Consider the following 113,923-nt stretch of genomic DNA (forward strand, 5'->3'; position numbering starts at 1 on the left):
ATGCAGATGAATTTGGCGACGGCACCTGACGCGCGTCAGGCCGGAAGCAATCAGTCTCAGGCGGCGGGGGAAAAACAGGACATGCGGCATGACGCAGTTTTTGAGCGGGTAAGTGCGCGTTTGAAAGCTCAGGTCGGTCCGGATGTCTTCGCAAGCTGGTTTGGACGTCTCAAGCTCCATTCGATTTCCAAGAGCGTTGTACGTCTTTCGGTGCCCACGACTTTTTTGAAGTCCTGGATCAACAACCGGTATCTCGATCTCATCACCAGTCTGTTCCAGCAGGAAGACGGCGAAATTCTGAAGGTGGAAATCCTCGTCCGCACCGCGACACGCGGTGCACGTCCGGTTGCCCCCGAAGAAGCGATGCCGGTGGCGGCAGAAACGGCTCCGGCGGCCCCGGCGCGTCGTCCGGCAATGGTCCAGCCAATTGCCTCGGTCGCAGCGGCGGCGGTGGCTGCGGTCCAGAAACCGACCCAGGCACCGCTTTTCGGCTCGCCGCTCGACCAGCGCTACAATTTCGACAGTTTTGTCGAAGGTTCGTCGAACCGCGTGGCGCTCGCCGCCGCGCGCACGATCGCCGAGGCCGGTGCCGGCGCGGTGCGCTTCAATCCGCTCTTCATCCATTCGAGCGTTGGGCTCGGCAAGACGCATCTCCTGCAGGCGATCGCGATTGCCGCCCTCCAGAGCGCGCGGGCGCCGCGCGTCGTCTATCTGACGGCGGAATACTTCATGTGGCGCTTCGCGACGGCGATCCGCGACAACGATGCCCTGTCTCTCAAGGAATCGCTGCGCAACATCGATCTTCTGGTGATCGATGACATGCAGTTCCTCCAGGGCAAGTCGATCCAGCACGAGTTCTGCCATCTGCTGAACATGCTGCTCGACTCGGCCAAGCAGGTCGTGGTTGCGGCCGACCGCGCACCCTGGGAGCTGGAATCGCTCGACAGCCGTGTTCGCTCGCGGCTCCAGGGCGGCGTTGCGATCGAGATGGAAGGTCCGGATTACGAGATGCGTCTGGAAATACTGAAGCGGCGGCTCGAAGCCGCGCGCCAGGACGACGCATCGCTCGATATTCCGACCGATATCCTGTGCCATGTCGCGCGCAATGTCACCGCCAGCGGCCGGGAGCTGGAGGGCGCTTTCAACCAGCTGCTCTTCCGCCGCTCCTTCGAGCCTCAGCTCTCGATCGAGCGTGTCGACGAATTGCTCGGCCACCTGGTCAATGCCGGTGAACCGCGGCGGGTGCGCATCGAAGACATCCAGCGCGTCGTCGCCAAGCACTACAACGTTTCGCGCCAGGAACTGGTCTCGAACCGCCGCACGCGCGTCATCGTCAAGCCGCGGCAGATCGCCATGTATCTATCGAAGACGCTGACGCCACGCTCCTTCCCGGAAATCGGACGCCGCTTTGGCGGTCGCGATCACACGACGGTCCTGCATGCGGTGCGCAAGATCGAGGAGATGATTGCGGCGGACACCAAGCTCAGCCATGAGATCGAACTCTTGAAGCGGCTGATCAACGAATAAGCAATCCATGGATGGGTAGGCTGAAGCTTACGAACGGGCCCGGTTCCGCCGGGCCTTTTTGTTGCGCGCATGCTGCAACGCAGGCTTTTTGGTCACGATGGTTCCGGTTCGAGTCGAACCAGAACCATCGACGTGATCTGTTCGCAAGGATTGGAGCGGGATGCGGGCGCAAGCCCATGCGCATTTCCCTCACAGGGCGGCGGCCCATTCCGCAATCGACTGACTCTTTTTTCGCCTCGCTTGTCGGCTATCACTAGCTCCATTCGTCTTCAGATCAGCCGAGGAGTTTTCAATGCTTTATGCGGTGCTTTGCTACAACGATGAAAGCGTCACGAGTGCCTGGAGCAAGGAGGAGGACGACAGGGTCATGCGCGATCTTACCGCCGTCCAACGTAAGTATGTCGAAGCCGGCAAGCTTGGGCCGGTTGCGCGCCTCTTGCCGACGACGGCAGCTACGACATTGCGCCATGCCACGGGCGAGACGATCGTCATCGACGGCCCCTTCGCCGAAACCAAGGAGCAACTGCTCGGTTTCTACCTGATCGATTGCGGATCGCTCGACGAGGCCCTCGACTTCGCTCGCGAGCTGAGTTCCGCCAATCCCAGCTCGGGCTCCTACGAGATCCGCCCCCTCGCTCTCTTCAAGCCCGGTGAGCTTCCCTCATGACAGACACTGCCTGGATCGACCTCGCACTGGTTTCCGCCCGGCCACAGGCGATGGGCGCTCTTTTGCGCTATTTTCGCAATCTCGACATGGCCGAGGAAGCCTTCCAGGAGGCCTGCATCCGGGCATTGAAGGCCTGGCCGAAGAGTGGCCCGCCGCGGGATCCCGCGGCCTGGCTAATCTTCGTCGGCCGCAACAGCGGCATCGACAAGGTGCGGCGCCAAGCGCGCGAGACGGCGCTGCCGCCTGAGGAGATGCTGTCGGACGTGGAAGACCGGGAGAGCGAACTCGCCGACCGCCTCGACGGTTCGCATTACCGCGACGACATTCTGCGGCTGCTCTTCGTGTGCAGCAATCCGACCCTGCCGGCGACCCAGCAGATCGCGCTGGCGCTCCGGGTCGTCTCCGGCCTCTCCGTCAGGCAGATCGCGCGCGCTTTTCTCGTCAGCGAAGCGGCGATGGAGCAGCGCATTACCCGCGCCAAGGCGCGCGTCGCGGCGGCGGGCATTCCCTTCGAGACGCCCGACGCCGCCGATCGCGCCGAACGGCTCGCGGCCGTGGCGACGATGATCTACCTCGTCTTCAACGAAGGCTATTCGGCGATGAATGGCCCGGAGGGCGTGTCGGCGGACCTCTGCGACGAGGCGATCCGGCTCTCCCGGCTGCTCCTCAGGCTGTTTCCGGCCGAACCGGAAATCATGGGCCTGGCCGCGCTGCTGTTGCTTCAGCATTCACGCGCCCGAGCGCGCTTCGATGCCCACGGTGCCATCGTTCTGCTGGAAGATCAGGACCGGCGATTGTGGAACAGGGGAATGATCACCGAGGCGCTTGCGATGATCGACAAGGCCATGCGCCACCGGCGTCCCGGCCCCTACCAGGTCCAGGCGGCCATTGCGGCGCTTCATGCGCGCGCCGAGCGTCCCGAGCTGACGGACTGGGAGGAAATCGAACTGCTCTATCAGACACTCGAACGTCTGCAACCGTCGCCGGTCGTCACCCTCAACCGCGCCGTTGCCGTGTCGAAGCGGGAGGGACCGGAAGCGGCATTGGCACTGGTCGAGCCGCTTGGCGAGAGACTCTCGGGCTATTTCTACTATCACGGCCTGCGCGGGGCTTTGCTCAAGCAGATGGGGCGCGTCGGCGAGGCGCGTGTTGCGTTCGACCGCGCCATAGCGCTCGCGACCAACGCGGCGGAGGCTGCCTATATCCGCATGCAGCTCGATCATCTTGCGGCAGAAACCGGTCGCCCGGACTCGGTCAAGGAAAAACAATAAAATATTGGCTGTCGCTGTCGGAGTCCGATTTCCCCGTTCGTCCTTGGACTGAAACCGCCACGGAGGATTGGAAATGACCGCAGTAACCGACATCAAGCCCGCCGACGAGCGCGAACTGGTGCTCACCCGCCTCATCGATGCGCCGCGCGAAAAGGTTTATCGCGCCTTCACGGACCCAGAGCTCCTGAAGCAATGGTTTGCGCCCTTGCCGTGGACGATCACGGAAGCGGAGCTCGATGTGAGGTCAGGTGGTACCAACCGTTTCGTCATGCGCTCCCCGGAGGGAGAGCTCTACCCCAATCAGGGCGTCTATCTGGAGGTTATTCCGAACGAGAAACTGGTCCTGACCGATGCATATACCGAAGCCTGGAAGCCTTCGGAGAAACCCTTCATGACCGCGATCCTGACTTTCGAGGACGAGGGCGGTAAGACCCGCTACACGGCCCGCGCTCGCCACTGGAGCGCGGCAGACCGGGAGGCGCACGAAAAAATGGGCTTTCATGAGGGCTGGGGTCAATGCGCCGACCAGCTCGCCGCGCTTGTCGCAAAACTCTGACACGAGCGGCGGCGGCCGCCGGCTGCCACCTTCATATCGATCAAGGAGATGAACCATGTCCGACATCGGAACGAGAACCGACGCCGTCGCGGAGATCCGCGCGGTGATCGACGATTGGGAAGGGGCGATGCGCGAGAAGGATGCGCGCCGCGTGCTTGCGCAAGGCACGGACAATTGCCTCGTCTATTCGCTGGCGCCGCCTCTCAAGGAGGCAGCGGCGGGTGTCGAGGGCCTCGAGCAGTGGTTTTCCACCTGGAAGGGGCCGCTCGGATACCGGCTTCAGGAGCTGGAGATCTCGGCAGGCGGCGACGTCGCCTTCGCCACGGCGCTCACCCATCTCTCCGGCGAGAAACTGGACGGTGAAAAGGCGGCGTTATGGTTTCGCCAGACGCTCGGTTTGAGGCGCACGGAGAAGGGATGGAAGATCGCCCATCAACACGAGTCCGTGCCTTTCTACATGGACGGGAGCTACAAGGCGGCGATCGACCTCGAACCGACGTCAGAGGTCGATTGGCATGCGCCGTCGCGCTCGCCGATGGCCGGCGTCATCGCCTATCTCAACGTCCAGGACGCGAATGCCACGGTGGAATTCTACGGCCGTGCCTTCGGCGCCAAAGAGGTGGACCGCAGATACGCCGAAGATGGCAAACGCCTCATTCACTGTCATCTGACGATCAATGGCGGCGCGCTGATGCTGAGCGATCCGTTCCCGGAATTCGGCTACGCCTGGAAGGCACAGGAGGGCGTGGTTCTGCATCTCGTCGTCGATGATGCGGATTTCTGGTGGAAGCGCGCCGTCGCCGCAGGTGCGGAGGTGACGATGCCGTTGGAGGTCGCCTTCTGGGGCGACTACTACGGGCAGCTTCGCGATCCCTTCGGCATCAGTTGGGCGATCGTCGCGCCGGTGAAAAAGGATAGCTGAGGAGCTACCGGCCCCTCATCCCGCTGCCGCGACCTTCTCCCCGCAAGCGGGGCGAAGGGGACGTGCCGCACTGTCCCAATCCCCTCTCCCCGTACCTACGGGGAGAGGGCTAGGGTGAGGGGCAGTCCTGGTCCATGACACATCAGCAGGCGAGGTCTGCCACGACGGCGTCGAGGATCAGCATGCCGGCCGCGGTGCAGCGCAGCCGTGAATTGCCGAGCCGTTCGATGAAGCCGTGTTCGATCAGGAACTGTTCGCGGTCCGGGTCGGGATCGCGCCCGGAAAGGCTCTGCCAGCGGGCCAGATCGACACCTTCCTTCAGCCGAAGGCCCATCAGCAGGAGTTCGTCGGCCTGGGCTTCAGCGTCCAGAAGCTCGCGCTCGATCATGCCATGGCCGCGTCCTTCGACGAGCCGCAACCATTCTTCGGGCTTGCGTTCCGTCGCCGTCGCCACCTTGGCGCCGCCGATCGTCAGCCGCCCATGGGCACCGGGGCCGATGCCTGCATAGTCGCCGTAGCGCCAATAGGTGAGATTGTGCCGGCTTTCCGCACCCGGCCGTGCGTGATTGGACACCTCATAGGCCGGCATGCCGATCGCCGCTGTGATCTCCTGCGTCGCCTCATAGAGCGTGGCCGACTGTTCGCCATCCGGGACGACGAGCTTGCCGGCCTTGTGCAGCCCGTAGAAGGGCGTGCCTTCCTCGATCGTCAGTTGATAGAGCGAGAGATGGTCGACTGCGTAGGAGACCGCCTCCTTCAGTTCGCGCTCCCAGGCCTCGACGGTCTGGTTCGGCCGGGCGTAGATCAGGTCGAAGGACATGCGCGGAAAAGTTTCCCGCGCCAGTCGGACGGCCTTTAGCGCGTCCTCGACGTTGTGCAGACGCCCCAGGAATTTCAGATCGCGATCGTTCAACGCCTGGACGCCGAGCGAGACGCGGTTGACGCCGGCGGCGCGATAACCATGGAAGCGTGTCGCCTCGACGCTCGACGGGTTGGCCTCCATGGTGATCTCGATGCCGTCGGGCACGTGCCACTGATCGGCGATGCCGTTGAGAATTGCATCGACGGTCGCCGGATCCATCAGCGAAGGCGTACCGCCGCCCATGAAAATGCTGGTGACCGTCCGCGGACCAGAGAGTTCGCGGGCTTCGGCCATTTCCCTGAGGAAGGCCGTGACGAACCGCGGCTGGTCCACGGGCTGATGGCGGACATGGCTGTTGAAGTCGCAATAGGGGCACTTCGCCGCGCAGAACGGCCAGTGCACATAGACCCCGAAGCCGGGGTCCATGCTGTCACCGATCGCCGAGAGCGGGGTCACATGCATCGTCTTTGTCTTTCAGGCGCCGAGGCAGGTTTCGGCGAACAGCTTGAAGGCACGGGCGCGGTGCGAAAGGGCCTGGCTGTCGCCGGGCTTCCATCCGTGCTTCTCTTCCGCGCTCATCTCGCCAAAGGTGGTGTCGTAGCCCTTGGGTTGAAAGACCGGGTCATAGCCGAAACCGCGCGTTCCGCGCGGCGGCCACACGACGTGGCCTTCGACCTCGCCGCGAAAGAGCTCGACATGGCCGTCCGGCCACGCAAGGCAGAGCACGGAGACGAAGCGTGCGGTTCGGCTCTCGGGCGTCACCGCGCCCTTCGCGTTGAGCGCCTTTTCCACCTTTTCCATCGCCATGGCAAAGTCGCGGCTGCCGTCTTCGCGCTCGGCCCAATTGGCCGTGTAGACGCCTGGCGCGCCATCGAGAGCATCGATCGCAAGACCGGAATCGTCCGAAAGCGCCGGCAGACCGGAGGCCCTTGCTGAAGCGAGCGCCTTGATCGTCGCATTTTCTTCAAACGTCGTGCCGGTTTCCTCCGGCTCGACGAAATCGAGATCGGCGGCCGATTTCGCCTCGAAGCCGAGCGGGCCGATCAGGTCGCGGATTTCGCGGATCTTGCCGGCATTGTGGCTCGCGACGACGAGCGCCTTGTCATCCAGTTTGCGCATTCTCTCTGTTCCATTCCCGCGGCTGCGGCCGCATTCAATCAATCGCCCAAAGACCCGGCTCCGCGCATTCCAGGCTGTTGCCGGCCGGATCGCGGAAGTAGAAGGAGCGGGCGCCGTTGGGCCAGCGGATATCCGCTTCGATCAAAACCCCGGCGGCTTCGAGCTTGTCCTTCCATGCGTCGAGCGCCTGCGCTGCGACGCGGAAGCACATGTGCCCGTTGCCGCTCGTCCCATGCGGCGGCACGGGAAGCGCCCCCGCCGCAGGCGGCTTGATGGTCTCGGCGGGATTGAAGATCAGCAACACGCCGGCACCACAGCGGAAGAAGACGTGCCGATTGCCGGCTCGGGTGATCCGCTGCAGGCCAAGCAGCGTGCCGTAAAAGGCCTCGGCGCGATCGAGATCCGCCGCATAGAGTGCAGTTTCGAGAATGCCTTCCAGCGCCGGGGTCAAGTTTCGTCCTTCCGATCAGCCAGCGATTGCCTGCTTCTGCAGCGCAATGAGCTCGGCGATGCCGTTCTTGGCGAGTGCCATCAGGCTTGCGAATTCCTCTTCGGTGAAGGGCTTGCCCTCGGCCGTTCCCTGGATCTCGACGAGACCGCCATTGCCGGTCATGACGAAATTGGCATCGGTCTCGGCGGCGGAGTCCTCGAGATAGTCGAGGTCGATTACGGCCTGGTTGGCGAAGATCCCGCAGGAAATGGCAGCGACGTGGTCCTTGAGCACGCGCTCGACCTTCACCATGTTGCGCGCCTCCATCCATTTCAGACAGTCGTAGAGCGCGATCCAGGCCCCGGTAATCGAGGCCGTGCGCGTGCCGCCATCCGCCTGGATGACATCGCAATCGATCGAAATCTGGCGTTCGCCGAGCGCCGGCAGATCGACGACGGCCCTGAGCGACCGTCCGATCAGCCGCTGGATCTCCTGCGTGCGGCCGCTCTGCTTTCCGCTTGCCGCCTCGCGTTTCATCCGCTCGCCGGTCGCACGCGGCAACATGCCGTATTCAGCGGTGACCCAGCCCTTGCCGCCGTTGCGCAGCCAAGCGGGGACCTTTTCCTCAAGGCTCGCCGTGCACAGCACATGCGTGTCGCCGAAGCGCACGAGGCAGGAACCTTCCGCATGCTTGGAAAAATTGCGCTCGAAGGAAACCTTGCGCATTTGGTCGGTTTTTCTGCCGGATGGCCGCATCGTCAACTCCTATTTTCTCTGCTGAGCCTTCTAGAGCATGGCGAACGCAAAGGGAACCGGCAGATATCGGCTGGGGGGATCGATTTTTCCCTTTTGCCATTGCTGGCGCGGACCACTATATTTCCGCTGGATAGGAATGACTGCTGCACGGAGTGACATGGTACTGCGCAATTCCGAAGCGAAGGAGATCGCGGCGGCGCTGGATGAGCGTTCCGGTGAAATCTTTCGCCGCATTGTGGAGACCTACCTGGAGAGCGGCGAGCCGCTCGGGTCGCGCAACCTTTCGAGGCTGCTGCCGATGTCGCTTTCGCCGGCTTCCGTGCGCAACGTGATGAGCGACCTCGAGCACCTCGGCCTCATCTATTCGCCGCATGTCAGCGCCGGCCGCCTCCCGACTCAAACGGGCCTGCGCTTCTTCGTCGACGCCTTCATGCAGGTCGGCAACCTTTCGGCGGAAGAGCGTGCCTCGATCGAACGCCAGGTCCGCCGGGGCGACCGGGACCAACCGGTCGAAAGTCTGCTTGCCGAGGCCAGCCAGATGCTTTCGGGCATGTCGCGCGGCGCCGGCCTCGTCATCACCACCAAGAGCGACCCGGTGCTGAAGCACGTCGAGTTCATCCGGCTGGCGCCGACCAAGGCGTTGGCCGTCCTCGTCGGCGAACATGACCAGGTCGAGAACCGCATCATCGAGCTTCCGGCGGGCGTCACGAGTGCGCAACTGACCGAGGCCGCCAATTTTCTCAATGCCCATCTTGGCGGGCAAACCATCGCCGAGGTGCGCGCGCAGCTGCAAAAGCTCAAGGCCACCGTGCGCGGCGAGCTCGATGTGCTGTCGCAGGATCTTGTCGAGCGAGGGCTTGCAATCTGGTCCGGCAGCGAAGGCGACGAAAAGCCGACGCGCCTTATCGTTCGCGGCCGTGCCAACCTGCTTGAGGGGCTGGAAGGGGCCGAGGATATCGACCGCCTTCGAATGCTTTTCGACGACCTCGAAAAGAAGGATAGCCTGATCGAGCTTCTCGACCTCGCCGAGAGCGGGCCGGGTGTGCGCATCTTCATAGGCTCGGAAAACAAGCTTTTTTCGCTCTCCGGCTCTTCACTGATCGTCGCGCCCTATCGCGACAGCGATGACCGCATCGTCGGTGCCGTCGGCGTCATCGGCCCGACCCGGCTCAACTATTCGCGCATCGTTCCCATGGTCGATTACACCGCGCAGCTGATGTCGCGCCTGTCGCGCTGAAGCGGCAATTACCGAGTAGCGGCATTCCGCCCTTGATTTTTCGGCCCCAAACCTCGATATCGGCTTCAAATCCAGACACCACCTAGATCGAGCAACGCCACTTACGCTTGCTTGGCGATGTCGAAGACACGAGAGAGACATTCCGGAGAACGTCATGACCGACGACACGAACAAACACGGACCTGAGGCGACTGCGGCAGAAGAACCTGCAAACACCGCTGCGCCGGAGGCTGCGGAGGCGCAAGAGGTTGAGGCTCCTGCGCGCGCGCCGGATCCGCTGGAGCTCGCCAAGGCGGAGAATGCGGACCTGCGCGACAGATACCTGCGCCTGGCCGCCGAGATGGACAATCTGCGCCGTCGCACCGAGCGTGACGTCAAGGATGCCAAGGCTTATTCCGTCGCCGGCTTCGCGCGCGACATGTTGGCCGTGTCCGACAACCTGCGTCGCGCACTGGATGCCATCCCGGCCGAGGCGAAGGAAGCCGGCGAAGCCGGCCTCGATGCCCTGATCGAAGGCGTGGAAATGACCGAGCGCTCGATGCTCGCGGCGCTGGAGCGTCATGGTGTGAAGAAACTCGAGCCGGTAGGTCAGAAATTCGACCCGAATTTCCATCAGGCAATGTTCGAAGTTCCGAATGCCGAGGTTCCGAACAACACGGTCCTCCAGGTCATCCAGGCGGGCTATGTCATCGGCGAGCGCGTGCTGCGCCCGGCGATGGTCGGTGTTTCGAAGGGTGGCCCGAAGGCTGCCGCGACCGAAAATGGGACGCCGTCGGCCTGAGCCCGCCGACAAGGTCGAGGAAATTTGAAAACGCCGCGCCTTTCTTCGGAGACGCGGCGTTTCTTCATTTGATCGATCGGTTCAGGCAAAGAGCTGCCGGAGATGATCGTTGAGGAAGCGGCCTTCGGGATCGACCCGGGCGCGGAGCGCGCGAAAATCGCCGGCGCGCGGATAGAGCGCCGTCACGTCTTCGGCACCAAGGAAGTGCATTTTGCCCCAATGCGGGCGCGAGCCGTACTGGCGCAGGATCGTGTCGACGTCCTTCAGGTATTCCCAGTAGTCGGTGCCGGGCTCGCCCGAGACCGACAGCGTGATCGAATCCTGCTGATAGAACGGGCTGATCCAACCGGAATCGCCTGCCGTGAAGCGATACTCGATCGGGTAGATGCAGGTCGGGTGCTTTTCGAGCATCAGCTTGCGCACCGCCCGGACGGCATCCTTGCCGTGGGCGACCGGGACCGCATATTCGAGTTCGTGGAAGTTGGGTATGTATTCGATCGGGTAGATTTCGGAGGAATAGGCGATCTTTTCGAATGCCTGCTCCATTGGCGGCCGGTCGGTGATGTCGATCACCTTCATCTCGCAGACATCGGAAGTCTTGCTGGTGGTTGAGACCGATGCGGTGTCCGGCAGGCAGTAGCAGTGCCGGCTTTCGGGCACCGGGCACCAGAAGAAGCCGAAGTGGCGGTGCTTGGCGGCGAGCTCGTCGTGCTGCTCCATGCACTCGTCGAAGTCGCAGCGCCAGAGCTTTTCATGCAGATTGTAGGCGTCCATTGTTTGAAGGGTAATTTCAGAGATCACCCCAAGCATGCCGACGGAGACACGGGCGGCTTCCAACAGGTCCGGCGTGGTCTCATCGACGACAAGAATGCTGCCGTCGGGCTGGACGAGCCGCATGCCGACGATCTGCGAGGCCATGTTGCCGAGTTTGGCGCCGGTGCCGTGCGTGCCGGTCGTCAGCGCACCGGCAAGGGCCTGGCTGTCGATATCGCCCTGGTTGATGAGTGAAAGCCCGCTCGATTTCAACACCTTGCCAAGCTGGTTGATCGTCGTCCCCGCCCTGACGGAGACCCGCTTGCGTGCCTGGTCGATGCCGACCACGCCCTGCATGCCGGAAAGCGTGAGCAGGAGTCCGCTTGTTGCGACCACCGGGGTGAACGAGTGGCCGGATCCGGCGCAGCGGACATTAAGGCCCAGGGCGGTTGCCTCCCGGACCATTTCAGCGAGCGCGACTTCGCTTTCCGGTGCACCCTTGTGGCGCACGATGCATGATTGGTTTCCGACCCAGTTGCGCCAGTGGCCGCCCGCCTGCAGCATTCCCGTCTCCCCCTCTTTCAGACTGCCGTGAAGCAATTGTCGACGAACAGATGCGTACCGTTGACGAAGCTCGCTTCGTCGCTTGCGAGGAACAGCGCGGCGTTGGCGACCTCCATCGGGTCGCACATTCGCCCCTGCTGGGCGGCGATCGCCGCCTCGGACACGTCGACGCCGTATTTGTTCAGGCCCGCGATCTCGCGCTTGCCGTGGTCGGTCGCGATGAAGCCGGGGCAGACGGCGTTGCAGCGGATGCCGCGGTCGCGGAATTCGACGGCGATGGCACGGGCGAACATGTGGCAGGCGCCCTTGGTGGTGTCATAGAGCACCTCCATCGGCGTTGCGGCGACGGCGGAGATCGACGAGGTGCAGATGATGCTGCCGCCGCCAGCCTTGAGCATGCCGGGAAGAACCGCCTTGGTCACCAGGAACATGCTCCTCACGTTCACCGCCATCAGTCGGTCCCACTCCTCCTCCTGCGTTTCGAGGAACGGGCCGACCGCAAGAATACCGGCGTGGTTGAAGAGCACGGTGATCGGACCGAAGGCGCTCTCCACAGCATCGACCGCGGCGGTGACTTCGGCGGACACGGAAACGTCGGCGGCGGCGAAGACGGCTTCGCCACCCTCGGCGCGGATGGCCGCCGCCACTTCTTCGCCCTTGCTCCTCGGCAGGTCGACGATGCCGACCTTGGCGCCCTCGCGAGCAAAGAGTTGTGACGCGGCCAGCCCGCATCCGCCGGCGCCGCCGCTGATAAGTGCAATCTTGCCAGTAAGCCTGCCTGCCATCACGCTTCCCCTTTCCGCCCGCCTGAGCTCGGCGCTGCAGGCAGGTCATCATCGCATGTTTCGGGAATTATTGTTGACGAAGCGGGGGCTGTCGATATCCCATGGGGGATACGGCGAGGGGAACGCTTGAGGCGATGCTGGCAAGGGAATCGGCGGACATCTCCGCGATGATCAGGTTTATCGGCACGCCGGATTTCGGCGCCGCGCTCGACACCATGCTGCGCGCGGTCGCCCCTTTCGACCTGTCGGTCGTTTTCGCCTTTCCCTACGACGCGCGCCCGATCCTGCTGCACGACGGCTACACGCACGGGGTCTCGCCGCAAGCGTTACAGGCCTATCTTGGTGGCGCCTATCTGCTCGATCCGTTCTACGTCGCCTGCAACAACGGAAAGCCGGCAGGTCTGTGGCGGATGAGGGAACTGGCGCCCGACCGGTTTTTCCAGTCGAACTTTTCCTCGTCGGGCGAGGTCCATCCCTGCGTGTCGATGGAGTCCGGATCACTGATCGAGGAGGTGGGCTTCGTCGTCCCGCTCGAGGAGGGGATAAAGGCGACCTATTCCCTGATGCGCTGCCGCGATGGAGCGCCATTCAGCCACCAGGAACTGGAGCGGCTGAGGCTCTACGAGCCGATCGTGCGTGAGGCGATTCGTTCGAACTGGCGCCAACGGGGAATGGCGGTCGCAAACGCGACGGGAAACGAATCCGACGTCATCGAGCGGGCTTTCGACAGTCTTTGCGCCGACCGGCTCACCAGGCAGCAGCGTACGATCGTCCGGCTGATCCTGCGTGGCCACAGCAATCTCTCGATCGGGAAGACGATGAACATTGCCGAAGGCACGGTGCGAATCCACCGCAAGAACATCTATCGTCGCCTCGGCATTTCCAGCCAAGGCGCATTGTTCCGGATTTTCATCGATCATTTGAACCGCCGTCAGCTTTATTGACGGCGGCCGTTCATGCCGCGTGCGAGGTCGTGTCGTCGTTGAGCAGCGTGTAGATCGCGCTGGCGGAATCACTCGCCCGGATTTTCGCGACCATGTCGTGATCGCGCAGGACGCGAGCAATGCGCGACAATGCCTTCAAGTGGTCAGCGCCGGCGCCCTCGGGTGCTAGCAGCAGGAAGACGAGGTCGACCGGCTGGTCGTCCAGTGCCTCGAAGTCGACGGGCGCGTCGAGCCGCGCGAAGATGCCGACAATCGAAGGAAGGTTGTTGAGCTTTCCATGCGGTATGGCGATGCCGTTGCCGACGCCGGTGGAGCCGAGCCGTTCCCGCTGCAGAATGACGTCGAAGATGTCACGCTCCGGAAGCCCGGTGAGTTTGGATGCTTTAGCCGCCAATTCCTGAAGGAGTTGTTTTTTCGAGTTGGCCCTCATGGCCGGGATAATTGCATTTTGATGCAGCAAACCTGCCAATGCCATTCTTTTGTCCTCGTTCGCCGGTTAGAGCCTGACAACATCATCACAAATGTGTCTTGGTGGCTCTAACCATCTTTATATTGGCGGTCACCATGCACAGAAAAGTCGGGCTTTTCCGGCTGTCCGCGTATCTGAGCGGCGGGGAATGCCGGCTTCCCCGACATTCCCCTTTTCCACTCATGCCTTGATATTGGCGGCGTCGATCCAGCCAATATTTCCATCGTTACGCCGATAGACGATGTTCAGGTCTGCCTTGCCCGGGCTGCGGAACATCAGCACCGGTTCGTCCGTCATGTCGAGTGCCATGACGGCGCTCGCGACGGACATCGTCCTCAACTGTTTCGTGCTTTCGGCAACGATGGTTGGTGCATAATCCTCCGGAACTTCTTCATCCTCGTAGGGCACCGAGTCCATCACCGTGTAGGCCACTTCGGCGGCGTTCTGCCCGTTGCCGTTGTGGTGGTCCTTGAGCTTACGCTTGTAACGCCGGAGCCGTTTCTCAATCCGGTCCGAGGCCGCATCAAAGGCCGCCTGCGGCTCATTCGCCTGGCCATTCGCCTGCAAGACCACGCCCGTGTCGAGATGAAGTTTGCAGTCGGCGCTGAAACGCGAGCCAGACTTTTCCACAGTGACCTGGCTTGAATATCCTCCATCGAAATATTTGGTAACCGCTTGGTCGATCTGCTCCCCGATGCGGGCGCGGAACGAATCTCCGATTTCCATATGTTTGCCGGATACACGCACACTCATGGAGTTTCCTCTCTCGTTCGTGATTTGCGCGTCCAGTCTATTCCAAGCGCCTTCGTCATCCAAGCTTTTCACGCAAGGGCGGCGCATCTGCGCCGCGGTTCGGCCGCTCGGAAACTGCCGAAGTGGAGTAGGTCCTCGGCAATTGCGGCGCGCTCATATCGCTTGTGTCGCAAGGAGTCAATTGCGGGTCGCAAAAAATCCGCATTTGCGGTCAAAAGGCGCGCCTAGAGCATCCCGCTTTCAAGTGGATCACCGAAAGCGGATGAGATGCTCTAGCATCAGGGTGCTAGAGCATCCTTTGTGCGTTCATTTGAACGCAGGCGCTCTAGAAGCCGGCTGCCTTGGCAAGCGCTCGCTTTTCACGGCGCCGCTGGACCGAGGAGGGGATATTCATCGCCTCGCGATACTTGGCCACGGTGCGTCGGGCGATGTCGACGCCGGCCTGCTTGAGCCGATCGACGATATCGTCGTCGGAAAGCACCGCGTCGGCGCGCTCCTGCTGGATCATGGTGCGGATGCGGTGACGGACGGATTCCGCCGAGTGGGCGTCGCCGTTCTCGGCCGAGCCGATCGAGACCGTGAAGAAGTATTTCAGTTCGAAAAGCCCGCGCGGCGTCAGCATGTACTTATTCGAGGTGACACGGCTGACCGTCGATTCATGCATCTTGATCGCGTCGGCCACCATCCTGAGATTGAGCGGGCGGAGATGATCGACGCCGTTGACGAGAAAGGCGTCCTGCTGACGGACGATCTCGCTCGCCACCTTCATGATCGTGCGGGCCCGTTGATCGAGACTGCGCGTCAGCCAGTTGGCGTTCTGCAGGCAATCACTGAGGAAGGCCTGGTCGGCGCTGTTCTTCCGGGTCCCGCGCGAGATCTCGGCGAAATAGTCGTGGTTGACGAGAACCCGGGGCAGGGCGTCGGGATTGAGTTCGACCAGCCAGTTGCCATCGGGCCCGGCACGCACGATGACGTCCGGAACGATCGCTTCGGTGACGCTCGTCTCGAAGCTGGTGCCGGGCTTCGGATCGAGCTTGCGGATTTCGGCGAGCATGTCGACGAGATCTTCCTCGTCGACGCCGCAGATCTTCTTGAGGCTTGCGAAGTCGCGCCGTGCCAGGAGTTCGAGATTGTCGATCAACGCGTCCATCGCCGGATCGAGACGATCGCGTGCGCGCAACTGAATGGCGAGGCATTCGCTGAGCGTGCGGGCGAAGACGCCCGGGGGGTCGAATTGCTGCAGGCCGAGAAGCACGCGCATCACATCTTCGCTGGTCGTGCCGAGCCTGGCCGCCGTATCGGCGAGGTCTGCGTGGAGGTAGCCTGCCTCGTCCAACTGATCGATCAGATGCTGCGCGATGAGCCGGTCACCGGGAGCGGTCAGTGCGAGAGGCAGTTGTTCCAGGAGGACGTCCCTCAAGGTTTTTCGGCTGGCGACGAAATCGTCGAGGTCGTATTCCTCGCTGCCCTCACCTTCGCCGCCGCCGGGCATCGACTTCCACTGACCGAGCAGCTCCGGTGCATCGGGGCGTTGCGGCGGCGTATCGTCCGGGAAGACATTGGCGAAATCGGCGTCGAGCTGTTCGCTGAGCCTCTCGCCCGGGCTAGATGTCGCACTGTCGTAAAGATCGCCCTGGCCGACAACCTCATCCGGACCCGCCTCGCCGGAAGCAAGCGCCGGATCCTCGCGCGCGGAGCGGTCCTGGGCGGCGATCATCTCGTCGCCCGTTTGAAGTTCGAGCAACGGGTTTTTTTCGACTTCCTGGGCTATGAACTGATTGAGTTCCAGATGCGTCATCTGAAGCAGCTGGATCGACTGCATCAGTTGCGGCGTCATCACCAGCGACTGAGACTGGCGCAGATATAGGCTGGCGGACAAAGCCATGCTGACGCGTAACCCCCGTCACGATCTCCGAAGGCCGTGTCCATGGGTGATTTTCGACAGGCCTTTTTCTTAGTTGGCCCAAAAATTGCTTATTAAGGAGTTTTGGTCAAGCGCGGTTGCGGGCGGGAGCAGCGGATTCGCCCGCAATGTCGCCTACAGGCTGAAATTATCGCCGAGATAGAGCCGACGGACATCCGGATTGGTGACGATGTCGTTGGCGCGGCCGTGCGTCAGAACTTCCCCGGCGTGGATGATATAGGCCCGGTCGATGAGACCGAGGGTCTCGCGAACATTGTGGTCGGTGATGAGGACACCGATGCCGCGCGAGGTCAGATGTCGCACGAGCGCCTGGATGTCGGCGACCGAGATCGGGTCGACGCCTGCGAAGGGCTCGTCGAGCAGCATGAAGGTCGGATCGGTAGCAAGCGCCCGCGCAATTTCCAGGCGCCGACGCTCGCCGCCGGAAAGCGCGATAGCCGGCGATTTGCGTAAGTGCGTGATCGAAAATTCGCCAAGCAGGTCGTTGAGCTTGCTTTCGCGCCGATCGAGGTTCTCGTCGTGGATCTCCAGCACCGCGCGGATGTTTTCCTCGACCGTCAGACCGCGGAAGATCGACGCTTCCTGCGGCAGGTAGCCGACGCCGAGACGGGCCCGGCGGTACATCGGCATCGTGGTGACCTCGTTGCCGTTGATCTCGATCGAGCCCTCGTCGACCGGCACGAGGCCGGTAATCATGTAGAAACAGGTCGTCTTGCCGGCGCCGTTCGGGCCGAGCAGGCCAACGGCCTCGCCGCGGCGCACGACGAGCGAGACCCCGTTGACGACGCAGCGCGAACGATAGGATTTGGTCAAGCCGCGGGCGATCAGGGTGCCGTCATAGCGTGCCTTGTCGACCGCATGAACGGCGCTGAGGCCCGCCGACGGCTTTTTGACCCGTTTGCGTTTGTGAAGAAAAGGAATCTGCACGAGCGGTCTACGTCAGTTCTGCTTGCGGGACTGCGGGTCAAGTTGAATCTGCACGCGGCCGCCGCAAGCCTCGAGCTGGGCCTCGCCCGTATCCATCTGCACGTTCAACTGGCAGCCGACAAAGACGTTCTTGCCTTCCGACAGGACAACCTTTTCGCCCTTGAGCACGATCGTCTGCTCGGTCATGTTGACAAGGCCGCTGTCGCCCGTCGCCTGCTGCGCTCCAGAGCTGAGGAACACCTTGTTACTGACCTCGATCCGGTCGATATCGGCATTGCCGCTCGTCACCGTGGCGCCGCCTTCCGTCTTGTAGAAGACAGTCATGCTGCCCGCCTGCAGCGTGGTCGTGCCCTGGACCACCTTCACGTTGCCGGTGAAGATCGCCTTGCTCTCGGGATCCTTGATCTCGAGCTTGTCGCTCTCGATCTGGATAGGCTTGTCGTTCGAAAGCTGAAGGCCCCTCATCCGGCTGGAGGTGGCCTGTGCCGAAGCGCTGGTAACGATCATCAACGCACCGAGCCCGACTACAGCGAGACTGGCTGAAACTCTAAAAAAAACGGCAGGTTTGACCGACATGGGTGCACCAGGTCCTATTTTGCGTTCTTGCGGATGGCGCTCGGGTCGACATTGACCTTGACCATGCCCTCAAATGTTACAATACGTCCCTTATCTGTCATTCGCAGCGTCTGCGCAATGATCGATCCGCCGTTCATACTGATCGCGATCGGGCGCTTCGTTTCCATCTCGCCGGCATTGATGTCCAGATAGGCCGACTGAAAATCGGCGTTGACGCCATTATTCATGGAAATCGTGAACGGTGCGTTCATATCGAGCGTGTTGGCGCCGCGATCGTAAATGCCGCTTGCCGCATCCACCGTGGCGATCAACGTGTCGTTTACCGGCATTTCGGCGTGGATGGTTTCGAGCGTGATGAGGTCCGGGTTGGCTATGTCCTGAAGCGCACGCTGCGCTTTCATGGAATAGCTGATGTCCTGCTTGTTGCGACCGGAGATCGCAGGATTCCGCATGACGATCTTGCCGTTCTCGATCGTTGCCGTCTCGAGTTGCAGCTCTTCCGGCAGGAAGGCGCGCACGAAGGAGACGGCCACGAAGATCATGGCGATAACGCTGGCGACAAGCGGCAATATGACCTTGAGGCGCCTCACCCGCGCAGAGTGTCGCGCTGCCGAAGCGTAGGCATCGGAAGAACTCGTGCCCGAATCTGCAAAGATTCCGGGGAATCGTGCTTCGTTCAGCATGGAGAGGCCTGTTGGTTCCCTTGAGTCTCGGCGGATCCGGAGGACCCGCATTTACATACAACGGTGTAAGTCACCGCGAATATGGTTATTTTCTTGCCGTCCGACAATGGAACGACAAAAACTTTGAAAGGCTGCGAAAAAAACGGTTGCGGCTTTTAACGGCCAGCAACCGCCGCTATCTAATTTGCCGCGGCTCGCGCAAATAGCATGTTCCGTTGGAGACTGACAGAACCTCGAGCCAAGAAAAACGGGAGAGACCCCATGGACGAACTTGCCATAGCCGATCGTCGCAGCCTGCGCCGCAAGTTGAGCTTCTGGCGTTGGGCTGCTGCCGCTATCCTCGTGGGTGTGGGCCTCGTGCTGTATGCCTTCTCGGATTGGGGAGAGGTGACCGGGCGCGCGCGCCAACACGTTGCACGCGTTGCCGTCTCGGGCTTGATCCAGGACAATCGGGAACTGGTCGAGCGGCTGGAACGGATCGCCGACAACGAATCAGTCAAGGCGCTCATCGTGACGATCTCGTCGCCGGGCGGCACCACCTATGGCGGCGAGGTCATCTACAAGGCGATCCGCAAGGTCGCCGCGAAGAAGCCGGTCGTTTCGGACGTCCGCACGCTCGCCGCCTCGGCCGGCTACATGATCGCGCTTGCCGGTGATCACATCGTCGCCGGAGAGACGTCCATCACCGGCTCGATCGGCGTGATCTTCCAGTACCCGCAGGTCAGGGACCTGATGGACAAGCTCGGTGTGTCGCTCGAGTCGATAAAATCGCGACCGCTCAAGGCCGAACCCTCTCCTTTCCATCCACCGAGCGACGAGGCGAGGGCGATGATCCAGGCGATGATCGACGATAGCTACGGCTGGTTCGTCGATCTTGTCGCCGAACGGCGCAAGATCCCGCGGCCGGACGCGCTCGTTCTTGCCGATGGCCGCATCTTCACCGGGCGGCAGGCGCTGAAGGACAGGCTCGTCGACACGCTCGGCGGCGACGACGAGATCAGGGCTTTCCTCGCCAGCCGCAACGTTCCGAGGGCTCTACCAGTGGTGGATTGGGAAGCGGCGCGGGGAACATTGCCTTTCGGCCTCGGCGGCGCCGTCTCCGAATGGATCAAGGCTTTGGGATATGACGCTTTTCCGGCGATGAAGGGACTCGAAAAAATCGGTGGCGAGAAGTTGTTTCTTGACGGTCTTGTTTCGGTTTGGCAGGTTGATGGACAATAGGAGAAGGCGCCATATGTTGCCCTGAGCCGGAGGCTCGTTTTGGCTCAGAATGCGCGTTGTGACGCCTGTCGAAGCCACGAAACAGACAGAAAAAGCAAAAAATCAAGGGGGCGACAGTGATCAAGTCAGAACTGGTGCAGATTGTGGCCGCACGCAATCCGCATCTATACCACCGCGACGTCGAAAATATCGTCAATGCGGTTCTTGATGAGATCACGGATGCACTGGCGGCGGGAAACCGTGTCGAGTTACGCGGCTTCGGCGCCTTCTCGGTCAAGAACAGACCGTCGCGCTCGGGTCGCAATCCGCGCACGGGCGACTCCGTCTTCGTCGAAGAGAAATGGGTGCCCTTCTTCAAGACGGGCAAGGAACTGCGCGAGCGGCTCAATCCCGGTATGAACGGCAACGACGACGACTAGAACATCCCGCTTTCAGATGAAGGCGGATAAGATGCTCTGGAAACAAAGCACGAGAGCGTCCTTTGTGCGTTCACTTGAGCGCACGGCGCTCTGGATCGCGACAATTCGGATCGATGGAGCGGGTGTGGTCTTTCCGGCGCACGAGAAAGGCTCCATAACCCTTGAACCTGAGCATCGTGTCTTGCGAAAATCGTGCCGATTTTCGTGGATCGATGCGACAGCCGGAGCGGATGCATGCTCAAGAAACTGATCAATATCGTTGTACTCGTGCCCCTGGGGATCATCCTTATCGTATTGAGCGTTGCCAATCGTCAGGCGGTGACCCTGGCGTTCAATCCGTTCAATCCGGCCGACAGCCTACTTTCCGTTTCGGCTCCATTTTTCGTGTTCCTGTTTCTCGCCGTCATCGTCGGGCTGATTCTCGGGGCCGGGGTGACCTGGCTCAGCCAGGGAAAATATCGTCGCCGCGCCCGCAACGAGGCCAACGAGGCATCGAAGTGGCATCGCGAGGCGGAAAAGCAGCGCAGCCAGGCGGAAAAACTCGCATCGCAGACACCGCTGCCTGCGCCGCAGAACTGATCTACTGCACGTATCCTTAAATCGTAGCCGATTTAAGGATAAAAACATGCAGCGGTTCAAAGTGCTGCAGCGTCCTTTGCGCGACTGATAAGACGCGCGGCGCTGTAGCGCGCCTTGTGTTGCGCGTGATCGGCCGGCTCATTAGCTTGCCGCTTCCGCCGCCCCGCTGACTGCCAGGTTGAAATCCGCGAAGAATTGTTGCGCGAGCTTTCTCGATGTCGAATCGATCAGGCGCGAGCCGAGCTGGGCGATTTTGCCGCCGACCTCGGCTTTGACGTCATAGCGCAGCACCGTCTCACCACCCTCCTCGGCAAGCGTGACATCTGCGCCGCCCTTGGCAAAACCGGCGATGCCGCCCTTGCCTTCGCCCGATATCGTGTAGCTCTGGGGTGGATTGAGGTTGGAAAGGACGACATTGCCGTTGAAGGTCGCCGAAACGGGTCCGATCTTCACCTTGACCACGGCCGTCAACTCCGTCGGCGATTTCATTTCGAGCGACTGGCAGCCCGGAATGCATCGCCTCAAGATTTCCGGATCGTTCAAGCATTGCCAAACTGCGTCGCGCCGCGCCGCGATGCGTTCCTCGCCGGTCATTTCCATGCCTGTTCCTCCCGTCCTGATCCCGGCTTCGATCTTGGCAAATCGGAAACGGCTTTGCCAAGAGCATCGGCAGTGCTATTTGCACGGTCTGAGCGTATCGCCCGCCCGCCATTGGGTGCGAGGGGCAGCTTGGACGCGAGCTTGTTCGCGATCGGGCGGCTTCGGCTTATGAGCGGATGCGCCGAGTGATTTGATTGAAGTCCAAGGATCAGCGCGTGAAAGAAAAAGATCGGCGGTCGAAGAACGCCTCGGTCACGGCGGCGAAAGGCCGGGGCGCTGAGGCGCGAGGCGGCCATCACGAGCAAAGGCACCCACCCGTCAAGCAGGGCGGGTTCAAGGCCAGGAGCGGTGGACTGCCCGCAAAGGTCGCGGAAGAGAAGGGTGATCGGCAGCGATCGGCCCACGAGGCGGCGCCAACGCGTCCCGTCAGGCAAAGAACCGGTGACAAGCCGGCCGAGACTGTGCCGCTCATTCTCGAAACAGCGGCGACGGCAGGCTACCATCTGATCGACAGCGGCAACGGCGAGAAGCTCGAACAATACGGACCCTATCGCATCGTCCGCCCCGAAGCGCAGGCGCTCTGGCCGAAGGCGCTTCCCGCCTCGATCTGGGAGAAGGCCGATGCGATCTTCACGGGCGATACCGACGAAGACGGTATGGGGCGCTGGCGTTTCCCCCGGGAGGTGCTGGGCGAAACCTGGCCGATGCAGCTTCTCGATACGGATTTTCTCGGCCGCTTTACGTCGTTTCGCCACGTCGGCGTTTTCCCGGAGCAGCTTGCCCATTGGTCCTGGATGAAGGACCAGGTGGCGACGGCCGGGCGGCCGCTCAAGGTTCTCAATCTCTTCGGTTACACCGGTGTTGCTTCGCTGATTGCCGCCAAGGCGGGCGCCGAGGTGACGCATGTCGACGCCTCCAAGAAGGCGATCGGCTGGGCGCGCGAAAACCAGACGCTGGCGCGCGCCGAAAAACTGCCGATCCGCTGGATCTGCGACGATGCGATGAAGTTCATCCAGCGCGAAGAACGGCGCGGCAGCCGCTATGACGTCATCCTGACCGACCCGCCCAAGTTCGGCCGTGGCCCGAACGGCGAGGTTTGGCAGCTTTTCGACCATCTGGCGGCAATGCTAGACATCTGCCGCGAAATCCTGTCGCCGGAGGCGCGCGGGCTTGTCCTCACGGCCTATTCAATCCGCGCGAGCTTCTATTCGATTCACGAGCTCATGCGCGAAACGATGCGCGGACGCGGCGGTCGGGTCGAATCCGGAGAGCTGATCATCCGCGAGGGCGGTCTCGACGGCAAGGAGCCGGGGCGGGCGCTTTCCACTTCACTCTTCAGCCGCTGGGTACCCAAATGAACACTGACAGAAGCGATCACGGCACGCCGCGCGTCGGCCATGTGAAGGAGGTGACCAGCCTCACCAATCCGATCATCAAGGACATCCGCTCGCTTGCGCAGAAGAAGCATCGCGACGAGACGCGGTCCTTCATGGCGGAGGGTCTGAAGCTGGTGATCGATGCGCTCGATCTCGGCTGGAAGATCAAGATCCTCGTCTACGCCAAGGCGGCAAAGGGCAAGCCGCAGGTCGAGCAGGTGGCGGCCAAGACGGTCGCCAAGGGAGGTCTGGTGCTCGAGGTCAGCGAGAAGGTGCTCTCGACGATCACCCGGCGCGACAATCCGCAGATGGTGGTCGGCATCTTCGAACAGCGTTATCGCGCGCTGAAGGACGTTCGACCCGAGGAAGGCGAGACCTATGTGGCGCTCGACCGCGTCCGCGATCCCGGCAATCTCGGTACGATCATCCGGACGGCGGATGCGGCCGGCGCCTCCGGCATCATCCTTGTCGGCGAGACCACCGATCCTTTTTCGCTCGAGACCGTCAGGGCTACGATGGGCTCCGTCTTCGCCATGCCCGTCGCGCGTGCCACCGCGGAAGAGTTCGTCAAGTGGCAAAAGACGGCCGGCGTCAGGGTCGTGGCGACGCATCTGGCTGGCTCGGTCGACTATCGGACCATCGACTACAAGTCGAAGCCGGTGGTGCTGCTGATGGGCAACGAACAGGCTGGCCTGCCCGAGGAGCTTGCCCGCGAAGCGGGCGCGCTCGCCCGCATCCCGCAGGCTGGCCGGGCGGACTCGCTCAATCTCGCGATCGCCACCGGGATCATGTTGTTCGAAGCGCGTCGCCACCTGTTGTCGTTGGATGCCGGCGCATGAGCGAGCGGCAGGTTTTGTTTTCGAGGCCGCTGCCGATCACGGTCTTCATTCTGCTGGCGCTCGTCGCCGACCAGATCATCAAATATCTGGTAGAGACATTGCTGCCCTTTCAGCAGGCGGTCGCGGTCATTCCCATGCTTGCGCTCTACCGGACCTACAACTACGGCGTCGCCTTCTCCATGCTTTCGGGGATGGAAGACTGGTTCATCGTCGGCATGCGTCTGGCCGTCGTCGGCTTCGTGCTCTGGCTTTGGCGCCGCACGCCGAAAGACCGGTTCTTCGCCCATCTCGGCTATGCGATGATCATCGCGGGCGCGTTGGGTAACCTCGTCGACCGGCTGCTCTTCGGCTACGTCATCGACTATATCCTGTTTCACACGGCCAATTGGTCCTTTGCGGTTTTCAACCTCGCGGACAGCTTCATCACGGTCGGTGCAGGCGCGATCATCCTCGACGAGCTCATGCTGGCGAAAAGGCGCGATCGCTAAAACTTTAAAAACGGGCTGAAGGCATTCGGAAGGCTTGTCATGCTACGTCGATGGCATGAGCGAAGCGTCACGACTGCAGCGGCGGATCGAGTCCGGTTTCGGCACGGGAGTCCGTGCGGGCGGGGTTGCACCGTCGGCGGCTGACGCCGGAGGCTATTGGCCGGCGCGCGCCGCCTGCGCCGTCGCAGGTATTGCCGCCGCGGTGATCCTCTTTGCGGCGGGCGCGGCGAACGGCCTTCCCCTCTATTCGGCAATTGTCGCTATGGGCGGCCTTGCCGGGGCCTTGCTACTTCTGGCCGAGGGCATCGAGGCGTCCGGCGGACGAAGGGGAACGTTACGTGAAACCGCCTCTGATGAAGACTGGCAGCGGTTTGAAACCTCGGCCCTGCTTTCGACAATTCATGACGGACTTGGCGATCTTGCCGTCGTGCGCACCATGGACGGCCAGATCGTCTACGCCAACACTGTTCTTCACGAGGTCTGTGCCCGCGTCGACGTGCGCGGACTGACTTGCGCCGCCATAGGCCTGAGCTTCGAGCCGAAGCCCGAGCCAAACCACTATCTTGCACGTATCTCGACGCCCAGGGGAATCCGCCTTTACGACTGGCATGACGTGATCGCCCGCGAGCCCGCGACCGGCAGGCTGATGCGTCACAGCATTGCCCGCGACGTGACCGAGGAGACGCGCGCCGCGCGCGAACGGGAGGAAGCCCGCCGCCGTGCCGAGGAGGCGAGCCGAGCGAAGTCGCGCCTTCTTGCTACCGTCAGCCACGAGGTTCGCACGCCACTCTCCGGTATTCTGGGCATGAGTCACCTGCTGAGCCAGACCCGGCTGTCGGCCGAGCAGAAAAACTACCTCGCCGGCATGCAGCAATCCGGCCACGCATTGGTTCAACTGGTCGAGGATCTGATCGACTTTTCTTCGCTTTCAGCCGGGCGGTTCCAGCTACGCCCGTCGCAGCAGGACCTGCGCCTCGTCATCGAGAGCGTGGTGGAGATGCTCGCGCACCGCGCGCACGAGAAAGGCATAGAGATCGCCGCCACCGTTGCAGCCGACGTGCCGGCGGTGATGGTGTTCGATGCTGCACGTCTCAGGCAGGTGTTGTTCAACGTGATCGGCAATGCGGTGAAATTCACTGAGACCGGTGGCGTCCTCGTTGCCGCCGACATTGCCGACGGCCGCGTCAGAATCCGGATCGACGACACCGGCCCCGGCATGTCGGCCGATGAACTCGGGCGCGTCTTCGAGGAATTCGAGCAGGCAGGGGACGATAGTCAGCGCGCCAAGGGAACCGGCCTGGGGCTGGCGATATCGCGCCGGATCATGGAGGCCTTCGGCGGCAGCCTGACCGCTTCAAGCGCCTCCGGTCGAGGAAGCCGGTTCGAAGTCCGCTTTCCGTTGATCGGGGCGCCTTCCGCCTCCGCACGAGATGGCGTGCTATCTGGCGCGCACGTGCTGGTGCTGGCTCCCGATGGCCCGGTCTCGAACGCGCTCGCCGCAACGATTACGACGCTTTGCGGCGTGTGTCACCGCGCACCGACGCTTGCCGCCGCCGACGCCATCATCGCCGCCGTCTTGTCGAACGACTTGCCGCTGACCGATATCATCGTTGACCATCGCCATTCGGAGCAGTTCCGCCGTCTCCTTGCGCTACGACCGGAGATCGCCGGCCTCAAGCTGCGCCGGACCTACCTTATCAACCCGGAGGAGCGCACCGCTCACCCGGTGAATCAGATCGACGGCTATGAGGCATGGCTTGTCCGCCCCTTGCGTGAAAAGTCGCTGGTGGAGGTTCTGCTCGGGCGGCTGAAGGGCATCGAGAAACGGGACGCGATCAACGATAACCGGCCGATCCTCCGGGAGGCGTTGCCGCCGGGCGAACGGGGCGATCACGATATTCTCCTTGCCGAGGACGATCCGGTCAATGCACTCATCTTGCGGACGATTCTTCGTCGGGCGGGCTATATGGTGCGCCACGTTGGCGATTTCACCAGCCTGGATCGCGCATTGCACGATCCTGACGAAGCCGTGCGCGAGAGGCCACGCCTGATCCTCACCGACCTCAACATGCCAGGTGGCGATGGCCTGATGATGCTGAAGCGGCTGCGCGAACAGGAAACGGCCGGGCGGCGCCGCCGGCTGCCCGTTATCGTCCTGACGTCGGATACACACGGTGACCTGCACGAACTCCTGCTCGCGGCCGGAGCGGACTCGGTATTGCCGAAGCCGCCGGAACCGGTGCGCCTGACCGCCGAAATTGCACGCCTTCTCGAAGCCTGAAGAGCTACTGCATGCTTCCGTAAATCGTTGCCGATTCAAGGATAGAAACATGCGGCAATTCAAAGTGCTGTAAGTCTTTGAATCTACGCATCGTGCTTTCCGAAAATCGATTCCGATTTTCGGGCCGATGCGCTAGCGTCCGGTACGCCGGCCATCCCCGCGATGCTGGGGTTGTAAGCCGTCCCGGTGTCACTATCTTGTAGCACAAACGTGGTTTAAGCCCGGCAGGCACACAGGCGATTCGGGATAACACGGATGACGATCGAACTTCTGGATTCGACGAACGTGATTGACACTCCACAGGCTTGCATCCGCAAGACGATTGCGACCCCGGCAACCGATGTTCTCGGGCGGATCGCCAATCTCGAGACGCGGCTTGCCCGCTCCGCCGCCGAGGTCGATGCTGCACAGGCGGTACGCTACAAGGTCTTCGTCGAGGAGATGAAGGCGCAGGTGGGGCCGGATGCCGAGCGGCGCAAGCGCGACGTCGACAGCTGGGATTCGATTTGCGATCATCTGCTGGTTCTCGATACGTCGATCGAAGGCGATCCGGAAGACCAGATCGTCGGCACATATCGGCTGTTGCGGCAGGACGTCGCTGAACGGGCCGGCGGCTTCTACTCGGCTTCGGAGTTTGCAATCGCCGAACTGCTTGCGCGCCATCCGGGCAAGCGTTTCATGGAACTCGGCCGCTCCTGCGTGCTGCCGGACTATCGGACGAAGCGAACCGTCGAACTGCTCTGGCAGGGCAATTGGGCCTACGCGTTGAAACATGGCGTCGACGCGATGTTCGGATGCGGCTCGTTCCCGGGGGTCGTTCCGGAAGAGCACGCGTTGGCGCTCTCCTTCCTGCACCACAATGTTCTTGCCCAGGGTGAATGGGCGGTTTCCGCTCGGCCGGAGCTTCATCGGACCATGGACCTGATGCCCTCGGAAGCAATCAACCCGAAGAAGGCGCTTTCTGCTCTTCCGCCGCTGATCAAGGGCTACATGCGGCTCGGTGCGATGGTCGGCGACGGCGCTGTCGTCGATCATGCTTTCCGCACGACCGACGTGTTGATCGTGTTGCCCATCAGCAATATTTCCGGTCGCTACCTCAACTACTACGGCGCAGACGCCGGGCGGTTTTCTTCGACCATCTCCTGAGCGGCGGACTGCAGTATTAACCAGTTGTTAAGGATGTGTTTGACTTTCCTTGTTGAAAGGTCGAAGTGTATTTCTATGGTTGATCTGGATTTCATGACGAAGGAATGTAAAAAATAAAGGGAAAGATTTGCAGTGCGTCTGGGGGCGCGTATATTGCAGTCAATTTCCTCGCATTTTTATGACCTAAGCGATGGATCTGCCATAATGTATTGAGCCCACTTCCTTTTGCCGGAGAAGTGGGCTCTTGTTTTATTGGGATTCTGTGTGCCATTGCTGTACGTTCCGCCAAGCAATGTTTGCGGCCGAAACAGCAAGTGTCTCGAAATCGTGCATCGTTTGTCACTGCATGCCTCCTTAAATCGACCTCGATTTAAGGACAAAGACATGCAGCAATTCAAAGTGCTACAGCGACCTTTGCGCGTCTGATAAGACGCGCGGCGCTGTAGCCGTCAGGTCCCGGCATTGTAGGCGGCGATTGCAGCCATGTTGACAATGTCCGAATCCTTGGCCGACATCGACGCGATCTGCACCGACTTGTCGAGGCCGACGAGCAGCGGGCCGATAACCGTCGAACCGCCGAGTTCCTGGAGCATCTTGGTCGATATCGAGGCGGAGTGGAACGCCGGCATGACCAAGACGTTGGCGGTGCCGGAAAGCCGGCAGAACGGATATTGCTCCATGACCCGGGCATTGAGCGCCACGTCGGCCGCCATTTCGCCGTCGTATTCGAAATCGACGCGGCGCTTGTCGAGGATCTTCACCGCTTCACGCACCCTTTCGGAGCGTTCGCCCGAGGGGTGGCCGAAGGTCGAATAGGCGAGCATCGCGACGCGCGGCACATAGCCAAGGCGCTTGGCGAGCCCGGCGGCTTCCTCGGCGATGTCGGCCAGTTCCTCGGCCGTCGGCATGTCGTGGACCGCGGTGTCGGCGACGAGTACCGTGCGGCCGCGGCAGAGCGCGAGCGATACGCCGATGACCCGGTGACCGGGCTTGGCGTCGATGCAGCGGCGCACGTCTTCGAGCGCCGTCGAATAGTTGCGCGTCAGGCCCGTCACCATGCCGTCGGCGTCGCCGAGCGCCACCATGCAGGCAGCGAAGTGGTTGCGGTCGTTGTTGATCAGCCGCTGCACGTCGCGGAAAAGGTAGCCCTTGCGCTGGAGCCGGGCATAGAGGAAATCGGTATAGGCGCCGACGCGCTTGGAGAGGCGTGCGTTGACGATCTGGATGCCGGCACGGTTGAGGTCGATGCCTTCCCGCTCGGCGGTTTCGCGCATCTGCTCCTCGCGCCCGAGCAGGATTGCCGTGCCGAGCGCCTGGTTGGCATAGGCGATCGCGGAGCGCATCATCTGCACTTCCTCGCCTTCGGCAAAGACGATGCGCTTCGGCTGGCGGCGGACGCGTTCGAAGATGCGCTGCAGCGTCGAGGCGATCGGGTCGCGCCGCGCCGAAAGCTGCTGCCCATAGGCGTTGAGATCCTCGATCGGCTTGCGCGCGACGCCCGTTTCCATGGCTGCCTTCGCAACGGCAATCGGGATCGCCGAGATGAGGCGCGGATCGAAGGGAACAGGAATGATGTATTGCGGCCCGAAGCGTGGCCGGTTGCCTTGGTAGGCGGCGGCGACGTCGTCCGGCACGTCCTCCTTCGCAAGACTCGCAAGGGCTTCCGCCGCAGCGATCTTCATGGCGTCGTTGATCGTCGAGGCGCGCACGTCGAGGGCGCCGCGGAAGATATAGGGGAAGCCGAGAACGTTGTTGACCTGGTTCGCGTAGTCGGAACGGCCGGTCGCGACGATCGCGTCGTCGCGGATGCGGGCGACTTCCTCCGGCGTGATTTCGGGATCCGGATTGGCCATGGCGAAGATGATCGGTTTCGGCGCCATCGAAAGCACCATCTCCGTCGAAAGCGCACCCTTCGCGGACAGTCCGAAGAACACGTCGGCACCCTCCAGCGCCTCGGCCAGCGTCCGGCGGTCGGTGTCGACCGCGTGCGCCGATTTCCACTGGTTCATCCCGTCCGTGCGACCCTTGTAGATCACGCCCTTGGTATCGCAGAGAATGACGTTTTCCCCGTTGAAACCCATCGCCTTGATGAGCTCGATGCAGGCGATGGCCGCAGCGCCCGCGCCGTTGCAGACGAGCTTGGTCGTCTTGAAGTCACGCCCGGTAAGCGCCAGCGCGTTGATAAGGCCGGCGGCGGCAATGATCGCGGTGCCATGCTGGTCGTCATGGAATACCGGAATGTCCATGACCTCGCGCAGCCGCTGCTCGATGATGAAACAGTCCGGCGCCTTGATGTCCTCGAGGTTGATGCCCCCGAAAGACGGGCCGAGAAAGCGCACGCAGTTGACGAATTCGTCGACATTCTCCGTATCGACTTCGAGGTCGATCGAATCGACGTCGGCAAACCGCTTGAACAGGACAGACTTGCCTTCCATGACCGGCTTCGAGGCAAGCGCACCGAGATTGCCGAGGCCGAGGATCGCCGTACCGTTGGAAATCACCGCGACCATGTTGCCGCGCGTCGTGTAGTCATAGGCGGTTGCCGGGTCTTCGGCGATCGCCTTCACGGGCACGGCGACGCCGGGCGAGTAGGCGAGCGACAGGTCGCGCTGCGTCGCCATCGCCTTTGTCGGGGCGATCTCCAGTTTTCCGGGCCGACCTTGTGAGTGAAAATCGAGCGCTTCCTGGGCGGTGACGCTTGTCACCGTGCGGTCGGTCTTGTCGGTAGCCGGCATGTTTCCTCAACCTCCTGTGGGCGACCGCCGAGGTCAGCCTCTTTGTTATTGTCGTCTATAAATGCTTGCGGATAGTGTGACATCTCTTTTTTTGGAACAATCATGAATTTCGTGACAGACCCATCGAGCCGCACGGGCGATGTCCTTTCCGTGTCCGATCTGGCAAGCGAGGAGAGCCGCTCAACCGCGACTCCGATGATGGAGCAGTACATCGAGATCAAGGCGAACAATCCGGATTCGCTGTTGTTCTACCGGATGGGCGACTTCTACGAACTGTTCTTCCAGGATGCGGTCGAAGCCTCGCGTGCGCTCGGGATTACCCTGACGAAGCGCGGCCAGCACTTGGGGCAGGAGATCCCGATGTGCGGCGTGCCGGTTCACGCGGCCGACGATTATCTGCAGAAGCTGATCGCCGTTGGTTTCCGTGTCGCCGTCTGCGAACAGGTCGAGGATCCGGCCGAAGCGAAGAAGCGCGGCAGCAAGTCGGTCGTGCGCCGCGACGTTGTCCGGCTGGTGACGCCGGGAACGATCACCGAGGACAAGCTGCTTTCGCCGGCAGAATCGAACTATCTGATGGCGCTGGCCCGTATCCGCAGCGGCTCAGAACCGGCCTATGCGCTTGCCTGGATCGACATATCGACGGGCATCTTCCGACTTGCCGAGACGGCCGAAGGCCGCCTGCTTGCCGATATACTGCGGATCGAGCCGCGTGAACTGATCCTGCCGGATACCGTCTTTCACGACCCGGAACTCCGGCCGGTTTTCGACGTGCTCGGCCGGGTGGCGGTGCCGCAGCCGGCGGTGCTGTTCGACAGCGCGACGGCCGAAGGCCGTATTGCCCGCTATTACGGCGTGAAGACCCTTGACGGCTTCGGCACCTTCTCGCGCGCCGAGCTCGCGGCGGCCTCGGCGGCGATCTCCTATGTCGAGAAGACCCAGCTTGCCGAACGTCCGGCGCTCGGGATTCCGGAGCGGGAAAGCGCCGCCTCGACGCTCTTCATCGATCCGGCGACCCGCGCCAACCTGGAACTGGTCAAGACGCTTTCCGGCGCCCGCGAGGGAACGTTGCTCAGGGCCCTCGACCGGACGGTGACGAGCGGCGGCGCACGGCTTCTTGCGGAGCGGCTGATGTCGCCGCTGACCGATCCCGATCGGATCAACACGCGGCTCGATGCCATTGAGGTCCTGGCCGACCAGCCGTCTTTTACGACGGATCTGCGCGACGCCCTGCGGCGCACGCCCGACATGCCGCGCGCGCTGTCGCGGCTGGCGCTCGGCCGTGGTGGCCCGCGCGACCTTGGCGCGATCCAGGCCGGGCTTCGGGCCGCAGCAGCGATATCGGCGCTATTGTCGCGCGGCAGCCTGTCGCCGGAACTGACCGAGGCGCATGCCGCGATCATGGCATTGCCGGAGGCGTTGCTGGTGAGGCTCGAGTCGATGCTGGCCGAAGAACTCCCGCTGTTGAAGCGCGACGGCGGCTTCGTGCGCGAGGGAGCGCATGACGAACTCGACGAGATGCGGGCGTTGCGGGACCAGTCGCGCCGGGTGATCGCCGGCCTGCAGCTGCAATATTGCGAGGAAACCGGGATCAAATCGCTGAAGATCAAGCACAACAACGTGCTTGGTTATTTCATCGAGGTGACTGCGGGAAATGCCGGCGCGATGATTGACACGGACGCAGGGCGCGCGCGCTTCATACACCGTCAGACCATGGCGAATGCCATGCGCTTCACGACGACCGAGCTCGCGGAGCTCGAAACCAAGATCGCCAATGCGGCGGACCGTGCCCTTGCGATCGAACTCGAAGCGTTCGAGGCGCTGGCGGGCGAGGTCGTTGCACATGCCGAGGCGATCAAGGCGGCGGCGCTGGCGCTCGCGACGCTCGATGTGTCGACCGGCCTCGCCGTCCTTGCCGAAGAGCAGAACTACGCACGCCCCGCGGTCGACCGCTCGCGGATGTTTACGATCGACGGCGGGCGCCATCCTGTCGTCGAGCAGGCGCTCCGGCGTCAGGCAGCCAACGCCTTCGTCGCCAACGGTTGCGACCTGTCGCCGCCGGACGGTCACGACGGCGGGGCGATCTGGCTGCTCACCGGCCCCAACATGGGCGGTAAATCGACCTTCCTGCGCCAGAATGCGCTGATTGCGATCATGGCGCAGATGGGGTCGTTCGTCCCGGCAGCGGCGGCGCATATCGGCATCGTCGACCGGCTTTTTTCCCGCGTCGGCGCGTCCGACGATCTCGCCCGCGGCCGCTCGACCTTCATGGTCGAAATGGTCGAGACGGCGGCAATCCTCAATCAGGCGACGGACCGTTCGCTGGTGATCCTCGACGAGATCGGCCGCGGCACCGCGACCTTCGACGGCCTGTCGATTGCCTGGGCGGCGGTCGAGCACCTGCACGAGGTCAATCGATGCCGCGGGCTTTTTGCCACCCATTTCCACGAGCTGACAGTGCTTTCCGAAAAGCTCGGCCGTCTCTCGAACGCGACGATGCGGGTCAAGGAATGGGACGGTGACGTGATCTTCCTGCACGAGGTCGGTCCCGGTGCCGCCGATCGGTCCTATGGCATCCAGGTCGCGCGGCTCGCCGGCCTGCCGGCGTCGGTCGTCGCGCGGGCCAAGGACGTGCTCGCCAAGCTCGAGGACGCCGACCGCAAGAATCCGGCAAGCCAGCTGATCGACGATCTGCCGCTTTTCCAGGTCGCCATACGGCGCGAGGAAGCGGCAACGAGGGCCGGCCCTTCGAAGGTCGAAGAGGCGCTGAAGGCGCTCAATCCCGACGACATGACGCCGCGCGATGCCCTCGACGCGCTCTATTCGTTGAAGAAACAACTGGGCGCCGCCTGATCGTTCCCGAGGACGAGCATTGACCGGGTAGTTGCATGTTGCGCCGATTTTCCCTGTTATTTGCCGGACAGAAAGGCTATACAGCGCCGCGTGTCTTTCAGACGCACAAAGGTCGCTGTAGCACTTTAACTTGCCGCTTGTTTTTATCCTCAAATCGCTCTGATTTAAGGAAACATGCGGTGGGCGCAAAGGACGTGGCATTGTGAAAATGCTGCATGTTTCCGGCCGGTCCACGGCGACATGCAGGAGCGCTGGCAGATGCAGCGGAATACCCAACCAGTCGGACAGGACGCCCCTCGGCACTTCATGGCCAGACACGAAACTTCCTTTCCCGAAATTCTCGATGTTGCGGCGCTGCGAGCGAGATTGAGCTTCATCGCCTCTGCCCATGCGGAGCAGCGAGAACCGATGCGCCAAGCTCTGCTCGCCGCATTCAAGCAGGCCAATCTTGAGGGCCGCGCCAGGGCGCGCGAACTGCTGGCCGCTGACGGCGCCGGCATCAAATGCGCCGAACGCATCTCCTGGCTCCAGGACCAGCTCATCACCCTCCTGCATGATTTCGTGCTGAACGAGGTTTTCGACGCGGCGAAGGCGCCGGAGGCGTCTCGCATAGCTGTGACGGCCGTCGGCGGCTACGGACGCGGAACGCTTGCGCCGGGGTCGGACATCGACCTTCTCTTCCTGCTGCCAGCAAAAAAGGCGGTCTGGGCCGAGCCGGCGATCGAGTTCATGCTCTATGTTCTCTGGGACGTGGGCTTCAAGGTCGGTCATGCCACGCGAACGATCGAGGAATGCATCCGGCTGTCACGCGCCGACATGACAATTCGCACGGCGATCCTTGAATGCCGCTACATTTGCGGTTCCGAGGCGCTGGCGAGCGAACTTGAAACGCGCTTCGACCACGAGATTGTCCGCAACACCGGTCCCGATTTCATCGCAGCCAAGCTTGCCGAGCGCGACCAGCGCCATCGCAAGGCGGGCGACACCCGCTATCTTGTCGAGCCGAATATCAAGGAGGGCAAGGGCGGGCTTCGCGATCTGCACACGCTGTTCTGGATCGCCAAGTATTTCTACCGGGTCAAGGACTCGGCCGACCTCGTCAAGCTCGGCGTCCTGTCACGACAGGAATACAAGCTGTTCCAGAAATCGGAGGATTTCCTCTGGGCGGTGCGTTGCCACATGCATTTCCTGACGGGCAAGGCGGAAGAACGGCTGTCCTTCGACATCCAGCGCGAGATCGCCGAGGCGCTTGGCTATCACGATCATCCGGGCCTCTCGGCTGTCGAGCGCTTCATGAAGCACTATTTCCTCGTCGCCAAGGACGTCGGTGATTTGACGCGCATCTTCTGCGCCGCGCTCGAGGACCAGCAGGCGAAGGACGCACCGGGGATTTCCGGGGTGATCAGCCGTTTCAAGCATCGTACCCGCAAGATCGCCGGCACGCTCGACTTCGTCGACGATGGCGGACGCATCACGCTGTCGAGCCCCGATGTTTTCAAGCGCGATCCGGTAAACCTTCTGCGGCTCTTCCACGTCGCCGACATAAACGGCCTTGAGTTCCATCCGGCCGCGCTGAAGCAGGTGACCCGCTCGCTGAGCCTGATTACGCCTCAACTGCGTGACGATGAAGAAGCCAACAGGCTGTTCCTGTCGATCCTGACGTCCAGGCGCAATCCGGAACTGATCCTGAGGCGCATGAACGAGTCCGGCGTCCTCGGCCGCTTCATCCCGGATTTCGGCAAGATCGTGTCGATGATGCAGTTCAACATGTATCACCATTACACGGTGGATGAGCATCTGCTGCGCACGGTCGATATTCTCTCGCGGGTCGAGCGCGGCATCGAGGAGGAGGCGCATCCGCTTTCGGCGACGCTGATGCCAGGCATCGAGGATCGCGAGGCTCTCTATGTCGCCGTGCTTCTGCACGACATTGCCAAGGGCCGACCGGAGGACCACTCGGTCGCCGGCGCCAAGGTGGCCCGCAAGCTCTGCCCGCGTTTGGGGCTTTCGCCGAAGCAGACCGAAACCGTGGTCTGGCTGGTCGAGGAGCACCTCAGCATGTCGCTGGTGGCCCAGACCCGCGACCTCAACGATCGCAAGACCATCGTCGATTTCGCCGAGCGCGTGCAGTCGCTCGACCGCCTGAAAATGCTGCTCATCCTGACGGTTTGCGACATCCGCGCGGTGGGGCCGGGCGTGTGGAACGGCTGGAAGGGGCAATTGCTGCGCACGCTCTACTACGAGACCGAACTTCTGCTCTCCGGCGGCTTCTCGGAATTGTCGCGAAAGGAGCGGGCAAAACATGCGGCCCACATGCTGGAGGAGGCGCTGACCGATTGGTCCGAAGCGGACCGCGAGGCTTATGTGCGGCTGCATTATCAGCCTTACCTTCTTTCGGTGGCGCTCGAGGATCAGGTTCGGCATGCGGCGTTCATTCGCGATGCGGACCGGGCCGACAAGACGCTTGCGACCATGGTGCGCACGCACCAGTTCCACGCCATCACCGAAATCACCGTGCTTTCCCCGGACCATCCGCGCCTGCTGACGGTGATTGCGGGGGCCTGTGCGGCGGCGGGCGCCAACATCGTCGACGCCCAGATCTTCACGACGTCTGATGGACGGGCACTGGACACGATTCTGGTCAACCGGGAGTTTCCGGTCGACGAGGACGAGATGCGCCGGGCGGCGAGCATCGGCAAGCTGATCGAGGATGTGCTGTCCGGCCGCAAGCGGCTGCCCGAAGTGATCGCCAGCCGCACGCGCGTGAAGAAGCGCAGCAAGGCCTTCACGGTCACGCCGGAAGTGACGATCAGCAACACGTTGTCGAACAAGTTCACCGTGATCGAGGTCGAGGGCCTCGACCGAACCGGTCTTCTTTCCGAGGTCACGGCGGTGCTTTCCGACCTCTCGCTCGACATCGCCTCGGCTCATATCACCACATTCGGCGAGAAAGTGATCGACACCTTCTACGTGACCGATCTGGTCGGCTCGAAGATCACCAGCGAGAACCGGCAGATGAACATCGCGGCGCGCCTCAAGGCTGTGCTCGCGGGCGAGGTCGACGAGGTCCGTGACCGAATGCCCTCCGGCATCATCGCGCCGGCCCCCGCACCGCGCGCCTCGCACGCCTCCAAAACGACAAAAGCCGAAACATGAGTCTGGTCAAGAAATTTGCAACCGTCGGCGGTGCGACGCTTGGAAGCCGCATCTTCGGCTTCGTCCGCGAAACCTTCATGGCGGCGGCGCTCGGCACCGGACCGGTTGCCGACGCCTTCAACACCGCCTTCCGCCTGCCCAACACCTTCCGCCGGCTTTTTGCCGAAGGCGCTTTCAACTCTGCCTTCGTGCCCCTTTTCGCCAAGGAGATCGAAGCCCGCGGCATGGACGGCGCCCGTCGCTTTTCCGAAGAGGTTTTCGGTGTGCTCTTCACCGTTCTCCTGTTTCTGACGATCGCCATGGAACTGGCGATGCCGTTCATCGTGCGGGAGTTGATAGCCCCGGGCTTTGCCAATGATCCGGCGAAGTTCGCAAGCACTGTAACCTTCGCGACGATCATGTTCCCCTATCTCGCCTGCATGTCGCTGGCGGCGATGATGGCGGGCATGCTGAACTCGCTGCACCGCTACTTCGCCGCGGCGATCGCGCCGGTGTTTCTGAACGTCATTCTGATCGGCGTTCTTGCCTATGCCTGGTATGGCGGCCAAGACGCGATTGCCGTCGGCTACAGCCTTTCCTGGGGCGTCCTGGCTGCCGGGTTGGTGCAACTCGCGATCGTCTGGTTCGCTGTGCGCAGTGCCGGGATCCGGATCGGGCTCCGCCGCCCACGGCTGACGGCGAATGTCAGGCGGCTTCTGGTGCTGGCGCTGCCGGCGGCGATCACCGGCGGCATCACCCAGATCAACCTTTTGATCAACACCAACATCGCCTCGGCGAAGTCGGGGGCCGTGTCGTCGCTCGTCTATGCCGACCGTATCTACCAGCTTCCGCTCGGCGTCGTCGGCATCGCGGTCGCGACCGTGCTGCTGCCGGAACTTTCACGGGCGCTGCGCGCCGGCAATCTCAGCGAAGCATCGAACCTGCAGAACCGCTCCGTCGAATTCACGCTGTTCCTGACGCTGCCGGCCGCGGCCGCGCTGCTTGTCATGTCGGAACCGATCGTCCGGCTGCTCTTCGAGCGCGGCAAGTTTTCACAGGAATCGACCGTCGTGGTCGGTCATATCCTGGCGATCTACGGTCTGGGTCTGCCGGCTTTCGTGCTGATCAAGGCGTTCATTCCGGGGTTCTTTGCACGTGAGGACACGCGCACGCCGATGATCTTCGCCGCCATTTCCGTGGTGGTGAACGTGTCGCTGGCCTTGACGCTGTTTCCGACGCTCGCCGCGAGCGGCATCGCCACGGCGGAGATCATCGCCGGCTGGGTGAATGCCGTACTGTTGTTCGCAACCCTCGTCTGGCGTGGCCATTGGGGGCGTGACATTCCGCTTTTGACCCGGATCCCGCGCCTGGTGATCGCCGCGGCGATCATGGCCGCCGCGCTGCATTTTGCGGTCCAGTGGCTGGCGGTTCCGCTTTCCTCCGCCGCGCCGCTCCTGACGCGGGCCATAACCCTCTGCGGATTGGTGGCGGCGGCGATGGTGATCTATTTCGCTTTCGCCTTTGCCCTCGGCGGCGCGAGCCTCGGCATGATCCGTCGCAGTCTGAAGCGCAGGGCCGCTGGCGCTCCGGGCGAAGCTGCGGTCAACCAGGAGCCCGACGCATCATGAAACAGACGGTCGCGCGCGTCACCATCGTCGTGCCGGATTACGACGACGGCATCGCCTTCTACTGCGGCAAGCTCGGTTTCGATCTGATCGAGGACACGGACCTCGGCAGCAGCAAGCGCTGGGTGCTCGTTCGGCCGAAAGGTGCCGCGGAGACGGCCTTGCTTCTCGCCAGGGCCGACGGCGAAAAACAGCGGGCCGCGATCGGCAACCAGACCGGCGGACGGGTCGGGTTCTTCCTGTTTACCGACGACTTTGCCCGTGATCATGCGGCGATGCTGGCCGCCGGCGTCGAATTTCGCGAGGCGCCCCGCCACGAAGCCTACGGTTCGGTCGCGGTGTTTGCCGACCCGTTCGGCAACCTTTGGGATCTGTTGCAGCCGGCGTCGTGATCCCTCGCACGCCCACACCCCCTTGATTGCACTTTGGCTGCCGTGCATAAGCGCGGCGGATATCAACTGGAGACGGGCCCTCCACAAGCCCGATTGAGGACGACATGAACGAATTCAAGCCGCTCGTATTTTCCGGCGTACAACCGACCGGCAACCTGCATCTCGGCAATTACCTCGGCGCGATCCGCAAGTTCGTCGCCCTGCAGGAAAACAACGACTGCATCTATTGCGTCGTCGACCTGCACTCGATCACCGCGCAACTCGTGCACGAAGACCTGCCGGGCCAGATCCGCTCGATCGCGGCCGCCTTTATCGCGTCGGGCATCGACCCTGAGAAGCACATCGTCTTCAACCAGTCGGCCGCGCCGCAGCACGCCGAGCTTGCCTGGATCTTCAACTGTGTCGCGCGCATCGGCTGGATGAACCGGATGACCCAGTTCAAGGACAAGGCCGGCAAGGATCGCGAAAACGCCTCGCTCGGCCTGCTCGCCTATCCTAGCCTGATGGCGGCCGACATCCTCGTCTACCGTGCCACGCATGTCCCGGTCGGCGACGACCAGAAGCAGCACTTGGAACTGACGCGCGACATTGCCCAGAAATTCAACATCGACTTCATGGAGCATATCCGGCAGCGCGGCTACGGCGTCGATATCGTCGTCGGCGAAGAGCCGATCCATGCCTATTTCCCGCCCGTCGAGCCCTTGATCGGCGGGCCGGCGCCACGCGTCATGTCGCTGCGCGATGGCACGAAGAAGATGTCGAAATCCGATCCCTCCGATCTGTCGCGCATCAACCTGATGGATGATGCCGAGACGATCTCGAAGAAGATCCGCAAGGCCAAGACCGACCCCGACGCGCTTCCGAGCGAAGTCGACGGCCTCGCCGGCCGTCCGGAGGCGGAGAACCTCGTCGGCATCTATGCGGCGCTTTCCGACAAGACGAAGGATGAGGTTCTCGCCGAGTTCGGCGGCCAGCAGTTCTCGATCTTCAAGCCGGCTCTGGTCGATCTTGCCGTCAACGTGCTGTCGCCGATCACCGGCGAGATGCGTCGCCTGATGGATGATACTGCGCACATCGACGCAATCCTGAGGAGCGGCGGCGAGCGGGCGCGGGCGCGTGCCGAAAAGACGATGCGCGAGGTTCGCGAAATCATCGGGTTTTTGCAGTAGCGCGCAAAAATGAGACCTTGCGGGCGGCGAACGGCAATGTAATGTTCGCCGCATGGTTTCAACCCGACTCTCGCGACTGGAAGGTCATCGCCGCAAATTCATGGCGGTGATCGACGATACACCCGAATGCAACCGAGCCGTGCATTATGCCGGTATGCGCGCGAAGAACTCCAACGGCGGCCTCGTGCTGCTCTACGTGATCGCCGATGGCGACTTCCAGCAGTGGCTGGGGGTCGAGGAGATCATGCGGGCGGAAGCGCGTGAAGAGGCCGAGGCGACGCTGGCAAAGGTGGCCCAGACGGTGCGCGAAAACATCGGTATCGAACCGGAAATCGTCATTCGGGAAGGGATCGCCACGGAGCAGATCCACGCCGTGATCGAGGACGACCGCGACATCGCCATTCTTGTGCTTGCAGCGGGATCGGCGAAGGAAGGGCCGGGGCCGTTGGTGTCGTCCATCGCGGGGAAGGCCGCGGCCTTTCCGATCCCCGTGACCGTCATTCCCGATATGCTGACGGACGAGGAAATAGACGCACTGAGTTAGAGCAATTCCAGGGAAGGTGCGCGAAGGCTTTCCGTCCGCAATCGCGCCGTTGCCAAATCGGGAAGAAGCCGTCTTGCGCACGCTTCCCGGGACCCGATCGTTACAGTCCTGGTGCGACGGGATGCGCCCTTGCGAGGCCGGCGCGAAGCACCTATATTTTTGAACAATTCTAAAGAGCCGGCGGGAACCGCTTCCGGCGAAACGGAGAGAAAGATGTTCATCCAGACGGAAGCCACGCCAAATCCGGCCACGCTCAAGTTCCTGCCGGGCAAGGTGGTGATGGAGAACGGCACGGCCGAATTCCGGAGCGAAGAAGAAGCCCGTGCGGGATCTCCCCTGGCGGCCCGGCTTTTCTCGATCCCGGGCGTTACCGGCGTCTATTTCGGTTACGACTTCATCACGGTCAGCAAGGAAGGGCAGGAGTGGCAACACCTGAAGCCCGCCATCCTCGGCTTGATCATGGAACATTTCATGTCCGGCCAGCCGGTCATGTCGGGCGCCGGGCGCGCCGAGGAGGCGGACCAGGAAGGCGAGTTCTTCGACGAGGGCGACGAAGCGATCGTTGCCACGATCAAGGAATTGCTTGAAACGCGTGTTCGTCCGGCCGTTGCCCAGGACGGTGGCGACATCACGTTCCGTGGCTTCAAGGACGGCACAGTGTTCCTGAACATGAAGGGCGCATGCTCGGGCTGCCCGTCTTCGACCGCGACGTTGAGGCACGGTGTCCAGAACCTGTTGCGCCACTTTGTCCCGGAAGTCGAAGCAGTCGAATCCGTCTGATCCGGCCTTGTCGCGTCGCTGCCCACCACGCGCGGGAGCGGGCGTCACTGCATGCCTTAAACATGCAGCAATTCAAAGTGCTATCGCGTCCTTTGCGCGTCTGAAGGACGCGGGGCGCTGTAGGGCACTTCGCGCCGGATCTGCGCGCGAAGCAATGGAGGGAGGCCATTGCGGCTGACATGTTAGTGCTTGCCATCGACACATCCGGCAGCGGTTGCTCCGTTGCTGTTTATGACAGCGCGTCCGCCGAGGTCGTGGCCTGCGCGGGTGCGAACATTGGACGCGGCCACGCCGAGCGTTTGATGGAGTTCGTCGACGAGGCACTACTCGCCGCCGACAGGACGCTTGCAGATATCGATCGTATCGCCGTCACAATCGGCCCCGGATCCTTTACCGGAATTCGCGTCGGCGTCGCGGCCGCGCGTGGTCTCGCGCTTGCCCTTGGCAAGCCGGCGGTCGGCGTCACCACGCTTGAGGTTGCCACCGAAAGCGCCAGGCTGGCGACGTCCGGCAAGGCGGCGGTTCTCGTCGTCATCGACGCGAAGCGGGACGAGGTCTATGCCCAGCTTTTCGATGCCTCTGGCCGAGCAAGGGGCGAGCCCGAAATTCTGTCGGTCACGGCGGCGCGCGAGCGGTTTTCCGGCTTCGAAGGCATCGTTTGCGGCTCCGGCGCTTCCCTCGTTGGCCATGTGCAGGCAAGCGGAACGCTGGACGATATCGACATGGCCGTCGTTGGCCGGCTGGGTGCCGGCGCCGATCCAGCTTCAGGCAAGCCGAAACCGTTATACTTGCGTGGACCGGATGCGAAGCCTCAGGCAGGTTTCGCCGTAAGCCGAGCCTAGACCGCGATGAGTTTGACCGATTATTTCACCCGTCGGACGGAGTTCGATATCTTCCCGCTCGAGGATGGCGACCTCGTTGCCGCGGCGGCGCTACATAGCCAGCGCTTCGCATCACCCTGGAGCGACGGTGAAATTCACGCATTGCTGTCGCAGGATGCCGTTTTCGGCTTCGTGGCGCGCCAGACGAACGGCGCCTTTCGTCCTGCGTTCGGCGGTTTTGTGCTCTCGCGCGCCGTGGCGGGCGAAGCGGAAATCCTGACCATCGGCGTCGACCCGCGTTTCACCCGATCCGGTCTCGGCTGGCGCCTGATGCAAGCGGCCATGCGTGAGGCGCTCGTCAAAGGGTCAGAGGCGCTTTTCCTCGAAGTCGATGAAACTAACCAGGCCGCACTCGGTCTCTATCAGAAACTCGGCTTCCTCAAGGTCGGCGAACGCCGGGCCTACTACCAGGGGTCGACAGGAGCGCGCACGGCGGCGCTTGTCATGCGACTCGATCTTCGCTAGTCCGATTCACAACCTTGGTCCGGCTTTGCAGGCCTCCCGTTCGGATGCGCATGGCGGCGTTTCGAATGTGGTGGATGTGCTACCGCGCGGGGCCGAACGATGAAGGAAAGATGAGCGGGTTGGAAAGCCTTCGCGGATGATCAATTGGGTCCGGGTTGCCCTGTGCGGCGTGCTGTTGGTGCTGGTCTCGCTGGTGCTGATGCCGGTGCAGATCTTTTGCCTGTGGCTGGATCTTAAGCCGCGGCGCTGGCTGCCGCGGTTGTGGCACCGCGTGGCTTGCCTGTTGCTCGGGCTTCGGGTTCACGTTCATGGCGAGCCCGAGCGCCGGCGTCCATTGCTGCTCAGCGCCAATCACGTGTCCTGGAAGGATATTCTGGTGCTGTCCTCCGTGGCCGACGTCGTCTTCGTCGCCAAGTCGGAGGTCAAGACCTGGCCTGTCTTCGGGATTCTCGCCCGCCTGCAGGCTTCCGTTTTCATCGAGCGCGACCAGAAGCGCACGACCGGCCACCAGGTGAGCGAGATCGGCCGAAGGCTCGCCAATGGAGAGATCGTCGTGCTCTTCCCGGAAGGCACGACCTCCGACGGCAATCGGCTCCTCGACATCAAGACCTCGCTGTTCGGCGCCGCCGCTTCTGCGGTTCCGCATTCGCCGACCGGCGTGGTCCATGTCCAGCCGCTCGCCATTTCCTACACCGGTATCCACGGCATGCCCATGGGGCGCTACAACAGGCCGATCGCCGCATGGCCCGGCGACATCGGACTGCTGCCGCACCTTCTTGGCGTGCTGCGGGAAGGCGCGCTGGACGTGGACGTCGATTTCGGCGAGGCCGTGGACTACGACCGCCATGCCAACCGGAAAGACGTGAGCCGCACGATCGAGCGGCGCATTCGCAGCATGCTGTCCGATCGCCTGAGGGGGCGACCGCGGCTGGATCGGGGCGTCGCGCGCGCTGAACGATAGCGCGCCGCCAAAAACGCTTCAACTTTGGGCCGCCATGCACTAAAGAACCCCGCATGACCCAGGAAACAGCTCTTCTGTCGAAAACGCCGGTGCCGGGCGAGGAACACGCATCCTCGCGCAAGGTCTTCGTCAAGACCTATGGCTGCCAGATGAACGTCTATGATTCCGACCGCATGTCGGATGCGCTTTCGCGCGACGGCTACGTTTCGACCGACGTCCTGGAGGAAGCCGATTTCGTTCTGCTCAACACCTGTCATATCCGCGAGAAGGCGGCTGAAAAGGTCTATTCCGAGCTCGGCCGGCTGCGCGAGCTGAAAAAGGAGAAGGCGCGCGAAGGCCGCGAAATGGTCATCGGCGTCGCCGGCTGCGTCGCACAGGCCGAAGGCGACGAAATCCTTCGCCGCGCGCCGGCGGTCGACCTCGTCATCGGCCCGCAGACCTATCACCGCCTTCCCGAGGCGCTGCAGCGTGCCCGGGGTGGCGAGCGTGTCGTCGAAACGGATTATGCGATCGAGGACAAGTTTGAGCACTTGCCCGCGCCCGACAGGGCGAAGACACGCGCCCGCGGGGTGACCGCCTTTCTGACGGTGCAGGAGGGATGCGACAAGTTCTGCACCTTCTGCGTCGTGCCCTACACGCGCGGGTCGGAAGTGTCGCGGCCGGTGGCTCAGATCGTTGCCGAGGCGGAAAAGCTGGTCGAAGGCGGGGTGCGCGAAATCACCCTGCTTGGACAGAACGTCAATGCCTGGCATGGCAACGGCCCGGACGGCCGCGATTGGGGGTTGGGCGATCTTCTCGTCCGCCTTGCCGAAATCGAGGGCCTTCAGCGCCTGCGTTATACGACCAGCCATCCGCGCGACATGGATGACAGCCTGATCGAGGCGCATCGGTCGATGGCGAAGCTGATGCCCTATCTGCATCTGCCGGTGCAATCGGGATCCGACCGCATCCTGAAGGCGATGAACCGGCGTCATACGGCAGCCGAGTACCTCGCGCTGATAGATCGCATCCGCGCGGCTCAGCCCGACCTTGCCCTATCCGGCGATTTCATCGTAGGCTTCCCGGGTGAAACCGACGAGGATTTCGAAGATACCGTGCGTCTCGTCGAGGCGGTGGGTTATGCACAGGCATTTTCCTTCAAGTATTCGACCCGTCCCGGCACGCCGGGGGCCGAACTCAAGGACCAGGTTCCCGAGGACGTGAAGGCCAAGCGTTTGGAAAGATTGCAGACTTTGCTCATGAAGCAGCAGCGCGACTTCGCAGAGGCCTGCGTCGGGCGCGAGATCGATCTGCTTCTGGAAAAACCTGGCCGCATGCCCGGCCAACTCGTCGGTCGTTCACCGTGGCTGCAGCCGGTGAATGTTGATGCAAAAACATCGCAAATCGGTGACATTATCAAAGTACGAATCATCAAAGCGGGCTCCAACAGCCTCTTTGCCGAGATGATCGCATAGGGACCGAGAGCGAGGAGCCTAACCGCTTGAACGGACACGAATTGATTTCTTCATCATCGCGCCAGTCAAAAACATCTGCGACAGACGCCAATCACTTCGTGCTCACTTTCGAGAACAACCGCTTTGCCAGTGAGCTCTTCGGTCAGTTCGACCAGAATCTGAAGTTGCTCGAAGAACGCCTGCGCATCGATGCGAGGCCGCGCGGAAATTCCGTTGCCATCTCGGGAGACGTGATGGCGACAAACCAGGCGCGGCGCGCCCTCGACTATCTCTACGGAAGATTGCAGAGTGGCGGATCGATCGATACGTCCGATGTCGAGGGAGCGATTCGTATGGCGGTCGCTGCCGACGACCAACTGCAGTTGCCGACGATGGAGCGCAAAGCCAAATTGACGATGGCGCAGATTTCGACGCGCAAGAAGACCATCGCTGCGCGGACGCCCATGCAGGATGCCTATATCCGCGCAATGGAGCGGGCGGAACTCGTCTTCGGCATCGGCCCGGCCGGTACCGGCAAGACCTATCTTGCCGTTGCTCATGCCGCTCAGCTTCTCGAGCGCGGCGCGGTCGATCGCATCATTCTTTCGAGACCGGCGGTCGAAGCCGGTGAGCGCCTGGGCTTCCTGCCGGGCGACATGAAGGAAAAGGTCGACCCCTATCTGAGGCCGCTCTACGACGCGCTCTACGACATGATGCCCGGCGACAAGGTCGAGCGGGCGATCACCGCGGGCGTGATCGAGATTGCGCCGCTCGCTTTCATGCGCGGGCGCACGCTCGCCAATGCCGCCGTAATCCTCGATGAGGCTCAGAACACGACATCGATGCAGATGAAGATGTTCCTGACCCGTCTCGGCGAAAACGGCCGGATGATCGTCACCGGCGATCCCAGCCAGATCGACCTGCCGCGCGGCGTCAAGTCGGGGCTCGTCGAGGCGCTGCAGATCCTCAATGGCGTGGAAGGCGTTTCGGTAATCCGCTTCAAGGATGTCGACGTCGTCCGCCATCCGATGGTGGCGAGGATCGTCAGGGCCTATGAAAGCCACACCGCGGTTCACGACGAGAGCGAGCAGAGCGATCGTTAGTCCTTGTTTATCGCGTGATTTGTCCGAAAACCGCTTCCCACTTTTCGGATCACGCTTTAGAGCGGGATGAGGAAAGGTGTATGCGGTTTTCCGCGCGCATCCCGCTCTATTTTGTTGGAATCGATCACGTTCATGATTTTCGGTCGAATCGACCCAAAATCATCGTGATCTAGCGACGGCTCGTTGCGACCATGACGGCTTTGGACATTCAGATCAGCGTCGAAGAAGGCGATTGGCCATCGGAAGATGAGCTGCAATCCCTCTCGGCACGCATTCTCGAGGCAGCGGCCGATCTACTCGTGCGCGAGGAACGGCAGCCTTTTCCGCCGGACGCGCCGGAAGTCTCTCTGGTCTTTACCGATGATGCGTCGATGCGGGCGATCAACGCGGAATGGCGAAACCAGGACAAGCCGACCAACGTGCTGTCTTTCCCGGCCTTTCCTGTAACGCCGGGCAAGATGCCAGGGCCGATGCTCGGCGATATCATCGTTGCCTATGAAACGTTGAAGCGCGAGGCGGTCGAAATGGAGAAGCCGTTTGACGCGCACCTGACGCATCTTCTCGTGCATGGATTCCTCCATCTTTTCGGGTATGATCATCTGGACGACGACGAGGCGGAAAGAATGGAAGGGCTGGAGACTCGCATTCTGGCGCGTCTTGGCCTATCTGATCCATACGGGGACCGGTCCCCGGATTAACAGTTTGGAACGATGAGCGACACCAACACACAGCCGGCTGCCGTTGCGGCCGAGGAAGCAGAAGCTTCCGGAGAGGCCGAGGCGGGCAGTAGTAGCACCGCCACTCCCCGACAGGAGGGCAGCAAATCCACAACCTCGTTCTGGAGCCGCGCCGCGCGCCTGCTGCGCGGGGCAAGCCCGTCGAGCCTGCGTGAGGATCTCGCTGACGCTCTGATGACGGACGCAGACAGCAACGCCGCGTTCTCGCCCGAAGAACGGGCAATGCTCAACAACATCCTGCGTTTTCGCGAGGTTCGCGTCGAGGACGTGATGGTGCCGCGCGCCGATATCGAGGCCGTGGACCAGAGCATCACGATCGGCGAGCTCATGGTCATTTTCGAGGAGTCGGGCCGCTCGCGCATGCCGGTCTACAACGAGGGCCTGGATGATCCGCGCGGTATGATCCATATCCGCGATCTGCTCGCCTATGTCACCAAGCAGGCCCGCAATCGGCGCCGCAACGGCAAGGCACAACCGACGGCCCCGGCCGCGGTGGAAAAGACGCCGCGCCAGCAAAGGGCGGGCTTTGACCTCTCGCGCGTCGATCTTGGAAAGACGGTCGAAGAGGCGGGCATCGTTCGCCAGGTTCTGTTCGTGCCACCGTCGATGCTGGCCTCGGATCTCATGCAACGCATGCAGGCCGCGCGCATCCAGATGGCCCTCGTCATCGATGAATATGGCGGCACCGACGGTCTCGTATCACTCGAGGACATCGTCGAGATGGTCGTCGGCGACATTGAGGACGAGCACGACGACGAGGAGGTGATGTTCGCCCGCTCATCGGACGATGTTTTCGTCGCCGATGCCCGCGTCGAACTGGAGGAGATCGCCGAAGCGATCGGTCCGGATTTCGATGTGCGCGAACAGCTTGAGGATGTCGACACGCTCGGCGGACTGGTTTTCGCCTCGCTCGGACGCATTCCGGTTCGCGGCGAGGTGGTTCAGGCCATACCCGGGTTTGAGTTTCAGATCCTTGATGCCGACCCGCGGCGCGTCAAACGCGTGCGCATCATGCGCAAGCGCCCGCTGGCCCGTCGTCGGGTGGTGAAGACGGAGCGGGAGACGTCGTCTGAAACGCCGCCCACCGGCCGCGACACCGAGGTCGGTCCCGGATCACAGCCGGCGTCGGAACAATAGCCGGTCCATCGGCCGCGGCGCCGCCTTCCCAATGTCAAAGAGTTAGACCGTCTCACGGTTTAGGCGAAACCGTGAGACGAACGAGCATCAGCCCGAGAATCTCTTCCGATTTATACTGCGCCGCGCGTCTTATCAGACGCGCAAAGGACGCTGTAGGACTGCATGTTTGTTTCCTCAAACCGGCTGCGATTTAAGGAAACATGCAGTAGCGTGACGCCGGGCTGTGCAACGTATGAGATCGGGACAAGCAGCCGCTTTTTTGGAAGACTGCCGCTAAATGATTCGGTCGTTTTTCCTGCGCGGGGTCGACGTGTGATTCCGCGTCTATTTGGAGGCTGTATGGCAGGGCTGGCAGGCAGGATAATGCTCCTCTCCGGGGTGTCCCGGGCAGTTATCGCCTTCCTCGCGGGGCTCTTGACGGTTCTCACCCAGCCGCCGTTCGGCATTTTCGCGGCAGCTTTCGTCTCGTTTCCTGTCCTCGTTTGGATGATCGATGGCGCACCGGGCGATCCTGAAAAAGGCCGGCTCGCAAGGCTTTGGCCGGCCTTATCGGTCGGCTGGAGCTTCGGTTTCGGTTACTTCCTCGGTGGCCTCTGGTGGCTTGGCAACGCCTTGTTGATCGAGGCGGATCTTTTTGCCTGGGCGCTGCCGCTCGCCGTTGTCGGCCTGCCTGCGTTTCTCGCGCTCTTTTACGCACTCGCAGTCGGACTGGCGCGCTGTCTCTGGTCCGATGGCCTGGGCAGGATCGCCGCCCTCGCGTTCGGCTTCGGCATCGCGGAATGGCTGCGTGGGTTTCTGTTCACGGGCTTTCCCTGGAATGCCATCGGCTATGCCTTGATGCCGATGCCCCTGATGATGCAGTCGGCGAGCGTCGTGAACCTTGCGACGATCAGCATGCTCGCGGTCTTCGTGTTTGCGGCACCCGCGCTCATCGCCACCGGGAAGGGCGCGCGTACGGGCCTCGCGATCGCCGTCGTGCTCTTTGGCGCGCATCTGGCCTTCGGCTTCTATCGCCTCGCCCAGCCGGCGCCCCAACCGCTGGCGCCCCCGTTGACGGTGCGCCTGGTTCAGCCGGTGGTCGACCAGGCGAAAAAGCTCGATGACCGCGAACGCTCATCCGTCTTCGAGGAGCATCTCGCTCTCACGACCGCGCCGGTGGAGGAGGATGGCAAACGTCCGGACATCATTGTCTGGCCGGAAACGTCGATCCCGTTCATACTCACCGACAACCCGGACGCGCTGGCCCGCATCGCAGAGGTTCTGGACGACGGGCAGGTGCTCATTGCCGGTGCCGTGCGCGTCGAGGATGCGGGGGCTGGCCTGCCGCGGCGCTATTACAACTCGATCTATGTCATCGACGATCGCGGCCAGATTGTCGGGGCCGCAGACAAGGTTCACCTTGTTCCCTTTGGGGAATATCTGCCGTTCGAGGATGTTCTCACCTCCTGGGGGCTAAGCGCTGTCGCCGCCTCGATGCCTGGCGGCTTTTCGCCTGCCCAAAGCCGCGCGCTTCTCACCCTGCCGGGCGGCAGGACGGCTTATCCGCTTATCTGCTACGAAGCGATCTTCCCCGACGAGATCGATGGCAACGCCCCTCTTGCCGATTTCCTGCTGAACATCACCAACGACGCCTGGTTCGGCGACACGCCTGGTCCGCGCCAGCATTTTCACCAGGCGCAGTTGCGCGCAGTCGAGACCGGAAGGCCGATGATCCGGGCAGCCAATAACGGTATATCAGCAATTGTTGATGCACGTGGCGTTTTAGTGGTAGGATTGGGATACAATTACAAGGGGGTTACAGACACAATTCTGCCGGGAAAAATGCTTAGCGTAACCGAAACCGTCACGCGCGGCCGAATCTTCTGGTTGATAGCCGGAATACTCTTTTTGGTTGCGGCGTTTTCGCGCGCTGGTTTTAATATTAGGAAGAATTGACCTAAAACCCCTAAAATTGCATAGTGGCCGAATCCCTCAGCCTTCACCCACGGGTGGGGCGCTTGTTTGCCGGCAAGGTTGCGGCGGAGTGATCTGCTCGATGCCAGGTTGCGGGCACCCGAAACAGCGTGTTTAGGAACGCGGACATGATTGAAAACAAGAAGAAGCCGAACCCGATCGACATCCATGTCGGGAGCAGGATTCGCCTCCGCCGGACGATGCTGGGCATGAGCCAGGAAAAGCTCGGTGAAGCCCTGGGGATCACCTTCCAGCAGATCCAGAAATACGAGAAGGGAACGAACCGCGTCGGCGCGAGCCGGTTGCAGAACATTTCTGCAATTCTCAACGTCCCGGTGTCGTTCTTCTTCGAGGATGCTCCAGGGGAAGGCGCCGGCGGCGCATCCGGCATGGCCGAAGCCTCCAGCTCCAACTACGTGGTTGATTTCCTGTCATCGTCCGAAGGACTTCAGCTCAACCGTGCCTTCGTCAAGATTTCCGACCCGAAGGTGCGCCGGAAGTTGGTGGACCTGGTAAAGGCATTGGCCGCCGAGGCGGAAAGCGAATAAGCCAGGGCGGTCTACCGACCACAAAAGCAAAGCGGCCTGAGTGCCGCTTTTTTTGCGCGCTGCCCCGACTGCCGCGCGTCTTGTCAGAGGCGCAAAGGACGCCGCAGCACTCTGAATGGCTGCATGTTTTGAAGGAGGCATGTGGTGGGAGCATTCAGGTGAAAATATCGATATAAAGATATATTTATGTCGTTGTTCGCTTGTTTTTCGGCGGCAAAACCACTAACACGTTCGCACCGCTTCTTTCATTGAGGGGACTTCCCGCATGCGCGCAAACTACCTGTTCACGAGTGAATCCGTAGCCGAAGGTCATCCGGACAAAGTGTGTGACCGTATTTCCGACGAGATCGTCGATCTGGTCTACCGCGAGGCGGCGAAGACGGGCGTTGATCCCTGGGGTGTGCGCATTGCCTGTGAGACGCTGGCAACGACGAACCGCGTCGTGATCGCCGGCGAAGTCCGCCTGCCGCCGAGCCTCCTGAAGAAGGACAAGAACGGCAACGAAGTCATCAATCCGTCGAAGTTCAAGTCCGCTGCGCGCAAGGCGATCCGCGACATCGGCTATGAGCAGGACGGTTTCCATTGGAAGACGGCGAAGATCGACGTGCTCTTGCACTTCCAGTCCGCTCACATCGCGCAAGGCGTCGACAACGCCTCCGACAAGCAGGGCGAGGAAGGTGCCGGCGACCAGGGTATCATGTTCGGCTATGCCTGCCGCGAGACGTCCGAGTTGATGCCGGCGCCGCTCTACTACTCGCACCGCATCCTCCAGACGCTCGCCGCCGCCCGCAAAAAGGGCGAAGGCGAAGTCGCCAAGCTCGGCCCGGACGCCAAGAGCCAGGTGACCGTGCGTTATGTCGATGGCAAGCCGGCAGAAGTCACCTCGATCGTTCTTTCGACGCAGCACCTTGATGACAGCTGGGATTCCGCCAAGGTCCGCTCCGTCGTCGAACCCTATATCCGTGAGGCACTCGCCGATCTGAAGATCTCCGACGACTGCACCTGGTATATCAACCCGACCGGCAAGTTCGTCATCGGTGGTCCGGACGGCGACGCCGGCCTTACCGGCCGCAAGATCATCGTCGACACCTATGGTGGCGCGGCCCCGCATGGCGGCGGCGCCTTCTCGGGCAAGGACACGACCAAGGTCGATCGCTCGGCGGCCTACGCCGCGCGCTATCTGGCGAAGAACGTCGTTGCCGCCGGCCTTTCCGACCGCTGCACGATCCAGCTCTCCTATGCGATCGGTGTGGCTCAGCCGCTGTCGATCTATGTCGATCTGCACGGCACGGGCAAGGTCACGGAAGACCAGGTCGAAAACGCCATCCGCAAGACGATGGACCTCTCGCCGACGGGCATCCGTCGTCACCTCGACCTAAACAAGCCGATCTATGCCAAGACCGCCGCTTACGGTCATTTCGGCCGCAAGGCTGGCCGCGATGGTTCGTTCTCCTGGGAGAAGCTCGATCTGGTCAAGCCGCTGAAGGAAGCGATCGAGCTTGACGCGGCTGCCTACTCCGAACCGAGAGCATCCGGCCGCGCTGCCTGACGCCGCAGTTGACGGGGCTGTAGCACGTTGAATTGCTGCATGTTTTATCCTTAACTCGGCTACGGATTAAGGAAACATGCAGCAGCGAAGCCACCGGCGTTGAAAAATATTGCAATGGGCCGGTGCGCTGCTATTCAGGCGCACCACATTGCGGGATCAAGAGCGGATGCTCCCGGTGGAGTGTCCGCTTTGCTGTTTGAAGGAAGATCGTAATGAGCGAACCGCGCCGCGCCAGAGCCACGGAGGCCTTCTTTGGTCGCCGCAAGGGAAAGCCCTTGCGCGAACGCCAGGCGGCCCATCTCGAGCATCTGCTGCCCGCGCTCCGGCTCGATCTCTCCAAGCCTGCGCCGGCTGACCTGGCGACACTCTTCCCCCAGCCGGTGAAGCGCATTCGCCTGGAAATCGGTTTCGGTGGCGGGGAGCATCTCGTTCACCGCGCCGCGGAGGATCCCGCAACCGGCTTCATCGGCGTCGAGCCCTTCGTCAACTCGATGGCGAAGTTGCTCGGGCAGATCGAGGCGCGAGACCTCGCCAATGTCCGGCTCTATGACGACGACGCGACGCAGGTGCTGGACTGGTTGCCGGAGGCTTCCGTCGACCAGATCGATCTGCTCTATCCCGATCCCTGGCCGAAGCGGAAGCACTGGAAGCGGCGCTTCGTTTCCAAGGTCAATCTGGATCGCTTTGCGCGCATCCTGAAGCCCGGCGGCCTCTTCTGCTTCGCCTCGGATATCGACACCTATGTCAATTGGACGCTGCTTCACTGCCGCGACCACGCGGCCTTCGAGTGGATGGCGGAAAAATCAGCCGACTGGCTTACCCCTTTCGCGGGTTGGCCGAGCACGCGCTACGAGGCCAAGGCGCGCCGGGAAGGGCGGAGCTCGGCTTATCTGACGTTTCGCCGCGTTTAGGACCCTGTGGATTTGCCCCTCACCCTAGATCGTTTCATTGAAACAGTGAAATGATCTAACTCTTTGAAATTACGCAATTCCGGACGGAAAACCGTTGCACACTTTTCCTGGAATTGCTCTAACCCTCTCCCCGCAGGCGGGGGGACTGAGACGTCGCCGCAAGTCCTTCTCCCCGCCAGGACGGGGAGAAGGTGGCCGGCAGGCCGGATGAGGGGTGAAGCCGGGGTCGAAATCTCTATGCTTAATGAAGGCTGACGGTGCGAAGATCGTCCTCGGCCGCCTTGAAGAACGTGCTGGACCGATTGTCGGTCAAGAGGATCGGCGTACCGTCGGCGCCGAACAGGGCCCACAGGTCGATTCCGGGCCCCATTTCTGGCGCTTCCGGGAAACAACGGGAGACCTCCTCCGAACGCATCTTGCGGATATAGCCGACTTCGCCCTCGCCGAGATGCGCAAGGTCGTTCTTCGACAGCGATGTGTTGATGGCTTTCAGTCCCATGGTGACACTCCGTGGTCGCCGGACAGGGGAGAATCCCGCCGGTTATCCTACTCTGGGACGGAAATGTTAATTTTCTTTACCATACGGACCGGTTCGGGCCGCACGAGATCGACGGAAAGAAGACCGTTGCGCAGCTCGGCTCCGAGAACCTTCATGCCGTCGGCGAGCACAAATGTGCGCTGGAACTGCCGAGCCGCAATGCCGCGGTGCAGGTAATCCCGCTCGCCCATATCGGCCTGGCGGCCGCGAATGACCAGCTGGTTTTCTTCGGTCGTGACGTCCAGGTCCTCCTCGGAGAAACCGGCGACGGCGAGTGTTATCCGCAGCCGCTCAGGCGCATCCGAAGATGCGTCGCCGCGAATGCGCTCGATATTGTAGGGTGGATATCCGTCATTGCCCTTGGCGATGCGCTCAAGGGTCTTTTCCATCGTGTCAAAGCCCAGCAGAAGCGGGCTGGTAAAGGGCGTGATCCTGCTCATGTCCCAAGTCCTTGCAGCTCAAGCGACCATGCTTTGCGGACCTGCCAAGCAGCATCCATGCCGCAATATGGTAGCTGTGAGCAACGAGTGCAAGCCGCTTGCCTCGGCAGCGCACGCAAATCATAGTTCGCTTCGTTAAAATCAGGGCGGGATGAGGAAAGAGGGACCGTGAAGCGGCTCCAGCCGAATCCTGCGTCAATATCTCAGGATCGGGCCGGTCGTGTCTGGATCGACGAGATCGGCTACCATCGTGACCCAGGAGGATCGAGAAAGTGTCAAGCGCGAGAAAGATAATCATCGACACCGATCCCGGGCAGGACGACGCGGCCGCCATCATGCTCGCCTTCGGTAGTCCGGAGGAAATCGACCTTTTGGGCATCACCACCGTCGCCGGCAACGTTCCGCTTTCGCTGACGGCCCGCAACGCACGCATCATTTGCGAGCTTTGCAACAGGACGGATGTGAAGGTCTTCGCGGGCGCGGAGCGGCCGGTCGCGCGCCCACTGGTCACGGCTGAGCATGTCCACGGCAAGACAGGGCTCGACGGACCGGTACTGGCGGAACCGACGATGCCGCTCCAGGAACAGGACGCCGCCGATTTCATCATCGAGACGTTGCTCACCGAGAACGAGGGGGCTGTTACGCTCTGCACGCTTGGCCCCTTGACCAACATCGCCCTTGCCCTGACGAAGGCGCCGGAGATCGCACGGCGGGTGCGCGAGCTCGTGATGATGGGCGGCGGATTTTTCGAGGGCGGCAACATCACACCGGCGGCGGAATTCAACGTTTACGTCGATCCGGAAGCAGCAGAAATCGTCTTCCGCTCCGGCATCCCGATCGTGATGATGCCGCTCGACGTGACGCATCGCGTCCTGACCCACAAGGCTCGCGTCCAGAAGATTCGCGAGATCGGCAGTCCCGCGGCGATCGCGATGGCCGAGATGCTGGAGTTCTTCGAGCGCTTCGACATCGAAAAATACGGCACGGACGGCGGGCCATTGCATGACCCGACGGTGATTGCCTACCTGCTGCGGCCGGAACTGTTCACCGGGCGCGACTGCAATGTCGAGATCGAGACGACCTCCGCCCTGACGGCCGGCATGACCGTCGTCGACTGGTGGCAGGTGACCGGCCGCAAGCACAATGCCAAGGTGATGCGACACATCGACGACGAGGGCTTTTTCGATCTCCTGACGGAGCGTCTGGCGCGCATTTGACCGGCGCCGTCAGCGGCGCAGCCGCGAACAACAATTCTGCAAATGAAGACGGCGCCTCTTCGGGCGCCGTCTTGCTGTTCATTCTATCGCGGGCGGCTCAGAACTCTTCCCAATTGTCCTGAGCGAGCGCATTGGCACCGGATGTCTGGGCAAGCACGCGCTGTGTCGATGCCGAATAGCCGCCGCTTCGTGCCGTTGCCTGCCGGCTCTCTTTGGCGGCAGGCGGAGGAGAGGCGGGACGCTCCGCCGCGCGCATCCGCTCGGCTGCACCGCGCAACATCTCGGAGGAGGACTGGGCAGGCGCCTGCTGCGCGACACGGAAACGGGAAACCAGCGTGCTCAGTGCGCCGGCTTCGTCGTTCAGCGCCATACTGGCGGCCGTCGTTTCTTCGACCATCGCGGCGTTCTGCTGCGTCACCTGATCCATCTGGTTGACGGCCGAGTTGATCTCCTTCAGGCCGACCGCCTGTTCCGAGGCGGAACTTGAGATCTGGCGGATCAGGCTGTTGATCTGCACCACCTGCTCGGCGATCTTCTCGAGTGCGCTGCCCGCCTTGCCGACGAGATCCACGCCCTCGCGGACCTGGCCTGCGGAGGTGTTGATCAGCGTCTTGATCTCCTTCGCGGCGTTTGCCGAGCGCTGTGCGAGCTCGCGGACCTCCTGGGCGACGACGGCGAAGCCCTTGCCGGCGTCGCCGGCGCGGGCAGCCTCGACGCCCGCGTTGAGCGCGAGCAGGTTCGTCTGGAAGGCGATCTCATCGATGACGCCGATGATCCGGCTGACTTCGTGCGAGGATTGCTCGATACCCTGCATGGCGGCGATGGCCTTCTGCACAACCTCGCCGGACTGCTCGGCATCGCTGCTCGCCACCTCGACCGATTTGGCCGCGACCTTGGCATTCTCGGCGCTGGCGTTCACCTGGGAGGTGAGCTGGTCGAGGGCGGCTGCGGTTTCCTCAAGGCTCGCGGCTTGCTGTTCCGTCCGGTGCGAGAGGTCGTTGGCGGCATTGCTGATCTCGGACGTGCCGCTGCCGATGTTGACGACCGAGTGATTGACAGTCCGGATGGTCTCTTCGAGGCTCTTCATCGTCGCGTTGAAATCACGCTTCAGTTGCGCGTATTCACCAGGGAATTCGTCGGTGATCCGGAAGGCGAGGTCACCGGCTGACAAATGCGACAGGCCCTTGCCTAGGCGGGCGACGATATCGCGCTGCAGGGCACTGCTCTCGGCGCGCTCTGTTTCCGATTGATTGCGCTGCATCTCCGCCTGCTCACGCTGGTGGCGGGCTTCTCCTTCGAGGCGCTTGGTGTCGGCGAGCTGGTGGCGGAAACCTTCCAGCGCCTTGGCAACTGAACCGGTTTCGTCCAAGCGATCCTGGCCGGCAATCGGCTTCGAATAGTCGCCGTCGCTAAGCGTCTGAACGTCGCTGACAAGCCCGGCCAGCGGTTTCTGCACGAAGCCGCGAACTGCGAAGTAAAGGCCGGCGAGCACGGCACCGAGGACGACAAGACCGCCGACGATCATCATGTAGGTCTGATCGCGGACCGGCGCGTTGATTACCGCACGCGGCACGTCGACGAGCACGACCCAGTTGGCGTTTACGTTCGGAAGTTTGAAGGGGTACACGACGCGATCGAAGGGCTCGTTTCCGTCATAGGTGAGGTTCTTGATCACGCCGGAGGTCGCCGACGACAGGGCGTTCTTGACGATATCGGCGCCTTCGCCGTCATAATCTTTCATCAACAGATCCGGGATCGGCGACACGAGCCATTTGCCGCTCTGCGACAGCAGGTAGACCCGGCCCGAGCCGAAAGGCTTGACCTTTGCGAGGTCGTCGGCCAGCGAGGCGAGCGAAATGTCGACGCCGGAGATGCCGATCAGCTTGCCGTCGGACATCACCGGATAAGCGATCGAGCTCATCGTGGTGGGGACGTCGGTGCCTTCGGCGAGGTAGGGCTGGGTGATTGCCCCCTTGCCGCTCTTGGCCGCGAGGGCGTACCATTCGGCGGCATAGTCCGCCTTGAAGGTCGAGAGCTGGGCCTTGCCGTTACGGTCCTTCGACCAATAGGGCGTGAATGCGCCCTCTGCGTTACCGCCAAGCTCCGTGCTGTTGATAACATCCTTCCCATCGAAGGCCTTCGGTTCCTCGGCGAACCAGCTTCCGAAGGCGAACTCGTGCTGCTCCAGGTTCGCCTTCAACACATTGATGGCGCCGGCGCGATCGATCGACTGCCCGGCGTGGCCCCGCCCGAGAACGCCCGACATCGTGCGCGCGGCGGCCGCGAGTTCACCGACGCTGCCTGCGATGTCGGAAGCGATGGCGTGCGCTTCGCTGTCCGCGTCGTCGAGAACCAGCGTCTCGACGCGGTTCTGTGTCTGGGAGATGAGAACGAAATTCGAGGCGAGCAGCACGAGTGCGATCGTACCGCCTGTCACAGCGATCAGTTTGGTCGCCAGTGATTTGGCTTGGAACTTGAACATGAAATCCTCACATACTGAGAGGTCCGCAGACTTGTCGCCCACGGCGTGACGCATTCCGAATTGTGGGGTGAAACTCCGTCATGGAGCGCCAGATGCCGACCGGCACGAAGGAGGCAGCAAACCTTTAAGCGCGGTCGACCTTCTCATGCATCTGAATAGGGGATCAATTCTTAAGATCCAGCCAACGCCGAACCCAAATCATCGTCGCGACAGGCAAGTTTTGCCCGCCGAGTTTGATCGACGCGACATAAACTGTCGGGTTTGCGAAGCGGGCGGAAATAGGAGGGCAAAACGCGGCGTTGTCTCTTAAAGGCGGGCGGCGACCTCGGACGCCAGCGGTATGGCCGGTTGCGCACCGGGCTTGAGGCATGCAAGCGATCCGGCGACCGCCGCTTGCCGCAGCGCGTCGGGAAAGGGGAGGCCGGCGTCGAGGCCCGCGGCCAGATAGCCGCAGAACGTATCGCCGGCGCCGACAGTGTCGACCGGTTCTATGGTCAGGCCCTTGGCGCGATGAACGGCACCATCGTGGATGGCGATCACGCCCTCGGCGCCAAGCGTCACGATCACGGTCCGGCCGGTCTCGCCGTGGAGCCGTTTCATCGCCGCCTCGCGCTCGACGCCGTCGATGTCTGTCTTGCCGGCCAGCAGTTCGAATTCGGTTTCGTTGGCAATCACGATATCGGCCATTCGGCCGAGACTGGTTGCCTCGGGTGTAAGTGGGGCGATGTTGACGATCGAGCGGATACCGCGGCGTTTGGCTTCCACAAGCGCCTTTTCGACGGAGGCGGCGGGAATTTCGAGCTGCAGCATCAGCGTATCGCCGGGCGACATTGCATCGAGTGCGGCCGTTGCGTCGCTCTCGTTCACCGTCGCATTGGCGCTGGCGACGACGACGATGACGTTCTCGCCGTCGCCGCCGACGATGATATGTGCCGTACCCGTAGGCTCATCCACCGTCTTGATAAGGCCAAGATCGGCTCCGCCTTCTTTGAGCAGCGCCAGCGCACCCTCCGCAAAACTGTCCCACCCGACGGCGCCGGCCATGCGCACTGACGCGCCGGCGCGCTGTGCGGCCAGCGCCTGGTTGGCACCCTTGCCGCCGGCGGCGGTCGAGAAGCCGGTCCCGGCAACGGTTTCGCCGGGCTTCGGCAGGCGTGCGGTCGTGGCGATCAGGTCCATATTGATGGACCCAAGGACAGTAATCATTTGGAGGTGCCCTGTCGGATTGCTGATTTTTGCGAAGAGTGCCCGACCGCGTCAGTCCTCGTCAACCACCCGCAGCTTCAATTGCCCCATCCTGTTGTCCAGCGGCCGTCCGCCGTTGTCGCCCTCGCCGGGCGCGGCTTCCGCCGCGAGCTCCAGCGCCTCGATCTTGGCGCCGCGCCGGGTCAGCTTGTCCGATGAGATGAGGATATCCTCCACGTCCTTCTGCGTCATGGCGAAATGGCCCTGGAGTTTGCGCACACGTTCGTCGAGGCGTGAAAGGTCGTCCATCAGGCGCGCGACTTCGCCCTGGATCAGGTGCGCCTGCTCGCGCATGCGGGCGTCCTTGAGGATCGCCTGGATCACCTGGATCGACAAAAGCAGCAGCGACGGCGAGACGATGACGATGCGCTGGCGATGCGCCTTCTGCACGATCGCCTCGAAGTGCTCGTGGATCTCCGCGAAGATCGATTCGGAAGGAACAAAGAGGAAGGCCGTCTCCTGCGTCTCCCCCGGCAGGAGATACTTGCCGGCGATATCGCGAATATGCACCTCCATGTCGCGGCGGAAGGTCTGCGCCGCCTGCTGCCGCCTTTCGGCGGTCGCCGCGTCGCGCATTGCGTTCCATCCTTCAAGCGGAAACTTTGCGTCGATGACGAGCGGCGGCTGGCCGTTCGGCATGCGGATCGTGCAATCCGGGCGTGCGCCGTTCGAAAGCGTTGCCTGGAAGGCGAAGGCGCCCATCGGCAACCCGTCGGCAACGATCGCTTCCATGCGCGACTGGCCGAAAGCCCCGCGCGTCTGCTTGTTCGCGAGAATGTTCTGCAGCCCGGCCATGTCCTTGGCCAGCGATTGAATGTTGTTCTGGGCGCTGTCGATGACGGCAAGCCGTTCCTGCAGGCGGCGAAGGTTTTCGTGCGTCGCTTTCGTCTGCTCGCTGATCGAGGCGCCGATGCGGTGCGTCATCCCGTCGATTCGCTGGCTGATGGACTGGTTGAGTTCCGCCTGGCGGGTGCCGAAAACGTCCGTCATGGCGGCAATGCGGCCCTGCAATTCCGTCTGCGCGGCAAGGAGTGTCGCCATCTGCTCGTCTCGCTCGTCAGCGCGGGCGGACCTTGCCCGACGCGCAAGCATAAGGCTCGCGAGCGTCATGAGAAGCGCGGCCGCCGTGACGAGATGACCGGCCGTGACGGGCAGGGCGCCAACGAGGAACAGCGGTTGGTCGAAGGAAAAGGCAATGGGCTCCATGGCGGCAGCCTAACAGATTCGCGCCCGAAGACCAGATCAAAACAAGAACAAACATATCCCGGTCCTTGCAGCCAACACGCGCCGCGTGTGCGATCTCGCCAGAGGCAATGTTCTTGCGCGCAAGCGGAAAGATCGGCTATGGGATCACAATGACGATCAAGCCACTAATCATCCTTCCCGATCCGGTTCTGCGCCAGGTGTCCAAGCCGGTGGAGACCGTTGACGACGACATCCGCCGCCTCGCGGACGACATGCTGGAAACCATGTACGACGCGCCGGGCATCGGCCTTGCGGCAATCCAGATCGGCGTACCGAAGCGCCTGCTGGTTCTCGACGTGTCGAAGGAAGGCGAGGAGAAGACCCCGCTCGTCTTCATCAACCCGAAAATTGTCAGATCCTCCGATGACCGTTCGGTCTACGAGGAAGGCTGCCTCTCGATCCCGGATTACTATGCGGAAGTGGAGCGCCCTGCGGCGATTACCGTCGAATATCTCGATCGCCACGGCAAGGAGCAAGCGGTCGAGGCGGATGGCCTGCTTGCCACCTGTCTGCAGCACGAGATCGATCATCTGAACGGCGTTCTGTTCATCGACCATATCTCCAAGCTGAAGCGGGATATGGTGATCCGCAAGTTCACCAAGGCAGCCAAGACACGCGGCGCCAAAGCGATCTGAGCCTACAGCGCCGCGCGTCTTACGCGCAAAGGACGCTGTAGCGCTTTGAATTGCTGCATTTTTTATCCTTAAATCGGATACGATTTAAGGATACAGGCAGTAGCTTTTCCAGAACCGCTACCGAGCGATGCTGGAAATCGCGGGTGCAGCCCGATTTTCAAGAGACGGAGTTTGCCGCCTTGCCGCTTCGCATCATTTTCATGGGAACGCCGGAATTCTCCGTGCCGACGCTTGTCGCACTCGCCGAGGCAGGCCATGAGATCGCAGCTGTCTATACGCAGCCACCGCGTCCCGGCGGGCGGCGCGGTCTCGACCTGCAGAAATCGCCGGTCCACCAGGCCGCCGAACTTCTCGGCATACCCGTTCTGACCCCGCCGAACTTCAAGGACGCCGATGATCGCGAAGCCTTCGCCAAGTTCAATGCCGACGTCGCCGTCGTCGTCGCCTACGGCCTGCTGCTGCCCGGGGAGATTCTCCAGGGAACAAAGCACGGCTGCTACAACGGACACGCGTCGCTCCTGCCGCGCTGGCGGGGGGCGGCACCCATCCAGCGCGCAATCATGGCCGGCGACCACGAGACCGGCATGATGGTGATGAAGATGGACAAGGGGCTCGACACCGGCCCGGTCGCACTCACCAAGGCCGTTGCGATCGGCGAGACGATGACTGCTGGTGAGCTGCACGACAAGCTGATGCAGGTCGGGGCGGCCTTGATGAAGGAGGCGATGGCGAAGCTCGAACTGGGTGATCTGCCACTGACGCCGCAACCCGCAGAAGGGGCGGTCTACGCTGCCAAGATCAGCAAGGCGGAGACCCGGATCGATTTCACCAAGCCGGCGGGCGAGGTGCACAATCATATACGCGGCCTTTCACCTTTTCCCGGGGCGTGGTTCGAGCTGACGATCGCTGGAAAGCCGGAGCGCATAAAGGTGCTGAATTCCGAGAAAGCCGCCGGAGCCGGCGCAGCGGGCACCGTCTTGGACGAGGCAATGACCATTGCCTGCGGCGAGGGGGTGGTGCGGCCGACCCGGTTGCAGAAGGCCGGCGGCAAGCCGCTTGCGGTCGCCGAGTTCCTGCGCGGAACGCTCGTCGCTCGCGGCACGAGGATCGCCTGATGCCGCGCTATCGCCTCACCGTCGAATACGACGGCTCCGACTATGTCGGCTGGCAGCGTCAGGAAAACGGTCCGTCCGTCCAGGGCGCGATCGAGAAGGCGATCCTGTCGCTGACCGGAGAAACAGTGTCCGTGCGCGGGGCGGGACGCACCGATTCCGGCGTCCATGCCATGGGCCAGGTGGCGCATGCGGACCTCACGCGCGAATGGAAGACGCACACCTTGCGCAACGCGCTCAATGCGCATCTCACGCTTGCCGGCGAACGTGTCTCGATTCTCGACGCACTTGAGGCGCCGCCGGATTTCGACGCGCGTTTCTCGGCGGTGCGCCGCCACTATCTCTATCGCATCATCTCACGCCGTTCGCCGCTGGCGCTCGAAGCAAGGCGCGCTTGGTGGGTGCCGAAAACGCTCGACCATGAGACCATGCATGAGGCCGCACAAAGATTGGTCGGCCACCACGATTTCACGACCTTCCGCTCCGCCCACTGCCAGGCGGCGAGCCCGCTGCGCACGCTTGATCGGCTCGACGTGACGCGAGCGGGGGATCTCATCGAGATCCGCGCGACGGCCCAGAGCTTTCTGCACAACCAGATTCGCTCCTTCGCCGGTTCGCTGAAGCTGGTTGGCGAGGGCAAGTGGACGCCGGACGATCTGCAGGCGGCGCTCGAAGCGCGCGATCGAAAGGCCTGTGGGCCGGTCGCGCCCCCGGACGGCCTCTACTTCATGCAGGTCGATTATTGACCTTGGCCAAACGCAGCACTGAGACGCTTCGCTAGCCCGGAACGAGACCAAAGAAACGCTGCAGAAACTCGCCGATCATCATCGACGGCAGCAGGAAGAGTGCCGTCAACGCGGTTGCCAGCAAAGTCTGGTTGCCGGTGACCGTGCGCAGAAGCCGGAAGAGCAAGGCAACGCTTACGATCAGCAACAAGAGCCAAATCAGGCTAGTCAGTCCCTGGCTGCCCGGGACCAGCAGACGGATCGCGGCTGGCAGCGCCATGGCATAGGAGAGCGGCACCGAGAGCCAATTGGTGGTAACGATCACCGGCACCACAAAAATCGTAAAACCCAGCGGCCGGGAGAGGATGACGATCAGGATGATAGGCAGCAGCCAGCTGGCGAGGTCGACGACAAGCAGCTTCAGGATGAAGCCGAAGCCGATCGTCGTGCCGGGCGGCATGGCCGAAAGATAATAGAGCCGCCAGGACGCCCAGGTCACGGCGATCGCCGGCAGAGACCAGAGTATTGCCGCAAACGAACGCCACAGGCCGCTTTCGCTGAAATCCAGCCAGCGGAAGCCCTCGCGGTTGCCCTGGATGAGCAGCCATAGCCCTTTGACGTAGGTGAGGACCTCGTCAAGCAGCGGCATGACCGAACCAGCGGGCTATGAAGGTCTCGTAGATCCCGGTCAGGGTTTCGAGGTCGGCGACGGCAACGCGCTCGTCGACCATATGCATCGTCTGTCCGACCAGGCCGAATTCGACGACGGGGCAATAATCCTTGATGAAGCGAGCATCCGAGGTTCCGCCAGTGGTCGAAAGCTTCGGCTGGCGCCCGACGACGGCCTCGACCGCGCCGGAAAGCGAATCGATGAGGGCGTTGTTGCGCGTGAGGAACACGTGGCTCGGACGCTCGTTCCAGACGATGTCGTAGCGGACCGGCGCGCGGTCGGGCCTGAGCTTGTCGCTCGCTGCGGCATGATCGAGCCTGGCGACAATCTCCGCCATGAGGCTTTCGGCGGTCCAATTGTCGTTGAAGCGAATGTTGAAGCTGGCGATCGCCTTCGCCGGAATGACGTTGACGGCCGGATTGCCGACATCGATGGTCGTGACCTCGAGGTTCGATGGCTGGAAGCTCTCGGTCCCGGTATCGAAGGGCGGGTCCATGAGGGCCTCGGTGAGCTTGAGGATGCCGCGCACAGGATTGTCGGCGAGATGCGGATAGGCCGCGTGTCCCTGGACGCCATGAACGGTGATTCGGCCCGAGAGCGAGCCGCGCCGGCCGATCTTGATCATGTCGCCGAGTTCATCGGGATTGGTCGGCTCGCCGACGAGGCAGGCATCCCAGCGTTCGCCCTTCGCGGCCGCCCACTGAAGAAGCTTCACCGTGCCGTTGATGGCGGGGCCTTCCTCGTCGCCGGTGATCAGAAACGAGATCGATCCTTTCGGCGCGCCATGCTTCTCGACGTGGCGGGCGACCGCAGCCACGAAACAGGCGATGCCGCCCTTCATATCGACGGCGCCGCGGCCATACATTTCGCCGCCGGCAATCGTTGCGGAGAAGGGCGGGTGGGTCCAGGCGGCTTCGTCGCCGACCGGCACAACGTCGGTATGCCCGGCGAACATCAGGTGCGGGCCATTGCTTCCAAGGCGCGCGTAGAGGTTTTCGATGTCCGGTGTTCCGGTGTCCTTCGCCACCACACGGTCCACGGTGAAGCCGAGCGGCGTTAGCATCGCTTCGAGAGCGGCAAGCGCGCCGCCTTCGGCGGGTGTGACGGAGGGGCAGCGAATAAGGGTGGAAAGATTGGTGATCGGATCGGTGGACGTCATCTATCGGAATGCCATCTGCGGGGCACGCAGGCCTTTGAGGTCGGAGGTTGCTGGTTTATCCGATCGAGTGTCGGCTGTCACGCGCGATGGCGAGGCTTGGCCGCCTCCGCAAAGCTCAAAGGGGCCGGACGCCATGGCGTCCGGCCCGCAGGGAGCGCAGGGGGCAGGGGAGGAGGGCCTCACTCGCCGGGGGCGAGGTGAGGCGCTTCGATGTGCGCTCCGGCGTGCTTCAATGGCCGCTCGCCGGCGAGCTTGCGGATCAGCACGTAGAAGACCGGCGTCATAAAGATACCGAAGGCGGTAACGCCGATCATGCCGGCAAACACCGCGACGCCCATGGCCGAGCGCATTTCCGCACCGGCACCGGTGGAGGTGACAAGCGGCACGACGCCCATGATGAAGGCCATCGAGGTCATCAGGATCGGCCTCAGACGCAGTCGGCTCGCCTCGATCGCGGCAGCGACCGCGCTGCTGCCGGAAAGTTCGAGCTCGCGCGCGAACTCGACGATCAGGATCGCGTTCTTGGCGGAGAGGCCGACGAGCACGATCAAGCCGATCTGGGTGAAGACGTTGTTGTCTCCGCCGGTCAGCCAGACGCCCGTGAGCGCCGCCATGATGCCCATAGGCACGATCAGCACGATCGCGATCGGCAGCAGCAGGCTTTCATACTGGGCGGCCAGCACGAGATAGACGAGCAGCAGCGCCAGCGGGAAGACCAGGATGCCTGAGTTGCCGGCGAGGATCTGCTGATAGGTCAGGTCCGTCCACTCGAAGCTGATGCCGGGCGGCAGCGTCTCGGCGGCGATCTTTTCGATGGCGGCCTGCGCCTGGCCGGACGAATAGCCCGGTGCCGGACCGCCGTTGATATCGGCGGACAGGAAGCCGTTGTACCGGATCGCCCGTTCGGCGCCGACGGTCTGCTCGACCTTCAACAGCGCCGAAAGCGGAATCATTTCGCCCGACTGCGAGCGGACCTTCAGCCGGCCGATGTCGTCGGCATGGCTGCGGTAGCTGGCATCGGCCTGGACGCGCACGCTGTAGGTCCGGCCGAAGGCGTTAAAGTCGTTCACATAGAGCGATCCCAGATAGATCTGCAGCGTCTCGAAGACGTCGGTCACCGCAACGCCGAGCTGGCGTGCCTTGACGCGGTCAAGGTCGGCATAGAGCTGCGGCACGTTGATCTGATAGCTCGAATAGAGCCCCGCGAGTTCCGGTGTTGCCATGGCTTTCGCGAGGAATGCCTTGGCCGCGTCGTCGAGTGTCCGGTAGCCAAGGCCATTGCGGTCTTCGATCTGCAGCTTGAAACCACCGGTCGTGCCGAGGCCCTGGACGGGCGGCGGCGGGAACATGGCGATGAAGGCGTCCTGGATCGCGCCGAACTCCTGGTTCAGTTGCATGGCGATCGCCCCGCCGGAAAGTTCCGGCGTCGTGCGCTCCTCGAACGGCTTCAGCGACACGAAGACGATGCCGGAGTTCGACGAGTTGGTGAAGCCGTTGATCGAGAGCCCCGGGAAGGCGATGGCATGTTCGACGCCCGGATGCTTGAGCGCGATCTCGCTCATGCGCCGGATGACGTCCTCGGAGCGGTCAAGCGTCGCCGCATCCGGCAATTGCGCAAAGCCGATCAGGTATTGCTTGTCCTGCGCCGGCACGAAGCCGCCGGGGACGGCACGGAACAGCGTGAAGGTGACGCCGATGAGGATCACGTAGACGCCCATGATCAGCGACTTGCGCGTGAGGATGCCGCCGACACCGCGGCCATAGGCTTCCGAGCTCTTTCCGAAGAAGCGGTTGAAGCCGCGGAAGAACCAGCCGAAGAGCCTGTCCATCACGCGCGTCAGAAGGTCCTTCGGCGCGTGGTGATCCTTGAGCAAGAGGGCGGCGAGCGCCGGAGAAAGCGTCAGCGAATTGAAGGCGGAGATCACCGTCGAGATCGCGATCGTCAGCGCGAACTGGCGGTAGAACTGCCCCGTCAGGCCGGTAATGAAGGCGAGCGGCACGAAGACTGCGACCAACACCAGCGCGATCGCGATGATCGGGCCGGAAACCTCCGACATGGCGCGATAGGTCGCCTGCACCGGCGAGAGCCCCTGGGCGATGTTGCGCTCGACGTTCTCGACGACGACGATGGCGTCATCGACGACGATACCGATCGCCAGCACCAGGCCGAAGAGGCTCAGCGCATTGATCGAAAAGCCGAAGACATACATCACCGCGAAGGTGCCGACGATCGAGACGGGCACGGCGACGAGCGGAATGATCGAGGCGCGCCAGGTCTGCAGGAAGACGATGACGACGAGCACGACCAGCGCGATCGCTTCAAGCAGCGTGTGAACGACCGACTCGATCGAGGCACGCACGAACTGCGTCGTGTCGTAGACGATCTCGTAGTCCACGCCCTCCGGCATGGTCTGCTTCAGCTCGGCCATGACTTTGTGCACGTTCTCGGAGATCTCGATGGCGTTCGAGCCGGGAGCCTGGAAGACACCCATGCCGACCGCGGCCTTGTTGTCGAGGAGCGAGCGCAGCGAATAGTCCGCGGCCCCCATTTCGACGCGCGCGACGTCGCCAAGGCGCGTGATCTCGCCGTCGGCGCCTGACTTGACGACGATCTCGGCGAAATCTTCGGGTGTTCTGAGCCGCCCTTGTGCATTGACGGAGAGTTGCAGGTCGAGCCCACTAACCGAGGGCGATGCGCCGATGACGCCGGCGGCCGCCTGGACGTTTTGTCCGCGAACGGCATTGGCGATGTCGCTTGCCGCAAGACCGCGCTCGGCGGCCTTTTCAGGGTCGATCCAGACACGCATCGAATAGTCGCCGCCGCCGAAGATCTGCACCTGGCCGACGCCCTCGACGCGCGCCAACCGATCCTTGACGTTCAAGACGCCGTAGTTGCGCAGGTAGTTGATGTCATATTGGCCGTTCGGCGAGATGAGGTGCACGACGAGCGTCAGGTCGGGCGAGCTCTTGACTGTCGTGACGCCGAGACGCCGCACCTCTTCCGGCAGGCGGGGTTCTGCCTGCGAGACGCGGTTCTGCACGAGCTGCTGGGCCTGGTCCGGATCGGTGCCCAGTTCGAAGGTCACGGTCAGCGTCATCAGGCCGTCGGCCGTCGCCTGGCTCTGCATATAGAGCATGCCCTCGACGCCGTTGATCTGTTCTTCAAGCGGGGTCGCGACGGTTTCGGCGATCACCGAAGGGTTGGCGCCCGGATACTGGGCGCGCACGACGATCTGCGGCGGCACGACTTCCGGATATTCCGAGATCGGCAGGCCGGTCATGCCGATCAGGCCCGCGACGAATATGAGTACTGAAAGAACGCCCGCGAAGACCGGGCGGTCGACGAAAAAGCGTGAGAAATTCATAACGATCCCCCTTGGGACAAAAAGCCAGGCATCCGCAGCGAGGATGTTCGCCGCGAGCGTGGAAACATGCAGTTAGGTATTCGGTCGGCGCCGCCGCGCATCCCCTCGAGAGAGGCGAGACGGCGCGTTCAACTATCGTTTGGCGATCGAAGCCGTGGCTTCCTCGGCCGGCTGCGGGGCAACGACGACACCCGGTCGGACGCGCTGCAGCCCGTTGACGACGATGCTCTCGCCCGGCTTCAGCCCCGCTTCAACGATCCTGAGGCCATCGGCGGTCGGCCCGAGGGTCACCTGGCGGTACTCGACCTTGTTGTCGGCGCCGACGACCAGCACGAATTTCTTGTCCTGGTCCGAGCCGATGGCGCGGTCGCTGATCACCAGCCTTTCCGTTGGTGCCGGGTCGCCGATGCGGATGCGGACGAACTGACCGGGGATCAGCCGGCCGTCGGCGTTGTTGAGCGCCGCCCGGACACGGATCGTGCCGGTCGTGGCGTCGACCTCGTTGTTGATGAGCTGGATGTGACCGGTGATCGGCGTGCCCTGGTCGGCGGCGGTGCCGATCTCGACAGGAATGCGCTCGATTGCGTCGCTGCCGGCGGAGGCGGAAAGCTTGGCCAAAGCCGCGGCGACCACCTCCTCGTTGACGTTAAAACTCGCATAGATCGGATCGACCGAGACGAGCGTCGTCAGGACTGGGGAAGCGGAGCCGGCGGCCACGAGGTTGCCGGCCGTCACCTCGAGCCTGCCGACGCGGCCTGAAATCGGCGCGCGGACCTCGGTATATTGAAGGTCCAGCCGGGCCGAACGCAGCGCCGCCTTTGCCGAGCGGACGTTCGCCTGCGCTTCGTCGAAGACGCTCAGGCGCTGGTCGACCCCGCTTTGCGGGATCGCGCTTGTGGTGACCAGCTTGCGGCCGCGTTCGAGCTCGGTTTTCGCCAGCGCGACGCGCGCTTCGGCCGCGGCAACCTGCGCCTCTGCGCGCTCGACGGCGGCGGCATAGGGTTCGGGATCGATGGTGACGAGCAGGTCACCCTTCTTTACCAGCGCACCCTCGCGGAAATGCGCCTCGAGGACGGCACCACCGACGCGGGGACGTACCTCGACGCGCTCGATTGCTTCGAGTCGTCCGGAGAAGTTCTCCCAGGTCGTAATCCGGTGCGATTCCGCCTTCGCAACTGAAACGGGGACTGCGGGCGGCGGCGCGGCCGCGTCGGTCGCGGCGTCAGCCGTGAACCGATAGGGCACGCCGAGGAAGACGGCGGTACCTCCGGCAATGGACAATAAGATACTCAGGCCGGCGCCCCAAAGGACCCGGCGGGTAACGGTCGACGTCATATTTTCTCCTTGCCGGTTGGGAGCCCGGCCTAGTTCGTTTTCATCTGCAAGTTTGGCTTCGCTCCGGCTTCCTGGAAGAAGCGGGAGAAAATGCCGGAAATGGTCTGTTCCTGCGCGGGCCAGTTTTCCTGCGACGACGTGTTGGCAGGCAGCCAGGCGGCGGTCCCCTGCAGGACGTGTATTTTCACGGGGACGCCGGCCTTGCGGAGCCGCTCTGCATAGGCCTCGGCCTCGTCGCGCATCGGACATTGCTCGCTGGTGATGACGAGGGCGGGAACGAGCCCGCCCAGTCGCGTGCAATGGCCGGGCGCCGCGTAAGGGTGGGTCAGCCCGCTCCGTTCGCCCAGGTAGCGCTGCCAGCCGTCGGCGATCGACTGCACCGAAGTCTGGGGGCAGTACTTGCGGAACGATGCGGTCGCCATGCAGGGATCGAGCAGGGGCGACAGCAGGATCTGTCCCTTAAGATCCGAGAGGAACTGGTCGCGTGCCATCAGCGCCAGACCGGCGGCGAGATTTCCACCCGCTTCCTCACCGGCAACGAACAGCATGGACTTCTTGTGCGCGAACTGCGGACAGCGGCTGCGCATCGACGACAGCATGGCATACGAGGCCTCAAGCGCCGCCGGGAACGGGCTGAGGCATGCCGAAGGGTATTCCGGAGAGATAACCACGGCCCCCGCGGCTGCAAGCGCGCTCGCGACTTTCTCACCGGCCGCAACCGATTCCCCGACGAAGGACCCGCCGTGGAGGTGAAGCACGACCGGAGGCGGAACGAGCAACGACGCGCCGCGGTAGACGCGCGCGCGGCACGCCCCGTGGGCCGTTTGCATCGTCTCTTCGGAAAAATGCGCGTTCATCTCTCTTGTCTCAGCCATAGGGCAATCCCTAGATGAGGGACAGCCCGCGATGTTTGCAGCATAACATTGTCTTTCGTCTGGAATAGTCGGCGGGTTCTGATTACACTATTCGCTATTTCGAACAATTCGGTTATTGAAAATGGACCAGCTCACGGCCATGCGCGCCTTTCTTCGTGTGGTGGAGACCGGCAATTTCACCCGGGCATCCGCCTCGCTCAACATGCCGAAGGCAACGGTGACCAACCTCATCCAGGGGTTGGAGGCGCACCTAAGCACCAAATTGCTCAACCGCACGACGCGGCGCGTTCTGGTGACGCCGGACGGTGCACTCTACTACGAGCGTGCCGCGCGCCTGCTCTCCGATCTCGATGAACTGGACGGCAGCCTCTCGACGGCCCAGAGCCTGCCGAAGGGCCGGCTGCGCGTCGAAACGGCAAGCGCCTTTGCCAACCTGATCATCATTCCGGCCTTGCCTGAATTTCATAAGAAATACCCGGACATTCAGATCGATCTCGGCGTATCGGACCGGACGATCGACTACCTTGCCGAAAACGTCGATTGCGCCATCCGCGGTGGCAATTTGACGGACCAGTCGTTGATTGCCCGGCGCATTACGGAGATGAAATTCATCACCTGTGCCTCGAGGGACTTCCTCGAGCGCCATCCGGTGCCGCAACACCCATCCGATCTCGAGAAGAATTGTTATGCCGTCGGCTACTTCATGCCGAAGTCAGGACAGCAGATGCCCTTCCATTTCCGGCGGGGGGACGAGGAGATCGAGGTCAATAGTCGCTACACGGTGGCTGCAAACGAGTCGACGACCTATATCGCCGCCGCACGGGCGGGAATGGGTGTCATCCAGGCGCCGTTCTTCATGGTTCGCGACGATCTTCGCGCCGGCACCATGGTCCCGGTATTGGCCGATTGGCAGGTCGATCCAATGCCGATCTATCTGGTCTATCCACCGAACCGGCACTTAAGCAGCCGGCTGCGCGTCTTCGCGGACTGGGTAGTGAAGGTCATGGCGCAGTCGCAGATCGACGGCGCTTAATTGGCATACGTCTCAATTGCCCGTCCTGCGTCGTAGCGCTCGCGCGCTGCGTCGAGCTCGGCGAAATGGGTTTCGGCCCAGCGGTCGAGCACGACCAGGGTCGCGCTCAGCGACAGGCCGACATCGCTCAGGCGATATTCGACATGCGGCGGCACCGTTCCCTTGTCCTCGCGGATCACCAGCCCGTTGCGCTCAAGCTCTTTCAGCGTCTGCGTCAGCATCTTCTGCGAGACATCGCCAAGCTTGCGCATGAGGGCGGCATTGCGCATCGGTCCGCCTTCGAGCGCCGAGATGATCAGCATCGCCCACTTGCTGGCGACGAGTTCCAGCGCGTGGCGCGAAGAGCATGTCGGGTCGAAGACGCTGGGTGTCGCGGGCGTTTTGGATGGGGCCGAAGACATTTTCGATAGTTACCAAAAGGTGCGTAATTGCACTTTGGTTCCTATGCTACCAGATTGAAGCCCGAGTTGAAATCCCGGACAGAGGACAGGGACACGACAATGGCATGGATCGTTCTGCTGGCGGCGAGCGCCGTCGAAATTGGCATGGGGCTTGCGCTCAAATATGCCGAAGGCTGGACGCGGCCGGTACCGAGCATCATAGGCGTGGCGACGGCCTTGGGCAGCGTTTATCTGCTGACGATCGCGATGCGGGACCTGCCGGCGGGCACCGCCTACGCCGCCTGGACCGGCATCGGCGCGGTCGGCATCACCGTGCTTGGCATCGTTCTTTTTGGCGATCCGGTGTCCTGGCTTCGCCTCGTCTGCATCGCCATGATCATTGTCGCCGTGGCCGGGCTGCGGTTTCTGGAGGCTTGAGCTCGGGTGGAGTCGGCCTCAAAAAGCCGACGGCCCATGAGCGCCGGGCGCTTCATGGGCCGTTCATTCGGATGCCGTTCCGAGGCGTTGCCGTTATGCGGTCGGCTGCTTCGTCTTCCTGAGATAGGGCAGGATCGTGTCGAAGGAGCCGAAGCGCTGGATCGCATCCTCGTTGGATACGGCCGCGGTGATGATGACGTCCTCGCCCTGCTGCCAGTTCGCCGGTGTCGCGACCTGGTGCTTGGCGGTCAGCTGGATCGAATCGATCGCACGCAGGATCTCGTTGAAATTGCGGCCGGTCGTCATCGGATAGGTGAGGATCAGCTTGATCTTCTTGTCCGGGCCGATGACGTAGACCGAGCGCACGGTGGCGTTGTCGGCCGGTGTGCGGCCCTCCGACGTCTCGCCGGCGTCGGCCGGCAACATGTCGTAGAGCTTGGCCACCTTGAGGTCCCGGTCGCCGATCAGCGGATATTCGACGTCGAAACCGGTTGCGACCTTGATGTCGTTCTTCCACTTGCTGTGGCTTTCGACCGGATCGACGGAGATGCCGATGATCTTGACGCCGCGCTTGCGGAACTCGTTCTCGATCCCGGCCATGGCGCCGAGTTCCGTGGTGCAGACAGGCGTGAAATTCTTCGGATGGGAGAAGAGAACCGCCCAGCCGTCGCCGATCCAATCATGGAAATTGATCGAGCCCTGGGTGGTCTCGGCGGTGAAGTCGGGGGCAGTCTGGTTGATACGGAGACCCATGGTCAGCTCCTTTGCGGCTGTGCGATTAAGTTTGCGCAGGATAGCGCAATCGTGGCGCTTTTCGAGGAGGAAACGTGCGAGAACGATCCGCAAAAAGGATGTCAGCAGCGTGATGTACCGCTTTTGGAGAAAAAAATCGCTGGGGCACACGCAGTGCTGGTATTCATCGAACTATGCTCGAATAAAGGAAATGTTTCAGTGCTGCGCGACGCGCTTGGTCGTAACGCTCCGAGGCGTCCCGTCGAGCCGGTGCGCGCTTCCGCTGCGGGCAGCAGCAGGCAAGAACGCGATGCGCATCAACGAAGGCTTCACCCCCGTCGAGTGGTTGGAGCGAGGGAAAGTGTGAGCGGTTTCCGCCGGCATCCCGCGTCTCAAGTCATCGGATCGATCACGTTTGCGATTTTGGGCCGACTCGACCCAAAATCATTGTGATCTAGTATTGCCGGTTCTTTGCGTTGGCGCGTTTCGCTTTCGGTTTGAAGCCGCCAGCGTCCTTTTGCGCTGCTGGCTTGCCTTTCTTGGATCGAGGCTTCTCATCGCGTTTCTCAAGACGGGCATCCTCGGTAAAGGCCGGCTTCTTTTCGAACTTGCGCTTCGATTTGAAATCCTCGCGTGCTGCGTCAGCGGTCCGCTTCTTCGCGAAGCCGGGCTTTTCCTGACGCGGCTGCGAGAGATCCGGAGTTCCCGGGAGCGCCTTGACGCGAATGCCCTTTTCCAGGGTCCGGTTCGGACCGATTGCCGAGAGGAAGCGTTCGGCGCCCTCGGCCGTCAGTTCGACATAGGTCTCTTCCGGCTGCATCCGGATCGCGCCGATATCGCGCTTGGAAAGCTTGCCGTGGCGGCACAGCATCGGGATCAGCCAGCGCGGCTCGGCATTCTGCTTGCGGCCGACCGAGAGCGAAAACCAGTTGCCGTCGGTGAAGTCGGCGCGCGGTGCGCCGAAATCATCGCGGGTCGTCGCGGCAGCATCGCGCCGCCCCTTCCTGCGTTCGTCCGCGAGCGAAACATCGGTGAGATCCTCCGGCGCCGAGCGACCGGAACGCAACTGTCGCACGAAGGCCGCCGCCAACTTCTCTGCGCCGTGACGGTCGATCAGAGCCCGCACGATCGCCTGTTCGTCGTCGCGCAGCGGCTCGTCGAACGCCGGATCGGCGATGATGCGCTCATCGTCGCGGCTCGCAACCTCGTCGGCTGACGGCGGTTTCGCCCAGGTCGCGGTGATGCGCGCATTTTCCAGAAGCCTTTCGGCCTTGCGGCGCGCATTGACGGGCACGATCAGCGCGCTCACGCCCTTCTGGCCCGCGCGGCCTGTGCGTCCACTTCTGTGCAGCAAGGTCTCGGGATTCGTAGGCAGATCGGCGTGGATCACGAGCTCCAGCCCGGGCAGGTCGATTCCGCGAGCCGCAACATCGGTCGCGATGCAGACGCGGGCGCGACCGTCGCGCATCGCCTGCAGCGCGTGCGTTCTTTCGTTCTGGCTGAGTTCGCCCGAGAGTGCCACGACAGAGAAACCGCGATTGTTGAAGCGGGCTGTCAGGTGATTGACCGCGGCACGGGTGGAGCAGAAAACGATCGCGTTTCGCGCCTCGTAATAGCGAAGCACGTTGATGATCGCGTTCTCGCGGTCGCTCGGGGCGACGACGAGCGAACGATATTCGATATCGCCATGCTGCTTCTGTTCGGATGCGGTGCTGACGCGGACGGCGTCTCGCTGATAGTTCTTGGCGAGCGTCGCGATCGAGCGCGGCACGGTCGCCGAGAACATCAGCGTGCGCCGGTCGGCCGGCGACGCTTCGAGGATGAACTCGAGATCCTCGCGAAAACCGAGGTCGAGCATCTCGTCCGCCTCGTCCAGCACCACAGCGCGCAGTGCCGAGATGTCGAGCGAATCCCGGCGGATGTGGTCGCAGAGCCGCCCCGGCGTGCCGACGACGATATGGGCGCCGCGTTCGAGCGCGCGTCGTTCGTTGCGCATATCCATGCCGCCGACACAGGAGGCGATGGTGGCGCCCGCCACCTCGTAGAGCCATTCGAGCTCGCGCTTCACCTGCAGCGCCAGCTCGCGCGTGGGCGCAATGACAAGCGCGAGCGGTGCGCCCGCCGCGCCGAAACGCTGCGTGCCGTCGAGCAGCGTCGGGGCCAGCGCCAGGCCGAAAGCCACGGTCTTGCCGGACCCGGTCTGGGCCGAAACCAGCGCGTCGGCACCATCGAGCGCCGGATCGAGCATCGCCTTCTGCACCGGCGTCAGCTCGTTGTAACCGCGTCTTGCCAACGCCTCGGCGATCGCGGGCGCGATCCCTTCGAAATCAGTCATATCTTGTCTTTCGGATATCGGTCTTCACGCCGGTGGACGAGCGGATGTGCGATCAGGTCGTCATCAGGCGTCGATTGCCACGGCCAACACGTCGCGGGCCTGTTCATGGCGCGCTACATACGCGGCAGGAACGCTAATGTACAGGCGGAATCTTTAGAGCGGGATGAGGAAAAGTGTGTGTGGTTTTCCGCCCCGCATCCCGCTCAAACTTCTAGCGCCCGGGACCGTTGTTGCGGCTGCCGAATTCGTTGTCGCCCTTCGTGCCCGGCCACAGACAGAGGGCGATGAACACGATCGGGCTCAGAACCGGAATGAAAAGGCAGAGCGCCAGCGGGCCGGGATAGCCGATGTCATGCAGGCGCTTGATCGCCAGCATCGCGATGGAAACGGTCGAAAGGACGCCGGAGACGATGAGCGCCAGTGTCCAGAGCGCCAATGCGGTGTCTTCGTTTTCGTTCTTCAGCATCTGCATCAGGAAGACGCAGCTGACGAGGAACCAGAAAAGCCAGGAAAGGAAGAAGGGCAGGCGGCCGATGCGGCCGGAGGGGCTGAAGAACAGCCAGGTCATGCTCGGCTGTCGCCCCTCCTCCGCCATCGCATCAATCTCTGAGCAGCTCGTTGATGCCGGTCTTGGCGCGCGTTTTCTCGTCGACGCGCTTGACGATGACCGCGCAATAGAGGTTCGGGGCAGGCTGGCCGTTTGCCATGGTCGAGCTGGATGGCATCGAGCCTGCCACAACGACGGAATAGGGCGGCACTTCGCCGTAGGTCACTTCGCCCGTCGCGCGATCGACGATCTTGGTCGACTTGCCGATGAAGACGCCCATGCCGAGAACCGAGCCTTCGCGGACGATACAGCCTTCGACAACCTCCGAGCGTGCGCCGATGAAGCAATTGTCCTCGATGATTGTCGGTCCTGCCTGCATCGGCTCCAGCACACCGCCGATGCCGACGCCACCCGAAAGGTGCACGTTCTTGCCGATCTGCGCACAGGAACCGACGGTTGCCCACGTATCGACCATCGTGCCCTCGCCGACATAGGCGCCGAGATTGACGAAGGACGGCATCAGGATCGCGTTCGGTGCGATATAGGCCGAGCGGCGGACGACGCAGTTCGGAACGGCGCGGAAACCGGCCTTCTCGAACTCGTTGACGCTCCAGCCGTCGAACTTGGAGGGAACCTTGTCCCACCAGACAGACTCGCCGGGACCGCCCCTGACAAGTTCCATCGGGTTCAGCCGGAAGGACAGAAGAACGGCTTTCTTCAGCCACTGATTGACGGTCCAGGTGCCGTCCGGACCGCGTTCGGCGACGCGGGCCTTGCCACTGTCAAGCAGGTTCAGCGCCGCTTCGACGGCTTCGCGGACCGCGCCGCGGGTGCTGGTATTGACGGCTTCGCGATCGTCGAAGGCGGTCTCGATGGTCTGCGACAAAGAGGCAAGGTCGTGGGTCGTCATCGGAATTCCTTATGTTCGGCGTTGTCGTGCAAGCTCTACTGCATAATTCCTTAAATCGGAACCGATTTGAGGACAAAGTCATGCAGCAACTCAAAGTGCTACCGCGACCTCACGCGTCTCGATGACGTGTGGCGCCGTAGAGGCATAAATCTGAAAAGTTGAAGCGCTTTTGGCTCCGACATCTCAGCAGGACTTGGCAAACTTCCGTGTTTCCGGCAGTAGGGACGCCTCTATGACCGAGGAAACACGACAGGGCGCGTCCGGACGAGATGCCGTCTGTGCGAAACGCGACGGGAAGATGAAATATGGCACGTATGAAGAAGCGCAGTCTGCGCCGCAAGGATGGGGTCTGGGATCCGCTGGCCGACAGCTCGCAGAGCAGGCTGCGCGCCTCGACCGTGCCGCTGACGCCGCAGTCGGCCTCGCCGACCTATCGCCTCGCCTATATCGATGATGATTTTCTCTGCCGCGAAGAATTGAGGCCGGTACGTCTGCAACTCGAGCTCCTGAAGACGGAGATGATGCTCGAGGAGCGGGGGATCAATTCGACCGTGGTGATGTTCGGCGGCGCGCGCATCCCCGAGCCGGGCGGCGAGGCCTGGGCGGCCAAGAACGATACGCAGCGCAAGAACCTCGAAGCAGCATCGATTTATTACGACGAAGCACGCAAATTCGCGCGGATCTGCTCGGAGCAGTCCGCCAAGCTCCACTTCAAGGAATATGTCATTGTCACCGGCGGCGGCCCGGGGGTGATGGAGGCGGGAAACCGCGGCGCGGCGGACGCCGGAGCCCCTTCGATCGGTCTCAACATCGTGCTGCCGCACGAGCAGGCGCCGAACCGCTTCGTGACGCCGGAACTGTCGTTCAACTTCCACTATTTCGCCATCCGCAAGATGCATTTCCTGCTGCGCGCGAAGGCGGTCACGGTGTTTCCCGGCGGCTTCGGTACGCTGGATGAATTGTTCGAAACGCTGACGCTGATGCAGACGGGCCGTCTGGCCCTGGTGCCGCTCATCCTCTTCGGCGAAAAGTTCTGGCGCACCATCGTCAACTTCGAGGCACTGGCCGAGTTCGGCACGATCGCGCCGAACGACGTCGATCTCGTGCATTTCGTCGAGACCGCGGAAGAGGCCTGGGAGATCATTGCCCGCTTCTACGAAACGGTGGACCCGCGATCGATCCCGATGGCGTCTGGCCGGCGGTAGAATACCGGCTTCTCGCCGCCTCCATGCGGAAGAGGGCGAGAGGGAGTCGCGTTAGACCCCTCTCGCAAAATCGGAGGCGTCGATCAGACCGTCGCCGTTGCGGTCGCGGCGCTTGAACATCCGCTCCGCAGCACCTACCAATTCGGCGGCGCTCAGAGATCCGTTGCCGTCGGCGTCGACACGTGCAAACGCGCGCGGTCGCATCCCCGGAAGCATGGCGGGCCGAGCCTCGCGGAGCTTGGCGATCGCCTGGTCCCGCTCCGTACCGGTCTTCGCCCTGGCGTCGCGCCATGCTTTGCGCGCCTCGCGGAATGCCTGGCGCATTGCCTCGATCTCTTCGCGGCTGATCTCACCATTGCCGTTGGTGTCGAAGCTTTTGAAATTCGTCGAGATCCGCGCCTGAAGTTCCTGAAGGGAGACCTTCGAATCGCCGCTCGTGTCGAGGCGTTTGATCATGCGCTCCACGCGCTGTTCGGTCGTGAGTTTGTTTCTGGCTGCAAATGAAGGTGCTGAAAGGCCGGTGACCGCCACGGCGAGGATGGTGGCGCCGAGAATGAAGGTCCTGTTACGCATCATGCTTTCCTTCGATCAATTATCCTGAGCAAAGGATAGGCAAGCAGGGGCTTGGCGCCAGTTAAACTTTCGTAATTCAAACCTCTGGCGGGTTAGCGGTTTTTCAGTGGTTGAATCGTGTTGCGTCAGGGCTGCGCCACGACCCGCCGCAGGAATCCGGCAAGGTTCTCGGTGACGTAGTCGATCTGCTCGTCCGCGTCGCTCGACGTCTCCCAGGCCTCGACGAATTCGTATTCGAGATTGCGCGGCACGAGCAGCACGGTTTTCATGCCGAGCGCCTTCGGGACCAGGAGATTGCGCGGCAAGTCCTCGAACATGACTGCATTGCGGGTATCGACGCGATGAAGGCTCATGAACTTGTCATAGGTGTCGCCGGCAGGCTTGGGCACGAAATTGGCGGCGACGATGTCGAAGATGTCGTCGAAGTGGTCGAGAATGCCGAGTGCGCGCGCTGTCATTTCCGCATGGGCGACACTGCCATTGGTGAAGATGAATTTGCGCCCCGGCAGCGCCTTGATCGCCTCGCCGAGCGCGGGGTCGGCCGGAACCACGCTGTAGTCGATTGCGTGCGCCCTCTGCAGGAAGTCGTTCGGGTCGACGCCATGATGAACCATCAGTCCTTGCAGCGTCGTGCCGTGATCGCGGTAGTATTCCTTCTGCAACTTCTTCGCTTCCGCCGGCTCGAGCGACAGGAGTTCGGCGACATAGGCCGTCATGTTGCGGTCGATCTGTGCGAAGAGGTTGACGTGGTGCGGATAGAGCGTGTTATCGAGATCGAAGACCCAGTCTGTGACATGGGCGAACTCGGCATGGGTCGGGAGGCGATCGAGCTTTTTCATGGCCGGGTTATGACATGGCAGGCTTACGAAGGAAAACGGATTTATTTTATCTCGCGCCGCGCGCACCAATGGATTGTCCGTCGTGCGCGTGCTAGCTCGCGAAAATGGAAACCTGGGTCCTTATCACCGTCGCCGCGGCGTTCCTTCAGAATGTCCGCTCCGCCATGCAGAAGCACCTCAAGGGCGTCATGGGCACCATCGGCGCGACCTTCGTGCGCTTCGGCTTCGGCTTGCCTTTCGCACTCTTCTACCTCGTCGTCCTTTGGCGTGGCGCCGGGCACCCCCTGCCGGTCCCGAATGCCGCGTTTTTTCTCTGGGCTGTCGTCGGCGGACTGGCGCAGATTGCCGCGACTTTCCTGCTCGTCCATCTCTTTTCCTTTCGCAACTTCGCCGTCGGCACGGCCTACTCTCGCACCGAACCGGCGCAGGCGGCGCTCTTCGGCCTGATTTTCCTGGGCGAGAAAGCGAGCCAGGGCGCGCTGGTGGCGATCGCCATTTCGGTGGTAGGCGTCATGCTCATCTCCGTCGCCCGCACCACGCTTAGCCCGCGGTCTCTGGTAACTTCGGTTTTCAGCCGCACGGCCGGAATAGGCCTTGCGTCCGGTACCTTCTTCGGCCTCTCGGCGGTTTCCTATCGCTCCGCCTCGCTGGCGCTGGCGCCGAGCCTGCCGGCACCGGACTATGCGATGCAGGCGAGCTTCACGCTCGGCTTCGTCATCCTGCTGCAAACCGTCGTGATGCTTGCCTGGATCGTGATCCGCGAGCCGGAGGAACTGCAACGGATCGGCGCCGCATGGCGACCGGCCTTCGTCGTCGGCTTTGTCGGCGCCTCGGCATCCTTCGGCTGGTTCATGGCGATGACCTTGCAGCAGGCCGCGATCGTCAAGGTCGTGGCGCAGGTCGAGATGCTCTTCACCTTCGCCTCCTCCTTCTTCGTATTTCGCGAGTGGATCAACCGCCTCGAATTGCTCGGCTGCCTGCTGATCGTACTCGGCGTCGTGATGCTGATCGCTTTGTAAAGGGCGCCCGAAATAGGCGCCCGAATTTCGGCGGACGAGTCGCGTGACGAGTGTTACAACAGTCGCATGCTTTTCGATTTGCCGAACGACGACATCCTTTACGACGCACTTCTGGCCCGAAGCGTCGATTACGAAGGCCAGGCCTTCGTCTGCGTCAAGAGCACCGGTGTCTTCTGCCGGCTCTCATGTCCTGCCCGCAAGCCGAAGCGGGAGAATACGCTGTTTTTCGACAGCGTTGCCGCTTGTATCGACTCCGGCTTCCGGCCCTGCGAGCGGTGCCGTCCGCTCAACCAGCCCTCTGACAAGGAACCGCTGGTCAACGACCTCCTGAAGCTCCTTGACCACGCTCCGGACCATCGCTGGACCGAGGACGATCTTGTCCGGCGCGGCTTCGATCCGTCGACTGTGCGTCGCGCCTTCAAACGGGCGCTTGGCGTCACCTTTCTCGACCTCGCCCGCCAGCGGCGGATGGGCGAGGCCGCTCGCCAGCTTTCGGCCGGCGCCAGCGTCATCGAGGCGCAGATCGATGCCGGTTATGACTCGCCGAGCGGCTTTCGCGCCGCATTCGCGAAGCTGATAGGGGAGGCGCCTGCCATGTCGCAGGGTCGCCAATTGCTCTTTGCCGATACGATCGAAACACCGCTCGGGCCGATGGTGGCGGTCTCCGACAAGACGCACCTTCATCTGCTCGAATTCCACGACCGAAAAGCCCTGCCGACCGAAATGGAAAGCCTGAAGCGCAAGACGCGATCCGCCGTCGCGTCGGGCAGGACACCGCCGATCGACCAGATCGAGTCGGAACTGAACACCTACTTTGCCGGCGAATCGAGCGAATTCCTCACGCCCCTGGCGCTCGACGGCAGCGCCTTCGAACGGCAGGTCTGGGCAAAGCTGTTAAAAATACCGGTAGGCGAGACGCGATCTTACAGCGATATTGCGCGGGACGTCGCCACGCCCCAGGCGGTGCGTGCCGTAGCCAGGGCAAACGGCGCCAACCGCGTCGCAATCGTTATCCCTTGCCATCGTTGCGTCGGCTCGGACGGATCGCTGACGGGCTATGGCGGCGGTCTCTGGCGAAAACAATGGCTGCTGCGCCACGAGGGCAAGATGAAACCCGTTGGATTGTTTGCGGAGGATGTTGGATGAATCAGCAGGAAAAGGCGCTTGCCTTTGGAGCCTTGCATCGCAAGGGCAACCCGGTCGTTCTGTACAATATCTGGGATGCGGGCAGTGCCCGCTGCGTGGCGGAGGCCGGCGCGAAGGCACTTGCCACCGGAAGCTGGTCGGTGGCCGCCGCGCAGGGTTTTGGCGATGGGCAAAAGATACCGCTCGCGCTTCTTCTCGAAATCGTCCGGCTGATTGTCGGTGCAACGGACCTTCCGCTCTCGGTCGATTTCGAGGGTGCCTATTCCGAGGATGCGGCGAAGGGCGCGGCGAATGTTGCGCAGTTGCTCGATGCCGGGGCGGTGGGTATCAATTTTGAAGATCAGGTGGTGGGCAAAGGCGGCGTCCATGCCGTCGAGAAGCAGGCGGCACGTATCCGGGCGATCCGCGAAATGGCGGAGCGGCGCGGCATAGCGCTCTTCGTCAACGCTCGCACTGACCTCTTCCTCCAGGAAAGCGACGCAACGCGCCACGCAGCCTTGCTCGATGAGGCGATTGCGCGCGCCAAGGCCTATGCCGAAGCCGGTGCCAGCGGCTTCTTCGCACCGGGACTGGCCGATGCGGAGCTGATCGGCAGGCTTTGCGCGGCGTCGACCATGCCGGTGAATGTCATGATGAAGCCGGGCGCACCGGATCTCGCGACGCTTGCCGCTGCCGGTGTCGGCCGGGTCAGCTACGGGCCGTTTCCCTATCGCGCCATGATCGAGCGCCTGCGTGAGGAGGCGCAAAAGGTCTACGAGAGCGCCGCCACGTAATACGCGGCGCTCCTGCGCTAAATCACGGTACGATCAGTGTACCGGCGCCGCGTTCGGTGAAGATCTCGAGCAGGACCGAATGGGCGGTCTTGCCGTTCAGAATGACCACGCCCTGCACGCCGGCCTTGATGGCGTCGATGCAAGTCTCGACCTTCGGGATCATGCCGCCGGAGATCGTGCCGTCGGCAATCAGTGCGCGCGCCTGCGCCACCGACAGCTCCTTGATCAGTTCGCCCTGCTTGTTGAGCACGCCCGGCACGTCGGTGAGGAAAAGGAGGCGGGTGGCGTTCAGCGCTCCGGCGATGGCGCCTGCAAAGGTGTCGGCATTGATATTGTAGGTGTGACCATCGCGGCCGGGCGCTACCGGCGCGATCACCGGAATCATTTCCGAGCGGGCAAGCAGATCGAGCAGTGTGCGGTCCACCTCGACCACGTCGCCGACGAATCCGAGATCGAGAACGCGCTCGATGTTGGAGTCCGGATCGCGAATGGTTTTCTTGGCCTTTTCGGCAAACACCATGTTGCCGTCCTTGCCGCAAAGACCGATCGCCCATTCGCCGGTCTGGTTGATGAGAGCGACGATTTCCTTGTTGATCGAGCCGGCGAGCACCATCTCGACAATTTCGACGGTCTTCTCGTCGGTAACGCGCAACCCGCCTTCGAATTTCGATTCGATGCCCATTTTCGAGAGCATCGCGCCGATCTGCGGTCCGCCGCCGTGCACGACGATCGGGTTGACGCCGGACTGTTTTAGGAGCGCGATGTCGCTGGCGAACGCGCGCCCCAGTTCCGGATTGCCCATGGCATGGCCGCCATATTTGACGACAATCGTTTTGTTCTCGTAGCGCTGCATGTAGGGCAGTGCCTGGGTGAGCAGGCGTGCCTGGATTTCACTTTCTGATGCGGACATGACGGACCCTCGAAAAATCTCGGCTGCTGTTTAGCGCAAGTTCCGAAAGGATGGAATGATCGGGGCGCAACATAAAGCCGTAATGACACTGCTGGTTCTGGCGGTCTCTCTATCCTATGGTGATGCTTTGAGGCATGGAGCGGGATGAGGAAAAGTGTGTGCGGTTTTCCGCCCGCATCCCGCTCCAACTTATCAGGCCACGTCATGGTTTGGGTCGATCCGACCCAAACCATCGTGATCTAAGGGGCGCAGTCGCCATGGCCGATGAGGAGATCTCCGCGCTGCTCGGCCGCGTGGTTCTGAGGGACCGCGATGCCTTCGTTGCGCTCTATCGCCAGACGAGCCCGAAACTCTTCGGCGTCTGTCTGCGTATACTCAAGGATCGCGGCGAAGCGGAAGAGGCGCTACAGGAAATTTACGTCAAGGTCTGGCAGCGCGCCGACCGTTTCGCGACAGGCCAGGCAAGCCCCATGTCCTGGCTGACGGCAATCGCACGCAACCACGCAATCGATCTCATCCGGGCGCGAAAACCCGTCGCAAACGCGATTGACGAGGCCTATGATTTGGCTGATCCTGCTCCAGATCCAGAACGATCGGCAGCAGTCCGGTCAGAAGGCAGGCGGATCGACGCCTGCATGGAGGAGCTCGAGAAGGATCGCGCCGAGGCGGTGCGCCGAGCCTATGTCGAAGGATTGAGCTACCAGGAACTGGCCGAGATGTTCGCGGTACCGCTCAATACGATGCGGACCTGGTTGAGACGCAGCCTCCTGAAACTGAGAGAGTGCATGGAGCGATGACGACGCAGAATCCCGAAAGCGGAGATTTTCGGCGCGATGAGGTGATCGCAGGGGAATACGTGCTCGGCGTTCTGTCGGCCGAGGACCGCCGCAAGGTCGAGGCGCGCATGGCATCGGACCGGAATTTCGCCGCCATGGTCGATCGCTGGCAGCACAATCTCGCCTCTTTCGACGATGCCTATGAAGCGGTTCGGCCACCGGCCCACGTCTTCGCCGCTGTCGAGCGCAGCATCTTTCCGCCGTCGCCGGCGGCCAGCCCTCGGGTCGGATTCTGGAACTCGCTTCTTCTCTGGCGCAGCCTTACCGTCGCATCGCTCGCTGCCGTCGCAATCATGGGTGCGTCCATGGCTGGCCTCTTCAGCGAGCCGCAAAGCCGGCCGTTGGTGGCGGAACTCTCCGGCGAAGGCAACGCCATCAGTCTCGTCGCCCGCTTCGACAGAACGTCCGGGAGCCTGAAGCTGACGCCGGTGGCGGCGCGGCAGACCGAGGAAAAATCTCTGGAACTCTGGCTGATCGAGGGCGACGATCCAGCGGTCTCGTTGGGCGTACTGCCACAGTCCGGCGAAGGTGAAATCCGCCTGCCGCCCGAAATGCGGACGAGATTCGGCGAGGGCTCGATCCTTGCCGTCAGTGTCGAGCCGCTCGGTGGTTCGCCGACCGGCGCGCCCACCGGTGCGGTTGTCGCGCAGGGTACGACCCGCCGTCTCTAACGCCGACACCCGCAGCGACCCGGAAATATACGTCATCTTTTCAAACAGATAGGGGAAAGTCGCGTTAGCTGAAACTCTTCTTCCGCACCTCCCGTTGCTTGTCATGTTCCCTACTGCATGTTTCCTCAAGTCGTAGCCGATTTGAGGATAAAAACATGCAGCAATTCAAAGTGTTACAGCGTCCTTCGCGCGTCCTGTAAGACGCGCGGCGCTGTAGGGGGAACAGCAATCGCCCGAGCAGACACTTTCAAGGGTGGTCTCAATGGGCAAGCGCAACAGGAAGGAAGAGAGATGTTCAAGTTTGTGATCCGTTCGGCTCTTGTCGCCTCCATGTTTACGACAGGTGCAGTCGTCGCCTACGCCGACAACCCGATGGTCGGCGGCGCGCCGATGTATGCCGAGAAGAATATCATCGAAAATGCCATCAACTCGAAGGACCATACGACGCTGGTTGCGGCCGTGAAGGCTGCCGGTCTTGTCGAGACGCTGCAAGGCAAGGGGCCGTTCACCGTCTTCGCTCCGACGAACGAAGCCTTTGCGGCCCTGCCGGCCGGCACCGTCGACACACTCTTGAAGCCCGAGAACAAGGACAAGCTCACGACTGTGCTGACCTGCCATGTCGTAGCCGCAAACGCGATGTCGTCGGCGATCACCGAGATGGTCAAGGATGACGGCGGGGAACATGACGTCAAGACGGTCGGCGGTTGCATCCTGAAGGCGAAGGCCGAGGGCGGCAAGATCAGCCTGACCGACGAAACCGGCGGCACGGCCTGGGTGACGATAGCCGACGTGAAGCAGTCGAACGGCGTCATCCATGTCATCAACAAGGTGCTGCTGCCGAAGGGATGATCCTTACAGCGCCGTGCGTTCTTTCGGACGCACAAAGGTCGCTGTAACACTCTGAATCGCTGCATGTTTTCATCCCAAATCGTCTCCGATTTAAGGAAACATGCAGGGGGTGGCGGGCGTCGGCCCGCCGCGCCCAAGCCGTTTGCTTTGCTGCTCTCACGGCGGTTTGATGGACTTTGTTTTGTCATGGTTCTGTCGGGCCGCTAATCTCCAATTGAACATCAACGGCAAAGGCGCCTTGGACGGGAGGTTCCCATGACGAACCGTCGCAATTTTCTGATGGCGGGCGCCGCGCTCGCCGCATGGACGATTGCGCGTGGCTTTGTGCCCGCTGTGCGTGCGGCCGGCGGCGAAACTTTCGAGGTCGTGAAGACGGACGAGGAGTGGCGCGCAATCCTGACTGCGGAGCAATACGGCATTCTGCGGCAGGAGGACACGGAACGGCCCTTCACGAGCGCGCTCAACAACGAGAAACGCAAGGGGATCTTCCACTGTGCGGGGTGCGACCTGGCCCTCTATTCCTCCGAGGCGAAATATGACAGCGGCACCGGCTGGCCGAGCTTCTGGCAATCGTTTCCGAACGCAGTCGGCACACGCGAGGACGATTCCCTGTTCATGACAAGGACCGAATGCCACTGCCGCCGCTGCGGCGGGCATCTCGGCCACATTTTCGATGACGGCCCGCCGCCGACCGGCAAGCGGCACTGCATCAATGGGCTGGCGCTGACATTTGCGCCGGCCGCCGCATGAAGGCAGACGAAGCTTTGCTCCTCACCCGGTCGCCTTCTCCCCATCAAAATGGGGAGAGGGCGACCGGCAGCCCGGTTGAGGGCAACGCGACAATGAATGATCTAGGACGCAGTGGCCTGCGGCGGTGTCTGCGCATCGGAGAGCGCAGCCTGCAGCCTCTGCTCCTGCTCGGGCGAGAGCGACGTTTTCAGCACGCGGCCGCGCAGCCCCGAAAACTCGGCGAGCACCTTTTCCGGTTGCACTTTGCGCACCAGAACAAACAGTGCAGAGGAATTGTTCGGGATCGTATTGCCGAGCGACTTGATGAACTCATCGTCGATGCCGTAGTCGGCAAGCGAACCGGAGAGCGCCCCGGCGCCCGCGCCGAGCGCCCCGCCGATCGCGAAGCCCGCAAGTGGGTTGAGGAAGAGCAGGCCGACGAGGCCGCCCCAGAGCGAACCCGAAAGAAGGCCCGAAGTCGCGCCGACGGCGGTGAGATTGAGGCTTTGCTTCAGGTGCACCTTGCCTTCGCCGTCGCGCAAGACCACGACCGCGTCTTCAAGGTCGATCAGATATTCTTTCTTAAGGCTGTTCAGCTTCAAGAGAACCTTGTCGGCCTCTTCCGTCGAATCGAACCCTACGACAATCAAATCGGACATGTCTCTCTCCTGCATCTGCTGCATGTTTCCTTAAATCGTCGCCGATTTAAGGTAAAAAACATGCGCCAATTCAAAGTGCTACAGCGTCCTTTGCGCGTCTGATAAGACGCGCGGCGCTGTAGGCCCCGGTCGGCAAAGAATGCCGCCGCTCGCAGAAATAGAGCGCTTTGCGTGTCAGGGTAGTGACGAAGATCAAAGACTTTTGTCTTTGGGCGGGAAGCGCACCCCTTCAGCGGGCAACGGCGAGATCGATCGCTGCCCGCAGTTCTTCGATGCCGGCGCCCTTTTCCGACGAGGTCGACAGCACCTCGGGAAAGGCGGCCGGGCGCTTCTTGATCTTCTCGATCGTTTCGGCGATCAGCCGCGGCACGCCCGCCGCTTTGATCTTGTCCGTCTTGGTGAGCACGATCTGATAGGAAACGGCAGCCTTGTCGAGCAGCGCGAGCACCTCTTCGTCGTTCTTCTTGATGCCGTGACGGGCGTCGATCAGCACATAGACACGCTTCAGCGTGGAACGGCCGCGCAGATAGTCGAAGACGAGCTTTGTCCAGGCGTCGACGTGTTCCTTGGGCGCCTGCGCGTAGCCGTAGCCCGGCATGTCGACGAGCGCCATCGGCGGCAGGTCGCCCGCCTCGCCGGAATAACCATCCGGCACGAAATAATTGAGCTCCTGGGTGCGGCCCGGCGTGTTCGACGTACGTGCAAGGCCCTTCTGTCCGACAAGGGCGTTGATTAACGATGACTTGCCGACATTCGAGCGACCGGCAAAGGCAATCTCCAGCGGCCCCTCGGGCGGCAGGAACTTCATGGCCGGAACGCCGCGGATGAAGATCCACGGGCGGCCGAAGGCGGAGGAATCGTTCTGGTTTTTCTTTTTCCCGGTCATCGCTCGTTTTTCCCCGTTGCCCGGTCGGCTTCAAGGTTTTGCCCCGTCTTGTCAAGCACGACCCGGATTTGCTCGAGCTTCGGTGCGCAGCCGGCGTTGCGCCAGAGCTCGACAGCGAGATAGGCAAAGAGGGCGAAGAGCACGATCGACCCGCCGATGATGGTATTGGCGCGGGGAATTTCGTCATGGATGACAGCAACCCAGAGAGGCGCGAGGACAGTTTCGACCGTGCCGAGCAACGCTGCGAGCGCCGAAGGAAGCAGCCGCGCACCGGTGACGAACAGCGCCAATCCGAGCCCGAAATTCAGCGCCCCGAAGGCTATGAGAATGCCGAGTTCGGACGGGGTCACGGCAAATCCCGAGGCCTGCGTGGCGGCGATCGTTGCGGCAATGAGTGTGCCGAGGCAGGCCGCGGGGGTCATGCGGACATCGGCGTAGCGGCGGGTGATGACCGTGGCGCAGGCGAAGGCAAGCGCGATCAGCAGGGCGAGCGCATCCCCGACCGGCGAGACGGCGCCGGTAAGCGAATCCGAGACCATCACCAGCACGCCGGCGATGACTGCGGCGATTGCCAGCACGGTAAGCTGCGAGACGCCTTCGCGGAATAGAACCCAGCTCATAAGGGCCGCGATGAGCGGCACGCCCGCCTGAACGAGCAGGATGTTGGCGACGGTCGTATAGGCGAGCGCGAGCACGAAGCTTGTCGATGCGGTGGCGAAACAGCAACCGACCGCCACGCCCGGCCAGCCCATGTCGCGGAAGAGCCGCGACATGTTCGAAGCGCCATCGCGGACCAGCATGAAGGCGATGAGGAAGAGCGCGGCAAAGATTGATCGCCAGAAGACGATGATCCAGCTGTCGTCGATCTCAAGGAAGCGTGCCAGGGTGCCGCCGAAGCTCCACACAACCGCCGAGCCGAGAACGAGCGCGATGCCGGTCGCGCGGCCCTGCGTCGACGCGACGGTACTCGGAAGGACGGTTGGCTGCGACATGATCGGACCCCGAATCGAAGCCGACCGACAATAGAACGCTTGACGGTTGCGGACGCGGGTGTTCGCGACAAGTGGTTGTCGCAAAGCGGAATGACAAAGAAAAAGCCCCGGACCGTTCGATCCGAGGCTTTTGAAGCGGACTATAGTAGGGCCGGCGGCTATTCCGCCGGTTTGGGTTTCTTCGCAAACAGCGATTTGAGGTTGTCGAAGAGCTCGATCTTCACGCCCTGGCGCTTCATGATGATCGACTGCTGGATGATCGACAGCGTGTTGTTCCAGGCCCAGTAGATGACGAGGCCGGCCGGGAAGGACGCCAGCATGAAGGTGAAGACCACCGGCATCCAGGTGAATAGCATCGCCTGGGTCGGATCCGGCGGCGTCGGGTTCATGCGCATCTGCAGGAACATGGTGACACCCATGACGAGCGGCCAGACGCCGAGGTGCAGGAAGGACGGAGCATCGAACGGAAGCAGGCCGAAAAGGTTGACGATTGTCGTCGGATCCGGGGCGGAGAGGTCCTGAATCCAGCCGAAGAACGGCGCATGGCGCATCTCGATGGTGATGTAAATTACCTTGTAGAGCGCGAAGAATACCGGGATCTGGATGAGGATCGGCCAGCAGCCCGCCAGCGGGTTGATCTTCTCGTCCTTGTAGAGCTGCATCATCGCCTGCTGCAGGCCCATGCGGTCGTCGCCGAACTTCTTCTTCAGTTCCTCCATCTTCGGCTGGACCTTCTTCATGTTCGCCATCGACGCATACTGCTTGTTGGCGAGCGGGAAGAAGATCAGCTTGACGACGATCGTGGTGATCAGGATCGCGATGCCGAAATTGCCGAACAGACGGAAGAAGAAATCCATCATTTTGAACATCGGCTTGGTGATGAAGTAGAACCAGCCCCAGTCGATCAGCTTGTCGAAATTCGGAATAGAGTAGGCAGCCTCATAACTGTCGACGACCGGAACTTCCTTCGCGCCGGCGAAAACGAGATTCTTGACTTCCGTAGATTGGCCCGGAGCGATGGTGACCGCATCGCCCTTGTAGTCGCTCTGAAAGCGCGCCCGACCGTCGGTGAAGTGCGAGAAGCGCATTTCGAATGGGGTCTCCTGCGGCGGAACGATCGTCGCGGCCCAGTACTTGTCGGTGATGCCCAGCCAGCCGCTAGTCGATTTGCCCGGTTCAACGGGCTGGCTGTCTTCGACCTTCGAGTAGCCGACCTCCTGCAGGCCGTTGTCCCCGGCCACGCCGATGAAGCCCTCGTGCAGCACGTAGATGCTCGGCGTCGTCGGCTTGTTAAAGCGTGTGACGCGGCCGTAGGACGACAGCGAAATCGGCGCCGACGTTTCGTTCTTGATGCTGTCGACAACCTGGAACATGTAGCGATCGTCGACGGAGATCGTCCGGATGAAGGTGATACCCTTGTCGTTGGTATAGTTAAGGGTGACCGGTGTCGATGGCGTCAGCTTGTCGCCGCCCGAGAGCGTCCAGGCGGTCTGCGGACCCGGCACCGAGCCGGTCGCGTCGTTACCGATATAGCCGATCTCGGTAAAATAGCCGTCCGCCGTTTCCGCGGGGCTGAAGAGGGTGATGACGGGGCTCTTCGGATCGACCGTCTCGTGGTACCCCTTGAGCCTCAGGTCGTCGAGCCGTGCGCCGGCCAGGTTGATGGATCCCGAAAGCGCCGGCGTATCGATCGCAACGCGTGCAGACTTGGCGATCGCCTGATCGCGGTTTTCGCCTGCGCCCGGGATGGCACCGCCGCCAGGCGCCTGGCCCGGCGTCGCCTGCTGCGTACCCTCCTGGGGCTGAGCCTGTTGCGTCTGCTGGGCCTGTTCCGCAGCGATGCGGTCCTTTTCGATCCTCGGGTTGACATAGAAAAATTGCCAAGCGACGAGGATCAGCACGGACAGTGCAATCGCGACGAAATAATTGCGGTTGTTTTCCATCATGGTTTCCTGGAACCGGCCGAAGGCCGCTTCTGTTTCGGCTTGTTTTCGATGCGATCGCAGAGCGCCCGGGTCAATGCGTCGAAGGGGGCATGCAGCAGATCGCGTCGGGCGACAATCACATAGTCGTGTCCGGGTTTCATTGCAAACCCGGCTGAAAGCCGCACTGCTTCTTTGAGGCGTCGGCGCATTCGGTTGCGCTCTACGGCATTGCCGTGCTTCTTGGTGACTGTGAAGCCGACGCGGGCATCACTCTCCAGATCCTTGCGGTCGAGCACTTCGAGGAGAAATAATGGGCCTTTGCGGCTTTCTCCAGCTCTGACGGCCAAAAACTGCGGACGGCTTTTCAGCCGCCCGACAGTCGTCTTGTCTTTATCTGACGTCATATGCCCGGACATAGGTTTCGGGCAGGCGCGGCTTAGGCCGAGAGACGCTTGCGGCCACGAGCCCGGCGGGCTGCGAGGACCTTCTGGCCACCCTTGGTGGACATGCGTGCACGGAAGCCGTGACGGCGCTTGCGAACAAGCTTGGACGGTTGGTAGGTACGCTTCATTTATTTAAATACCGCGGTGTGCGGCCCTTCTTGAGTTTGCAAATTGCAAGAGCGTTTACGTAGCGGGCACAGCTCCGCCTTGCGGGCGGTCGGACCGGACGTGCGCGGCTTATAGGGACAAAAGGCCGACAAAGTCAATTCCCGGCAGGCGTTGGGCCGCACGAGCGATGGAAGCCGGATTGAACGGACTTTCGCGTGCCGCGGCAATCCGAGAGCGATTAACGGGCGCTGCGCCTAGCGCAGATCGGTGAACAAACAGCTAATCCGGCCTCACCAGAAGTTGGCCGGAGCGGTCAGTTCTTTGTTAACCACATGTATTTTAGCATTTAATCAATTACGTGTAGACCACAGGTAACTACCCGTTTTAGGTGAGTACGCGGCGAGGGGCAGGAAATGAAAATTCGTGGGAAAATCTACTTGATCGTCGGCATCATGAGCCTGCTTGCGATCGCCATTACCGGCATGTCGCTACTGATCGTGTCGGAGTACAACGACAAGCTTCATCAATTCCAGAACGCATCCGACCGGGCGTTCAAGGGCGAGCGGCTCAACCGTCTGGTGACCGGCGTCGTCATGGAATCGCGCGGCATTTACGCGGCGCCGACGATCGAAAAGGCAAAACCCTTCGCCGAAGGCCTCCTCAAGAACCTCGACAAGATCGACGGACTGCTCGAAGACTGGCGTCCGCTGGTTCCCGCCGACGACCTCGCCTCTTTCGATGCGCTCGCAAAGCGCGCGGAGGAATTCAAGACCTTCCGCACCGAGACGGCCCGTCTCGGCCAAGAGGTTTCGCCGCAGGCTGCCAACGAGCAGGGCAACAACGACGCCAATCGCGCCAATCGCAAGGCTTTCCAGGCCGAGATAGACGTGGTCGTGGATGCCAATCTCGAGTCGCTTCAGGCGATCACGGAAGAGATCGCGGCATTTGAGCGCTCCATTATTGTCGTTGTGCTCGGCATTGCCGGCCTCGGCCTGGTCGCCGGCATCGGTACGGCCTTCTACATCGGCACCAACCAGCTCAGCCGACCGATCCTCGCCCTGACGGGCGCCATGAAGCAGCTCGCCGGAGGTGATCTCTCCGTCGACGTGCCCTTTGCCGGCCGCAAGGACGAAATCGGCGACATGGCTGCCGCCGTCGGCATCTTCAAGCAGAACGGACTTGCCGTGCGTGAACTCAACGCCCAGGAAGCGGCGCTGAGAGAAAAGAGCGCGGATCTCCAGTCGAGCATCGGCATCGTCGTTTCGGCGGCCGCCGCCGGCGATTTCACCAGGCGCATCAGCAAGGACTATGGCAACGACGACCTCAACCGCTTTGCCGCGAGCGTCAACGAGCTCGTCGGCAGCGTCGACAGCGGGATTTCCGAAACGCGGCGGGTCATCGCAAGCCTTGCCGCCGGCGACCTGACGCAAAGCATGAACGGCCAGTTCCAGGGTGCCTTCGCGGAGTTGCAGAAGAACGTCAACGACACGCTGACGACCTTGCAGAAAACCCTGCGCGAGGTGCGCACGACGACGGACTCGATCAACGGCAACGCATCCGAATTGCGCTCGGCAGCAGACGACCTGTCGAAGCGCACGGAGCAGCAGGCCGCTTCGCTCGAGGAAACCTCGGCCGCGCTCGACGAGATCACGGCCGCCGTCCGCAGTTCGACCGAGAGAGCGCAGGAAGCATCGGTGATGGTCACCGAGGCCAAGGAAAGCGCAGCAGAGTCGGCCTCCGTCGTCCGTAACGCGGTCGAGGCGATGGGCCGCATCGAGCAGGCCTCGAACGAGATCGGCCAGATCACCAACGTCATCGATGAAATCGCCTTCCAGACCAATCTTTTGGCTCTGAATGCGGGCGTCGAGGCGGCGCGCGCGGGTGACGCCGGCAAGGGGTTCGCAGTCGTGGCCCAGGAGGTGCGCGAACTCGCGCAACGCGCCGCCAGTGCCGCCAAGGACATCAAGGCGTTGATTTCGAAATCGGGCAGCGAAGTCGCGACCGGTGTCAAGCTCGTCCAGGCGACCGGATCCGCGCTCGGCGAGATCGAAACGCGCGTCCTGAAGATCAACGACCATATCCATTCGATCGCCACCGCCGCGCGCGAGCAGTCGACGGGGCTTGCCGAGGTCAGTACGGCCGTCAATCAGATGGACCAGGTCACGCAGCGCAACGCCGCAATGGTCGAAGAGGCGAATGCCGCGACGCACAAGCTTTCGGCCGAAACCGGCAACCTTGCCAACCTGATCGCCTATTTCAAGGTCGATCGCGTCACCGCCGGGGCAATCGCACCGGCAAGGGAGACAAGCCGGCCCGTCGCTTCGCCCGCCCGGCGGATGATGGGCAGCGTCGCTCGAGCTTTCGGTGGCGGTGCCGCCGCGGCGCGCGACGATTGGGAGGAGTTCTGAGCCTACAGCGCGCCTTATCAGACGCGTAAAGGACGCTGACGTCACGAAATTTTCTCGCGGATGGCCTCTGTGTTCTCCGCGAGAAAAATTCTGTGGTGCAATTGCTCCGGCGGCACCAGAATGATGGTTCTCGTTTTCACGGCAACGTGAGTTGTCAGGGCGAACCGCTCACGTTGACGTTTGACGGCGCGACCATTCGTTATTGGTTCCGCGTCCGGATTCCCTCTAACTCAGGGGTAGATCTCGCCGAAAGCAAAGCCGCATGAGCCATGGTGTCAGAAACGGGGCGGAAGGTGCAGCCCTGAACCCTTCGTCGGGACGGAGCGACGCTGAACATGCGCCACGCCGTTCGTGGTGGCGGTTCGTCCCGTTCGCTCTTCTGCTTGTCGGCGGTGCCGCCTGCTATGCGTTTGGTCTGCCGCGTTATCTTTCGTTGACGGCGCTCGTCCATCACCGCGAGATCCTCAGCGCCTATGTTGATACCTACCCGCTCCGCGCCGGTTCCGCCTTCTTTGCGGTCTATGTTGCGGTGGTAGTCTTTTCCATCCCGGCTGCGTCGGTGCTGACCATATTTTCGGGGTTCCTGTTCGGCTGTGTGACGGGTGGAATCATTGCGATCGCCGCGGCGACGCTCGGATCCTGCCTTCTGTTCCTTGCCGCGCGCGGAGTCCTCGGCGACCTCCTGCGTCCGCGCGCCGGACGCTTCCTGGAGCGGCTGGCGGAAGGTTTCCGGCGCAATGCGTTCCTTTACCTCCTGGTCCTGCGGCTTGCGCCGATCTTTCCCTTCTTCGTCGTCAATATCGCACCGGCTTTCTTTGACGTGCGGCTGCGCACGTTCGCCACCGCAACGCTGATCGGCATCGTGCCGGGCACGCTCGCCTATGCCTGGCTCGGCCGCAGCCTCGACAATGTGATCGCCCGCTCGGCGGCGGCTGGCGGTGAGCTGTCGCTTTCGGATTTTGCGACGAGGGACATTTCGCTCGGGCTTGCGGCGCTGACGCTCATCGCGGCATTGCCTCTGGCGTTCAAGCTAATACAGTCGCGCCGCAAGACGGTCTGATAGGACGGAAGGCGGCGTGGCGAAGGTCCTCAATCCGGATATCTGTGTAATCGGTGGTGGTGCGGCGGGCCTGTCCGTGGCCGCTGGCGCCGCGGCCTTCGGCGTGCCGGTCGTTCTCATCGAACGCGGCCGAATGGGTGGGGATTGCCTGAATTTTGGCTGCGTACCGTCGAAGGCGTTGATCGCGGCCGCGAAACACGCGCAGGCGATCCGCGCGGCACAGGAATTCGGCATCGCCGCAGGCGAGCCGATCGTCGATTACGAAAGATTGCAGGCGCGGATCCATGCGGTCATCGGCGCAATCGCGCCGCACGATTCCGCCGAGCGCTTCGAGAGTCTCGGCGTGAAAGTCATCGCCGATACGGCCCGGTTCGTCGATGGCGGCACGGTCGCGGCCGGCGATCATCTCATCCGGGCGCGGCGTTTCGTGATCGCGACCGGCTCGTCTCCGGCTGTTCCCGCAATTCCCGGGCTTGCCGAGACACCGTACCTCACCAACGAGACGCTCTTCGACCTGACGCGGCTGCCGGAACATCTCGTCATCATCGGCGCCGGACCCGTCGGGCTGGAAATGGCCCAGGCTTATCGCCGGCTCGGCGCACGTGTGACCGTCCTGGAGAGCAGCAAGGCGCTTTCGAGCGGCGATCCGGAACTGGTGGCGATCGTTCTGGACGCGATCCGCGCCGAGGGTGCCGTTCTTCACGAGGAAACCGCCATACACTCCGTCGAACGGTACGGGGGCGGCGTGCGGCTGCATTGCGAAAACGCGCAGGGGCGCTTTTCTGTCGACGGCAGCGTTCTGTTGCTGGCCACCGGCCGTGCTCCGAATCACGTTTCCCTCGACCTCGACGCCGCCGGTATCCGCCACGACCCGAAGAGGATCGCCGTTGGCACTGACCTGCGGACAAGCAATCGCCGCGTCTATGCGATCGGCGATGCTGCTGGCGGCCTGCAGTTCACCCATGTCGCGAGTTACCACGCGCGGCTCGTGCTCCAGCAGATCCTGTTCCGCGTACCGGCGCGCGAAGACCGCGACATCGTCCCGCGGGTCACGTTCACGGATCCGGAACTGGCGCAGGTCGGGCTAGGCGAGGCAGAGGCACGGGAAAAGTTCGGTCGTATCGACACCGTCCGCTGGGACTTTTCCGCCAATGATCGCGCCCGCACCGATGGGATCGGCCGGGGCATCATCAAGATCACCGTCGGTCGGCGCGGACGGATCCTCGGCGCTGCGATCGCCGGCGCCGGCGCCGGAGAGATGATCAACGGCTTTGCTTTCGCTGTCGCCAATCGTCTGACGCTCAAGCATTTTCGCGGCTATGTGGCGCCCTATCCCACCTTGTCCGAGATTGGAAAACAGGCATCGATCTCCTATTATACTCCCATGGCGCGAAGTCCGCTCGTTCGATCCGTGATTGGACTGCTGCGGTATTTCGGCTAGATCACGATGATCTTGGGTCGAATCGACCCAAGATCATAAACGTGATGGATGCTAATAAGTTGAGACGCGGGATGCGGGCCGGAAACCGCGCACACTTTTCCTCATCCCGCTCTACTGCATGATTCCTTAAATCGGAATCGATTTAAGGGCAAAATCATGCAGCAGTTCAAAGTGTTGCAGCGACATTAGCGCGTCCGATTGGACGCGCGGCGCTGTAAGTTGCAGGGAACGTTCTAGAGTTATGGTGGAAGACGCGCGTCCGGCCAATGCGAATGCTATGCCCCGAGCGGCCGTGGGGTTCCTCCGCGGACTCTCCGGCAAGCTGCTGCTTTTGACTGTCGCATTCGTCATGCTGGCGGAGGTGCTGATCTTCGTGCCGTCGGTCGCCAACATGCGGATCCGCTGGCTTCAGGATCGGCTGAACACGGTGGCCGCGGCGGCCGTCGTAGTCGACGGACTGCAGAATGTCGAGCTTCCGCGGGCCGTGCAGCGCGACACGTTGATGGCGACAGGAACCAAGGCAATCGTCATTCGCCGCAAGGATGCGTCGAGGATGATCGCCACCGTCGACATGCCGCCGGCAATCGATGGCGAATACGATATCGCCAACTTCACCCCCGTCGCTGCGATCCGCGACGCATTCGACACGCTGCTCTTCGGCGGCAGCCGGATCATGCGCGTCTATGGCCCGCTCGGCGAAAGCGATGCGACGATCGAACTGGTGATGAAGGATGCCGGGCTGCGCAAGGCGATGCTTGTCTATTCACGCAACGTGTTCCTTCTGTCGATCGCGATTTCGCTGATCACGGCGGCACTGATCTTTCTCGCCATCAACCGCATGCTGATTGTGCCGATCAGGCGGATGACGGCGAGCATGCAGGAGTTTTCCAACGAGCCGTCCGACCCGGAGCGACTCCTCGTTCCGCCGGAGGGTGGCGATGAGCTGGCGGTCGCCGGCCAGCACCTCGCGAGCATGCAGCGCGAGCTGCAGAAAACCTTGAAGCAACAGAAGAGCCTTGCCGAGCTCGGCCTCGCGGTTTCGAAGATCAACCACGACATGCGCAACATTCTCTCGTCCGCGCAACTCATTTCCGATCGGCTCGCCGATGTCGATGATCCGGTGGTCAAACGTTTCGCGCCGACCTTGCTGCGGACGATCGACCGCGCCGTCGGCTATACGCAGGAGGTTCTCTCCTACGGGCGCACGGCCGAGGCAGAGCCGCACCGTCGCTTTGTCGCCTTGCGTCCGCTCGTCGAGGATGTCGCCGAACTCCTCGCCATCGATCGCCAGAGCGGCATCGATTTCGAAATCCAGATACGGGACGACGTGGTGGTCGACGCCGACAGCGAGCAGCTTTTCCGCGTCGTCCACAACATCTGTCGCAACGCAGTCCAGGCGTTGACGAATCATGAGCCGGAGGACGGCCGTGCCCGGTCGGTCTCCGTTTCGGCCATGCGAACCGGAAGCGTGGTTACGATTTCCATCGACGACACGGGGCCGGGCATGCCGGCCAAGGCGCGCGAAAACCTGTTTACCGCCTTCCGCGGCTCGGCGCGCTCCGGCGGCACGGGCCTCGGGCTCGCCATCGCCCGCGAACTGGTGCTCGCTCATGGGGGTACGATCGCACTCGTCGAAAAGCCGACGCCCGGTACGCTGTTCCGTATCGAACTGCCGGATCGTCCGGTGCCGTTGGACGCTTTCCGCTCGAAGGCGCGCCCCTGATATCCGGTCCCTGGACCGGCGGCGGTCTCATCGCCGAGACCCGATCGCTCTCTCCGGCGGCTTATTCACTGTCGTCGCAAAAATGAAATTTTTTGCCGAAAGGCGCTTGCAATCGCCGAAAGGACCCAGTAGAGGATCGCCACGCAAGCGGTTGTCACCGCTTCAGGCAAGCACCCGTAGCTCAGCTGGATAGAGCACCAGACTACGAATCTGGGGGTCAGGAGTTCGAATCTCTTCGGGTGCGCCATCAACTTCCCTTACTTCTCAGGGCGTTCAGGCATTTTGAAGTCGGCTCGCGTCCCTACGCGTTCCGAAGACGTTCTTGCACGGTTGTTCCCGGTACGCTTTTGGTGTTGCGGTGAGCAGGCGGAGCTACGGTCAGCCAGAGCATCCCGCTTTCAAGTGGAATCACTGAAAGCGGAAAAGATGCTCTAGAATCAAAGTGCTAGAGCGTCCTTTTTGCGTTCACTCGAACGCACGGCGCTCTAGAATGTTCGAGGCTATCCACTCCTCCGACCGGGTCAGCAACTCGCGGAAGTGACGACGGTTGCCGAGCATCAGGTCGCGGATGACGATCAGCTCCGGCGATCCCCCAGCGCCTCGAGAGTCAGATTGATCGGGCAGCCCGGGCGTGGGGCGTTCATGCGCACTCCAAAAACCAATTGCGATATAAAATCAGTCGATCTAGCTTTCAACCGATTGTATAATGCAATCAGAGCCGCGCGGATGTGCCGCGCAAGGAAAGGAAGTGGGATGGCTAAGCTCGTGTTCGGAATGAACCAGTCACTGGACGGCTACGTCGACCATATGGGGTTTGCGCCAAGCCCCACACTCTTCCGCCACTTCATCGAGGAAGCTGAGGGGCAAGCGGGCAGTGTGTACGGTCGCCAGATGTACGAGGTCATGCGTTACTGGGACGACGATCATCCTGATTGGGATGCAGAGCAGCTCGCCTTCGCGGCGGCGTGGCGGAGCCAGCCGAAATGGGTTGTCTCGCGCTCGTTGAAATCGGTCGGCCCCAATGCCACGCTTGTCGAGGATGATCTCGAGGCGGTGATCCGTGAGCTGAAAGCCGAGCGCGACGGGGAGATTGAAGTTGCTGGCCCGACTTTGGCGCAAAGCCTCACCGAACTTGGTCTGATCGATGAGTATCGAATCTACCTGCACCCCGTCGTGCTTGGTCACGGCAAGCCATATTTCGCAGGACCCCGGCCGCCGCTCCGCCTTATGACTAGTGATCGGATTGGCGAAGATGTGATCAGGTTGACCTACGTTCCTGCTTAATCTGGGCGGACTATTCGGGATAAGCCTCAACGCCCTCCGGCGTCGCCTTGTTGAAAAGGATAAATACCAAGGGGTTGCCAGGCTCGGACACGGCATCGCTGCGCTGGCCCGTTATCTCTCCAGCCACGCCGCTTACATACTCCGCAACCACTTCGCCGAAGCTATTGCGCTGGATAGCCACTTTCTGTCCGGCTTCGACCTTGTCGTTGAGCTTGACCAGATGCTCGACGAGCCCGCTCGCGGTGGCCAGGATCGGGAACGCACTGTTTCCGACAAAAACGTCCAAGTCCTTGCCTGTGCGTCCCATTGGCCCAGCAACGATGCCATGATGCTTGAGAACGTTCATTGTGCCTTCCACGAACAGGGAGATCATCTCGAGGTTCAGGACGCGCGCAGCGCCGACCTCCGGCGTAAAGGATGGGATGCCCGTGTCCATGAACGCGTTGTGCAGGACACCGGGATAGACATGGTTGTCGAAGATCTGGGCGACTGGGTAGAGTTCCAACATCGCCTTGACCTCGGGCACATCCATGCCGCCAATATTGAATGCCGTGACTTCGAATCCGGTTGTCCCGGTGTGGAAGTCGATCGCGAAGTCGGCGTTCGGCCGCAGCAGCCGGTTGAACAGAAGCGCGGCGTGTCGGCTGGCCGCGGTGACACCGTTTTCGTTCCCGGGCCACTCCCGATTCATATCGATCAGATCCATGCCTCTGCCCTGATTGGGCCATCTGCGTTGCATGCTTTCGATGGCCGGGCGGGACACGTCAGTGACCGCCATCACCGTGCCCGACATCTCAGCCGGATCGAGCTGGTTCATCACGGTCTGGACCGTATGTATGGAACTCATTTCGTCGCCATGCACACCGCTGACCAGGACGCCACGCTTGCCGGGCTTTGCTCCCTTGGCGACCGTCACAGACACATACCAGTGTTGTCCGGCAGACATCTCGACGCCTTGGAAATACAAAAGGTGCTTCTGCCCGGGCTCCAAGTCGTTGACGTCGAGCACGGCGATGACTTTTTTCCCTTGGATCACATCGCCGGTATAGACCGTCCCCTGAGTCGGACCCGAGGCCGCTCCGCCAGAGGGTGCTGAGTCTTGGGCTTGCGCGGGGCCGGCGTTGCGGGCGAGGACAGCCGAAGCGCCGACCGTGGCAATTGATGCAATCACGAAGTCTCGGCGATCGAGGCCCTTCTTAGGTTTGTCCGACATGATGGGAGGCTCCTTTGTGCTGAAAAGCTACGTTAGGATAGCGGCATGCACATCGGTCGCGAAAATCCCCTGCGACCTAAGACACAACCATGTTCCTGACCTCTCAGAGTTGCAAGACGTCAGCAGAGCTCTGTCGCGGTTTGCGATCTGCGCCGTCTTTCGGCAGGTCGGGGATGGCGCAGAGCAAACCCACGGTTTTTCGGGAGCGGCAAAGTTCGAGCCCCTGCAGCTGTTCGCGTGCCAAACCAGGCTTGCGTACCATCGACCAGGCGCGGACGGCGATGTCGGATGTGGAGAGATGCCGTGTTGAGGGGCGCGTGCCTGTGTGGCCGTGTCAGGGTCGTGATGTTTATCGTTTCTCCCCAATGACGATCAGATATTCCCGTTTGATGTGGAGCCCGGCCTCGACCTGATAGTGCGCGTGATAGGCATCGACGTCGCGCTTCAGCGCGGCGCGTTCACCTTCATTCAAGCCTTCGTAAAGTGTCCGCAACGGCCCGAAGCCGCGGATATACCAGTTCCAGATATCTTCGACGCTGTCATGGTAGACGTTGTTTGTTCCGTGCTCGAAGGTGATTGTGAACTCCTTTCCGAGCAGGTCTTCGATATGGGCCGGATCGCCCCATGATAGTGGTGATTCCGTCGGTGGCGGCGCCTTCGTGTGAGCGCCGATTACAGCGAAGAAGCGAGCAACAGCGCCCGTCGGCGACCAGGCAGATATGGAGAGCCGACCTCCTTTGCGGCAGACCCGCGCCAGTTCGTTCGCCGCGCGGCGATGGTTTCCGGCGAAGATCACGCCGAAGGTCGAGAGTACCTTGTCGAAGCTTTCGTCCGGGAAGGGCAGGTTCTCGGCATCGGCGATGTGGTAATCGATCGGCGGTTCGATGCCGGTCGAAAGCAGGCGCGCGGCGTCGATCAGATCCGCCGATATGTCGATCGCCGTCACGTTTGCGCCGAGGCGGGCGGCATTGCGCGCGCTCCAGCCGGTGCCGGTCGCAACGTCGAGCACTTTGTCGCCGGGCTTCGGGTTCAATCGCTGAGCTGCATGCGCCAGCGCGTCCGAGATGGCGAAACTGACAAGGTCGTAGTGTAGGCCTCCGGCTCCCCAGATTGCTGCCGCCTCCCGGTTGTGTTCCAGGATCCCGTTGCTGACATGTTCCGGCATGAAACCCTCCTTCAGCTTTCGAGGGCGCTATTTCACCACTTGGCGGGCCCGATGGCTAGCTCACGATCTGTAGTGGGATCGCGATCCTGCCGGTGTAAAACTACCGCCGCAAGGAAGGACCGCGATGAGGAGCTAGCGCGGCGGTAGTCGGAGGCTTCGCAAGCTCTTTCCGCTATGGCGCGGCATCGGCCTGCTCGCGCATATCCGGTCGGAGCGGAGAGAAGCTCCGGCTAAGATCGTGGACGGCGACCTACCTCACGGCGCGTCGAGCTCCACGTCTCCGTCGAAATCGAAAACCGCCCGAACGCTGAAGATGTGAGCGGTTTCCTCGTCGGCATTGCGTGCAAAGGAGTAAGCTGCGGCGAGTTTCCATCCCGTCCCTTCGAATGGCACGCCTTCGTCGCGCTCTTCGTCGGGCTCGTAGATGACCTCGAAATCGGCCAGATGCTCGCGTGAGTCCCGCCTGCCGCCAACAAGGTTGAGCTGCCGGGTATAGGTCGCGACATAAGTCAACGGCTCGACCTCAAGCGCGGCGGAGCCCGTGAGGACCAGCGCATCATCCGGGCCGCTGTCGAAATGCCTGAGGTAGGCTGCTTCGCCGAGCAGCCTCAGCGTCATTTCGTTCAGCTCCAGGCTTGCGGTCGTGGATGCCAGATAGGCCTGTTCGGCTTGAGGGTTCAGCCCTTCCTCCACGTCCTCGCCGGTAGGTTCTCCGGCCCCCTGGTACCGGAAGCCCAGCCTGTAGCCGAAATCACCGTCCGTATAACAATCGATCGGCTCCGCCCCTCTGCAACCGTTAAGGACAAGCGAGAGCGAGGACAGGCCATCGGTGTTGCCGGCGCCACCATCCGACAGTCGCGTCCGCCCCCGGGCGGTGAATAGGGAATCGCTGAAGATCGATCGGTCGGTCGTGAACGCCGTTGCGGCCAGGGTCTGGTCCATCCCGAGGCCGTCGAAGTCGAATACGATCTCGGCGCCGACGCGCTCATCCGCGTCGAACTCCGAGACCAGGTCGGTCGCGTTGATTCCGGGCGCGACTTCGCTGGCAAGGCTGAAGATCGTATCGAATTTTCCGGCCCTCATGGTCGCCGGGCCTGCTTCGACGGCGGTGTAGAGTTCGGCCAGATAGGTCCCGATCCCTTCAAAAGTCGTGTTCTCGCCAGGCTCTGGCTCGACAGCCGGCTCCGTGATGATGGACGTGACGAACTGCAAATAATCCGTCGGCGCGAAGAACAGGTCGACGGTAAGTGTTGGCTCCAATGCGTCGGACCGCAGAAACGACGGGTCGGCGGCAAAGACCCAGTCGTTCTGGAGCTCCGCGGAAACTTCGTACCCCGCACAGGGCGCCGTGCAGCCTTCGGCGAGCGCCGGTTCGGCGTCTTCGGCCATCGCAGTCGTCGGGAGCGCCAGCAAAACCATGCTGGCGATGGCGCGCAGACTCATATCGTCAGCACCTCACGCTGACCGCCTGCCCGGGTGGTTCGAACTTCCTTTCGCCCCCGCCGAATGAGCCAAAACACGCATGGCGTTGATCCCCGTTAGAGTCCCCTGACGGACCATAGCGCATGATGTCACCGCCACCAATGCCGACGCGAGGGGAACGCATCCGAAAAACTGTTGCCCATGAGCGGCGCCGGAGGTTCGGAATGGATGGCGGCGGAAGCCGCTCTTCATAGCGCCGATTTACCGAGGGGGCGCGCATCTTACATCCGTAAGATGGGGTCGCGGAGGTGATTGAACCCTTGAGTCTTTTTCCGTGTCACGCCTGCCGGATTTCCGTGAGAGGACAACCGCCGCATGCTCCTGCAGCGGCGAGCGGCGGTTGGGGCGCGTCTGCGACGCGATCATCTCGGAGGACATCACCATGGCCATCTTACCCGATTTTGGTGCGGCGACCTTCATTCCCGGAGCGCCGATCAACAACCCTTATCTCCCGCTTATCCCCGGTCACGTCTTGAGCTACAAGGGAGATGAGATCGATCCCGATACCGGCGAGGTCACGACTGAGCGCAACGACCTCTTCACCACGTCTGCGACATTCGAGGTTCGTGGAGTGAGCACGACGGTGATCCGCGATACGGTCTACGAGGACGACGTGATTCTCGAGGACACCTTCGACTGGTATGCGCAGGATACCGAAGGCAATGTCTGGTACTTCGGCGAGATCGTCGTCAACTACGAATACGACGACGACGGAAACTTCATCGGCGTCAATCATGACGGCGAGTGGTCGGCCGATGATCCCGGCAACCAGCCGGGCTGGGCCATGAAGGCGACCCCGGAATTCGGCACGGCCTATTATCTCGAATTCGCGCCAGGCATCGCCGAGGACGAAAGCATCCTCGCGGAGACCGGGCTCAGCGTAAAGACGCCGTTCGGGCAATTCGACGACGTAATCAAGATCATCGACAGCTCTGCCCTCTCCACGGGTGCCGAGTTCAAGTTCTATGCCCCCGGCGTGGGCTTGATCACCGAACGCGCCTTGGCGCCGGACGGCACGACCACGTCGCAGGTCGATCTGTACCGGCAAGGTGTGGTCGGGGTGCCGGACGACGACACGGACGACGTCACGCCTGATCTGGCTAAACTTCGCGAAGGCAAGGAGATAGAGGATCTGGCCGACGTGCGTGACCTGGATCCGGCGGATTTCACCGGGACAACGAAACAGGTCACGGTGATCGGCGGCTCCACCGACAGCGCCGACGCGCTGGGCGCCTATTTCGTCGACGAGGCGACCGGCGCCTTCAGCGAGGCGCGCATACTCCTGGCGGATCTCTCCGATGCGGCGGGCGGTACCTCGGTGTCTGTGGATGTGCCGGACGGCCAGAGCCTGTGCCTGTTCCTCGTGCGCGGCACCGACGAGATCGGTGTCGACCTGGAAGAGTTCACCGACGGCGGACTGCATCTCAAGAATCTTCTGACCGGCGCGCCCGCGAGCATGAGTGACCTCTTTGCCCCCACTGTCATGGACGAAGCCGGCAACATCCTGCCGATACAGCCGTTGAGCGCGCTCGGGGCCGATGACGGGACAAATCTGCTGAACCCCGCCGGCAGCATGCAGGCGATCGGCCTTTCCTCGAAGGTGCCGGGAGCAGCCGGGATCGACATCATCGGCTTCGAAGACCGGTTGAACACCAGTCCCGACTATGATGGCGATTTCAACGACGCGATCGTCGCGGTCAGCGATGCCCCGATCGCGTCCGAAACGCTCGGCCAGCTCGTTCGCGAAGCCGGAGGCGCAAAGCCCGGAGCGGCGGGCGGCGTCCAGCCGAACGTAGCCGCAGGCGACCTCGCAGCCGACGACCAGGACGGGGATCTGGTCGGGGACCAGGTCGAAGAGCGGCTCGACGACTGGCTGGTGAGCGATACTTTCCAGTTCGCCGACACGACGACGTATGCGAGGCGGACCGCCGAATCCGGCATGGGCGGGGGCTATTTGGTCGTGGCCGAGGATTGGGCCTTCTCCTGCGGCGAACGTGTCCACGAGGATTGGCTCGACGGTACCGATTGGATCGCGGCGGCCGACTTCGAGGTCGCGGCCACTGGTGCCGCATCGCCGAGTGCTGATGGTTTCTTCTTCGTCTGAGCCGCATTTTGCGCCCGTCTGTTGCGGAACCCGACAGGCGGGCGCAAAATTGCGATGGCATGGCAGCTGCGACGCCATCGTGATGCGAGCTCGGGAGAGGACCATGGATTGGACCAGGGGACGTGGCCGGCAGATGCTGATCGTCGGTGCGGTAGGGACTTTCGCACTCCTGCTCGGCCTTGAGGTGGTGAGGGAAGAGGAGGAACTTGACGCAACGGAACTGCTGACAGAGGCGGTGAGCATCGCGCTTCTCGTCGGCTGCTCCGCCTGCGTGGCACTGCTTTCCTCGCGCCTTCGCGAACAGGAAGCGGGCAACCTCGATCTGCGCGACAAGATCGCGCGTATACGCGAAAGCAATGCCCAGTGGCGCGCCGACCTGGCCGACCATTTTCAGGAACTCGGAGCAGCCATCCAGCGCCAGTTCGCGGCCTGGGGCTGTACCCAGGCGGAGCAGGAGGTCGGCCTGCTGCTGCTCAAGGGCTTCAGCCACAAGGAGATCGCGCGGATCCGGGGCGCAAGCGAAGCGACAATTCGCCAGCAGGCGACCGCGGTTTACCACAAGGCCGAGCTCTCGGGCCGCGCCGCGCTCTCCGCCTATTTCCTGGAGGAACTGCTGATGCCGCCGGGGCCGTCACAGCCGTCACCGGCGCACGGCGATGGGCATGCTGGCGCCGAGACCGCCGATGCGACCGGCCGCATCATGCCAAGCTGAGCCCCACAGACCGGTCGGCTTTCCGCACGCAAAGAGCACGCGGCGCTACCAGACGAAAGGAACAAGCCGGTAGCGCACCCGCGCCGCATAGGCGTCGTACCCCGCAAGGCCGGTCCGCAGCGCCTTTTCCTCGATGCGGATGCGAATGGCGAGCAAGACGAGAAGCACAAGCACCGCCCCAAGCCCCCACCAGGAGCCGAGGAGCAGCGAACTGCCCGCGACGAAGATGAGGGCGCTGGCATAAAGCGGATGGCGGACGTAACGGTACGGCCCGGTGGTGACCACGCTTTGCGCCCGTTCCTTCTGGATCTTCACGACCGGCGCCGCGAAACTGTTTTCCCTGAATGTCCAATAGTTGAACCAGATCGAAAGCAAGAGCGCCATTGCGCCGACGCCCTGCACCCACGGCGGAACCGACGACCACCCGAACCGCACGGCATCGAGCGCCATGAAGGCAAACGAGCCGAACAGGAAGAGAAGGATGATGGTGAGCAGCACCTTGTCGGCGAAAGGCTGATCTTTCTGAATGGGCGCCGACAGCCTTTCTTTGAGAAGTGCGGGATCATGTCGGGCGAGCATTAGTCCGGCGATCAGCGAGAGCGCCAGCATCACCGCGAGATAAATCCATGCGGCCGGCCAGGCAAGCGTTCCGGCGGATGCGAAGAGCACTGCGGCGATTACCCCGAACCAGATGACAGTTTGAACGATCAGCCTGACGATCATGGGCACGCTCCGAGATGATCGGGGACGTTTGGCTGTTCAGATAGTGCCGCCGCTCGACATCGCAATCCTCCATTGTGCTGCGGCGTCCTTTGTACGTCTGAGAAGACGCACGGCGCTGTAGGCGGCCTCGGCAGGGCAGGCAAGGCAAGGAGTGGCGACCGGCGAAAATCGATCGGGATAAGCGATGCGCGAGTGTAATGGTAGTCCGCCTTCACGCTGTCGTGTGCACGCGCCGACTTAACAACCCTCTGCCCGATCCCCATATAAAAAACGTGCTTCCCGGCGTCGTCTGCCGGGAAGGAGGGTTGTATGTATCGTTATATGATGAAGGAACTCATGCTTGTCATCGTCGGGCTGGCTGTCTTCTCGGCATTGACCCTCCTTTTCCTCCTGTAGACATTATGAAGACGCCGGCGTCAGCCCTTTCCGAGCTTTTCAAGCGTCCTCGGATCCCTCTCCCCGTTGAAATAGCGGTCGAGCGCTCTTGCGAAGACGCCGACCGTCGGGGCGGCCCTTTCGAACAGCGTCATCGATGAGCGAAACTTGAGGTCGTCCGGTCGCCCGAAAATTTCGAGCGCCGACCGGCCTTGAACGGCATTGACCGCCTCCGTGCACTCGAGAATGCGGTGGCCAAGCAGCGGATGCCGCAGATAGGCCCGCGCCTCGTCCAGGTTCGCAAGCGCATAATATTGCGCCGTTGGTGAATGGCCGAGGCCCTCGATCTGCGGAAAGATGAACCACATCCAGTGGGTTCGCTTGGCGCCGGCGGTGAGTTCCGCGAGCGCGGCGCGATACGTGCTCTCCTGCGCCTTCACAAAGCGCTCGAGATCGAAGGCCTCTTGCATCGGTGCCTTCCCTTCCGACACATCCGCGTCTTCCGCGGAGCGCGGTCGTCCTACCATTTGTGATGAACATGAACCTTGATCAGCCGCTCGTAAAGCGCGGCGATCGCCGCCATGGTCGCATCGTCGAGTGCCGGGAGCGCGCTTGCTGCGGCGTTCGACTGCGCCTGCGCCTCGTTGCGGGCGCCGGGGATAACGACCGAAACGGCCGGCTGCTCGAGGATCCAGCGAAGCGCGAACTGGGCCATCGGCACGTTGGCCGGAACCAGCGCGCGCAACTCTTCCACCGCTTCGAGCGCGACCTCGAAAGGCACGCCGGCGAAGGTTTCACCGACATCGAAGGCTTCGCCGTGGCGGTTGAAATTGCGGTGGTCGTCAGCCGCAAATACCGTGTCCTTGCCGATCTTGCCCGTAAGCAGACCCGAGGCGAGGGGAACGCGGACGATCACGCCGACATTCTTCCTCCGCGCCTCTGCGAAGAATAATTCCTGTGGGCGCTGGCGGAAGATGTTGTAGATGATCTGAACCGTGGCGACACCGGGATATTCGATCGCCTTCAGCGCCTCCTCGACCTTTTCGACCGAGGCCCCGTAGCGACGCATCTTGCCCTTGGCGACCAGCCGGTCGAGCGCCTCGAAGACGTCTGGACGATAATAGACGTCCGTCGGCGGGCAGTGCAGTTGCACGAGATCGAGTGTTTCGACGCCGAGATTCTTCAGGCTGCGGTCAATGAACGCCTCGATATTGCCGGCCGTATAGCCGTCGGCGACATGCGGATTGAGCCGGCGGCCGGCCTTGGTGGCAACGAACGGTTTTTGTCCGCCGCGTTCCTTCAGCACCGCCGCGATGATCTTTTCCGAACGCCCGTCGCCATAGACGTCGGCCGTGTCGACGAAGGTGACGCCGCGGTCGAGCGCGGTGTGAAGCGCGCGCTTGCCGTCGTCCTCACTGACGTCGCCCCAGGCACCTCCGATCTGCCAGGCGCCAAAGCCGATTTCCGAGATCGTCGCACCCGTCCGTCCCAAAACTCTCGTTTTCATTTCGATGTCCTTGTTCTGTTCTGCGTCGGCGATTTCTATGATGATTGCGCCGCGCGCGGAAGCTTAATCCTCGTGCGAAATGATCGCCTTGCCGCGACTGAGGTCGGTGACGAGCGCAACGACCTCCGCCGCGATGTCCTTCCGCATCTCGGCTGTCAGGACCGCCCCTGTATCCGTAAATGTTTCTCCGGCGACCGCGACGCCGCGGCCCGTCAGCCGCGCTTTGATCAGGGCAAGATCGGCAAAGTCGCAGACGATCGTAGCGCGCTGCGTGTCGACGAGTTCGGCTTTTTCAGCGGCCCTCAGGCAGAGTGCAGCCGTGCCGCCATAGGCGCGGATCAGCCCGCCGCTTCCAAGCAGGACGCCGCCGAACCATCGGGTAACGACGACCGCAACGCGATCGACGGATTGGCCGTCGATCGCCGCAAGGATAGGCTTTCCCGCCGTGCCGCTCGGTTCCCCATCATCACTGAACCTGTAGGTCTGGCCGCTGCGCCAGGCCCAGCAATTGTGATTGGCGGTCGGATCGGAATGCGCCGCGAGAAAGGCCTTAGCCGATTGCTCGTCCTCGATCGGGCCGGCGATCGCCAGGAACCGGCTTTTCTTGATTTCCTGTGTCGAGGTTTCGATGCGCTGGAGCGTGAACATCCGCTGCTTCCGTTTTGGAGAACGCTGTTAGCGGATCGGCGGCGTATCGTCACCCGGATTTGCCCCTCATCCCGCTGCCGCGACCTTCTCCCCGCAGGCGGGGAGAAGGGACAAGCCGCGACCGATCGTTCAGTCCCCTCTCCCCGCGCGCGGGGAGAGGGCCAGGGTGAGGGGCGAATCGGGCACACAGCCGGAGCGCGACTCCGCGATCAACCGATTGCCATCAGGCTGGCATTGCCGCCGGCGGCGGCGGTGTTGATCGACGTCGAAATCTCTTCCAGGAGCCAGTTGAGGCAATAGGCGTCGGGGTTGCGAGCGATCTCTTCTTTCGCCGCAGCCTGGACGAGCACCAGCGGACCGGGTAGCGCCGCGATCGCCTTGTTGACAACGCGGATGCGTTCGGCGTCGCCCTCGACGAGGGCTCCGGCGAAGGGGCCGTCGGCCGCCCAGTCCTTCGACCAGGAGAGACGGACGGCGACGCTCTGGGGCAGGTCCTTGAGCGAAGGCTGCAAACCGGAGGCGGCGTCGATGATGACGCTGTTGCCGGTCGCGAGCGCGGCGGCGAGCTGATGATAGAGGCCCGTCTCGGTCTGCGGCACGAGCAGGACCCGGCCGCGCGGGTGGAGCGCGTAAAGATTGCGCTCGCCGACCGGGCCCGGCAGCTCCAGCTCAAGCCCAAGCGCTGAGGTGCTGCCGGCGTTGCGCGCCGCTTCCGCTTCGGCCTTCGCGCCGCGCCCGTCAAGCCACTTGGCGAAGTCGAGGAGGGCTGGATCCGTATGAACGGAGCTGTGCTGCGGCGGCACCGGCGCTGTCGTCACCAGTCGGCCGAGATAGAGCGGGCCGCCCGCCTTCGGTCCGGTGCCGGAAAGGCCGCGTCCGCCGAAGGGCTGGACGCCCACCACCGCGCCGATGATGTTGCGGTTCACGTAGAGGTTGCCCGCCTTCACACGGCTGGTCACATGCGCAATCGTCTCGTCGAGGCGGGTGTGGAGGCCGAAGGTCAGACCGTAGCCGGTGGCGTTGATGTCGTCGACCAACCGGTCGAGATCGTCGCGGCGGTAACGGATGACGTGCAGCACCGGCCCGAAGACCTCACGCTTGAGATCGGCGAGTTTCTGAAGCTCGATGATCGTCGGTGGTACGAAGGTGCCTTGATCGGTCTCGGCGGCAAGACCGATCTGCTCCACCTTGCGGCCAAGTCCGCGCATCGCGTCGATGTGCTTTTCGATGATGCCTTTCGCCTCGGCGGTGATGACCGGACCGACATCTACGGAAAGACGGTCGGTGCGACCGATGTTCAATTCGTGCAGCGCGCCCTTCAGCATGGCGAGCGTGCGATCGGCGACGTCCTCCTGCAGGCAGAGCACGCGCAGCGCCGAGCAGCGCTGGCCGGCGCTGTCGAAGGCCGATGCGATCACGTCGCCGACCACCTGTTCGGCAAGCGCAGAGGAATCGACAATCATCGCGTTCTGGCCGCCGGTCTCGGCGATCAGCGGGATAGGCCGTCCGGCAGGCGAAAGCCGGTCGGAAAGTTGCGCCTGAATGAGCCGCGCGACCTCCGTCGAGCCGGTGAACATCACGCCCGCGATCTCGGGGGCGGCGACCAGCGCCGCGCCGACACGGCCGTCGCCGGGTAGAAGCTGCAGCGCGTTGGCCGGAATGCCCGCCTCGTGCAGAAGGCGCACGCCTTCGGCGGCGATCAACGGCGTCTCCTCGGCGGGCTTGGCAAGCACCGGATTGCCCGCGACGAGCGCGGCGGCAATCTGGCCGGTGAAGATCGCCAGCGGGAAGTTCCATGGGCTGATGCAGGCGATCGGGCCGAGCGGCTTGTGGCCCGGACCGAGCGTGCGGCGGGTCTGTTCGGCGTAGTAGCGCAGGAAGTCGATTGCCTCGCGTACTTCGGCGATTGCGTTCGGCAGCGACTTGCCAGCCTCGCGGGCGATCAGCCCGAGCAGCGTCGGCATGCGCGCCTGCATCAGGTCGGCCGCGCGGTCGAGACAGGCAGCCCGCTCCGCCGGGGCAACCGCGGCCCACGCTTCGGCAGCCTCGAGCGCGAGGCGGGCCGCGCGCTTGGCGTCCTCGTCCGACGTTTCCGTCACCGAGCCGACGATGTCGCGGTGGTCGCCGGGGTTGACGACCGGGCGCGTTTCGCCCGAGCCCGCGCCGGTCGCAAGCTGCGGTACCGAGGTCCAGGCACTCGCGGCGCTTGCCTTCAGTGCCTCCGCCAGCGATGCAAGGCTCTCTTCATTCGAGAGATCGACGCCGGCGGAATTGGTGCGGGCCTCGCCAAAGAGCTTGGCAGGAAAGGCGATCTGATCGTGCTTCGCGCCGACCACCGGCATGGAGCGGACGATTTCGACCGGATCGGCGGTGAGTTCGTCGACGGAGACCTTCGGGTCGGCGATGCGGTTTACGAAGGAGGAGTTTGCGCCGTTTTCGAGCAGGCGGCGGACGAGATAGGCAAGCAGCGTTTCATGTGTGCCGACCGGCGCATAGATGCGGCACGGACGGTCGAGATTGCTGCGGCCGACGACCTCGTCATAGAGCGGCTCGCCCATGCCGTGCAGGCACTGGAACTCGTATTTGCCGACCTGAAAATCCTTGCCGGCCATATGGTAGATCGTGGCGAGCGTCTGCGCGTTGTGGGTGGCGAACTGAGGGAAGATCACATCCGTTGCCGAAAGCAGCTTGCGGGCGCAGGCGACATAGGAAACGTCGGTATAGATCTTGCGCGTAAAGACCGGGAAATCTTCGAGCCCGTCGAGCTGCGCGCGCTTGATCTCCGCATCCCAATAGGCGCCCTTGACGAGACGCACCATGATGCGACGGCCCGAGCGGCGCGCGAGGTCGATGATGAAGTCGAGCACGAAGGGGCAGCGCTTGCCGTAGGCCTGCACGACAAAGCCCATGCCGTTCCAGCCGGAAAGATCGGCGTCGAGGCAAAGCTCTTCGAGGAGATCAAGCGACAGCTCCAGCCGGTCCGCCTCCTCGGCGTCGATGTTGAGGCCGATGTCGTATTTCTTGGCGATGATCGCGAGCGCCTTCACCTTAGGCAGCAATTCGCCCATGACGCGAGAGGCCTGTGCGCGCACATAGCGCGGATGGAGCGCCGAGAGCTTGATCGAGATGCCGGGGCCTTCGTAGATGCCGCGTCCGGCCGAGGCCTTGCCGATCGCATGGATCGCGGTTTCGTAGTCCTTGTAATAGCGTTCCGCGTCGGCCGTCGTGGTCGCCGCCTCGCCGAGCATGTCGTAGGAGTAGCGGAAACCCTTCTGTTCGAGCGCCCGGGAGCGGCGCAGCGCCTCGTCGATCGTCTCGCCGGTGACGAATTGCTCGCCCATCATCCGCATCGCCATGTCGACGCCACGACGGATCACCGGCTCGCCGCAGCGGGCGATCAGCCGCGACAGTGCCGCCGCGAGGCTGCGGTCGTTAACGGTCGAGGTCAGCTTGCCGGTGACGACGAGGCCCCAGGTCGCGGCATTGACGAACAGCGAGCGACCGCCGCCGAGATGCGACTTCCAGTCTCCGTCGGCGATCTTGTCGCGGATCAGCGCGTCGCGGGTCGCCGTATCGGGAATGCGCAGCAGCGCCTCGGCAAGGCACATCAGTGCGACGCCCTCCTGGCTCGAGAGCGAATATTCGTGCACCAGTCCCTCGACGCCTGACCCCTTATGCTTGGCACGGAGCGCCTCGATCAGCTTGCGGGCGGTTTTGGCGGCGGCATCGCGGGTTTCCTTGGGCAGCGTCGCAGCCTCGATGAGCGCCGGCAGGCATTCCGTTTCGGGACGGCGGTAGGCGGCCGTGATTGCCCGGCGAAGCGTGCTTTGCGTCCGGACCGGAGGCGCGAAGTCGGCAAAGGGCGCCGGCGCTGCGTCCGTGGCTGGGGGAGATTTTTGAAGCTTGGTCTGGCTCATCGAACACGGTCCTCCACGGAGCGGTAACAGGCGTCTGGCGCCTCTGGTTTCGTGGGCAGAAAATACGCTTGGCGCCGCCGAACATCCATCCGGCAAATCTCGGCATTCTCGGAATGTTTCGCTATCGATGCGTTGACAAACGGCGGAACATGCGGAGCGTCGCGATGAGTTCCGGATGATCCGGGGTCAGGCGGCAGCGCCGAAATGGCGTGCGCGCGCGATCAGGCATTCGTCGTCACCCGGCATGCACGTCCGGCACACGATCGGTCGCACCGGATAAATCTTGCAGGCCACGAAGCGGCCCAGCGTGCCGTCGAGCGCCGCGCATCGATCGTTCTCGCAACGCATGCCACCAAGATCGGCAGCGACATATTCTGCCGGAATGCGATCGAGTTCCTCGTCGGTCTCCAGCGAAAAGCGCGGCCAATCGGCCGAATAGGCACAACAGGCGCCGCAGCTTTGACAGTCGAAATCCTGGCTGGATGAAACGGAATGGGTCATGGCCCAACCTAACACGAAGGCGTCGTCGTCGAAATGGTCGTCACGCCAGTGCCGCGTCGCGCCGGGCGATTTCGTAGTCTTCCGTGTGGACGAGCACCCCGTCATCGGTAACCAGCACGATGCCATAGGCCGCCGGTTCATCGACGGAGAGCGAAGGGTCCGGCGTATCGAAGGGCATCGGCTGTTGATGGACCGGGCTCTTGAAAATCGAGAACGGAATGCCGCGGCTGGAACCGCTGATCGTGCGATGAACATGACCAGCGAAGATGTGGCGCACATTGCCGTGGCGTTTCACGAGCGCGTAGAATTCCTGCCCGTTGATCAGACGGATCATGTCGATGCTCGTGAAGCCGGTTACATGCGGAGGATGGTGCATGAAGATCAGCACCGGCCGATCGCCGGCCCCGGCGAGTTGCCGATCGAGCCAGGCAAGACGCCGTTGGCAAAGATGCCCGGCGTGACTCAAGGGATAGTCGTAAGGCGGCGCAAACAGCGTGTCGAGCAGCACGGCGCGACAATCGGCAAAATCGATCACCTGCTGGACGAAGCCGTTCTCGTCGGTCGCTGTGCCGGAAAATACATCGAGGAAAACCTCGCGCCGGTCATGGTTGCCGATCATCATTGCCGCCGGTGGAACGAGTTCACCAAGGATCGCCTTCAGGCGTTCATAAGACGGGCGGTCGGCCCCGTGCGCGAGGTCTCCGGCAAAGATCACCCGATTCGCATCCGCGTGGTAGCGATTGACGTGAGCGATCCCGTTGGCGAGACGCCGATAGGGATCGAGCCCGATGATCGTCACACCTTCGGGAACCATGTGCAGGTCGGTGAAGACGATGAACTTCGTCATGCTCGTTCCGGTGATAGGCCGCGCTTTCACGCTCCCGCGCCGGGGCATCACCGTCAAGCGGCATCTTTGGGTGAATGGACGGCGGGCGACTTTTGGATGGACTTGTCGATACCGCGTCCTCGTCATCTTGCAGCTAACCAGTCAACGCTGTATGCATCGCCACGTTGCCTGATATATCAGGAGAGGCGCCGGGAATTGTCGAGATCGGCGAACGGCGGAAAGACGCGATATCCGGAGATAGGTTATGAGATGGAAGCGCACGATCCAGTTGCTGGATGTTCATTGTGAGGGTGAAATCGGCAAGGTGGCGATCGGCGGCGTGCCGAAGATCCCGGGCAACTCGATCGCCGAACAGCTCAACCACATCAACACCGTCGACGACAGCCTGCGCCGGTTTCTCTGCCTTGAGCCGCGTTCCGGATCGATCGGCTCGGTCAACCTGCTCGTGCCGCCGAAGCGGCCGGAGGCC

The 113,923-nt window shown here is 62.4% G+C and carries 105 protein-coding genes, 1 tRNA gene and 1 pseudogene (1 of these 107 cut by a window edge); 58 read left to right on the forward strand and 49 right to left on the reverse strand.

Annotated features, from left to right (window positions below; genetic code table 11):
- The first annotated feature begins 81 nt into the window (after nt 1–81).
- The 5 genes from dnaA (at nt 82) to RB548_RS00025 (ending at nt 4,943) form a co-directional block, all read left to right on the forward strand.
- Nucleotides 82–1,527, forward strand: a complete 1,446-nt coding sequence (dnaA, locus tag RB548_RS00005; protein ID WP_331375032.1) for a chromosomal replication initiator protein DnaA — start codon at nt 82–84, stop codon at nt 1,525–1,527.
- A gap of 292 nt (nt 1,528–1,819) precedes the next feature.
- The gene (locus RB548_RS00010) at nt 1,820–2,194 is read left to right on the forward strand and encodes a YciI family protein (RefSeq protein ID WP_331373038.1); all 375 of its coding nucleotides are present in this window, start codon (nt 1,820–1,822) and stop codon (nt 2,192–2,194) included.
- Complete coding sequence (locus tag RB548_RS00015; RefSeq protein WP_331373039.1) at nt 2,191–3,465, forward strand: RNA polymerase sigma factor; 1,275 nt, start codon at nt 2,191–2,193, stop codon at nt 3,463–3,465. Before RB548_RS00010 ends, RB548_RS00015 begins: the two co-directional genes overlap by 4 nt.
- Nucleotides 3,466–3,538: 73 nt before the next feature.
- Nucleotides 3,539–4,021, forward strand: coding sequence for an SRPBCC family protein (locus RB548_RS00020; protein WP_331373040.1), 483 nt, complete (start codon nt 3,539–3,541; stop codon nt 4,019–4,021).
- A gap of 55 nt (nt 4,022–4,076) precedes the next feature.
- On the forward strand, nt 4,077–4,943 hold the full coding sequence (locus RB548_RS00025; RefSeq protein WP_331373041.1) for a nuclear transport factor 2 family protein: 867 nt from the start codon (nt 4,077–4,079) through the stop codon (nt 4,941–4,943).
- Between the two features lie 142 nt (nt 4,944–5,085).
- On the opposite strand, the gene hemW is transcribed toward RB548_RS00025, so the two are convergent.
- From hemW to rph, 4 genes are read right to left on the reverse strand one after another with little or no spacing between them, the layout of a single operon-like run.
- Nucleotides 5,086–6,267, reverse strand: coding sequence for a radical SAM family heme chaperone HemW (gene hemW, locus RB548_RS00030; RefSeq protein WP_331373042.1), 1,182 nt, complete (start codon nt 6,265–6,267; stop codon nt 5,086–5,088).
- A gap of 12 nt (nt 6,268–6,279) precedes the next feature.
- On the reverse strand, nt 6,280–6,924 hold the full coding sequence (gene rdgB, locus RB548_RS00035; RefSeq protein WP_331373043.1) for an RdgB/HAM1 family non-canonical purine NTP pyrophosphatase: 645 nt from the start codon (nt 6,922–6,924) through the stop codon (nt 6,280–6,282).
- A 34-nt stretch (nt 6,925–6,958) separates the two neighbouring features.
- Nucleotides 6,959–7,375 (reverse strand): VOC family protein, encoded by a 417-nt coding sequence (locus tag RB548_RS00040; RefSeq protein WP_331373044.1) that lies wholly within the window; start codon nt 7,373–7,375, stop codon nt 6,959–6,961.
- 15 nt (nt 7,376–7,390) lie between these two features.
- Entirely contained in the window at nt 7,391–8,110 is a 720-nt protein-coding gene (gene rph, locus RB548_RS00045; protein WP_331373045.1) for a ribonuclease PH, read from the reverse strand.
- A gap of 157 nt (nt 8,111–8,267) precedes the next feature.
- On the opposite strand from rph, the gene hrcA reads away from it, so the two are divergent.
- Nucleotides 8,268–9,347, forward strand: coding sequence for a heat-inducible transcriptional repressor HrcA (gene hrcA / locus RB548_RS00050; RefSeq protein ID WP_331375033.1), 1,080 nt, complete (start codon nt 8,268–8,270; stop codon nt 9,345–9,347).
- A gap of 154 nt (nt 9,348–9,501) precedes the next feature.
- Nucleotides 9,502–10,128, forward strand: a complete 627-nt coding sequence (gene grpE, locus RB548_RS00055) for a nucleotide exchange factor GrpE (RefSeq protein ID WP_331373046.1) — start codon at nt 9,502–9,504, stop codon at nt 10,126–10,128.
- Nucleotides 10,129–10,209: 81 nt separating this feature from the next.
- Here grpE and RB548_RS00060 read toward each other — a convergent pair whose 3' ends face one another.
- The gene (locus RB548_RS00060; protein ID WP_331373047.1) at nt 10,210–11,445 is read right to left on the reverse strand and encodes a D-arabinono-1,4-lactone oxidase; all 1,236 of its coding nucleotides are present in this window, start codon (nt 11,443–11,445) and stop codon (nt 10,210–10,212) included.
- 17 nt (nt 11,446–11,462) lie between these two features.
- Nucleotides 11,463–12,230, reverse strand: a complete 768-nt coding sequence (locus RB548_RS00065; RefSeq protein ID WP_331373048.1) for an SDR family NAD(P)-dependent oxidoreductase — start codon at nt 12,228–12,230, stop codon at nt 11,463–11,465.
- Between the two features lie 101 nt (nt 12,231–12,331).
- Between RB548_RS00065 and RB548_RS00070 the strand changes: the two genes are divergently transcribed.
- Nucleotides 12,332–13,174 carry a helix-turn-helix domain-containing protein gene (locus RB548_RS00070; RefSeq protein ID WP_331373049.1) on the forward strand — a complete coding sequence of 281 codons (843 nt, stop codon included), beginning with the start codon at nt 12,332–12,334 and terminating at the stop codon, nt 13,172–13,174.
- Nucleotides 13,175–13,184: 10 nt separating this feature from the next.
- On the opposite strand, the gene ptsN is transcribed toward RB548_RS00070, so the two are convergent.
- From ptsN to lptC, 6 genes are all read right to left on the reverse strand, one after another.
- Nucleotides 13,185–13,649, reverse strand: coding sequence for a PTS IIA-like nitrogen regulatory protein PtsN (ptsN, locus tag RB548_RS00075; RefSeq protein ID WP_180939938.1), 465 nt, complete (start codon nt 13,647–13,649; stop codon nt 13,185–13,187).
- A gap of 174 nt (nt 13,650–13,823) precedes the next feature.
- Nucleotides 13,824–14,396 (reverse strand): ribosome hibernation-promoting factor, HPF/YfiA family, encoded by a 573-nt coding sequence (gene hpf, locus RB548_RS00080; protein WP_331375034.1) that lies wholly within the window; start codon nt 14,394–14,396, stop codon nt 13,824–13,826.
- 325 nt (nt 14,397–14,721) lie between these two features.
- Nucleotides 14,722–16,281, reverse strand: a complete 1,560-nt coding sequence (gene rpoN, locus RB548_RS00085) for an RNA polymerase factor sigma-54 (RefSeq protein WP_331373050.1) — start codon at nt 16,279–16,281, stop codon at nt 14,722–14,724.
- 153 nt (nt 16,282–16,434) lie between these two features.
- Nucleotides 16,435–17,247: an LPS export ABC transporter ATP-binding protein gene (gene lptB, locus RB548_RS00090; RefSeq protein WP_331373051.1), complete on the reverse strand. Its 813-nt coding sequence runs from the start codon at nt 17,245–17,247 to the stop codon at nt 16,435–16,437.
- A gap of 12 nt (nt 17,248–17,259) precedes the next feature.
- Entirely contained in the window at nt 17,260–17,823 is a 564-nt protein-coding gene (locus RB548_RS00095) for an LptA/OstA family protein (protein ID WP_331373052.1), read from the reverse strand.
- 14 nt (nt 17,824–17,837) lie between these two features.
- A complete protein-coding gene (lptC, locus tag RB548_RS00100; RefSeq protein ID WP_331373053.1) occupies nt 17,838–18,506 on the reverse strand; it encodes an LPS export ABC transporter periplasmic protein LptC in 669 nt (222 codons plus the stop codon).
- A gap of 261 nt (nt 18,507–18,767) precedes the next feature.
- On the opposite strand from lptC, the gene sppA reads away from it, so the two are divergent.
- From sppA to RB548_RS00115, 3 genes are all read left to right on the forward strand, one after another.
- Nucleotides 18,768–19,727 (forward strand): signal peptide peptidase SppA, encoded by a 960-nt coding sequence (gene sppA / locus RB548_RS00105; protein WP_331373054.1) that lies wholly within the window; start codon nt 18,768–18,770, stop codon nt 19,725–19,727.
- Between the two features lie 116 nt (nt 19,728–19,843).
- On the forward strand, nt 19,844–20,146 hold the full coding sequence (locus RB548_RS00110; RefSeq protein ID WP_136506735.1) for an integration host factor subunit beta: 303 nt from the start codon (nt 19,844–19,846) through the stop codon (nt 20,144–20,146).
- Between the two features lie 234 nt (nt 20,147–20,380).
- On the forward strand, nt 20,381–20,725 hold the full coding sequence (locus tag RB548_RS00115) for a DUF1049 domain-containing protein (RefSeq protein WP_331373055.1): 345 nt from the start codon (nt 20,381–20,383) through the stop codon (nt 20,723–20,725).
- A 141-nt stretch (nt 20,726–20,866) separates the two neighbouring features.
- Here the strand turns inward: RB548_RS00115 and RB548_RS00120 are convergent, their stop codons facing one another.
- Entirely contained in the window at nt 20,867–21,325 is a 459-nt protein-coding gene (locus RB548_RS00120) for an SRPBCC family protein (RefSeq protein WP_331373056.1), read from the reverse strand.
- Nucleotides 21,326–21,540: 215 nt separating this feature from the next.
- Here RB548_RS00120 and RB548_RS00125 point away from each other — a divergent pair, with 215 nt between their 5' ends.
- The 5 genes from RB548_RS00125 to RB548_RS00145 all read left to right on the forward strand — a co-directional run bounded on the left by RB548_RS00125 (nt 21,541) and on the right by RB548_RS00145 (nt 27,455).
- Nucleotides 21,541–22,683 carry a class I SAM-dependent rRNA methyltransferase gene (locus RB548_RS00125; RefSeq protein WP_331373057.1) on the forward strand — a complete coding sequence of 381 codons (1,143 nt, stop codon included), beginning with the start codon at nt 21,541–21,543 and terminating at the stop codon, nt 22,681–22,683.
- The gene (locus tag RB548_RS00130) at nt 22,680–23,540 is read left to right on the forward strand and encodes a TrmH family RNA methyltransferase (protein ID WP_331373059.1); all 861 of its coding nucleotides are present in this window, start codon (nt 22,680–22,682) and stop codon (nt 23,538–23,540) included. Before RB548_RS00125 ends, RB548_RS00130 begins: the two co-directional genes overlap by 4 nt.
- Nucleotides 23,537–24,028 (forward strand): signal peptidase II, encoded by a 492-nt coding sequence (lspA, locus tag RB548_RS00135; protein WP_331373060.1) that lies wholly within the window; start codon nt 23,537–23,539, stop codon nt 24,026–24,028. The genes RB548_RS00130 and lspA overlap by 4 nt, the downstream gene beginning before the upstream one ends.
- Nucleotides 24,029–24,083: 55 nt before the next feature.
- On the forward strand, nt 24,084–26,309 hold the full coding sequence (locus tag RB548_RS00140) for a hybrid sensor histidine kinase/response regulator (RefSeq protein ID WP_331373061.1): 2,226 nt from the start codon (nt 24,084–24,086) through the stop codon (nt 26,307–26,309).
- A gap of 255 nt (nt 26,310–26,564) precedes the next feature.
- Complete coding sequence (locus RB548_RS00145; protein ID WP_331373062.1) at nt 26,565–27,455, forward strand: GNAT family N-acetyltransferase; 891 nt, start codon at nt 26,565–26,567, stop codon at nt 27,453–27,455.
- Nucleotides 27,456–27,904: 449 nt separating this feature from the next.
- Here the strand turns inward: RB548_RS00145 and RB548_RS00150 are convergent, their stop codons facing one another.
- Nucleotides 27,905–30,190: an NADP-dependent malic enzyme gene (locus RB548_RS00150; RefSeq protein ID WP_331373063.1), complete on the reverse strand. Its 2,286-nt coding sequence runs from the start codon at nt 30,188–30,190 to the stop codon at nt 27,905–27,907.
- Between the two features lie 102 nt (nt 30,191–30,292).
- On the opposite strand from RB548_RS00150, the gene mutS reads away from it, so the two are divergent.
- The 18 genes from mutS (at nt 30,293) to trmB (ending at nt 52,363) form a co-directional block, all read left to right on the forward strand.
- Nucleotides 30,293–33,040 (forward strand): DNA mismatch repair protein MutS, encoded by a 2,748-nt coding sequence (gene mutS / locus RB548_RS00155; protein WP_331373064.1) that lies wholly within the window; start codon nt 30,293–30,295, stop codon nt 33,038–33,040.
- 306 nt (nt 33,041–33,346) lie between these two features.
- Nucleotides 33,347–36,196, forward strand: coding sequence for a [protein-PII] uridylyltransferase (locus RB548_RS00160; RefSeq protein WP_331373065.1), 2,850 nt, complete (start codon nt 33,347–33,349; stop codon nt 36,194–36,196).
- Nucleotides 36,193–37,803 (forward strand): murein biosynthesis integral membrane protein MurJ, encoded by a 1,611-nt coding sequence (murJ, locus tag RB548_RS00165; protein WP_331373066.1) that lies wholly within the window; start codon nt 36,193–36,195, stop codon nt 37,801–37,803. Before RB548_RS00160 ends, murJ begins: the two co-directional genes overlap by 4 nt.
- Nucleotides 37,800–38,192, forward strand: coding sequence for a VOC family protein (locus RB548_RS00170; protein WP_331373067.1), 393 nt, complete (start codon nt 37,800–37,802; stop codon nt 38,190–38,192). The genes murJ and RB548_RS00170 overlap by 4 nt, the downstream gene beginning before the upstream one ends.
- Before the next feature lie 104 nt (nt 38,193–38,296).
- Nucleotides 38,297–39,361 (forward strand): tryptophan--tRNA ligase, encoded by a 1,065-nt coding sequence (gene trpS / locus RB548_RS00175; RefSeq protein ID WP_331373068.1) that lies wholly within the window; start codon nt 38,297–38,299, stop codon nt 39,359–39,361.
- A gap of 52 nt (nt 39,362–39,413) precedes the next feature.
- Nucleotides 39,414–39,905: a universal stress protein gene (locus RB548_RS00180; RefSeq protein WP_331373069.1), complete on the forward strand. Its 492-nt coding sequence runs from the start codon at nt 39,414–39,416 to the stop codon at nt 39,903–39,905.
- 213 nt (nt 39,906–40,118) lie between these two features.
- Complete coding sequence (locus tag RB548_RS00185; RefSeq protein ID WP_331373070.1) at nt 40,119–40,685, forward strand: NifU family protein; 567 nt, start codon at nt 40,119–40,121, stop codon at nt 40,683–40,685.
- 179 nt (nt 40,686–40,864) lie between these two features.
- On the forward strand, nt 40,865–41,527 hold the full coding sequence (gene tsaB, locus RB548_RS00190) for a tRNA (adenosine(37)-N6)-threonylcarbamoyltransferase complex dimerization subunit type 1 TsaB (RefSeq protein ID WP_331373071.1): 663 nt from the start codon (nt 40,865–40,867) through the stop codon (nt 41,525–41,527).
- A gap of 6 nt (nt 41,528–41,533) precedes the next feature.
- Nucleotides 41,534–42,031 carry an N-acetyltransferase gene (locus RB548_RS00195; RefSeq protein ID WP_331373072.1) on the forward strand — a complete coding sequence of 166 codons (498 nt, stop codon included), beginning with the start codon at nt 41,534–41,536 and terminating at the stop codon, nt 42,029–42,031.
- Between the two features lie 136 nt (nt 42,032–42,167).
- Complete coding sequence (locus RB548_RS00200) at nt 42,168–42,992, forward strand: lysophospholipid acyltransferase family protein (protein WP_331373073.1); 825 nt, start codon at nt 42,168–42,170, stop codon at nt 42,990–42,992.
- Nucleotides 42,993–43,045: 53 nt separating this feature from the next.
- On the forward strand, nt 43,046–44,446 hold the full coding sequence (miaB, locus tag RB548_RS00205) for a tRNA (N6-isopentenyl adenosine(37)-C2)-methylthiotransferase MiaB (protein WP_331373074.1): 1,401 nt from the start codon (nt 43,046–43,048) through the stop codon (nt 44,444–44,446).
- Between the two features lie 26 nt (nt 44,447–44,472).
- Nucleotides 44,473–45,528 carry a PhoH family protein gene (locus RB548_RS00210; protein ID WP_331373075.1) on the forward strand — a complete coding sequence of 352 codons (1,056 nt, stop codon included), beginning with the start codon at nt 44,473–44,475 and terminating at the stop codon, nt 45,526–45,528.
- Nucleotides 45,529–45,719: 191 nt separating this feature from the next.
- Nucleotides 45,720–46,226 carry an rRNA maturation RNase YbeY gene (gene ybeY / locus RB548_RS00215; RefSeq protein WP_331373076.1) on the forward strand — a complete coding sequence of 169 codons (507 nt, stop codon included), beginning with the start codon at nt 45,720–45,722 and terminating at the stop codon, nt 46,224–46,226.
- Between the two features lie 12 nt (nt 46,227–46,238).
- Nucleotides 46,239–47,402 carry a hemolysin family protein gene (locus RB548_RS00220; RefSeq protein ID WP_331373077.1) on the forward strand — a complete coding sequence of 388 codons (1,164 nt, stop codon included), beginning with the start codon at nt 46,239–46,241 and terminating at the stop codon, nt 47,400–47,402.
- 339 nt (nt 47,403–47,741) lie between these two features.
- Nucleotides 47,742–49,337, forward strand: a complete 1,596-nt coding sequence (gene lnt / locus RB548_RS00225) for an apolipoprotein N-acyltransferase (protein ID WP_331373078.1) — start codon at nt 47,742–47,744, stop codon at nt 49,335–49,337.
- A gap of 146 nt (nt 49,338–49,483) precedes the next feature.
- The gene (locus RB548_RS00230) at nt 49,484–49,903 is read left to right on the forward strand and encodes a helix-turn-helix domain-containing protein (protein WP_153438816.1); all 420 of its coding nucleotides are present in this window, start codon (nt 49,484–49,486) and stop codon (nt 49,901–49,903) included.
- A 265-nt stretch (nt 49,904–50,168) separates the two neighbouring features.
- Nucleotides 50,169–51,452: a methionine adenosyltransferase gene (gene metK / locus RB548_RS00235; protein WP_331373080.1), complete on the forward strand. Its 1,284-nt coding sequence runs from the start codon at nt 50,169–50,171 to the stop codon at nt 51,450–51,452.
- Between the two features lie 212 nt (nt 51,453–51,664).
- Entirely contained in the window at nt 51,665–52,363 is a 699-nt protein-coding gene (gene trmB, locus RB548_RS00240; RefSeq protein ID WP_331373081.1) for a tRNA (guanine(46)-N(7))-methyltransferase TrmB, read from the forward strand.
- A gap of 241 nt (nt 52,364–52,604) precedes the next feature.
- Here trmB and RB548_RS00245 read toward each other — a convergent pair whose 3' ends face one another.
- Together RB548_RS00245 and RB548_RS00250 are read right to left on the reverse strand one after the other, a co-directional pair.
- Nucleotides 52,605–52,862, reverse strand: coding sequence for a BQ00720 family protein (locus RB548_RS00245; RefSeq protein WP_136506763.1), 258 nt, complete (start codon nt 52,860–52,862; stop codon nt 52,605–52,607).
- A 47-nt stretch (nt 52,863–52,909) separates the two neighbouring features.
- The gene (locus RB548_RS00250; protein WP_331373082.1) at nt 52,910–53,341 is read right to left on the reverse strand and encodes an Hsp20 family protein; all 432 of its coding nucleotides are present in this window, start codon (nt 53,339–53,341) and stop codon (nt 52,910–52,912) included.
- Nucleotides 53,342–53,613: 272 nt separating this feature from the next.
- Here RB548_RS00250 and RB548_RS00255 point away from each other — a divergent pair, with 272 nt between their 5' ends.
- Nucleotides 53,614–54,558, forward strand: coding sequence for a nucleoside hydrolase (locus RB548_RS00255; protein WP_331373083.1), 945 nt, complete (start codon nt 53,614–53,616; stop codon nt 54,556–54,558).
- Between the two features lie 97 nt (nt 54,559–54,655).
- On the opposite strand, the gene RB548_RS00260 is transcribed toward RB548_RS00255, so the two are convergent.
- The 3 genes from RB548_RS00260 to RB548_RS00270 form a co-directional block, all read right to left on the reverse strand.
- On the reverse strand, nt 54,656–57,040 hold the full coding sequence (locus RB548_RS00260) for a methyl-accepting chemotaxis protein (RefSeq protein WP_331373084.1): 2,385 nt from the start codon (nt 57,038–57,040) through the stop codon (nt 54,656–54,658).
- A 306-nt stretch (nt 57,041–57,346) separates the two neighbouring features.
- Complete coding sequence (locus tag RB548_RS00265; protein WP_331373085.1) at nt 57,347–58,246, reverse strand: ribokinase; 900 nt, start codon at nt 58,244–58,246, stop codon at nt 57,347–57,349.
- 51 nt (nt 58,247–58,297) lie between these two features.
- On the reverse strand, nt 58,298–59,491 hold the full coding sequence (locus RB548_RS00270; protein ID WP_331373086.1) for a DNA recombination protein RmuC: 1,194 nt from the start codon (nt 59,489–59,491) through the stop codon (nt 58,298–58,300).
- 149 nt (nt 59,492–59,640) lie between these two features.
- Between RB548_RS00270 and def the strand changes: the two genes are divergently transcribed.
- The 3 genes from def to truA all read left to right on the forward strand — a co-directional run bounded on the left by def (nt 59,641) and on the right by truA (nt 62,023).
- On the forward strand, nt 59,641–60,165 hold the full coding sequence (gene def, locus RB548_RS00275) for a peptide deformylase (protein WP_331373087.1): 525 nt from the start codon (nt 59,641–59,643) through the stop codon (nt 60,163–60,165).
- A gap of 179 nt (nt 60,166–60,344) precedes the next feature.
- Nucleotides 60,345–61,280 (forward strand): methionyl-tRNA formyltransferase, encoded by a 936-nt coding sequence (gene fmt, locus RB548_RS00280; RefSeq protein WP_331375035.1) that lies wholly within the window; start codon nt 60,345–60,347, stop codon nt 61,278–61,280.
- Nucleotides 61,280–62,023 (forward strand): tRNA pseudouridine(38-40) synthase TruA, encoded by a 744-nt coding sequence (gene truA, locus RB548_RS00285; protein WP_331373088.1) that lies wholly within the window; start codon nt 61,280–61,282, stop codon nt 62,021–62,023. Before fmt ends, truA begins: the two co-directional genes overlap by 1 nt.
- 31 nt (nt 62,024–62,054) lie before the next feature.
- Here truA and RB548_RS00290 read toward each other — a convergent pair whose 3' ends face one another.
- The 5 genes from RB548_RS00290 to RB548_RS00310 all read right to left on the reverse strand — a co-directional run bounded on the left by RB548_RS00290 (nt 62,055) and on the right by RB548_RS00310 (nt 69,388).
- Nucleotides 62,055–62,651 (reverse strand): hypothetical protein, encoded by a 597-nt coding sequence (locus RB548_RS00290; RefSeq protein WP_331373089.1) that lies wholly within the window; start codon nt 62,649–62,651, stop codon nt 62,055–62,057.
- The gene (gene dapE / locus RB548_RS00295) at nt 62,638–63,831 is read right to left on the reverse strand and encodes a succinyl-diaminopimelate desuccinylase (RefSeq protein ID WP_331373090.1); all 1,194 of its coding nucleotides are present in this window, start codon (nt 63,829–63,831) and stop codon (nt 62,638–62,640) included. The genes RB548_RS00290 and dapE overlap by 14 nt, the downstream gene beginning before the upstream one ends.
- Nucleotides 63,832–64,010: 179 nt before the next feature.
- Nucleotides 64,011–67,196, reverse strand: coding sequence for an efflux RND transporter permease subunit (locus tag RB548_RS00300; protein WP_331373091.1), 3,186 nt, complete (start codon nt 67,194–67,196; stop codon nt 64,011–64,013).
- Nucleotides 67,197–67,328: 132 nt separating this feature from the next.
- The gene (locus RB548_RS00305; RefSeq protein ID WP_331373092.1) at nt 67,329–68,531 is read right to left on the reverse strand and encodes an efflux RND transporter periplasmic adaptor subunit; all 1,203 of its coding nucleotides are present in this window, start codon (nt 68,529–68,531) and stop codon (nt 67,329–67,331) included.
- Nucleotides 68,532–68,560: 29 nt separating this feature from the next.
- Complete coding sequence (locus tag RB548_RS00310; RefSeq protein WP_331375036.1) at nt 68,561–69,388, reverse strand: alpha/beta hydrolase; 828 nt, start codon at nt 69,386–69,388, stop codon at nt 68,561–68,563.
- A gap of 139 nt (nt 69,389–69,527) precedes the next feature.
- Here RB548_RS00310 and RB548_RS00315 point away from each other — a divergent pair, with 139 nt between their 5' ends.
- The gene (locus tag RB548_RS00315; protein ID WP_331373093.1) at nt 69,528–70,439 is read left to right on the forward strand and encodes a LysR family transcriptional regulator; all 912 of its coding nucleotides are present in this window, start codon (nt 69,528–69,530) and stop codon (nt 70,437–70,439) included.
- Here the strand turns inward: RB548_RS00315 and RB548_RS00320 are convergent.
- Nucleotides 70,436–70,840 carry a winged helix-turn-helix transcriptional regulator gene (locus RB548_RS00320; RefSeq protein WP_331373094.1) on the reverse strand — a complete coding sequence of 135 codons (405 nt, stop codon included), beginning with the start codon at nt 70,838–70,840 and terminating at the stop codon, nt 70,436–70,438. The genes RB548_RS00315 and RB548_RS00320 overlap by 4 nt on opposite strands.
- A gap of 99 nt (nt 70,841–70,939) precedes the next feature.
- On the opposite strand from RB548_RS00320, the gene RB548_RS00325 reads away from it, so the two are divergent.
- Nucleotides 70,940–71,257, forward strand: a complete 318-nt coding sequence (locus RB548_RS00325) for a DMT family transporter (RefSeq protein ID WP_331373095.1) — start codon at nt 70,940–70,942, stop codon at nt 71,255–71,257.
- Nucleotides 71,258–71,350: 93 nt separating this feature from the next.
- Here the strand turns inward: RB548_RS00325 and RB548_RS00330 are convergent, their stop codons facing one another.
- Nucleotides 71,351–72,010 (reverse strand): peroxiredoxin, encoded by a 660-nt coding sequence (locus tag RB548_RS00330; RefSeq protein ID WP_331373096.1) that lies wholly within the window; start codon nt 72,008–72,010, stop codon nt 71,351–71,353.
- A gap of 51 nt (nt 72,011–72,061) precedes the next feature.
- Here RB548_RS00330 and RB548_RS00335 point away from each other — a divergent pair, with 51 nt between their 5' ends.
- Nucleotides 72,062–72,442 (forward strand): hypothetical protein, encoded by a 381-nt coding sequence (locus RB548_RS00335; protein WP_331373097.1) that lies wholly within the window; start codon nt 72,062–72,064, stop codon nt 72,440–72,442.
- A 1-nt stretch (nt 72,443) separates the two neighbouring features.
- Here the strand turns inward: RB548_RS00335 and RB548_RS00340 are convergent, their stop codons facing one another.
- From RB548_RS00340 to dapD, 3 genes are all read right to left on the reverse strand, one after another.
- Nucleotides 72,444–74,324, reverse strand: a complete 1,881-nt coding sequence (locus RB548_RS00340; protein WP_331373098.1) for a DEAD/DEAH box helicase — start codon at nt 74,322–74,324, stop codon at nt 72,444–72,446.
- Between the two features lie 211 nt (nt 74,325–74,535).
- Nucleotides 74,536–74,919: a DUF805 domain-containing protein gene (locus RB548_RS00345; protein WP_331373099.1), complete on the reverse strand. Its 384-nt coding sequence runs from the start codon at nt 74,917–74,919 to the stop codon at nt 74,536–74,538.
- A 4-nt stretch (nt 74,920–74,923) separates the two neighbouring features.
- Nucleotides 74,924–75,781 (reverse strand): 2,3,4,5-tetrahydropyridine-2,6-dicarboxylate N-succinyltransferase, encoded by an 858-nt coding sequence (gene dapD / locus RB548_RS00350; RefSeq protein WP_331373100.1) that lies wholly within the window; start codon nt 75,779–75,781, stop codon nt 74,924–74,926.
- A 305-nt stretch (nt 75,782–76,086) separates the two neighbouring features.
- Between dapD and RB548_RS00355 the strand changes: the two genes are divergently transcribed.
- A complete protein-coding gene (locus tag RB548_RS00355) occupies nt 76,087–76,986 on the forward strand; it encodes an LOG family protein (protein WP_331373101.1) in 900 nt (299 codons plus the stop codon).
- Between the two features lie 51 nt (nt 76,987–77,037).
- Here RB548_RS00355 and RB548_RS00360 read toward each other — a convergent pair whose 3' ends face one another.
- Together RB548_RS00360 and RB548_RS00365 are read right to left on the reverse strand one after the other, a co-directional pair.
- Nucleotides 77,038–77,559 carry an EF-hand domain-containing protein gene (locus RB548_RS00360; RefSeq protein ID WP_331373102.1) on the reverse strand — a complete coding sequence of 174 codons (522 nt, stop codon included), beginning with the start codon at nt 77,557–77,559 and terminating at the stop codon, nt 77,038–77,040.
- 125 nt (nt 77,560–77,684) lie between these two features.
- Nucleotides 77,685–78,398: a pyrimidine 5'-nucleotidase gene (locus tag RB548_RS00365; protein ID WP_331373103.1), complete on the reverse strand. Its 714-nt coding sequence runs from the start codon at nt 78,396–78,398 to the stop codon at nt 77,685–77,687.
- Nucleotides 78,399–78,502: 104 nt separating this feature from the next.
- Between RB548_RS00365 and RB548_RS00370 the strand changes: the two genes are divergently transcribed.
- From RB548_RS00370 to RB548_RS00380, 3 genes are all read left to right on the forward strand, one after another.
- Complete coding sequence (locus RB548_RS00370) at nt 78,503–79,417, forward strand: DMT family transporter (RefSeq protein ID WP_331373104.1); 915 nt, start codon at nt 78,503–78,505, stop codon at nt 79,415–79,417.
- Nucleotides 79,418–79,483: 66 nt separating this feature from the next.
- Nucleotides 79,484–80,563: a bifunctional transcriptional activator/DNA repair enzyme AdaA gene (locus RB548_RS00375; protein WP_331373105.1), complete on the forward strand. Its 1,080-nt coding sequence runs from the start codon at nt 79,484–79,486 to the stop codon at nt 80,561–80,563.
- A complete protein-coding gene (locus tag RB548_RS00380; protein WP_331373106.1) occupies nt 80,560–81,336 on the forward strand; it encodes an isocitrate lyase/PEP mutase family protein in 777 nt (258 codons plus the stop codon). The genes RB548_RS00375 and RB548_RS00380 overlap by 4 nt, the downstream gene beginning before the upstream one ends.
- A 22-nt stretch (nt 81,337–81,358) precedes the next feature.
- Here RB548_RS00380 and argB read toward each other — a convergent pair whose 3' ends face one another.
- Complete coding sequence (gene argB / locus RB548_RS00385) at nt 81,359–82,246, reverse strand: acetylglutamate kinase (RefSeq protein ID WP_136506784.1); 888 nt, start codon at nt 82,244–82,246, stop codon at nt 81,359–81,361.
- A 257-nt stretch (nt 82,247–82,503) separates the two neighbouring features.
- Here argB and RB548_RS00390 point away from each other — a divergent pair, with 257 nt between their 5' ends.
- The 4 genes from RB548_RS00390 (at nt 82,504) to msrB (ending at nt 85,352) form a co-directional block, all read left to right on the forward strand.
- Nucleotides 82,504–83,043, forward strand: coding sequence for a sigma-70 family RNA polymerase sigma factor (locus tag RB548_RS00390; protein ID WP_331373107.1), 540 nt, complete (start codon nt 82,504–82,506; stop codon nt 83,041–83,043).
- Nucleotides 83,040–83,753 (forward strand): anti-sigma factor, encoded by a 714-nt coding sequence (locus RB548_RS00395; protein ID WP_331373108.1) that lies wholly within the window; start codon nt 83,040–83,042, stop codon nt 83,751–83,753. Before RB548_RS00390 ends, RB548_RS00395 begins: the two co-directional genes overlap by 4 nt.
- Before the next feature lie 291 nt (nt 83,754–84,044).
- Nucleotides 84,045–84,602 carry a fasciclin domain-containing protein gene (locus RB548_RS00400; RefSeq protein ID WP_331373109.1) on the forward strand — a complete coding sequence of 186 codons (558 nt, stop codon included), beginning with the start codon at nt 84,045–84,047 and terminating at the stop codon, nt 84,600–84,602.
- A 255-nt stretch (nt 84,603–84,857) separates the two neighbouring features.
- Entirely contained in the window at nt 84,858–85,352 is a 495-nt protein-coding gene (msrB, locus tag RB548_RS00405; RefSeq protein WP_331373110.1) for a peptide-methionine (R)-S-oxide reductase MsrB, read from the forward strand.
- Nucleotides 85,353–85,453: 101 nt separating this feature from the next.
- On the opposite strand, the gene RB548_RS00410 is transcribed toward msrB, so the two are convergent.
- From RB548_RS00410 to rpmH, 6 genes are all read right to left on the reverse strand, one after another.
- Entirely contained in the window at nt 85,454–85,990 is a 537-nt protein-coding gene (locus RB548_RS00410; RefSeq protein ID WP_331373111.1) for a DUF1269 domain-containing protein, read from the reverse strand.
- Nucleotides 85,991–86,219: 229 nt separating this feature from the next.
- Nucleotides 86,220–86,876: a ribosome biogenesis GTP-binding protein YihA/YsxC gene (gene yihA, locus RB548_RS00415; RefSeq protein ID WP_331373112.1), complete on the reverse strand. Its 657-nt coding sequence runs from the start codon at nt 86,874–86,876 to the stop codon at nt 86,220–86,222.
- Nucleotides 86,873–87,868, reverse strand: a complete 996-nt coding sequence (locus tag RB548_RS00420; RefSeq protein WP_331373113.1) for a DMT family transporter — start codon at nt 87,866–87,868, stop codon at nt 86,873–86,875. The genes yihA and RB548_RS00420 overlap by 4 nt, the downstream gene beginning before the upstream one ends.
- Before the next feature lie 158 nt (nt 87,869–88,026).
- Nucleotides 88,027–89,811 (reverse strand): membrane protein insertase YidC, encoded by a 1,785-nt coding sequence (gene yidC / locus RB548_RS00425; protein ID WP_331373114.1) that lies wholly within the window; start codon nt 89,809–89,811, stop codon nt 88,027–88,029.
- Complete coding sequence (gene rnpA / locus RB548_RS00430) at nt 89,811–90,209, reverse strand: ribonuclease P protein component (protein ID WP_331373115.1); 399 nt, start codon at nt 90,207–90,209, stop codon at nt 89,811–89,813. The genes yidC and rnpA overlap by 1 nt, the downstream gene beginning before the upstream one ends.
- 20 nt (nt 90,210–90,229) lie before the next feature.
- A complete protein-coding gene (gene rpmH / locus RB548_RS00435) occupies nt 90,230–90,364 on the reverse strand; it encodes a 50S ribosomal protein L34 (protein WP_012706673.1) in 135 nt (44 codons plus the stop codon).
- 393 nt (nt 90,365–90,757) lie between these two features.
- Between rpmH and RB548_RS00440 the strand changes: the two genes are divergently transcribed.
- The 5 genes from RB548_RS00440 to RB548_RS00460 all read left to right on the forward strand — a co-directional run bounded on the left by RB548_RS00440 (nt 90,758) and on the right by RB548_RS00460 (nt 97,223).
- The gene (locus RB548_RS00440; protein ID WP_331373116.1) at nt 90,758–92,752 is read left to right on the forward strand and encodes a methyl-accepting chemotaxis protein; all 1,995 of its coding nucleotides are present in this window, start codon (nt 90,758–90,760) and stop codon (nt 92,750–92,752) included.
- Between the two features lie 262 nt (nt 92,753–93,014).
- Complete coding sequence (locus RB548_RS00445; RefSeq protein ID WP_331373117.1) at nt 93,015–93,812, forward strand: TVP38/TMEM64 family protein; 798 nt, start codon at nt 93,015–93,017, stop codon at nt 93,810–93,812.
- Between the two features lie 16 nt (nt 93,813–93,828).
- Nucleotides 93,829–95,253, forward strand: coding sequence for a dihydrolipoyl dehydrogenase family protein (locus RB548_RS00450; RefSeq protein WP_331373118.1), 1,425 nt, complete (start codon nt 93,829–93,831; stop codon nt 95,251–95,253).
- Between the two features lie 241 nt (nt 95,254–95,494).
- Entirely contained in the window at nt 95,495–96,976 is a 1,482-nt protein-coding gene (locus tag RB548_RS00455) for a sensor histidine kinase (RefSeq protein ID WP_331373119.1), read from the forward strand.
- 170 nt (nt 96,977–97,146) lie between these two features.
- Nucleotides 97,147–97,223: transfer RNA gene (locus RB548_RS00460), tRNA-Arg, on the forward strand.
- A 230-nt stretch (nt 97,224–97,453) separates the two neighbouring features.
- Here RB548_RS00460 and RB548_RS00465 read toward each other — a convergent pair.
- Nucleotides 97,454–97,620: pseudogene (locus RB548_RS00465) on the reverse strand (winged helix-turn-helix transcriptional regulator); the annotation flags it as partial.
- 109 nt (nt 97,621–97,729) lie between these two features.
- Between RB548_RS00465 and RB548_RS00470 the strand changes: the two are divergent.
- A complete protein-coding gene (locus RB548_RS00470; RefSeq protein WP_331373120.1) occupies nt 97,730–98,260 on the forward strand; it encodes a dihydrofolate reductase family protein in 531 nt (176 codons plus the stop codon).
- A 10-nt stretch (nt 98,261–98,270) separates the two neighbouring features.
- Here the strand turns inward: RB548_RS00470 and RB548_RS00475 are convergent, their stop codons facing one another.
- The 3 genes from RB548_RS00475 to RB548_RS00485 all read right to left on the reverse strand — a co-directional run bounded on the left by RB548_RS00475 (nt 98,271) and on the right by RB548_RS00485 (nt 102,081).
- Complete coding sequence (locus RB548_RS00475) at nt 98,271–99,473, reverse strand: M14 family metallopeptidase (RefSeq protein WP_331373121.1); 1,203 nt, start codon at nt 99,471–99,473, stop codon at nt 98,271–98,273.
- A gap of 349 nt (nt 99,474–99,822) precedes the next feature.
- The gene (locus RB548_RS00480) at nt 99,823–100,638 is read right to left on the reverse strand and encodes a class I SAM-dependent methyltransferase (protein ID WP_331373122.1); all 816 of its coding nucleotides are present in this window, start codon (nt 100,636–100,638) and stop codon (nt 99,823–99,825) included.
- 255 nt (nt 100,639–100,893) lie between these two features.
- Nucleotides 100,894–102,081 carry a hypothetical protein gene (locus RB548_RS00485; protein WP_331373123.1) on the reverse strand — a complete coding sequence of 396 codons (1,188 nt, stop codon included), beginning with the start codon at nt 102,079–102,081 and terminating at the stop codon, nt 100,894–100,896.
- A gap of 421 nt (nt 102,082–102,502) precedes the next feature.
- Here RB548_RS00485 and RB548_RS00490 point away from each other — a divergent pair, with 421 nt between their 5' ends.
- On the forward strand, nt 102,503–104,224 hold the full coding sequence (locus RB548_RS00490; RefSeq protein ID WP_331373124.1) for a hypothetical protein: 1,722 nt from the start codon (nt 102,503–102,505) through the stop codon (nt 104,222–104,224).
- Between the two features lie 103 nt (nt 104,225–104,327).
- The gene (locus RB548_RS00495) at nt 104,328–104,936 is read left to right on the forward strand and encodes a helix-turn-helix transcriptional regulator (RefSeq protein ID WP_331373125.1); all 609 of its coding nucleotides are present in this window, start codon (nt 104,328–104,330) and stop codon (nt 104,934–104,936) included.
- A 45-nt stretch (nt 104,937–104,981) separates the two neighbouring features.
- Here the strand turns inward: RB548_RS00495 and RB548_RS00500 are convergent, their stop codons facing one another.
- The 7 genes from RB548_RS00500 to spdA form a co-directional block, all read right to left on the reverse strand.
- Entirely contained in the window at nt 104,982–105,659 is a 678-nt protein-coding gene (locus RB548_RS00500; protein ID WP_331373126.1) for a methyltransferase family protein, read from the reverse strand.
- 416 nt (nt 105,660–106,075) lie between these two features.
- Entirely contained in the window at nt 106,076–106,504 is a 429-nt protein-coding gene (locus RB548_RS00505) for a DUF1810 domain-containing protein (RefSeq protein WP_331373127.1), read from the reverse strand.
- A 50-nt stretch (nt 106,505–106,554) separates the two neighbouring features.
- Entirely contained in the window at nt 106,555–107,541 is a 987-nt protein-coding gene (locus tag RB548_RS00510) for an aldo/keto reductase (RefSeq protein WP_331373128.1), read from the reverse strand.
- A gap of 63 nt (nt 107,542–107,604) precedes the next feature.
- A complete protein-coding gene (locus tag RB548_RS00515) occupies nt 107,605–108,189 on the reverse strand; it encodes an IMPACT family protein (protein ID WP_331373129.1) in 585 nt (194 codons plus the stop codon).
- Nucleotides 108,190–108,398: 209 nt separating this feature from the next.
- Nucleotides 108,399–112,106, reverse strand: coding sequence for a trifunctional transcriptional regulator/proline dehydrogenase/L-glutamate gamma-semialdehyde dehydrogenase (putA, locus tag RB548_RS00520; protein WP_331373130.1), 3,708 nt, complete (start codon nt 112,104–112,106; stop codon nt 108,399–108,401).
- A 186-nt stretch (nt 112,107–112,292) separates the two neighbouring features.
- On the reverse strand, nt 112,293–112,607 hold the full coding sequence (locus tag RB548_RS00525; RefSeq protein WP_331373131.1) for a YkgJ family cysteine cluster protein: 315 nt from the start codon (nt 112,605–112,607) through the stop codon (nt 112,293–112,295).
- 40 nt (nt 112,608–112,647) lie between these two features.
- Nucleotides 112,648–113,454: a 2', 3'cyclic nucleotide phosphodiesterase SpdA gene (gene spdA, locus RB548_RS00530; protein ID WP_331373132.1), complete on the reverse strand. Its 807-nt coding sequence runs from the start codon at nt 113,452–113,454 to the stop codon at nt 112,648–112,650.
- Nucleotides 113,455–113,698: 244 nt separating this feature from the next.
- Between spdA and RB548_RS00535 the strand changes: the two genes are divergently transcribed.
- Nucleotides 113,699–113,923: the beginning of a proline racemase family protein gene (locus RB548_RS00535; RefSeq protein WP_331373133.1), read on the forward strand. The gene runs 810 nt beyond the window's last position; only the first 225 of its 1,035 coding nucleotides appear in the window; its start codon is at nt 113,699–113,701; the stop codon falls past the right edge of the window.

The sequence above is a fragment of the Sinorhizobium chiapasense genome, assembly GCF_036488675.1.
Lineage (GTDB): Bacteria > Pseudomonadota > Alphaproteobacteria > Rhizobiales > Rhizobiaceae > Sinorhizobium > Sinorhizobium chiapasense.

Bases quoted from the DNA above. Each gene is read 5' to 3' on its own strand.
- dnaA (WP_331375032.1), top strand. From the start codon at position 82: ATGCGGCATGACGCAGTTTTTGAGCGGGTAAGTGCGCGTTTGAAAGCT.
- RB548_RS00010 (WP_331373038.1), top strand. From the start codon at position 1,820: ATGCTTTATGCGGTGCTTTGCTACAACGATGAAAGCGTCACGAGTGCC.
- RB548_RS00015 (WP_331373039.1), top strand. From the start codon at position 2,191: ATGACAGACACTGCCTGGATCGACCTCGCACTGGTTTCCGCCCGGCCA.
- RB548_RS00020 (WP_331373040.1), top strand. From the start codon at position 3,539: ATGACCGCAGTAACCGACATCAAGCCCGCCGACGAGCGCGAACTGGTG.
- RB548_RS00025 (WP_331373041.1), top strand. From the start codon at position 4,077: ATGTCCGACATCGGAACGAGAACCGACGCCGTCGCGGAGATCCGCGCG.
- hemW (WP_331373042.1), bottom strand. From the start codon at position 6,267: ATGCATGTGACCCCGCTCTCGGCGATCGGTGACAGCATGGACCCCGGC.
- rdgB (WP_331373043.1), bottom strand. From the start codon at position 6,924: ATGCGCAAACTGGATGACAAGGCGCTCGTCGTCGCGAGCCACAATGCC.
- rph (WP_331373045.1), bottom strand. From the start codon at position 8,110: ATGCGGCCATCCGGCAGAAAAACCGACCAAATGCGCAAGGTTTCCTTC.
- hrcA (WP_331375033.1), top strand. From the start codon at position 8,268: ATGGTACTGCGCAATTCCGAAGCGAAGGAGATCGCGGCGGCGCTGGAT.
- grpE (WP_331373046.1), top strand. From the start codon at position 9,502: ATGACCGACGACACGAACAAACACGGACCTGAGGCGACTGCGGCAGAA.
- RB548_RS00060 (WP_331373047.1), bottom strand. From the start codon at position 11,445: ATGCTGCAGGCGGGCGGCCACTGGCGCAACTGGGTCGGAAACCAATCA.
- RB548_RS00065 (WP_331373048.1), bottom strand. From the start codon at position 12,230: ATGGCAGGCAGGCTTACTGGCAAGATTGCACTTATCAGCGGCGGCGCC.
- RB548_RS00070 (WP_331373049.1), top strand. From the start codon at position 12,332: ATGGGGGATACGGCGAGGGGAACGCTTGAGGCGATGCTGGCAAGGGAA.
- ptsN (WP_180939938.1), bottom strand. From the start codon at position 13,649: ATGGCATTGGCAGGTTTGCTGCATCAAAATGCAATTATCCCGGCCATG.
- hpf (WP_331375034.1), bottom strand. From the start codon at position 14,396: ATGAGTGTGCGTGTATCCGGCAAACATATGGAAATCGGAGATTCGTTC.
- rpoN (WP_331373050.1), bottom strand. From the start codon at position 16,281: ATGGCTTTGTCCGCCAGCCTATATCTGCGCCAGTCTCAGTCGCTGGTG.
- RB548_RS00095 (WP_331373052.1), bottom strand. From the start codon at position 17,823: ATGTCGGTCAAACCTGCCGTTTTTTTTAGAGTTTCAGCCAGTCTCGCT.
- lptC (WP_331373053.1), bottom strand. From the start codon at position 18,506: ATGCTGAACGAAGCACGATTCCCCGGAATCTTTGCAGATTCGGGCACG.
- sppA (WP_331373054.1), top strand. From the start codon at position 18,768: ATGGACGAACTTGCCATAGCCGATCGTCGCAGCCTGCGCCGCAAGTTG.
- RB548_RS00115 (WP_331373055.1), top strand. From the start codon at position 20,381: ATGCTCAAGAAACTGATCAATATCGTTGTACTCGTGCCCCTGGGGATC.
- RB548_RS00120 (WP_331373056.1), bottom strand. From the start codon at position 21,325: ATGGAAATGACCGGCGAGGAACGCATCGCGGCGCGGCGCGACGCAGTT.
- RB548_RS00130 (WP_331373059.1), top strand. From the start codon at position 22,680: ATGAACACTGACAGAAGCGATCACGGCACGCCGCGCGTCGGCCATGTG.
- lspA (WP_331373060.1), top strand. From the start codon at position 23,537: ATGAGCGAGCGGCAGGTTTTGTTTTCGAGGCCGCTGCCGATCACGGTC.
- RB548_RS00140 (WP_331373061.1), top strand. From the start codon at position 24,084: ATGAGCGAAGCGTCACGACTGCAGCGGCGGATCGAGTCCGGTTTCGGC.
- RB548_RS00145 (WP_331373062.1), top strand. From the start codon at position 26,565: ATGACGATCGAACTTCTGGATTCGACGAACGTGATTGACACTCCACAG.
- RB548_RS00150 (WP_331373063.1), bottom strand. From the start codon at position 30,190: ATGCCGGCTACCGACAAGACCGACCGCACGGTGACAAGCGTCACCGCC.
- mutS (WP_331373064.1), top strand. From the start codon at position 30,293: ATGAATTTCGTGACAGACCCATCGAGCCGCACGGGCGATGTCCTTTCC.
- RB548_RS00160 (WP_331373065.1), top strand. From the start codon at position 33,347: ATGGCCAGACACGAAACTTCCTTTCCCGAAATTCTCGATGTTGCGGCG.
- murJ (WP_331373066.1), top strand. From the start codon at position 36,193: ATGAGTCTGGTCAAGAAATTTGCAACCGTCGGCGGTGCGACGCTTGGA.
- RB548_RS00170 (WP_331373067.1), top strand. From the start codon at position 37,800: ATGAAACAGACGGTCGCGCGCGTCACCATCGTCGTGCCGGATTACGAC.
- trpS (WP_331373068.1), top strand. From the start codon at position 38,297: ATGAACGAATTCAAGCCGCTCGTATTTTCCGGCGTACAACCGACCGGC.
- RB548_RS00180 (WP_331373069.1), top strand. From the start codon at position 39,414: ATGGTTTCAACCCGACTCTCGCGACTGGAAGGTCATCGCCGCAAATTC.
- RB548_RS00185 (WP_331373070.1), top strand. From the start codon at position 40,119: ATGTTCATCCAGACGGAAGCCACGCCAAATCCGGCCACGCTCAAGTTC.
- tsaB (WP_331373071.1), top strand. From the start codon at position 40,865: ATGTTAGTGCTTGCCATCGACACATCCGGCAGCGGTTGCTCCGTTGCT.
- RB548_RS00195 (WP_331373072.1), top strand. From the start codon at position 41,534: ATGAGTTTGACCGATTATTTCACCCGTCGGACGGAGTTCGATATCTTC.
- RB548_RS00200 (WP_331373073.1), top strand. From the start codon at position 42,168: ATGATCAATTGGGTCCGGGTTGCCCTGTGCGGCGTGCTGTTGGTGCTG.
- miaB (WP_331373074.1), top strand. From the start codon at position 43,046: ATGACCCAGGAAACAGCTCTTCTGTCGAAAACGCCGGTGCCGGGCGAG.
- ybeY (WP_331373076.1), top strand. From the start codon at position 45,720: ATGACGGCTTTGGACATTCAGATCAGCGTCGAAGAAGGCGATTGGCCA.
- RB548_RS00220 (WP_331373077.1), top strand. From the start codon at position 46,239: ATGAGCGACACCAACACACAGCCGGCTGCCGTTGCGGCCGAGGAAGCA.
- lnt (WP_331373078.1), top strand. From the start codon at position 47,742: ATGGCAGGGCTGGCAGGCAGGATAATGCTCCTCTCCGGGGTGTCCCGG.
- RB548_RS00230 (WP_153438816.1), top strand. From the start codon at position 49,484: ATGATTGAAAACAAGAAGAAGCCGAACCCGATCGACATCCATGTCGGG.
- metK (WP_331373080.1), top strand. From the start codon at position 50,169: ATGCGCGCAAACTACCTGTTCACGAGTGAATCCGTAGCCGAAGGTCAT.
- trmB (WP_331373081.1), top strand. From the start codon at position 51,665: ATGAGCGAACCGCGCCGCGCCAGAGCCACGGAGGCCTTCTTTGGTCGC.
- RB548_RS00245 (WP_136506763.1), bottom strand. From the start codon at position 52,862: ATGGGACTGAAAGCCATCAACACATCGCTGTCGAAGAACGACCTTGCG.
- RB548_RS00250 (WP_331373082.1), bottom strand. From the start codon at position 53,341: ATGAGCAGGATCACGCCCTTTACCAGCCCGCTTCTGCTGGGCTTTGAC.
- RB548_RS00260 (WP_331373084.1), bottom strand. From the start codon at position 57,040: ATGTTCAAGTTCCAAGCCAAATCACTGGCGACCAAACTGATCGCTGTG.
- RB548_RS00265 (WP_331373085.1), bottom strand. From the start codon at position 58,246: ATGATTACTGTCCTTGGGTCCATCAATATGGACCTGATCGCCACGACC.
- RB548_RS00270 (WP_331373086.1), bottom strand. From the start codon at position 59,491: ATGGAGCCCATTGCCTTTTCCTTCGACCAACCGCTGTTCCTCGTTGGC.
- def (WP_331373087.1), top strand. From the start codon at position 59,641: ATGACGATCAAGCCACTAATCATCCTTCCCGATCCGGTTCTGCGCCAG.
- truA (WP_331373088.1), top strand. From the start codon at position 61,280: ATGCCGCGCTATCGCCTCACCGTCGAATACGACGGCTCCGACTATGTC.
- RB548_RS00290 (WP_331373089.1), bottom strand. From the start codon at position 62,651: ATGCCGCTGCTTGACGAGGTCCTCACCTACGTCAAAGGGCTATGGCTG.
- dapE (WP_331373090.1), bottom strand. From the start codon at position 63,831: ATGACGTCCACCGATCCGATCACCAATCTTTCCACCCTTATTCGCTGC.
- RB548_RS00300 (WP_331373091.1), bottom strand. From the start codon at position 67,196: ATGAATTTCTCACGCTTTTTCGTCGACCGCCCGGTCTTCGCGGGCGTT.
- RB548_RS00305 (WP_331373092.1), bottom strand. From the start codon at position 68,531: ATGACGTCGACCGTTACCCGCCGGGTCCTTTGGGGCGCCGGCCTGAGT.
- RB548_RS00310 (WP_331375036.1), bottom strand. From the start codon at position 69,388: ATGAACGCGCATTTTTCCGAAGAGACGATGCAAACGGCCCACGGGGCG.
- RB548_RS00315 (WP_331373093.1), top strand. From the start codon at position 69,528: ATGGACCAGCTCACGGCCATGCGCGCCTTTCTTCGTGTGGTGGAGACC.
- RB548_RS00320 (WP_331373094.1), bottom strand. From the start codon at position 70,840: ATGTCTTCGGCCCCATCCAAAACGCCCGCGACACCCAGCGTCTTCGAC.
- RB548_RS00325 (WP_331373095.1), top strand. From the start codon at position 70,940: ATGGCATGGATCGTTCTGCTGGCGGCGAGCGCCGTCGAAATTGGCATG.
- RB548_RS00330 (WP_331373096.1), bottom strand. From the start codon at position 72,010: ATGGGTCTCCGTATCAACCAGACTGCCCCCGACTTCACCGCCGAGACC.
- RB548_RS00340 (WP_331373098.1), bottom strand. From the start codon at position 74,324: ATGACTGATTTCGAAGGGATCGCGCCCGCGATCGCCGAGGCGTTGGCA.
- RB548_RS00345 (WP_331373099.1), bottom strand. From the start codon at position 74,919: ATGGCGGAGGAGGGGCGACAGCCGAGCATGACCTGGCTGTTCTTCAGC.
- dapD (WP_331373100.1), bottom strand. From the start codon at position 75,781: ATGACGACCCACGACCTTGCCTCTTTGTCGCAGACCATCGAGACCGCC.
- RB548_RS00355 (WP_331373101.1), top strand. From the start codon at position 76,087: ATGGCACGTATGAAGAAGCGCAGTCTGCGCCGCAAGGATGGGGTCTGG.
- RB548_RS00360 (WP_331373102.1), bottom strand. From the start codon at position 77,559: ATGCGTAACAGGACCTTCATTCTCGGCGCCACCATCCTCGCCGTGGCG.
- RB548_RS00365 (WP_331373103.1), bottom strand. From the start codon at position 78,398: ATGAAAAAGCTCGATCGCCTCCCGACCCATGCCGAGTTCGCCCATGTC.
- RB548_RS00370 (WP_331373104.1), top strand. From the start codon at position 78,503: ATGGAAACCTGGGTCCTTATCACCGTCGCCGCGGCGTTCCTTCAGAAT.
- RB548_RS00375 (WP_331373105.1), top strand. From the start codon at position 79,484: ATGCTTTTCGATTTGCCGAACGACGACATCCTTTACGACGCACTTCTG.
- RB548_RS00380 (WP_331373106.1), top strand. From the start codon at position 80,560: ATGAATCAGCAGGAAAAGGCGCTTGCCTTTGGAGCCTTGCATCGCAAG.
- argB (WP_136506784.1), bottom strand. From the start codon at position 82,246: ATGTCCGCATCAGAAAGTGAAATCCAGGCACGCCTGCTCACCCAGGCA.
- RB548_RS00390 (WP_331373107.1), top strand. From the start codon at position 82,504: ATGGCCGATGAGGAGATCTCCGCGCTGCTCGGCCGCGTGGTTCTGAGG.
- RB548_RS00395 (WP_331373108.1), top strand. From the start codon at position 83,040: ATGACGACGCAGAATCCCGAAAGCGGAGATTTTCGGCGCGATGAGGTG.
- RB548_RS00400 (WP_331373109.1), top strand. From the start codon at position 84,045: ATGTTCAAGTTTGTGATCCGTTCGGCTCTTGTCGCCTCCATGTTTACG.
- msrB (WP_331373110.1), top strand. From the start codon at position 84,858: ATGACGAACCGTCGCAATTTTCTGATGGCGGGCGCCGCGCTCGCCGCA.
- RB548_RS00410 (WP_331373111.1), bottom strand. From the start codon at position 85,990: ATGTCCGATTTGATTGTCGTAGGGTTCGATTCGACGGAAGAGGCCGAC.
- yihA (WP_331373112.1), bottom strand. From the start codon at position 86,876: ATGACCGGGAAAAAGAAAAACCAGAACGATTCCTCCGCCTTCGGCCGC.
- RB548_RS00420 (WP_331373113.1), bottom strand. From the start codon at position 87,868: ATGTCGCAGCCAACCGTCCTTCCGAGTACCGTCGCGTCGACGCAGGGC.
- yidC (WP_331373114.1), bottom strand. From the start codon at position 89,811: ATGGAAAACAACCGCAATTATTTCGTCGCGATTGCACTGTCCGTGCTG.
- rnpA (WP_331373115.1), bottom strand. From the start codon at position 90,209: ATGTCCGGGCATATGACGTCAGATAAAGACAAGACGACTGTCGGGCGG.
- rpmH (WP_012706673.1), bottom strand. From the start codon at position 90,364: ATGAAGCGTACCTACCAACCGTCCAAGCTTGTTCGCAAGCGCCGTCAC.
- RB548_RS00440 (WP_331373116.1), top strand. From the start codon at position 90,758: ATGAAAATTCGTGGGAAAATCTACTTGATCGTCGGCATCATGAGCCTG.
- RB548_RS00445 (WP_331373117.1), top strand. From the start codon at position 93,015: ATGAGCCATGGTGTCAGAAACGGGGCGGAAGGTGCAGCCCTGAACCCT.
- RB548_RS00455 (WP_331373119.1), top strand. From the start codon at position 95,495: ATGGTGGAAGACGCGCGTCCGGCCAATGCGAATGCTATGCCCCGAGCG.
- RB548_RS00470 (WP_331373120.1), top strand. From the start codon at position 97,730: ATGGCTAAGCTCGTGTTCGGAATGAACCAGTCACTGGACGGCTACGTC.
- RB548_RS00475 (WP_331373121.1), bottom strand. From the start codon at position 99,473: ATGTCGGACAAACCTAAGAAGGGCCTCGATCGCCGAGACTTCGTGATT.
- RB548_RS00480 (WP_331373122.1), bottom strand. From the start codon at position 100,638: ATGCCGGAACATGTCAGCAACGGGATCCTGGAACACAACCGGGAGGCG.
- RB548_RS00485 (WP_331373123.1), bottom strand. From the start codon at position 102,081: ATGAGTCTGCGCGCCATCGCCAGCATGGTTTTGCTGGCGCTCCCGACG.
- RB548_RS00490 (WP_331373124.1), top strand. From the start codon at position 102,503: ATGGCCATCTTACCCGATTTTGGTGCGGCGACCTTCATTCCCGGAGCG.
- RB548_RS00495 (WP_331373125.1), top strand. From the start codon at position 104,328: ATGGATTGGACCAGGGGACGTGGCCGGCAGATGCTGATCGTCGGTGCG.
- RB548_RS00500 (WP_331373126.1), bottom strand. From the start codon at position 105,659: ATGATCGTCAGGCTGATCGTTCAAACTGTCATCTGGTTCGGGGTAATC.
- RB548_RS00505 (WP_331373127.1), bottom strand. From the start codon at position 106,504: ATGCAAGAGGCCTTCGATCTCGAGCGCTTTGTGAAGGCGCAGGAGAGC.
- RB548_RS00510 (WP_331373128.1), bottom strand. From the start codon at position 107,541: ATGAAAACGAGAGTTTTGGGACGGACGGGTGCGACGATCTCGGAAATC.
- RB548_RS00515 (WP_331373129.1), bottom strand. From the start codon at position 108,189: ATGTTCACGCTCCAGCGCATCGAAACCTCGACACAGGAAATCAAGAAA.
- putA (WP_331373130.1), bottom strand. From the start codon at position 112,106: ATGAGCCAGACCAAGCTTCAAAAATCTCCCCCAGCCACGGACGCAGCG.
- RB548_RS00525 (WP_331373131.1), bottom strand. From the start codon at position 112,607: ATGACCCATTCCGTTTCATCCAGCCAGGATTTCGACTGTCAAAGCTGC.
- spdA (WP_331373132.1), bottom strand. From the start codon at position 113,454: ATGACGAAGTTCATCGTCTTCACCGACCTGCACATGGTTCCCGAAGGT.